The 94,608-nt window shown below is 64.2% G+C and carries 73 protein-coding genes, 1 tRNA gene and 2 pseudogenes; 50 read left to right on the plus strand and 26 right to left on the minus strand.

Going from position 1 to position 94,608, the window contains the following annotated elements:
* The 4 genes and pseudogenes from AC56KW_RS22355 to AC56KW_RS22370 all read left to right on the plus strand — a co-directional run.
* Positions 1–421, plus strand: a pseudogene (locus AC56KW_RS22355) (dihydroxy-acid dehydratase); the annotation flags it as partial.
* A 121-nt stretch (positions 422–542) separates the two neighbouring features.
* Positions 543–1,538: a D-xylose ABC transporter substrate-binding protein gene (gene xylF / locus AC56KW_RS22360; RefSeq protein WP_497172908.1), complete on the plus strand. Its 996-nt coding sequence runs from the start codon at positions 543–545 to the stop codon at positions 1,536–1,538.
* A gap of 78 nt (positions 1,539–1,616) precedes the next feature.
* A complete protein-coding gene (xylG, locus tag AC56KW_RS22365) occupies positions 1,617–3,140 on the plus strand; it encodes a D-xylose ABC transporter ATP-binding protein (protein WP_497172849.1) in 1,524 nt (507 codons plus the stop codon).
* Positions 3,141–3,158: 18 nt separating this feature from the next.
* Positions 3,159–4,301, plus strand: a complete 1,143-nt coding sequence (locus AC56KW_RS22370) for a sugar ABC transporter permease (protein WP_497172850.1) — start codon at positions 3,159–3,161, stop codon at positions 4,299–4,301.
* Positions 4,302–4,439: 138 nt separating this feature from the next.
* On the opposite strand, the gene AC56KW_RS22375 is transcribed toward AC56KW_RS22370, so the two are convergent.
* On the minus strand, positions 4,440–6,020 hold the full coding sequence (locus tag AC56KW_RS22375; protein ID WP_497172851.1) for an aldehyde dehydrogenase (NADP(+)): 1,581 nt from the start codon (positions 6,018–6,020) through the stop codon (positions 4,440–4,442).
* A 203-nt stretch (positions 6,021–6,223) separates the two neighbouring features.
* On the opposite strand from AC56KW_RS22375, the gene AC56KW_RS22380 reads away from it, so the two are divergent.
* The 6 genes from AC56KW_RS22380 to AC56KW_RS22405 are packed head-to-tail and all read left to right on the plus strand — an operon-like array spanning position 6,224 to position 17,160.
* The gene (locus AC56KW_RS22380) at positions 6,224–8,434 is read left to right on the plus strand and encodes an exo-alpha-sialidase (RefSeq protein WP_497172852.1); all 2,211 of its coding nucleotides are present in this window, start codon (positions 6,224–6,226) and stop codon (positions 8,432–8,434) included.
* Positions 8,431–10,725: a glycoside hydrolase family 95 protein gene (locus tag AC56KW_RS22385; RefSeq protein ID WP_497172853.1), complete on the plus strand. Its 2,295-nt coding sequence runs from the start codon at positions 8,431–8,433 to the stop codon at positions 10,723–10,725. Before AC56KW_RS22380 ends, AC56KW_RS22385 begins: the two co-directional genes overlap by 4 nt.
* A gap of 32 nt (positions 10,726–10,757) precedes the next feature.
* The gene (locus AC56KW_RS22390; RefSeq protein WP_497172854.1) at positions 10,758–12,449 is read left to right on the plus strand and encodes a GH35 family beta-galactosidase; all 1,692 of its coding nucleotides are present in this window, start codon (positions 10,758–10,760) and stop codon (positions 12,447–12,449) included.
* A 26-nt stretch (positions 12,450–12,475) separates the two neighbouring features.
* Positions 12,476–15,340, plus strand: coding sequence for a glycoside hydrolase family 31 protein (locus AC56KW_RS22395; protein ID WP_497172855.1), 2,865 nt, complete (start codon positions 12,476–12,478; stop codon positions 15,338–15,340).
* A 45-nt stretch (positions 15,341–15,385) separates the two neighbouring features.
* Positions 15,386–16,471 carry an SGNH/GDSL hydrolase family protein gene (locus AC56KW_RS22400; protein WP_497172856.1) on the plus strand — a complete coding sequence of 362 codons (1,086 nt, stop codon included), beginning with the start codon at positions 15,386–15,388 and terminating at the stop codon, positions 16,469–16,471.
* A gap of 53 nt (positions 16,472–16,524) precedes the next feature.
* Positions 16,525–17,160: a class I SAM-dependent rRNA methyltransferase gene (locus AC56KW_RS22405; RefSeq protein WP_497172857.1), complete on the plus strand. Its 636-nt coding sequence runs from the start codon at positions 16,525–16,527 to the stop codon at positions 17,158–17,160.
* Positions 17,161–17,168: 8 nt separating this feature from the next.
* Here AC56KW_RS22405 and AC56KW_RS22410 read toward each other — a convergent pair whose 3' ends face one another.
* Complete coding sequence (locus AC56KW_RS22410; protein WP_497172858.1) at positions 17,169–17,366, minus strand: hypothetical protein; 198 nt, start codon at positions 17,364–17,366, stop codon at positions 17,169–17,171.
* A 658-nt stretch (positions 17,367–18,024) separates the two neighbouring features.
* Between AC56KW_RS22410 and AC56KW_RS22415 the strand changes: the two genes are divergently transcribed.
* Entirely contained in the window at positions 18,025–19,530 is a 1,506-nt protein-coding gene (locus tag AC56KW_RS22415; protein WP_497172859.1) for a methyl-accepting chemotaxis protein, read from the plus strand.
* Positions 19,531–20,656: 1,126 nt separating this feature from the next.
* Positions 20,657–21,952, plus strand: coding sequence for a glycosyltransferase (locus AC56KW_RS22420; protein WP_497172860.1), 1,296 nt, complete (start codon positions 20,657–20,659; stop codon positions 21,950–21,952).
* Positions 21,953–22,413: 461 nt separating this feature from the next.
* Here AC56KW_RS22420 and AC56KW_RS22425 read toward each other — a convergent pair whose 3' ends face one another.
* Complete coding sequence (locus AC56KW_RS22425; protein ID WP_497172861.1) at positions 22,414–22,635, minus strand: hypothetical protein; 222 nt, start codon at positions 22,633–22,635, stop codon at positions 22,414–22,416.
* 218 nt (positions 22,636–22,853) lie between these two features.
* Positions 22,854–23,777 carry a LysR family transcriptional regulator gene (locus AC56KW_RS22430; protein WP_497172862.1) on the minus strand — a complete coding sequence of 308 codons (924 nt, stop codon included), beginning with the start codon at positions 23,775–23,777 and terminating at the stop codon, positions 22,854–22,856.
* A gap of 103 nt (positions 23,778–23,880) precedes the next feature.
* Between AC56KW_RS22430 and AC56KW_RS22435 the strand changes: the two genes are divergently transcribed.
* The gene (locus tag AC56KW_RS22435; RefSeq protein ID WP_497172863.1) at positions 23,881–24,657 is read left to right on the plus strand and encodes an SDR family NAD(P)-dependent oxidoreductase; all 777 of its coding nucleotides are present in this window, start codon (positions 23,881–23,883) and stop codon (positions 24,655–24,657) included.
* Positions 24,658–25,047: 390 nt separating this feature from the next.
* On the opposite strand, the gene AC56KW_RS22440 is transcribed toward AC56KW_RS22435, so the two are convergent.
* The 5 genes from AC56KW_RS22440 to AC56KW_RS22460 all read right to left on the minus strand — a co-directional run bounded on the left by AC56KW_RS22440 (position 25,048) and on the right by AC56KW_RS22460 (position 34,924).
* Positions 25,048–26,616, minus strand: coding sequence for a GH39 family glycosyl hydrolase (locus AC56KW_RS22440; RefSeq protein WP_497172864.1), 1,569 nt, complete (start codon positions 26,614–26,616; stop codon positions 25,048–25,050).
* Positions 26,617–26,619: 3 nt separating this feature from the next.
* Positions 26,620–27,915 carry a helix-turn-helix domain-containing protein gene (locus AC56KW_RS22445; protein ID WP_497172865.1) on the minus strand — a complete coding sequence of 432 codons (1,296 nt, stop codon included), beginning with the start codon at positions 27,913–27,915 and terminating at the stop codon, positions 26,620–26,622.
* A gap of 7 nt (positions 27,916–27,922) precedes the next feature.
* Positions 27,923–30,115, minus strand: a complete 2,193-nt coding sequence (locus AC56KW_RS22450) for a beta-glucosidase family protein (protein ID WP_497172866.1) — start codon at positions 30,113–30,115, stop codon at positions 27,923–27,925.
* 43 nt (positions 30,116–30,158) lie between these two features.
* Positions 30,159–31,838, minus strand: a complete 1,680-nt coding sequence (locus tag AC56KW_RS22455) for a sodium:solute symporter family transporter (RefSeq protein WP_497172867.1) — start codon at positions 31,836–31,838, stop codon at positions 30,159–30,161.
* A gap of 74 nt (positions 31,839–31,912) precedes the next feature.
* The gene (locus AC56KW_RS22460) at positions 31,913–34,924 is read right to left on the minus strand and encodes a TonB-dependent receptor (RefSeq protein WP_497172868.1); all 3,012 of its coding nucleotides are present in this window, start codon (positions 34,922–34,924) and stop codon (positions 31,913–31,915) included.
* A 487-nt stretch (positions 34,925–35,411) separates the two neighbouring features.
* On the opposite strand from AC56KW_RS22460, the gene AC56KW_RS22465 reads away from it, so the two are divergent.
* The 7 genes from AC56KW_RS22465 (at position 35,412) to selB (ending at position 44,983) form a co-directional block, all read left to right on the plus strand.
* Positions 35,412–35,765, plus strand: coding sequence for a hypothetical protein (locus AC56KW_RS22465; protein WP_497172869.1), 354 nt, complete (start codon positions 35,412–35,414; stop codon positions 35,763–35,765).
* Positions 35,766–35,897: 132 nt separating this feature from the next.
* Positions 35,898–38,972, plus strand: a complete 3,075-nt coding sequence (fdnG, locus tag AC56KW_RS22470; protein ID WP_497172870.1) for a formate dehydrogenase-N subunit alpha — start codon at positions 35,898–35,900, stop codon at positions 38,970–38,972.
* A 3-nt stretch (positions 38,973–38,975) separates the two neighbouring features.
* Entirely contained in the window at positions 38,976–39,905 is a 930-nt protein-coding gene (gene fdxH / locus AC56KW_RS22475) for a formate dehydrogenase subunit beta (protein WP_497172871.1), read from the plus strand.
* 10 nt (positions 39,906–39,915) lie between these two features.
* Entirely contained in the window at positions 39,916–40,560 is a 645-nt protein-coding gene (locus AC56KW_RS22480) for a formate dehydrogenase subunit gamma (RefSeq protein WP_497172872.1), read from the plus strand.
* A gap of 15 nt (positions 40,561–40,575) precedes the next feature.
* Positions 40,576–41,595: a formate dehydrogenase accessory protein FdhE gene (fdhE, locus tag AC56KW_RS22485; protein ID WP_497172873.1), complete on the plus strand. Its 1,020-nt coding sequence runs from the start codon at positions 40,576–40,578 to the stop codon at positions 41,593–41,595.
* A 2-nt stretch (positions 41,596–41,597) separates the two neighbouring features.
* Positions 41,598–43,049 (plus strand): L-seryl-tRNA(Sec) selenium transferase, encoded by a 1,452-nt coding sequence (gene selA / locus AC56KW_RS22490; protein ID WP_497172874.1) that lies wholly within the window; start codon positions 41,598–41,600, stop codon positions 43,047–43,049.
* Positions 43,050–43,066: 17 nt separating this feature from the next.
* Complete coding sequence (gene selB / locus AC56KW_RS22495; RefSeq protein ID WP_497172875.1) at positions 43,067–44,983, plus strand: selenocysteine-specific translation elongation factor; 1,917 nt, start codon at positions 43,067–43,069, stop codon at positions 44,981–44,983.
* On the opposite strand, the gene AC56KW_RS22500 is transcribed toward selB, so the two are convergent.
* Positions 44,980–45,399, minus strand: a complete 420-nt coding sequence (locus AC56KW_RS22500; RefSeq protein ID WP_497172876.1) for a hypothetical protein — start codon at positions 45,397–45,399, stop codon at positions 44,980–44,982. The genes selB and AC56KW_RS22500 overlap by 4 nt on opposite strands.
* Positions 45,400–45,771: 372 nt before the next feature.
* On the opposite strand from AC56KW_RS22500, the gene udk reads away from it, so the two are divergent.
* From udk to AC56KW_RS22520, 4 genes are all read left to right on the plus strand, one after another.
* Positions 45,772–46,458 (plus strand): uridine kinase, encoded by a 687-nt coding sequence (gene udk, locus AC56KW_RS22505; protein ID WP_497172877.1) that lies wholly within the window; start codon positions 45,772–45,774, stop codon positions 46,456–46,458.
* A gap of 14 nt (positions 46,459–46,472) precedes the next feature.
* A tRNA-Sec gene (locus AC56KW_RS22510) sits at positions 46,473–46,568 on the plus strand.
* On the plus strand, positions 46,528–47,055 hold the full coding sequence (locus AC56KW_RS22515; protein ID WP_497172878.1) for a glycine cleavage system protein H: 528 nt from the start codon (positions 46,528–46,530) through the stop codon (positions 47,053–47,055). Before AC56KW_RS22510 ends, AC56KW_RS22515 begins: the two co-directional genes overlap by 41 nt.
* Before the next feature lie 44 nt (positions 47,056–47,099).
* Positions 47,100–47,486, plus strand: coding sequence for a DsrE family protein (locus AC56KW_RS22520; RefSeq protein WP_497172879.1), 387 nt, complete (start codon positions 47,100–47,102; stop codon positions 47,484–47,486).
* Here AC56KW_RS22520 and map read toward each other — a convergent pair.
* The 3 genes from map to AC56KW_RS22535 all read right to left on the minus strand — a co-directional run bounded on the left by map (position 47,483) and on the right by AC56KW_RS22535 (position 51,825).
* On the minus strand, positions 47,483–48,259 hold the full coding sequence (gene map, locus AC56KW_RS22525; RefSeq protein WP_497172880.1) for a type I methionyl aminopeptidase: 777 nt from the start codon (positions 48,257–48,259) through the stop codon (positions 47,483–47,485). The genes AC56KW_RS22520 and map overlap by 4 nt on opposite strands.
* Positions 48,256–48,468, minus strand: coding sequence for a ParD-like family protein (locus AC56KW_RS22530; RefSeq protein ID WP_497172881.1), 213 nt, complete (start codon positions 48,466–48,468; stop codon positions 48,256–48,258). Before AC56KW_RS22530 ends, map begins: the two co-directional genes overlap by 4 nt.
* A 132-nt stretch (positions 48,469–48,600) precedes the next feature.
* Positions 48,601–51,825 (minus strand): di-heme oxidoredictase family protein, encoded by a 3,225-nt coding sequence (locus tag AC56KW_RS22535; protein ID WP_497172882.1) that lies wholly within the window; start codon positions 51,823–51,825, stop codon positions 48,601–48,603.
* Between the two features lie 279 nt (positions 51,826–52,104).
* On the opposite strand from AC56KW_RS22535, the gene AC56KW_RS22540 reads away from it, so the two are divergent.
* The 7 genes from AC56KW_RS22540 (at position 52,105) to AC56KW_RS22570 (ending at position 57,881) form a co-directional block, all read left to right on the plus strand.
* Entirely contained in the window at positions 52,105–52,461 is a 357-nt protein-coding gene (locus AC56KW_RS22540) for a DUF2946 family protein (RefSeq protein WP_497172883.1), read from the plus strand.
* A gap of 108 nt (positions 52,462–52,569) precedes the next feature.
* A complete protein-coding gene (locus AC56KW_RS22545; RefSeq protein WP_497172884.1) occupies positions 52,570–53,184 on the plus strand; it encodes an SCO family protein in 615 nt (204 codons plus the stop codon).
* Positions 53,185–53,212: 28 nt separating this feature from the next.
* Positions 53,213–53,686 carry a copper chaperone PCu(A)C gene (locus tag AC56KW_RS22550; RefSeq protein ID WP_497172885.1) on the plus strand — a complete coding sequence of 158 codons (474 nt, stop codon included), beginning with the start codon at positions 53,213–53,215 and terminating at the stop codon, positions 53,684–53,686.
* 167 nt (positions 53,687–53,853) lie between these two features.
* Entirely contained in the window at positions 53,854–54,513 is a 660-nt protein-coding gene (locus AC56KW_RS22555) for a hypothetical protein (RefSeq protein ID WP_497172886.1), read from the plus strand.
* Between the two features lie 124 nt (positions 54,514–54,637).
* On the plus strand, positions 54,638–55,573 hold the full coding sequence (cyoE, locus tag AC56KW_RS22560) for a heme o synthase (protein ID WP_497172887.1): 936 nt from the start codon (positions 54,638–54,640) through the stop codon (positions 55,571–55,573).
* A gap of 78 nt (positions 55,574–55,651) precedes the next feature.
* Entirely contained in the window at positions 55,652–57,277 is a 1,626-nt protein-coding gene (locus tag AC56KW_RS22565) for an alpha,alpha-trehalose-phosphate synthase (UDP-forming) (protein ID WP_497172888.1), read from the plus strand.
* A gap of 145 nt (positions 57,278–57,422) precedes the next feature.
* Positions 57,423–57,881: a DUF2721 domain-containing protein gene (locus AC56KW_RS22570; RefSeq protein ID WP_497172889.1), complete on the plus strand. Its 459-nt coding sequence runs from the start codon at positions 57,423–57,425 to the stop codon at positions 57,879–57,881.
* Between the two features lie 4 nt (positions 57,882–57,885).
* Here the strand turns inward: AC56KW_RS22570 and AC56KW_RS22575 are convergent, their stop codons facing one another.
* A complete protein-coding gene (locus AC56KW_RS22575; protein ID WP_497172890.1) occupies positions 57,886–58,824 on the minus strand; it encodes an alpha/beta fold hydrolase in 939 nt (312 codons plus the stop codon).
* Positions 58,825–58,958: 134 nt separating this feature from the next.
* Between AC56KW_RS22575 and AC56KW_RS22580 the strand changes: the two genes are divergently transcribed.
* Entirely contained in the window at positions 58,959–59,552 is a 594-nt protein-coding gene (locus AC56KW_RS22580) for a CGNR zinc finger domain-containing protein (protein WP_497172891.1), read from the plus strand.
* A 55-nt stretch (positions 59,553–59,607) separates the two neighbouring features.
* The gene (locus AC56KW_RS22585; RefSeq protein ID WP_497172892.1) at positions 59,608–60,030 is read left to right on the plus strand and encodes an Rrf2 family transcriptional regulator; all 423 of its coding nucleotides are present in this window, start codon (positions 59,608–59,610) and stop codon (positions 60,028–60,030) included.
* A 14-nt stretch (positions 60,031–60,044) separates the two neighbouring features.
* On the opposite strand, the gene galB is transcribed toward AC56KW_RS22585, so the two are convergent.
* The 4 genes from galB to AC56KW_RS22605 all read right to left on the minus strand — a co-directional run bounded on the left by galB (position 60,045) and on the right by AC56KW_RS22605 (position 66,746).
* Positions 60,045–62,780 (minus strand): beta-galactosidase GalB, encoded by a 2,736-nt coding sequence (gene galB, locus AC56KW_RS22590; protein WP_497172893.1) that lies wholly within the window; start codon positions 62,778–62,780, stop codon positions 60,045–60,047.
* A gap of 257 nt (positions 62,781–63,037) precedes the next feature.
* Entirely contained in the window at positions 63,038–64,744 is a 1,707-nt protein-coding gene (locus tag AC56KW_RS22595; protein WP_497172894.1) for a glycoside hydrolase family 43 protein, read from the minus strand.
* A 570-nt stretch (positions 64,745–65,314) separates the two neighbouring features.
* Complete coding sequence (locus AC56KW_RS22600; protein WP_497172895.1) at positions 65,315–65,971, minus strand: DsbA family protein; 657 nt, start codon at positions 65,969–65,971, stop codon at positions 65,315–65,317.
* A gap of 25 nt (positions 65,972–65,996) precedes the next feature.
* A complete protein-coding gene (locus AC56KW_RS22605) occupies positions 65,997–66,746 on the minus strand; it encodes an SDR family NAD(P)-dependent oxidoreductase (RefSeq protein WP_497172896.1) in 750 nt (249 codons plus the stop codon).
* 228 nt (positions 66,747–66,974) lie between these two features.
* Between AC56KW_RS22605 and AC56KW_RS22610 the strand changes: the two genes are divergently transcribed.
* From AC56KW_RS22610 to AC56KW_RS22620, 3 genes are all read left to right on the plus strand, one after another.
* A complete protein-coding gene (locus tag AC56KW_RS22610; protein ID WP_497172897.1) occupies positions 66,975–67,886 on the plus strand; it encodes a LysR family transcriptional regulator in 912 nt (303 codons plus the stop codon).
* 220 nt (positions 67,887–68,106) lie between these two features.
* Entirely contained in the window at positions 68,107–68,319 is a 213-nt protein-coding gene (locus AC56KW_RS22615) for a tautomerase family protein (protein WP_497172898.1), read from the plus strand.
* Between the two features lie 49 nt (positions 68,320–68,368).
* Positions 68,369–69,178, plus strand: coding sequence for an SDR family NAD(P)-dependent oxidoreductase (locus AC56KW_RS22620; RefSeq protein ID WP_497172899.1), 810 nt, complete (start codon positions 68,369–68,371; stop codon positions 69,176–69,178).
* 22 nt (positions 69,179–69,200) lie between these two features.
* On the opposite strand, the gene AC56KW_RS22625 is transcribed toward AC56KW_RS22620, so the two are convergent.
* On the minus strand, positions 69,201–69,662 hold the full coding sequence (locus tag AC56KW_RS22625) for a DUF6130 family protein (RefSeq protein WP_497172900.1): 462 nt from the start codon (positions 69,660–69,662) through the stop codon (positions 69,201–69,203).
* Positions 69,663–69,803: 141 nt separating this feature from the next.
* On the opposite strand from AC56KW_RS22625, the gene AC56KW_RS22630 reads away from it, so the two are divergent.
* The 3 genes from AC56KW_RS22630 (at position 69,804) to AC56KW_RS22640 (ending at position 73,442) form a co-directional block, all read left to right on the plus strand.
* Positions 69,804–71,774, plus strand: a complete 1,971-nt coding sequence (locus tag AC56KW_RS22630; protein ID WP_497172901.1) for a putative bifunctional diguanylate cyclase/phosphodiesterase — start codon at positions 69,804–69,806, stop codon at positions 71,772–71,774.
* Positions 71,775–71,917: 143 nt separating this feature from the next.
* Positions 71,918–72,346 carry a cupin domain-containing protein gene (locus AC56KW_RS22635; RefSeq protein WP_497172902.1) on the plus strand — a complete coding sequence of 143 codons (429 nt, stop codon included), beginning with the start codon at positions 71,918–71,920 and terminating at the stop codon, positions 72,344–72,346.
* Positions 72,347–72,362: 16 nt separating this feature from the next.
* Positions 72,363–73,442 carry a redoxin family protein gene (locus AC56KW_RS22640; RefSeq protein WP_497172903.1) on the plus strand — a complete coding sequence of 360 codons (1,080 nt, stop codon included), beginning with the start codon at positions 72,363–72,365 and terminating at the stop codon, positions 73,440–73,442.
* Positions 73,443–73,553: 111 nt separating this feature from the next.
* Here the strand turns inward: AC56KW_RS22640 and AC56KW_RS22645 are convergent.
* The 3 genes and pseudogenes from AC56KW_RS22645 to AC56KW_RS22655 all read right to left on the minus strand — a co-directional run.
* Positions 73,554–73,924 (minus strand): annotated as a pseudogene (locus tag AC56KW_RS22645) (winged helix-turn-helix domain-containing protein); the annotation flags it as partial.
* Positions 73,925–74,192: 268 nt separating this feature from the next.
* Positions 74,193–74,669 (minus strand): MarR family winged helix-turn-helix transcriptional regulator, encoded by a 477-nt coding sequence (locus AC56KW_RS22650; RefSeq protein WP_497172904.1) that lies wholly within the window; start codon positions 74,667–74,669, stop codon positions 74,193–74,195.
* 76 nt (positions 74,670–74,745) lie between these two features.
* On the minus strand, positions 74,746–75,930 hold the full coding sequence (locus tag AC56KW_RS22655) for an MFS transporter (RefSeq protein WP_497172905.1): 1,185 nt from the start codon (positions 75,928–75,930) through the stop codon (positions 74,746–74,748).
* A 318-nt stretch (positions 75,931–76,248) separates the two neighbouring features.
* Between AC56KW_RS22655 and AC56KW_RS22660 the strand changes: the two genes are divergently transcribed.
* Positions 76,249–76,668 (plus strand): Ohr family peroxiredoxin, encoded by a 420-nt coding sequence (locus AC56KW_RS22660; RefSeq protein WP_497172906.1) that lies wholly within the window; start codon positions 76,249–76,251, stop codon positions 76,666–76,668.
* Between the two features lie 44 nt (positions 76,669–76,712).
* On the opposite strand, the gene AC56KW_RS22665 is transcribed toward AC56KW_RS22660, so the two are convergent.
* Both AC56KW_RS22665 and AC56KW_RS22670 read right to left on the minus strand, forming a co-directional pair.
* On the minus strand, positions 76,713–77,528 hold the full coding sequence (locus AC56KW_RS22665; protein WP_497172909.1) for an enoyl-CoA hydratase/isomerase family protein: 816 nt from the start codon (positions 77,526–77,528) through the stop codon (positions 76,713–76,715).
* Positions 77,529–77,534: 6 nt separating this feature from the next.
* Positions 77,535–77,669 (minus strand): hypothetical protein, encoded by a 135-nt coding sequence (locus tag AC56KW_RS22670; RefSeq protein WP_497172907.1) that lies wholly within the window; start codon positions 77,667–77,669, stop codon positions 77,535–77,537.
* Between the two features lie 1,428 nt (positions 77,670–79,097).
* Here AC56KW_RS22670 and AC56KW_RS22675 point away from each other — a divergent pair.
* The 5 genes from AC56KW_RS22675 to AC56KW_RS22695 all read left to right on the plus strand — a co-directional run bounded on the left by AC56KW_RS22675 (position 79,098) and on the right by AC56KW_RS22695 (position 84,630).
* Positions 79,098–79,463, plus strand: a complete 366-nt coding sequence (locus AC56KW_RS22675) for a helix-turn-helix domain-containing protein (RefSeq protein ID WP_109343494.1) — start codon at positions 79,098–79,100, stop codon at positions 79,461–79,463.
* 158 nt (positions 79,464–79,621) lie between these two features.
* Positions 79,622–80,320 (plus strand): hypothetical protein, encoded by a 699-nt coding sequence (locus AC56KW_RS22680; protein ID WP_162819335.1) that lies wholly within the window; start codon positions 79,622–79,624, stop codon positions 80,318–80,320.
* Positions 80,317–82,296 carry a hypothetical protein gene (locus AC56KW_RS22685; RefSeq protein ID WP_162819334.1) on the plus strand — a complete coding sequence of 660 codons (1,980 nt, stop codon included), beginning with the start codon at positions 80,317–80,319 and terminating at the stop codon, positions 82,294–82,296. The genes AC56KW_RS22680 and AC56KW_RS22685 overlap by 4 nt, the downstream gene beginning before the upstream one ends.
* A gap of 1 nt (position 82,297) precedes the next feature.
* The gene (locus AC56KW_RS22690) at positions 82,298–83,278 is read left to right on the plus strand and encodes an ATP-binding protein (protein WP_162819333.1); all 981 of its coding nucleotides are present in this window, start codon (positions 82,298–82,300) and stop codon (positions 83,276–83,278) included.
* A complete protein-coding gene (locus tag AC56KW_RS22695) occupies positions 83,275–84,630 on the plus strand; it encodes a TniQ family protein (RefSeq protein ID WP_109343490.1) in 1,356 nt (451 codons plus the stop codon). The genes AC56KW_RS22690 and AC56KW_RS22695 overlap by 4 nt, the downstream gene beginning before the upstream one ends.
* A 103-nt stretch (positions 84,631–84,733) precedes the next feature.
* On the opposite strand, the gene AC56KW_RS22700 is transcribed toward AC56KW_RS22695, so the two are convergent.
* Positions 84,734–85,801 (minus strand): cation efflux transmembrane domain-containing protein, encoded by a 1,068-nt coding sequence (locus AC56KW_RS22700; protein ID WP_109343489.1) that lies wholly within the window; start codon positions 85,799–85,801, stop codon positions 84,734–84,736.
* A gap of 101 nt (positions 85,802–85,902) precedes the next feature.
* On the minus strand, positions 85,903–86,316 hold the full coding sequence (locus AC56KW_RS22705; protein WP_109343488.1) for a MerR family transcriptional regulator: 414 nt from the start codon (positions 86,314–86,316) through the stop codon (positions 85,903–85,905).
* A 68-nt stretch (positions 86,317–86,384) separates the two neighbouring features.
* Here AC56KW_RS22705 and AC56KW_RS22710 point away from each other — a divergent pair, with 68 nt between their 5' ends.
* Genes AC56KW_RS22710 through lspA form a run of 5 tightly spaced genes read left to right on the plus strand, consistent with a single transcriptional unit; the run spans position 86,385 to position 94,103 of the window.
* Positions 86,385–87,632: a TolC family protein gene (locus AC56KW_RS22710; RefSeq protein WP_205289051.1), complete on the plus strand. Its 1,248-nt coding sequence runs from the start codon at positions 86,385–86,387 to the stop codon at positions 87,630–87,632.
* 3 nt (positions 87,633–87,635) lie between these two features.
* Complete coding sequence (locus tag AC56KW_RS22715; protein ID WP_109343487.1) at positions 87,636–88,868, plus strand: efflux RND transporter periplasmic adaptor subunit; 1,233 nt, start codon at positions 87,636–87,638, stop codon at positions 88,866–88,868.
* A gap of 36 nt (positions 88,869–88,904) precedes the next feature.
* Positions 88,905–92,090: an efflux RND transporter permease subunit gene (locus AC56KW_RS22720; RefSeq protein ID WP_109343486.1), complete on the plus strand. Its 3,186-nt coding sequence runs from the start codon at positions 88,905–88,907 to the stop codon at positions 92,088–92,090.
* A gap of 48 nt (positions 92,091–92,138) precedes the next feature.
* Positions 92,139–93,575: a dihydrolipoyl dehydrogenase gene (lpdA, locus tag AC56KW_RS22725; protein WP_109343485.1), complete on the plus strand. Its 1,437-nt coding sequence runs from the start codon at positions 92,139–92,141 to the stop codon at positions 93,573–93,575.
* Positions 93,576–93,599: 24 nt separating this feature from the next.
* A complete protein-coding gene (gene lspA, locus AC56KW_RS22730; RefSeq protein ID WP_205289050.1) occupies positions 93,600–94,103 on the plus strand; it encodes a signal peptidase II in 504 nt (167 codons plus the stop codon).
* The last annotated feature ends 505 nt before the right edge of the window (positions 94,104–94,608 follow it).

The following is a 94,608-nucleotide window of genomic DNA, read 5'->3' on the forward strand; positions in this document are numbered from 1 at the left end:
CGCCGGTCCGGTCGGTTGGCCGGGGTCGGCCGAGGTGGTCAATATGCAGCCGCCCGACCACCTGATCAAGCAGGGCATCAACAACCTGCCGACGCTGGGCGACGGCCGCCAGTCGGGCACGTCGGACAGTCCGTCGATCCTGAACGCCTCGCCCGAGAGCGCGGCCGGCGGCAACCTGGCCTTGCTGCGCACGGGCGACGTGATTCGCGTGGACCTGAACCTCGGCCGCTGCGACGTGAAGCTGTCGGATGAGGAGCTGGCGGCCCGCAAGCAGGAAACGCCGCCGGCGATTCCCGCCAGCCAGACGCCATGGCAAGAGATCTACCGCGCCACGGTCGGCCAATTGCACCGGGGCGCCTGCATGGAACTGGCCCTGCCTTACCGAGGCGTGGCGCACGACATGCCGCGCCATAACCACTGACATGGGGACATCAGGGGTAGCGCCAAGCTGAATTCTTGAGCAAAATGTCAATACTGCGCAGGCGACGAGTTCGCTGCGCCGATAAAAAACAGGAGACAGTATGAAACATGGCATCACGAAGATGGGCGCCGCCATTGGACTCGGTTGCGCGCTGCTGTTCGCGTCCGCGCCGAGCATGGCCGACGCCAAGAATCCCAAGATCGGCTTCTCGATCGATGACCTGCGGCTCGAGCGCTGGACGCGCGATCGCGACTATTTCATCGGGGCCGCAGAAAAGCTCGGGGCCAAGGTCTATGTGCAGTCGGCCGACGCCAGCGAGCAGCGCCAGATCGCCCAGATCGAAAACCTGATTTCGCGCGGGGTCGACGTGCTGGTGATCGTGCCGTATAACGCCACGGTCCTGAACAACGCGATCCGCGAGGCCAAGAAGGCCAAGATCAAGGTGCTGTCGTACGACCGCCTGATCCTCAACGCCGATGTCGACGCCTACATTTCGTTCGACAACAAGGCGGTGGGCGAGCTGCAGGCGCAGTCGATCGTGGGCCTCAAACCGAAGGGCAACTACTACCTGCTGGGCGGCGCGCCGACCGACAACAACGCCAAGATGCTGCGCGAAGGCCAGATGAAGGTGCTGCAGCCGCTGATCGACAAGGGCGACATCAAGGTGGTCGGCCGCCAGTGGGTGAAGGACTGGAGCGCTTCCGAGGCGATGTCGATCGTCGAGAACGCATTGACCGCCAACGGCAACAAGATCGACGCCGTGGTGGCGTCCAACGACGCCACCGCCGGTGGCGCGATCCAGGCGCTGGCCTCGCAGAAGCTGGCCGGCAAGGTGCCGGTGTCGGGCCAGGACGCCGACCTGGCCGCGGTGCGCCGCGTGATCGCGGGCACCCAGTCGATGACGGTCTACAAGCCCCTGAAGACCATCGCCACCAGCGCCGCCACCCTGGCCGTGCAACTGGTGCGCAACGAGAAGCCTGCCTATAACGCACAGCTCAACAACGGCTACAAGCAGGTCAGCACGGTGCTGCTCAAGCCGATCCTGCTGACGAAGTCGAATGTCGACGTGCTGGTCAAGGACGGTTTCTATACCCAGGGCCAGCTGGCCGGCAAGTAGCCGGCGCCTGCACCGATCATCTCCTTTCCTCGACCCGCGTGCGGGCCGGGGCTTTTTCACGCCTTGTAGAGTCTTGCGATGTCGGGCTATCTGCTTGAAATGAAGGGAATCGCCAAGCGATTCGGTGGGGTGGCCGCGCTGGACGGCATCGACCTGGCGATCCGGCCGGGCGAATGCATCGGCCTGTGCGGCGAGAACGGGGCCGGCAAGTCGACCCTGATGAAAGTGCTGTCGGCGGTCTACCCGCACGGCAGCTGGGACGGCGAGATCCTGCTCGATGGCCAGCCGCTGCGCGCACGCTCGGTGCGCGAGACCGAGGATGCCGGCATCATCATCATCCACCAGGAACTGATGCTGGTGCCCGAGCTGACGGTGGCCGAGAATATCTTCCTGGGGAACGAGATCACCTTGCCGGGCGGGCGCCTGGACTATCCGGCCATGAACCGCCGCGCCGCCGAGATCCTGCGCGAGCTGCGGCTGCCGGACGTGAACGTGGTGCTGCCGGTGAAGCACTACGGCGGCGGCCACCAGCAACTGATCGAGATCGGCAAGGCCCTGAACAAGAATGCGCGCCTCCTGATCCTCGACGAACCGTCGGCGTCGCTCAGCGCATCCGAGATCGAGGTCCTGCTCGAGACGGTGCGCGACCTGAAGGCGCGCGGCGTGGCCTGCGTCTACATCTCGCACAAGCTTGACGAAGTGGCGGCCATCTGCGACACCATCGTCGTCATCCGCGACGGCAAGCACATCGCCACCACGCCGATGCCGCAGATGAGCGTCGATCGCATCATCGCCCAGATGTGCGGGCGCGAGATGAGCCAGATGTATCCTTCGCTCCCGCACGAGATCGGCGAGGTGGTGATGGAGGCCCGCCACATCAGCTGCTACGACCCGGAAAACCCACGCCGCAAGAAAGTGGATGACGTCTCGTTCGCGGTGCGCAGCGGCGAGATCCTGGGCATCGCCGGCATCGTCGGCGCCGGCCGCACCGAGCTGGTGACGGCGCTGTTCGGCGCCTATCCGGGGCGGCACGACGGAGAGGTCTGGCTCATGGGCCGCAAGGCCGACACCTCGGAACCGCTGAAGGCGATCCGCGCCGGCTTCGCCCTGGTGCCCGAAGACCGCAAGCACCACGGCATCGTGCGCGACCTGTCGGTGGGCGAGAACATCACGCTCTCGGTGCTGCAGCGCTACGCGCACCTGACCCGCATCGACGATGGCGAAGAAGCCAGCGCGATCGGCGGGCAGATCGCGCGCCTGGCGCTCAAGACAGCGAGCCCGGCGCTGCCGATCACGGCGCTCTCGGGTGGCAACCAGCAAAAAGCCGTGCTGGCGCGGATGCTGCTGACCGGCCCGAAGGTGCTGATCCTCGACGAGCCAACCCGCGGCGTGGACGTCGGCGCCAAGTTCGAGATCTACCGCCTCATGCTGGAACTGGCTGCCCAGGGCATCGCCATCATCATGGTGTCGTCCGAGCTGGCCGAAGTACTGGGCGTGTCCGACCGTGTGCTGGTGATGCGCGAGGGCAGGCTGAGCGGGGAATTCATCAACGATGGCCTGAGCCAGGAAACGGTGCTGGCCGCCGCCCTGGGCCAGGCCTGAATCAACGAATCGACATCCATGGATACAACGACCTTCAAGCGGCTGTTCACGCAATACAAGATTCTCGCACTGCTGGTGGCGATTGCCGTGATCTGGGCCTTCTTCAGCTGGAAGACCGATGGTGGCTTCACCTCGGCGCGAAACCTGTCGAACCTGATGCGGCAGATGTCCATCACCGGCATCCTTGCCTGCGGCATGGTGTTCGTCATCATCGCCGGCGAGATCGACCTGTCGATCGGCTCGCTCCTGGGCCTGCTGGGCGGGATGGCGGCGGTGCTCGACGTTACCCACGGCATGCCGCTGCCGCTGTCGATCGCGGTGGTGCTCGGCGCCGGCCTGCTGTGCGGTTTCCTGAATGGCTACCTCACGGCCTACGCGGGCATCCCGTCCTTCATCGTCGGCCTGGGAGGCATGCTGGCTTACCGCGGCGTGGTGCTGGGCCTGACCGACGGCGCCACCATCGCGCCGGTGTCGCCCGGCATGGAGCAGCTGGGCCAGGCCTACCTGCCGCCCAGCTGGGGCATCGCCCTCGGCGTGCTGCTGTTCGCCCTGGCCGGCGTGCTGGCCTGGCGCCAGCGCGTCAACCAGGCGCGCCACGGCTTGCCGGTGATCGCGCCGTGGCGCTCGGTGTTTCGCGTGGCCCTGGTCGGCGTGGTGCTGGCCGGGCTGGTCTCGACCTTCAACAGCTATGAGGGCATTCCGCTGCCGGTGCTGATCCTGCTGTTCCTGCTCGGCCTGTTCAGCTATATCGCAAAGCAGACCGTGTTCGGCCGCCGCATCTATGCAGTGGGCAGCAATATGGAGGCGACGCGGCTGTCGGGTATCGACGTGCGCAAGGTCAAGTTGTGGATCTTCGGCCTGATGGGCCTCATGTGCGCGCTGGCGGGCTTGATCAACACCGCGCGCCTGGCGGCCGGTTCGCCTTCGGCCGGCGTGTCGGCGGAACTGGACGTGATCGCGGCCTGCTTCATCGGCGGCACCTCGATGCGCGGCGGCGCCGGCACCGTGCACGGCGCGCTGGTCGGCGCGCTGGTGATGGCCAGCCTGGACAACGGCATGTCGATGCTGGATGTCGACGCCTACTGGCAGATGATCGTCAAGGGGCTGATCCTGACACTGGCCGTGTGGCTGGACGTGGCGACGCGCAGCAGTACGCGCTGAAACAGGACCATACGTCGTCCCCGCGAAGGCGGGGACCAGGGGTTGTGTGCGAGGCTACTGCGGCGGATGTCGGCCCCCGCCTGGGCGGGGACGAGTTGATCAGGCCAGCGATAACATCCCGCCGGCCTCAAGTTGATGTCAGCCGGGCAGCTTCAACTCACCATCCACCAAGCGCACGATCCCCAGCGGATTGCCATCCTTGAGCGCCTCCGGCAGCAGACCGGCCGGCACGTCCTGGTAGCACACCGGACGCAGGAAGCGTTCGATCGCCGTCGCGCCAACCGATGTGCTGCGCGGATCGGACGTCGCCGGGAACGGCCCGCCATGGACCATCGCGTAGGAGACTTCGACACCGGTCGGGAATCCGTTGAACAGGATGCGGCCCACCTTGCGCTCCAGCAGCGGCAGCAGGGCGCCAGCCAGTGCATGGTCGCTCTCGACGGCGTGTACGGTCGCGGTCAACTGGCCCTCGAGATGGCGCGTCACTGCCAGGATCTCATCCTCGGTCCTGCAGGCGATCATCAACGATACCGGTCCGAAGATTTCTTCTTCGAGGGCCGGATTGGCCAGGAAGGTCGCAGCGTCGCACTGGTACAGCGCGGCGCGTGCGGCGCAGCCTGGGCCTTCGTGGCTGCCATTGGCCACCAGCTGCACGCCGCTCACGCCCGCACGCTTGCCGATCGCCAGGTCATACGCCTGATGGATGCCGGCGGTGAGCATGGTGCCAGCCGGCTTGAGTTGCAGGGCCGCCGCCGCCGCATCGCGGAAGGCGTCGAACTGGGGGCCGGCCAGGCCGATCACGAGGCCCGGGTTGGTGCAGAACTGGCCGACGCCCATGGTCAGCGAGTCGACGAAGGCGCCGGCCAGCTTGGCGCCGCCAGCCTGCAGCGCGCCCGGCAGCAGGTAGACCGGATTGATGCTGCTCATTTCAGCGTACACCGGAATCGGTTCCTTGCGCTTGGCGGCGATCTGCGCCAGCGCCAGGCCGCCGCCGCGCGAGCCGGTGAAGCCGACCGCGCGGATCGCGGGATGGCTCACGAGGTCGCCGCCAATCTGGTTGCCTTCGCCGATCAGCAGCGAGAACACGCCTTCCGGCATGCCGCATTCAAGCGCGGCCTGCAGTACCGCCTTGCCCACCAGTTCCGAGGTGCCGAGGTGGCCGTTGTGCGCCTTGACCACGACCGGGCAGCCGGCTGCGAGGGCCGAGGCGGTGTCGCCGCCGGCGACCGAGAACGCGAGCGGGAAATTGCTGGCGCCGAAGACGGCAACCGCGCCGAGCGGGATCTTGCGCATGCGCAGGTCCGAGCGTGGGGGGGTGCGTTCGGGCAGGGCCGAATCCAGGGTCGCTTCCAGGAAGTGGCCGTCGCGCACCACCTTGGCGAACAGGCGCAGCTGGTTCACCGTGCGCCCGCGTTCACCCTCCAGGCGGGCTGCCGGCAGGCCGCTTTCCTGCGACGCGCGTTCGATCAGGATCGGGCCCAGGTCGACGATGCGCTGGGCGATCGTCTCGAGAAAGCGTGCGCGCTGCTCGAGCGGCAGGGCCCGATACGGTTCGACGGCGGCATCGGCCAGGTCGCAGGCGCGCGCCAGGTCGTCCGGTGTCGCCAGGCCGAACGCCGGCTCGAGCTGTTCCTTGCGTGCCGGGTCGTAGGCCCGGGCGGTGCCGGCGCTACCCTGCACGATCTGGTGGCCGATGATCATTTCGCCGCTGATATTCATGAAATCTCCTTGTTTGCAGTGATGAGGCTGTCTTGAAGGCGTCGATGTTATACGCAATCAGCAAAGCCTGCACGGGAGCGATAACAAGATCTGCCCAAATGATATCGATTTCTGTTAGCGCGAACATTTTAGTTGCGTCTGACTGGCGTATTGATTAGCATGATTGACAGCAAGCCAATAATAAAAGACAAGCAGGAGACATCATGCGTACCACGATCGTTCGCCGCACCGGCGCGTACGTGGGAGTGGTTGCGGCGTTCGCGGTCGCAGCCGCCGCCACGACCGTTACATCCGCCGTGCCGCAGGACGGCAGCCGCGCCGCTGACGCTGCCCCGGCCGGCGCCCGTTATGTATGGGACAGCGTCGCCATCGGCGGTGGCGGCTTCGTCACCGCGATTGTTCCGAGCCGCAGCGAACCCGGTATCGCCTATGCGCGTACCGACGTCGGCGGCGCCTACCGCTGGAGCGCGAAGGAAAGGCGCTGGACGCCGTTGCTCGACTGGGTGGGCGAAGACCGGACCGGCCTGCTGGGCATCGATGCGCTGGCGATCGACCCGGACAACGCGGCCAAGGTGTGGTTGCTGGCCGGCACCGCCTACCTGAACGGTGGCCGCAGCGCCATCCTGCGCTCGACCGACTACGGCAAGACCTTCGACGTCGTCGACGTCACGGCCCAGTTCAAGACCCACGGCAACGGCTTCGGACGCCAGGGCGGCGAGCGCCTGGCCGTCGATCCCGGCACCGCCAAGCGGCTCTACCTCGGTTCGCGTCGCGACGGGCTGTTCGAGAGCGGCGACGATGGCAAGACCTGGCAGCGTAATACGGCGCTGGCGGTGACCACGACGCCCAACGACGTCGGCCTGAACATCGTGCTGCCGGACCCCGCCAGCGTGCAGCATGGCCGCGCGCAGCGCCTGTTCATTGGCGTGTCGCGCTTTGGCAGCGCCGGCCCGAACCTGTACCGCAGCGATGACGCCGGCGCTACCTTCGCGCCGGTGAGCGGGTCGCCGTCCGGCCTGATGCCGCAGCGCGCCGTCTTCGACGGCGCGGGCAAGCTGTACATCACCTATGCCAATGGCGCCGGCCCGCATCCGGACCAGGGCGGCCTCGAACCGATCGACCGCGGCCAGGTGTGGCAGTACGACATCGCCGCCAACGCCTGGCGCAACGTGACGCCCGTGGGCGTGACCCGGCCGTTCGCCGGCGTCAGCGTGGACCCGCGCAATCCCGAGCGGCTGGTGGTCTCGACCATCAACACCTTCATCGCCCAGGGCGACGCGCGCGGCGACCGCATCTTCGTATCGAATGATGCAGGGGCCAACTGGGTCGACGTGGTCAACCGCGGCTTCAGGCGCGACGCGGCCGGCGTGCCCTGGCTCGAAGGCCACGCGATCCACTGGGCCGGATCGGTCGAATTCGATCCGCTCGACCCGCGCGCGGTCTGGGTCACCTCCGGCAATGGTGTGTTCCGCACGCCCGATATCGATGCCACGCCAGCCACCTGGACCTTTACCGTCAGGGGCCTGGAAGAGACGGTGCCGCTCGGCCTGGTGAGCATGGCAGGGGCGCCGCTGGTATCGGCCATCGGCGACTACGACGGATTCATGCACGACGATCCCGCACGGCCCGGACGTATCCACCGCCCGGAGATCGGCACCACGACCGGGCTCGATGCCGCCGGGCGCCGACCGGGGAGCATGGTGCGCGTGGGTGACGCGATGCTCATCACGCGCGACGGCGGCGCGAGCTGGACGCAGACCGCGGCGCTGCAGGGCAAGCGTGGCCGGGTCGCGATGTCGAGCGACGGCGCGACCCTGGTGCATAGCCCGCAGGGCGCGGCCATGCTGTACCGGTCGAATGACGATGGCGCGAGCTGGACGCAGGTCAGGGGACTCGAGGGGCGCAATCTGCGGGCGGTCGCCGATCCGGTCAACGCGAAGGTGTTCTACGCCTACGACGACAAGCACCTGATGGTCAGCCGCGACGCCGGCGCGAGTTTCACGCCGCGCGCGAGCCTGCCGCCGGGTGGTTCGCGCCTGATCCGCGCCTTCCCGGGCCGCGAAGGCGACCTGTGGGTGCCGCTCAAGGACGGTGGCCTGGTGCGCTCGCGCGACGGCGGCGCGAGCTTCGCGCCGGTGGCCGGCATCGACTATTGCGGCGCCGTCGGCTTTGGCAAGGCCGCGCCGGACAAGGTCGATCCGGCCGTGTATATGTGGGGCAGCGTGGGCGGCGTGCGGGGCGTGTATCGCTCGCTGGACCTGGGTCGCAGCTGGCGGCGCATCAACGACGACGCCCACCAGTACGGCGGACCAGGCGACGGCCAGTTCATCGTTGGCGACATGAACCGCTTCGGCGTGGTCTATATGAGTACCGCCGGACGCGGCATCGTTTATGGAAGGCCGGGGCCGACATGATCCAATCCTTTATTGTGCGCCTGGCGTTCGGCGTCTGCGCCCTTTCGCTCGCCGCGGCCAGCAGCGCCGCGCCGGAAATGGTGCTGCGCTACGACCGGCCTGCCCAGGACGACGACCAGGGCTGGGAGAAAGAAGCGCTCCCGATCGGCAATGGCCGCATCGGCGCCATGGTGTTCGGCCAGCCCGGCCGCGAGCACCTGCAGTTCAACGATATCACCCTGTGGACCGGCGACGACAAGACCATGGGCGCGTTCCAGCCCTTCGGCGACCTGCTGGTGGTGCTGCCTGGGCATGAAAACGGGGCGACGAACTATCGCCGCACGCTCGACCTGGAGCGGGGCGTCCACACGGTGAGCTACACGCACGGGGGCGTGCGCTACCAGCGCGACGCCTGGGCCAGCCATCCGGCCCAGGTAATCGTGCTGCGCCTCACGGCCGATCGGCCTGGCAAGTACACGGGCGCCGTGTCCCTGACCGACCGCCATGGCGCCGGCCTTGGGCTGACCAACAGCCGCCTGCACGCCGCCGGCACGCTGAAAGGATTTGCGCTGCCCGGCCAGAGCGCGAGCAGCAATGTGATGTCCTACGCCAGCCAGGTGCAGGTGATGAACGAGGGCGGCAAGCTGGCCAGCGATGGCGCGCGCGTGACGTTTGCCGGGGCCGATGCATTGACGCTGGTCCTCGGCGCCGGCACCAGCTACGTGCTCGACGCCGCGCGCCGCTTCGAAGGCGACCATCCGCTGGCGCGCGTCACCACCCAGGTGGACAGGGCGTCGGCGCGGCCTGTGCGCCAACTGCGCGCCGAGCACGAGGACGATTTCCAGCGCCTGCTCAAACGGGTCGCGATCGACCTGGGAGACACGCCGGCCGCGCGCCGGGCGCTGCCGACCGACGCGCGCCTGCTGGCTTACACGAAAGACGGCGGCGATCCCGAGCTTGAGGCGCAGTACTTCCAGTATGGCCGCTACCTGCTGGCCTCGAGTTCGCGCGGTTCGCTTCCCGCCAACCTGCAGGGCCTGTGGAATAACAGCCTCACGCCGCCGTGGAACGCGGACTACCACACCAATATCAATATCCAGATGAACTACTGGCCGGCCGAGGTGGCTAACCTGAGCGAACTGGCCGAGCCCTTCTTCCACTTCGTGAATGGCATGGCGCCCGTGTGGCGGCAAGCCACCTCCGACGAGTTCCGGCGCGCGGACGGCAAGCCGGTGCGTGGCTGGACGCTGCGTACGGAGTCGAATCCCTTCGGCGCCATGAACTACCTGTGGAACAAGACCGGCAACGCCTGGTACGCCCAGCACTTCTGGGAACACTATGCCTTCACGCGCGATGCACATTTCCTGCGCGAAGTCGCCTATCCGATGATGAAGGAAGCCAGCGCCTTCTGGCAGGACTACCTCAAGACGCTGCCGGACGGGCGCCTGGTGGCGCCGCAGGGCTGGTCGCCCGAGCACGGCCCGGTCGAGGATGGCATCGCCTATGACCAGCAGATCGTGTGGGACCTGTTCAACAACACGGTCGAAGCGGCCGCCATCCTGCAGGTGGATCCGGCGCTGCGCGCCACACTGGCCGCCATGCGCGACCGCCTGGCGGGCCCGCGCATCGGCAGCTGGGGGCAACTGCTCGAATGGCTCGACGAGAAAATAGACCCGGTGCTCGACACGCCGCAGGATACCCACCGCCACGTCTCGCACTTGTTCGCGCTGTTCCCGGGCCGGCAGATCGATCCCCTGCGCACGCCGGAACTGGCACGCGCCGCGCGCCGCACCCTGGAAGCGCGCGGCGACGCCGGGACTGGCTGGTCGATGGCCTGGAAGATGGCGTTCTGGGCGCGGCTGCACGATGGCGACCGGGCCTATCGCATGCTGCGCGGCCTGCTGGCGGCGCCGGGGGCGCGTGCGGCCGAGCAGGGCGGCGTCTTCTCGGAGCACAACAACGCCGGGGGCACCTATCCGAACATGCTCGACGCGCATCCGCCATTCCAGATCGACGGCAACTTTGGCGCCACCGCCGCCATGGCCGAGATGCTGCTGCAGTCGCAGGGCGGCGAACTTCACCTGCTGCCAGCCTTGCCCGCGACCTGGGGTGCCGGGTCGGTCAAGGGCCTGCGCGCACGCGGCGGTTACGAGATCGACCTGCGCTGGGAGGATGGTCGCCTGCAAGGCGCGACCGTGCGCTCGGTGGCCGGGGACGGCGGCCCGGTGAAAGTCCGCTACGGCGCGAAGCTCATCGCGATCGACCTGGCGCAAGGCCAATCCCGCAGCCTCGACGCGACGCAGTTCGAGTAGAGACAAGAACGACAACCAAGGAGACGACCAGCATGACCCTGAACCAGATCGCTCGCCGACTCGCCCCGATTTGCCTGCTGCTGGCAAGCGCCGCGGTCGTTACCAATGCGCTCGCCGATCCCGCAGCCTCCGAGCTGCCGCGCCTCGTCGCGAAGGATGGCCGCCACGCGCTGATGGTGGATGGCGCGCCGTTCCTGATGCTGGCCGGCCAGGCCCACAACTCCAGCAACCATCCCGCGGCTCTGCCCAAGGTCTGGGCCGCGCTCAAGGACGCGCATGCGAATACGCTCGAGATGCCGATCGCCTGGGAACAGGTCGAGCCGAAAGAAGGGGAATTCGACTTCGGCTTCCTCGACACCCTTGTCCGGCAAGCTCGTGAAAACGATATCAGGCTCGTGATCGTGTGGTTCGGGACCTGGAAGAACACGGGCCCGGGCTACCTGCCGGAGTGGGTCAAGTTCGACAACGCGCGCTTCCCGCGCATGAAGGACAAGGACGGCAAGGCGGTCTACAGCCATTCGCCGTTCGGCGAGCAGACCCTGGCGTCCGACCGCCGCGCCTTCGTCAAGATGATGGAGTACATCAAGAAGATCGATAGCGAGCACCGCACCGTGATCATGGTGCAGGTCGAGAACGAGGTCGGCACCTACGGCGTCCCGCGCGACCATGGCGAGCGCGCCGAAGCCGCGTTCCGGCAACCGGTGCCGGCGGCGGTGCTGGCACGGCAGAAGCCGAAGGTCGCCGGCGTCACTCAAGGCACGTGGCGCCAGGTGTATGGCGACTACGCCGACCAGTACTTCCACGCCTGGGCCATCGCCGGCTACATCGAATCGATCGCCCGGGCCGGCCGCGAAGTGTACGACCTGCCGATGTTCGTCAACGCCGCCCTGCGCGAACCGTCGGTCGACGGCAAGCCTGCCGCGCCGTGGAAGGGCAACTTCGCCAGCGGCGGGCCGACCTACGACGTGATCGACATCTACAAGGCGGCCGCGCCGCACATCGACCTGGCGGCGCCGGACATCTATATGCCCGAGTCGAACAAGGTCATGGCGGTCCTGACATCGTACCAGCGGCCGGACAACGCCCTGATGGTTCCCGAGATGGGCAATGCGGCCGGCTACGCGCGCTATGTGTACCAGGCCTTCGGCATGGGCGCGCTGGGCGTGGCGCCGTTCGGGCTCGACTACTTCGATTACAGCAACTACCCGCTCGGCTCCAAGTTCACCGACCGCCGCATGGTCGAGCCTTTCGCCACCGTGTACGGGGCCTTCGCGCCGATGCAGCGCCAGTGGGCGCGCTGGGCCTTCGAGGGCCGGACCCGGGGCGTGGCCGAGGGTGACGACCGCGCCGCACAGACCGTCGTGCTCAATGGCTGGAAGGCGACGGTGTCGTTCCGCGAGTTCCAGTTCGGGGAGCGCCAGTACCTGAAGGACAAGAGCGAGTACCAGTCGGGTACCGAGAAACCGAATGGCGGCGTGGCCTTCGCCCAGGTCGGCGAGAACGAGTTCGTCCTCGTCGGCCAGCAGGCGCGGGTCAAGTTCGCCCCGGATGGCCCGAACGCGGGCAAGCCTTCGCTGCTCGCGCGGGTGGAACAGGGCAGTTTCGATGCCGATGGCCGTTGGGTCATGGAGCGCAACTGGAATGGCGACCAGACCGATTATGGCCTCAACCTGCCGGCGACGCCGGTAGTGCTGAAGGTCAGGCTCGGGACTTACCAGGAATAACAACGATGAACACAGGAGATCGACAAATGCGTATGACACAGGTGGCAGCCGCGGCGCTGTTCTTGAGCTTGCAGGCCCAGGCGGGCACGTTCCAGCAGACCGGCACCGGCATCGAGGTGCGGCCCGACACCGGCGCCAAGGTAGTGCGGCTGAACCTCATGAGCGACAACATCATCCAGGTGGTCAAGCTCGCCCAGGACAACAAGAGCCTGACGCCTTCCTTGATGACGGTGGCCACGCCCTGCGCCGACAAGTGCGCGTTCACGGTGGCGCCCGGCGCCGACAGCGTCCAGCTCAAGGCCGGCAAGATCGCCGCCACCGTTTCGCTGAAAGACGGGCAGGTCCAGTTCTTCGACGCCGCCGGCAAGCGCTTCCTGGCCCAGGCCAGCGAATCGATGACGCCGGTGAACGTGGGCGGCAAGCCCTTCCTGGCGATCAAGCAAGGCTTCAACCACGGCACCAAGGATGCTTACTACGGTCTCGGCCAGCACCAGAATAACCAGATGAACTACAACGGCGAAGACGTGCTGCTGGCCCAGCACAATATGATCGCCGCCGTGCCTTTCGTGGTCTCGGACAAGGGCTATGGCCTGTTGTGGGACAATAATTCGATCTCGCGCTTCGGCGACGCCACGCCGTATGACCACATGTCGCGCGACCTGGTATTGCGCAGTCCTGATGGCAAGCAGGCCGGCCTGACGGCGCGCTACTACGTCGACGACAAACTGGTGCTGACGCGCCAGGAAAAGGACATCGACTACCAGTACCTGAAGGACGTGGACGAGAACTGGCCGAAGGAGCTCAAGCCAGCCAAGGACCTGAAGAACGTGCGCGTGGTGTGGGAAGGCACCATGACGAGCGACAAGCCCGGCGTGCACAAGATGCAGCTGTACTCGTCGGACTACGCCAAGCTGACGGTGGACGGCAAGGAAGTGATGGACGTCTGGCGCATGGGCTGGAACCCGTGGTACCACAACTTCGAAGTCAAGTTCGACAAGAACCGGCCGGTCAAGCTGCACCTGGAGTGGAAACCGTCGGGCGGCATGGTGGCCATCACCCACAACAACCCGCTTCCAAGCCCTGAACGCCATTCGCTGACCATGTCGTCCGAGATCGCCGAGGCGATCAACTACCACGTGATCAGCGCCGATAGCATGGATGGGGCCATCGCCGGCTACCGCCACCTGACCGGCCAGGCGCCGATGATGCCGAAGTGGGCCTACGGTTTCTGGCAGTCGCGTCAGCGCTACGAAACCCAGCAGCAGCTGCTCGACGCCCTGGGCGAATACCGCAAGCGCGGCTGGCCGCTGGACAACATCGTGCAGGACTGGTTCTACTGGCCCGAAGACGGCTGGGGTTCACACGACTTCGACAAGACCCGCTTCCCGGACCCGAAAGGCATGGTCGACGCGGTCCACAAGCAGAACGCGCGCATCATGCTGTCCGTGTGGGGCAAGTTCTACGCCAACACCGACAACTACAAGGAGTTCGAATCCAAGGGCCATATGTGGACCAAGAACGTCGAAAACGGTTCGCGCGACTGGGTCGGCAAGGGCTACCTCAACAGCCACTACGACCCGTATACCAAGGAAGCGCGCGACATCTACTATCGCCAGCTCAAGACGAAGCTGGTCGACCTGGGCTTCGACGCCTGGTGGATGGACAATACCGAGCCTGACGTGCTGTCCAACAGCCGCCTGGAAGACTTCAAGGAGCTGATCGGACCGACCGTCTACGGCGCCGGCGAAATCACCTTCAACCCCTACAGCCTGGTGAGCACCGGCGCCATGATCGACGGCTTGAAGCGCGACCAGCCGGATAAACGCCAGTTCATCCTGTCGCGCTCGGGCTTTGCCGGCATCCAGAGAAACAGCGTGGCGGTATGGAGCGGCGACACGGTCGGCCGCTGGAACAACCTGTACGACCAGATCGCGTCGGGCACCAATATGTCGATGTCGGGGGTCCCGAACTGGACCCACGACATCGGCGGCTACGCCCAGGAGGTCCGGTTCCAGACCGGCGACGTTGGCTCGGCCCAGGAAAACCGCGTCACCAGCCGCGCCAAGGCCAATCCGGAAGACATGGAGGAGTGGCGCGAGCTGAATCACCGCTGGTTCCAGTTCGGCGCCTTCACGCCGCTGTTCCGTTCGCACGGCGAAGTCGTCAAGCGCGAGATCTACAACATCTCGGCCGGTGACGACGCCATGCGCGACAATATGGTGTGGTGGCTGAAGCTGCGCTACCGCCTGATGCCGTACATCTACACGGTCGCGGCCGACACCCACTACCGCTCGGGCACCATGATGCGCGGCCTGGCGATGGATTTCCCGAACGACGACAAGGCCAAGAACGTCAAGGACCAGTATATGTTCGGCCCATCGTTCCTGGTCGCCCCGGTCTACGAGTACAAGGCGCGCCAGCGCCAGGTCTACCTGCCTGCCGGCGCCGACTGGTACGACTTCCACACCGGCGAGCGTCACCAGGGCGGCGCGACCCGCACCATCCAGGCGCCGCGCGAACGCATGCCACTGTTCGTCAAGGCCGGTTCGGTGATCACCACGGGCCCGGTGACGCAATACGTCGACGAGAAGCCGGATGCACCTGTCACCGTCAACGTGTATGCCGGCGCGAATGGCGTCGCGACGCTGTATGAAGACGATGGCGTCAGCAACGGCTACCAGCGCGGTGAAGCCAGCCGCATCCGGATCAGCTACGACGACAAGAGCGGCGTGGTGCAGATCGGCGAGCGCGTGGGCCGCTACGAGGGCATGGTCGAGAAACGCGAGTTCCGGGTGCGCCTGATCAAGCCGGGCGTGTCGACCGCCGCGAACATGGACGGCGCCGACAAGTCGGTCGTCTATGACGGCAAGCCGGTCAGCATCAAGCTGTAATCCTGCGCCGGGCACGTTCGCGTGCCCGGCTTTTTCTCCAAGCCCATGAAAATCATCTCATACGCGGCGAGCGTGCTGCTGGCGGGGCTGCTCCAGACGGCACCCGCCTGGGCGCTCGCGCCGATCGCATCCGACCACGAGCACCTGCAGTACACAGGCCGCATCGATACCAGCGACCCACGCGCGCCGGTGCTGAGCTGGCCAGGCACGTCGGTCACCGCCAACTTCACCGGCACCTCGCTGGCCATTGTCCTCGACGACCAGCACGGCAAGAATTTCTATAACGTCTTCCTCGACGGCGACACCGAGCGTCCGATCATCCTGCAGCTCGACAAGGGGAAGAAGAGCTACCTGGTCGCCAACGGCCTCGCGCCGGGCCCGCACCGTGTGCTGCTCACCAAGCGCACCGAGGGCGAGGAGGGCGCCACCGTGTTCCTCGGCCTCGAGCTGGACGACAGGGCGGGCTTGATGCCGCCGCCGCCGCGGCCGGGCCGCCGCATCGAGTTCTTCGGCGACTCGATCACCAGCGGCATGGGCAACGAGGCGCCGGACGACGGCGAGGACCACCACGGCAAGGACAAGAACAACTACCACTCCTACGCCGCCATCGCCGCGCGCCAGCTCGGCGCGGAGGCGCATTTCACGTCGCAGGGCGGCATCGGCATCATGATCAGCTGGTTTCCGTTCACGATGCCGGACTTTTACGACCAGCTGAGCGCCGTCGGCGACAACGACAGCCGCTGGGACTTCAAGCGCTGGACGCCAGAGGTAGTGGTGGTAAACCTGATGCAGAACGACAGCTGGCTGATCGGGCGTGACCACAAGCTGCGGCCGGAGCCGAGCGCAAAGCAGCGGATCGCGGCCTACCAGCGTTTCGTGACCCGCATCAGGTCGCTGTATCCGAAGGCGTATATCGTCTGCGCGCTCGGCAGCATGGATGCGACCAGGGCCGGCTCGCCCTGGCCGGGCTATGTCGAAACCGCCGTCAAGAACCTGCGGACAAAGGGTGACGCCCGGATCGACACGCTGTTCTTCCCGTTCACGGGGTATGGCAAGCACCCGCGGGTGGCGCAGCATCAGGCCAATGCCGACCTGCTGACGGCGTTCGTGCGCAAGCGCATGGGATGGTAGTGCGGGGGCCGGGGGCGGTGCTATCATCGCGCCCTCAGTCAAGAAAGACGCACATGCTCATCATCACCATCAAGCAGGGCAAGGAAAAATCGATCCTTGCCGGCGACCCCTGGATCTACCCGTCCGCCATTGAAAAAGTCGAGGGCAAGCCGCACGAGCGCAACAAGATCGGCGTGACCGCGCTGGTGCAGTCGTCATCCAGGAGCTTCCTCGCGCGCGCCGCCTACAACGCCAAGTCGCAGATCGCGGCCCGGGTCTGGACACTGAACGAGGGCGAGGCGATCGACCATGCGCTCGTCAAACGGCGCGTGCAGGCCGCAATCGAGCGCCGCATCGACACCTGGCGCGCGATTGGCCCGGACGCACTGGTCCAGCTGATCGATGGCGAAAAGGATGGTTTGCCAGGCCTGCTGGTGCAGGGCTACGGCGGCGCGGCAGGCTACCTGGTCTGCCAGTTCAACGCCGGCGGCGTCGATTTGTGGAAGGTGCCTGTCGTGCAGGCGCTGCTGGCGGCGACCGGTTGCCCGAACGTCTACGAGCGCTGCGACGCGCTGGTGCGCAAGGGTGAAGGCCTGCCGTTCGCCCCGGGCGCGCTGGCCGGCGAGGAGCCGCCACAGCGCCTGATGGTGCGCACCCGGGAAAGGCTGGCGCCGATGGATATCCGCACCGGGTTCACCTATCCGCGCTAGCGCCTGGATCAGGCCAGCGCTTCCTTTGCCGCCTCTTCGGGCGTGAGCGATTCGTAGAACTGGTCGGTGAACCAGTCGATCTGCTCTTCGATATGATCCTGGGCCTGCTCGACGGTAGCACCGCCGGCGACCAGGAATCCTTCGACTTCGATGCACCACTGGATGAATGCCAGCGTTTCCTCGTCCAACTCTTCTTTTTTGGCCATGCCTTACCCTTTGCGTGCTGCGTGATCGCGGACCGGTGCGGTCCGCAACCGCAATTTTACCGTAGAGGGACGGCCCGAATGATTGTTTGAACGCGATTGCTCGATGAGAAATCCTCGGTCGACACATCGCTCATTCGGCCAACACGACCGCATTGCAGGCCGCTGCACGAAGATCGTGTACCTGCGCGAGCGATCCCACGGCCGACGCTCATGCCCCTGACCTTGGCCGGTTTCTACCGGGCGCTCGTCAATGTCCCTTCGTTGCACGAACGCTAATGGTCCATGACGGTGCAAGCTTGACTTCCGGGGAGGGTATTCCAGGCCTCCATACAGGGCCATCCGGCGTGGTACTCGCCGATGTACACACGCTCAGGACAGATGTTGAAACGAAATAGGAACGGGCGCGGTCCTGGACGGGAAGAGGGAATCCAGTGGCGAATTCCTGGGATATGGTCGAGAGTTTGACATCGTCGATGCACTGAACCTGCGAATGCCGCACTCATCGGCAACCGGGGAATGGCGTTTGTGCGTCACCATGTGTTGTTACTGAGCGGCATTTTTTAGTTGGTAAGGCGTGCGCAGTGTGACATTCGGATAGTATTGCGAATCGATATTGTTTCCTTTCGTCATCTTATCTTATCTGGCTACTCACTTGCCCATGCCTGACATCGAACGCTCCCATTACAAACAAGCTGACCGCCTCATGCTGTACATCCTATGGGGTCTGTTCGTGATGTCTCTCGCGCTGACGGCGATGAACGACACGATGAAGTGGGCGTTGATTGTGGGGCTTCCAGCCGCGCTCATTCCGACCGCATTCATCGTCGCGTCAGGGGGTACGCGCCTGACTGCATCGGTTGTGGCAGTAGCCGTCATGGTGTTTGCAGGCCTGCACATTCACCAGGCTGCCGGCATGAACGAGCTGCACTTCGGGATTTTCGTGCTGCTCGCATTCCTGCTCTGCTACCGCGATTGGCTCATAGTCGTAATCGCCGCGACGACGATCGCGCTACACCATGTGAGTTTCAATTATTTCCAGGAGCTTGGTTACGGTGTTCGGTGCATGTCTGAGCCAGGATTCGGACGGGTCCTCGTGCATGCTGCTTACGTCGTCGTCGAGACGGGTGTGCTTTGCTTTCTCTCGATCGTGTTGAAACGGGAAACCATACAAGCAGCTGAACTGACGACAACGGTTGCGGCCCTGTCGGGTAAGCATGGTGTGATCGACCTGCGCAGAAACCCACATCAAGCAGCCAGTCCTGCGGGAAGTGCTCTGCAACAGGCGGTCGTCGCGATGCATGGGGCAATGGAGCGCGTACACAAAGGCGTTGAAACCATCGCCGCCGCATCGCGCGAAATCGCGACCGGCAATCTTGATCTGGCCGAGCGTACCGAACGCCAAGCAAGCTCGTTGCAAGGCACCGTGGCATCGATGGAATCATTGACTTCGCGAGTCCAGCTGAATGGAGAGAGCGCACGACGTGCCAATGAACTGGCGATCTCCGCATCGGACGTGGCGCTGTGCGGGGGGGAGGTCGTTGCACGGGTGGTCGAAACAATGACATCGATTAATGAGTCATCGAAACAGATTGTTGAAATTATTTCCGTAATTGATGGCATTGCGTTCCAAACCAATATTCTTGCGCTAAATGCGGCCGTCGAAGCGGCGCGTGCTGGCGAGCAGGGGCGGGGGTTCGCTGTAGTCGCTGCCGAGGTACGCACGTTGGCGCAGCGATCGGCTGGTGCAGCGAAGGAGATCAAGCAGCTGATCAGTGACTCGGTCGGCCGCGTTGATATCGGATCCCGACTGGTTGACCAGGCTGGCGCCACTATGCATGAGATTGTCGACAGCGTACGCCGCGTCACCGACATGATTGGCGAGATCAGCACCGCAAGTGTGGAGCAGGAATCCGATATTATCCAGATCAACCGTGCCATTGCCAACATGGACACTTTTACGCAGCGCAATGCGGTTCAGGTAGAAGAAGCTGCTGCGGCGGCACGGTCCCTGCAGGATCAAGCCGATGACCTGACCCGCGTCGTTGGCGCGTTTGTATTGGAAAGCACGTGTGCGCCGTCCATTGGCGCAAGTAAGGCAGGTCGCCCGGACCTGATGGAACCTCTCCGGCCCACGTCGTCATTGCTCGCCATGCGGGAATCGTAACCGGGTTTCGACGCAACACGGGCTTACGTGGCTTGGGACGCCGTGCCCGATCCCAAGCACGTTGATCCATCATCGAGCGCGACGATCGGCTTAAATCCATTGCGCGCTGCTTTATAGAAGCGCACGAGGGTAAAAGCGTTGGGCGGATCGGTGACGGCCAGCGCGCGCTGGCGGTCCGTCACGGGCGCTGGCCGCCCAGTCATCGATGCGCGCGCGCCTATCGACGACTGCCTATTCCTTGTGGGCGTACAGGTGAGTGGAAGTCGGGAAAGTCATACGCGCACTTTACCGCGACCGGGTCGCGGTCGAGAGGTAGCGCGATTGCCAGAAGCATGGCGTGGCGAATTGGACAACGCTGGCGAGCGCGGCTGGATAAAAGCCGCTGATAATCCCGGCCCATGACTTTCGTTAGCGACGCGTCCAACTGCATCTTGTCAGCGTAAGTCGTCTGGTAACCCTGTTTTACAGGCCGACCGGCCGAACTTGACTCTTGCAATGAACGCACTTACCAAACATGACCTGACCTGCGGGGCGGCGTTTCGCAGCCCGACCCAGAACCACGCACGCGACGTGCTGGCACGCGGGGCCAACGGGCTCTGGACGCGGTCGCTCACACCGCCGGGAACGCATGGACCCGGGGCCCGCGCTGAAACCATAATCCCTAGTGAACGCCGTGCTGGCGGCTACGTTCCCGGTCGGGCTGCATGGAGCGCCTCGCGCAACTGGTCACAGGTCGAGGAGGTGCCCGGACCGGAAAAACATGGTGGGCGCCCAAACCCGGCTGTCGGCGACGCCGGGTGCCGACTGCTCGAGCGGCAAGCGCGCCTTCGACACGTCGTTCGTGTTCTAGAACGCCGCCCGGCTGTGCATCCTGCCAAACGGGACCGCCTGCCAGTCGGTACGGCGCGATCTGGAAGCCGGTGCTTTCTGCCTGATCGACGCCCACTGGCAACGGCGGTTCGCCGCCTGGAGCCTGCCGGCCCAGGACCGCTTCAGCGCTAACAGCTTCTGTCCCCGATGCGACCAGCAGCGACGCCTATGCCAGGACACCGTCCTACCATACACTGCGCACTACGCTGCAGTTGACATTCCAACCGTTCAACCTCTACATAAAGGTGAAAAAACGATGCGTATCCTTCTTGCAGCAACCCCGGCCACCGGGCACGTCAGTCCGATCCTCGCGGCCGCAGGCATCTTGTTTGCCGCCGGTCACGAGGTTGTCGTCACGACGGCCAGCGCTTTCCGCGACAAGGTGGAGGCGACCGGCGCCCGCTTCGTCGCCTTACCGGCCGGTGCCGACATGGACTTGTCGGATATCGACCGCCACTTCCCCGAGCGCAAGACCTTGCCACCTGGCCCGCCTCAACTGGCGTTCGATTTCCAGCACATCTTCATCGAAACGATCCCTGCGCAGTTCGCTGGCCTCGAAGCGATCCTGAAGGATTTCGATGCGCAAGCGATCCTGGCCGACAATATGTTCGGCGGCTGCCTGCCGTTCCTGCTGGGCGCCCGGGCGCGGCGCCCGGTGATCGCCGGCCTGGGCGTCACGTGCCTGATGACGCTGCGCACCGACGGGGCTCCGTTCGGCCTGGGCCTGCCGCCGGCTGGCGACGCGGCGACGCTGCAGCAATACGCCGCCATTGCTGCCGAGGTCGACGCGCAGCTGATGACGCCCACACGCCGCCGCGTGGACGACATCCTCGAGCGGCTCGGCGCCGCGCCGCTGCCGCGCCCGTTCCTCGATGCGATGACCAGCCTGGCCGATGTGTTCCTGCAGCCGTCGGTGCCCGGTTTCGAGTTCCCTTGCATGGAGCGCCCGGCCAACCTGCATTTCATCGGCGCGCTGCCCCAACCGCCCGCCGCACCGCTGCCGCCTGGCCTGCTTGCCGCCGTGACCGGTGACAGGCGCGTCGTGCTCGTCACGCAAGGCACTGTCGCAAACCACGATCTTGGCCAGTTGATCGGGCCGACCCTGACGGCGCTTGCCGGACGCGACGACGTGTTCGTGCTCGTGGCCACAGGCGGCAGGCCGCAGTCCGCCGTTCCGGTGGAGGTGCCGCGCAATGCGCTGGTCGCCGAATTCCTGCCGTTCGAGGCGCTCATGCCTTATCTCGACGTCCTGGTCACGAACGGCGGCCATGGCGCCGTGATCCAGGCCGCTTCCCATGGCGTGCCCCTCATTGCGGCTGGCACCACCGAAGACAAGCTGGACGTCAACGCGCGGATCGCCTGGGCCGGCATCGGCATCGACTTGCGCACGGACACGCCGGGCATCGACCAGCTGCGTGCTGCCATCGGCACCGTGCTCGAGGAGGCGAACTATCGCCAGCGCGCACATGCGCTCGCCAAGGAATACGCCGCCTACGATGCGAAGGGGCACCTGTGCACCTTGCTCGAAGGCGCCGCGGTGCGGCACGGATGAACAGCAGCGTGAGCGTCAGGGTGGGACGATCACCAGCCGCGCACAGGTCAGTCTGATCGCGACTGCGAACTGGCCCGAACCGGTCCAGGTTGGCGGCGTACGATTGTCGGGGCTGGGCCGGGCCACGCTCGTGGAATCCTGCTGATCCGCACGTGGCCGCAGCCGGGCGACATCGGCGAGCAGGATGGGCCCAGGGACGCCGGCAAAACGGCTTCAGCGGCTACCGCGCTGTTCGGGACGCAATCGAACCTGGTCGCGCCTCTCGGGATATTTCAACTGCCTTACTGACTATCCGGCACAGAAGGCGCTAACCGGGCGGCGTCGTTCTGCGTCATCGGTGCGCGTAACAGTCTGAAGACCGCCAAGGTCTTCTTGCGGGTTACGAACGACGACCAGCCGGATTGTGTTGGCAGGGTCGACTAGGTCCTCGAAATGCGTGGTGCCGTGTTCGCTGGCCGTGCTCACTTTGATCTTGCGTACGACTTGTAGCGCTTGTCGACGTTGGCCGCGACCTTGTAGCCGAAGTAGGACTTGCCGTGCTTCTTCGTCGAGCGCACGTCCCTATCTTTCTGGCGCCGTTTGGCAGGCTTCCAGTCGGCCGGCATCGCGCCGTCGCTGTCGGGGGTCTTCTTTTCCTTGCTCAGCGGCCGCCTGGGCCCCTGCACGATGCTCGGGTCAATCATTCGGCCGCCGCGCGCAAGTAGCCGTGCATGGCCAACTGGCGATCGATGCATCGAAATGCCCTCGCTGGCGCCGGCTTGGATCAGGCGCTCCTTCAACGTCAGCTTGTTGTTCGATCCGGGATCTGGCTGCTGGCGCGCAGGCCAACGAAGCGCTGAAAGCTCAGGCAATCAAGCAGCTGGAAGTCCATCTTACGGTCGGTGGCCGGGCGAGGAGGTGTTCAAGGGATTGCATCAACGCGCGAGGGGAGGCACAGGAAATCGACCAATGCGCGCAGTGCCGACGAATGCTGGCGCCGCCCAGGGTAGTACATGAAGAAGCCAGGAAAACGAGGTGACCATTCGGGCAGCACTTGAATAAGGCTGCCTTCGCGCAGCTCTTTTTCAATCGTGGACTCGACAATGGGCGCGACCCCGACACCGTCGAGTGCCGCCGCGATCATCATGTCGTTATTGTCGAGGACGAGCGGGCCGTCGAGCTGCAAAGCGAAAGTCTTCCCGTCCTTCTCGAATTCCCATGGATACAAGGTGCCGTTCGAGCCGGCGCGAAAGCTGATGCAGCGATGCTGCAGCAAGTCCTTCGGTGTTCGCGGGGCAGGGTGAGCTGCCCAGTACGCAGGCGACGCGACGATCGCCGACCGCAAGTCTGGCGTGACGCGCACGGCCACCATCTCTTTGGCCACGCTATCCCCCAGCCGGATGCCGGCGTCGTATCCCTCCTTCACGATATCGACGAAATGATCGTTGATCGCCATCTCGAGCCGGATGTCCGGATAGGTGCGAGTGAACTCCCCGAACCGCCGCGCGAGCACCATCTCGGCGGCCAGATACGGCGCGTTGATACGGACCTGACCGCGTGGATGGTCGCGAAATGCGTTCACGCTGTCGAGCGCAACGCCGATCGCCTGCAGGGCCGGTTCGACCTGGCCGTAGAAGACTTGCCCGGCTTCGGTCAGGCCGACCTGCCGGGTTGTCCGGTGCAGCAGGCGCACGCCTACGCGTTGTTCAAGAGACCGCAGTGCGTGGCTCAATGCCGAGGGGGTAACACTCAGGACGGCGGCGGCACGGCGAAAGCTCCTTTCGCGCGCTACCAGCACGAAACCCGTCAATTCGAGCACGGTGGAAGGGGCTACATTGGTGAGCATGGTTCATCATTTCATTGATTTTCACCTAGCTTATCTTTAATGGCCAGTCTGTGTACAGTGCAGGTTCAAACCGAACATTTATTAAATTCAAATGAAATTCGCTATGACCAAAGCAAACTCAGAGCGTCTGCTCGATAAGGTAACGATCGTCACGGGCGCCGGCAGTGGAATAGGCGAAGCGTCGGCGCTCGCCTTTGCCCACGCGGGTGCGAAGGTGGTTTTAGTCGGCCGCCGGGAAGCGCCGTTGGCGGCGGTGGCTGAACGCATCGGGAGGGTCGGCGGCGACGCGCTGATCGTTCCGGCCGACATATCGCGTCCGGGCGACGTCGACATGGTAATGGAGCGCGTCATTGAAAAATTCGGCCGAGTGGACAACCTGTTCAACAACGCCGGTATTCAGGGCACAGGAGGGAATATCGTCGACATGGACGTAGAGAGTTTCGATGAGCTCATAGCAATCAATCTGAAAGGGCCCTGGTTGATGACGCGCGCTGCGCTGCGCGTCATGATTGCCTCGGGTACTTCGGCGTCAATTGTCAATACATCGTCGTTTTTGTCCACCGCCGCAACGGCGGGAACATCTGCCTATTCGGCCAGCAAGGCCGGGTTGGACGCGATGATCCGCGCGATCGCTCTGGAAGTAGGCGGTCACGGCATTCGTATCAACAACATCAACCCCGGCGTGATCGACACGCCCATGCTCCGGGCGCACGGCGACGCGGTGATCCCACCACTAGCCACGCGCGCCGCGCTGGGAAGGATAGGTACACCCGCCGACATCGCCGACGTCGCGGTCTGGCTGTGTACCGACGAGGCGCGCTTCATCACCGGCCAGTCTATTCTGGTCGACGGAGGTTTTACGATTCCAGGTCCGAGATAAACGCGCGCATCGAGCGGTGGACGGATGGCGACTTGGATCTGAGACTCGGCCAAATCGGCCAAGTCGTTGGCGTAGTCCATCTTGATCAGCTCCTTGCGGGCGACGACGCTGCGGCACGTGGTAGCGGCATTCCTCGGCGTGACTGAGCGCAGCAGACGCGGGTCCTCAACACGTACTCGGCCACAGCCAGCACGGCGTTTCACGATCAACCGCGCAGGAAGGTGACCGTCCGCAATGGGGCGACAGCGCAAGTTCAGGAAGAACGGCCCCGCGCAGGTGGCAGCCATTTCCATGAATGACGGGGCTGTCAGGCGTGCTCGGACTATGTATGATTAGTTTGCTCATCCAATGAGCGCATAAGACCCGCACTTCGCGCGCGCGGTCGGATGCTTACGGATTCCGGCTGAACTGCAGCAGATACACGTCGTTCTCGCGCAGGGCCAGCGTGGTGCGCAGGCGTCCGTCGGCAGCCACCGTGAGCGCCTGCCGGCGCGCGGGCCTGCCGCTGGCCTGGGCCTTGAGCGTCGCCACCTGGTCGCGGCTCAGCTGCTTGGGCGAGCCCATGCCGATGTACGCGGTGAACGCGTCATTGCGCTTGTAGCCGACTTCGGACACCGTCATCGTGTAGGCGCCTGGCGTCATGCCGCGCAGGGACACGGCGACCTGGCCCTTGTCCTCCGGGGGCAAGTCCTTGATGAAGAACTGCTGGTTGTTGACCCCCTTCGGCAGCGTATGCGTGTAATCCCAGAGCAGCAGCTGGGCATTGCCATCGTCGTCGACGGTGGCCCAGGAATCCTGGTCGGCGTTCTTCAGTTCCGTGTGACCGAGCTGGTTGAGGAACTGGTAAGCAAAGTAGGCCGGCTTCTTGATGCCCTGCGTGTTCATCAGCCCGAAGCCGCCGTGGAAGGCCTCGAAGCGCGGGCCCGGTTCCTCGAAGATGTCGGTAAACACCCAGTACGACATCGACTGGACAGCGCCGCTGCTTTGCTTGAGCTTCCTGAGGATGTAGGCGGCCTGGTGGTAGCTGTCGTGGGTCGGGTCGGCCGGTGTATACGATGAACTCCATTCGGTGTAGTGCAATTCGAGCTTCGGCATCGTCGATGCCGTGATCTCCTTGCGGTTCTTGAGCACGTCGCTTGCGACCGCCATGTCGTCCGTGCTGAGCACCGTGCCCTTGGTGCCGAATTCGTCGAGGTAGCCTTCGCCCACGCCATACGAATGGGTGCTGACGAAGTCCAGCGGCACCTTGTGCTTGTCGGCGTAGGCGATCATCTCGGGGATCCAGGCCGCGCCGGCGGTGGCGGGGCCGCCGACCCGGTACGACGGATCGACGCGCTTGACGGCGCGCGCCGCGTGGGCGTACAGCTTGAAGTACTCGGCTTGCGTGCCGGCCCAGAAGCCGTCCAGGTTGGGCTCGTTCCACACCTCGAAGTACCAGCTTGCGACTTCGTGCTTGCCATAGCGCTCGGTCCAGTGGCGAACGAGCGCCTCGACCAGCCGCTCCCACTGGCCGTAGTCGCGTGGCGGCGTGACGTTACCGCGCCACCAGAAGATGGTCTTGGCGCCGCTGGCCATGGCGTTCGGCATGAACCCTAGCTCGACGAAGGGCTTGATTCCGATGCCGAGCAGGTAGTCGAACAGGGCGTCGATGTACTGGAAATTGTACTGTTCCTTTCCCTGGGCGTCGATTCTGTAGACGCCCATGTCGTCGGTCAGCAGGCCATGCATGCGGATGTAGCGAAAGCCCGCGTCGCGCCGGATCTCGGCCAATTGCTGCTGCCAGTCGGCGCGCAGGCCTTCGTTGGCGCGGCCGGCGCCGACCGAGAGGTTGAACATGCGATCGAGCTGGCCCTTGGCCTGGGTGACGTCGACGTCGATGCTGCGCTGCTGCGCCAGGACGGCCAGCGGCAAAGCCAATACGGTTGCGACGACAGCGCTGAAGAGGCGCTTATGCTTCATGGGTCAACCCTCCGAGGATGAACGCGACGAAGGTCCAGCATACGCGGCCCTGCCGCCCTTGGGGCGGCCCATGCGGATTGTTGAATCATTCGTGCCGGCCGTGTCAGGTTTTTCCTCGGCGTCGGGAGCGCCGGCCAGCGACGCGCGGAAGGCCTTCGGCGTGCAACCATACTCTTCCTTGAACAGCTTGTTGAAGTAGGAGACGTTGTTGTAGCCGACCGTGTAGGCGATCTCGGAGACGGTCGCCGATCCCTTCTCGGCCAGCAGCCGCGCCGCCTCGGTCAGGCGCAGCTTGTTCAGGTAGCCGGTGAAGGTGAAGCCCAGTTCGGCCTTGAGGATCTCGTTGACCTTGTTGCGGTTGACACCCGCCGCCTGCACGAGCGACTCCAGATCGAGGTCGGCCTCGGCATAGCGGCTGGCCATGGCGTGCAGGATCGCGACCTTTTCGCGGTCGCGCCGCGGTTCGAGCGCGACTTCGAGCGAGAGCTGCTGGCAGGCCACGATCGGCAAGTCCTTCTGCAGCTTGTCCTGCAGGTCGGCGCGCAGGGCCCGCGCGTGGGCGCGGAAGAACCACAGGCCGAAGAGAGCCCACGCCAGCAGCAGCGCCACGCCGGGCGCGACGACCCAGCGCAGGTCGCGGCCGTGCAGCGTCAAGGCGCTGACGTCGACCACCAGCGGCACATCGCGCGGACTCTGGAAGGTGCTGCCGATGGCCAGCTTCGGTACCTGGTCAAGGCGGTAGGACTGGCGCGACAACGGCAGCCCCGAATGGGCGAACCACCACTGCGGTGTCTCCATTCGGGTCAGGTCGAGTTCGAGCCGGCTGCCGCGCTCGCTGCACGAAAAGAAGCTCGAGGGCGAGCGGTAGCTGGCCAGGTCGTCGCGCCGCGACAAGCCTTCCTCGAACGTCGGCGCGACCAGCGCCAAGGTGTTTGCCGGTGCGCAGGTGGCGACAAAGGACACCGAGGCGTAACGCGTCAGGTCGGCATGCGCCAGTTCGCCATCCGGTCCGAGGAAGAACAGGTCGGCTTCGGCGTAAGGGTAGCTCGTGCCGCTGGCCACATTGAGCGCCAGGCGCAGGCGCCGGCCGTCGTCGAGCACCTCGACGTGCGACGCGCCGCCAGCCGAGGCGTCCCCCCCGGGGCGGATCCGCCAGCCCGCCTGGGCCTTGGCATCCCCGGCGCCGGTCAGCAGCGCGACTTCGAGGAAGCTGCGCTGGTAGCCGGCGAAGCCGATTACCAGGCTGGCCGCCGCCAGCGCCAGGCACGCCAGCAGCGCCTGGCGATGAAACGCGTGCATCGGCCTGTCAGCGTGCGCCGGCCGCGAACTCGCGCGCCGGCAGGCGCACCGTCACCGTCTGGACCGGCGCGTCGGCGGCAGTGGCGAGGATGACCCGATACTCGCCGGCCGCGATCTTCCAGCGGTTCGACCTGGCGTCGAACACGGCCAGGGTGCGTGGATCGACGCTGACCGTGCTGGCGCGGCGGGCCCCGGCGTCCAGGGCCAGCTTGTCCCAGCCGCCCAGGCGCTTCGGCGCTTCCCAGCCGGCATCGACTTTCGACACATACACCTGCGGCACCGCCTTGCCGGCGCGCGCGCCACTGTTGAGGGTGTCGAAGTTCACGCGGATGCCGCCATCGGCCGCCTCGGCTTTCAGGTTGGTGTGGGTGAAACTGGTGTACGACAGGCCGTGGCCAAAGGCGAACAGCGGCTTGTGGCCTTTCAGGTCGAACCATTTGTAGCCGACCGCGGCGCCTTCGATGTCGTAGTCGACGTCGAAGCGGCTGTCCTTGGGCAGGCCCAGGCCGTCGAGCTTCACGCGCGGCAGCTGGTTTTCGGACATCGGGAAGGTCTGCGGCAGGCGCCCGGAAGCATCGATCTCGCCACTGAGCACGCGTGCGATCGCCTCGCCGCCATTCGTGCCCGGATACCAGGCCTGCACCACGCCCGCGACCTGGTCGATCCACGGCATGGTCACCGGGGTGCCGGTCTGCAGCACCACCACGGTGCGTGGATTGGCCTTCGCCACGGCGGCGATCAGCGCATCCTGCGCATTTGGCAGCGACAGGTTCGGCACGTCGTTGGCTTCCGAAGTCCACTGGGTCGCGAACACCAGCACGACGTCGGCGCCGGCGGCGACCTTCGCGGCGCCGGCGGCGTCCTTGCCGTCGTGCCAGTCGAGTTTCGCCTTGCTGCGGCTGGCCAGTGCCTGCATCGGCGAGCCGGGCAGGTACACCATCGGGCCTGGCCAGGTGGCCGGTCCCTCGTTCGGCACCGCCATGCCGCCGCGCGGATAGACCTGGGCCGAGCCACCGCCCGACAGCACGCCCTTGTTGGCGTGGCCGCCGATGATGGCTATCCGCTTGAGGCCGGCCCCCAGTGGCAGCACGTTGCGCTCGTTCTTGAGCAGCACGATGCCCTCCTCGGCGTCTTCCTGCGAGATGCGGGCATGGGCCGCGTAGTCGATCTCCTTGCCCCTGTCCTTGACCGGATGATCCAGCACGCCATTGCTCGCCATGGCCCACAGGATGCGGGCGACCATGTCGTCCAGCCGCGCCTGCGGCACATGGCCGTTTTCCACCGCCTCTTTCAGGGCGCCGTCGAAGTAGGGCGACTTGTCGAAGGGGTAGCCCGACTGCTGGTCCAGGCCCGCCAGCGCTGCGGGAATGGTCGAGTGCACGGCGCCCCAGTCGGACATCACATAGCCCTTGTAGCCCCAGTCGCCCTTGAGCACCTTGTTGAGCAGGTGATCGTTCTCGCAGCCATAGGTGCCGCCGATACGGTTGTAGGAACACATGACCGAGCCCGGGTTGCCGCGCTCGATGGCGATCTGGAACGCGAGCAGGTCGGACATGCGGCCGGCCGCATCCTGGATCTTGACGTTCAGGTGGTTGCGGCCGGTCTCCTGGTCGTTATAGGCGTAGTGCTTGACGGTCGAGACCACGCGGTTCGATTGCACGCCGCGAATCTGCTCGCCGGCCATGACCCCGGCCAGCAGCGGGTCTTCGCCGGTGTATTCGAAGTTGCGGCCGTTGCGCGGCTCGCGCGCCAGGTTCACGCTCCCGCCGAGCATCACGTTGAAGCCCGACATGCGCGCTTCCTTGCCGATCATGGCGCCGCCCTTGAAGGCCAGTTGCGGGTTCCAGGTGGCGGCGGTGGCGATCCCGGCCGGCAGCGAAGTGCGCTCGCGGGTGTGCTTGCCCGGCTGCGAGGCCACGCCGATGCCGGCGTCGGTCAGCCACTGCGGCGTGATGCCGAGACGTTCGATGCCCTTGATGTAGCCGGCCGACTGGGCCAGCGAACCGGCGGGCGGCTGCTTGCCCTGGTGCTCGGCGCCGAACTGGCCGAAGACCATGCCGATCTTTTCGTCGATGGTCATCTGGCCCACCAGCTTGGCGGCGCGGTCCTGGTGGGCGTCGGGGGCGGCTTGCGCGCACTGGACGGCGCAGGCCGCGGCGAGAACGAGGGCCCAGCGGCCGGTCGGCAAAGCGTGATGCATTCTTGAGTCTCCTTTTATCATTGTGTACTTCTCTTGCTACAGGCTACCACCAGGCGGCGTAGACGATCACCAGCGCCAGGCAGATGATGGCGGAGCCGAGCGCGAAGCCCGGCTCTACCTTGAACATGCGTGCGTCGACCTCGACGAGCTTCGCGTGCTCGGCTCCCTTCTTGGGGAACAGCTTGCTGATGACGATCATGCCGATCACCACGAACACGAATACGACGCCCATCCGGTCGAGGAAGGGAATTTCGTGGATGCCGGCGGCATTCGGCACCGCAAAGCCGACCGGCGCCAGGAACGACAGGTCCATCGCCCCGGGCAGGAACTTGAGGATGATCGAGGCCACGAAGCCGCCGATGGTGGCGAACATCGCCGCCGCGGCCGTCGCCGGACGCCAGAAGAACCCGAGCAGGAACATGGCGAGGATGCCGGGCGAGACGAAACCGGTGTATTCCTGGATGTACTGGAAGCCGCCTTTCTTGTCGATGCCCATGAACGGCGCGATCAGCACCGCCAGCAGCATCGCCACCACCACCGTCACGCGTCCGATCCACACCATGCGGGTTTCCGAGACGCCCGGATTGACCAGCTTCTTGTGGATGTCGAAGGTATAGATGGTCGCGATGCTGTTCGCCTTGCCGGCCAGCGAGGCCACGACGGCCGCCGTCAGCGCGGCGAAGGCCACGCCCTTCAGGCCCGTGGGCAGGAGGGCCAGCAGCACCGGATAGGCGCGGTCCGGATTGACGTCTGCGCCGCTGCCCATGGCGCCGGCCAGCGCGCCTTGCTGGTGCAGCACGAAAGCGGCAATTCCCGGCAGCACCACGATCACCGGCATCAGGAGCTTGAGGAAGGCGGCGAACAGGATGCCCTTGCGCGCGGTATGCAGGTCGGCGCCGAGCGCGCGCTGGATGATGTACTGGTTGCAGCCCCAGTAGTTCAGGTTCACGATCAGCATGCCGCCGATCAGGATCGAGATGCCGGGCAGGTCGAGGTAGTTCGGATTGTCGCGTGCGAACACCATGTCGAAGTGGCCGGGCGCGGCGCCCAGCAGGTGCTGCAGTCCGCCCATGGCGCCGCCGCCGCCGTTGTGCCGGGCCACCAGCTCGAGCGCGAGCCAGGTGGTCACCAGGCCGCCCAGCACCAGGCACAGCACCTGGATCACGTCGGTATAGCCGATCACCTTCATGCCGCCCAGCGTGATGACGGCCGCGAACACGGCCAGGAACAGCATGCAGGTCCAGATGTCGATGCCGGCAATCGAGCCGATGGCCAGCGCGCCGAGGTAGAGGATCGAGGTCAGGTTGACGACGACGTACAGCGACAGCCAGAACACGGCCATGATGGTCGCGACCGATCCGCTATAGCGTTGCGCGAGGAACTGCGGCATCGTGTAGATGCGGTTCTTGCGGTAGACCGGCATGAAGAACACGGCCACCAGGATCAGGGTGAAGGCGGCCATCAGTTCGTAGACGGCGATCGCCATACCCATCCGGAAGCCCGAGCCGCTCATGCCGATGAACTGCTCGGCCGAGATGTTCGAGGCGATCATCGAGGCGCCGATGGCCCACCAGGTCAGCGAGCCCTCGGCCAGGAAGTAGTCGTGCGAGGCGGAGGTGGAGCGCTGCTTGCGGCGGTACACCCACAGGCCGTAGCCGGCCACGACGATGAAGTAGACAAAGAAAACGAAGGTATCGAGCGAGGAAAAAGTCGTGTTCTGCATGGAGCGGATCCGGAAAACGAGAGCGCGCGCCCGGCGCCCCGTCCGAAGAGGACGGGGCGCCGGACGCGCCAACCTTAGAACGACACGCCGAGACGCACGCTGTAGCGCGGCCCCGTCACGAACCACGCCCGGCCCTTGTCGCCGATATGGTGGGTCATGATCTGCTTGTACTTCGCATCGGTCAGGTTCTGGGCCTGGAAGTCGATGCGGTAGTTGTCGTTGAACTTGTAGCTGACACCACCGTCCAGCTGGCCATAGTCGTCGGCCCAGAGCGGCAAGCCCCATGCGACCACGTTCTGGCCGAAGGTCGGGCTGTCCGGGTTCGTGTCCACGCCATTGGTGCCGTTGGTGCCGTTGTTGTTGTTGCCCAGCAGGCTCTTCGAACGCCAGCTCCAGGCCAGGCGCGCCGACCATGGACCGCGGTCGTACAGCAGCGCCAGGTTGTACGAGTTGCGCGACATGTATTCGAGCGGCAGGTCGCCGAAGGTGCGGCCATCGGTGTCGCAGCCGTTCAGGTTCAGGTTGAGGTTGGCCGCGTTGTTGCCGGCGCCGCACCACGGCGAGAACACCGGGTTGTACAGGTCGCGCTTGGTCTTCACGTGGGTGTAGTTGGCCTGCACCCCGAAGCCGGCCAGCCAGCCGGGCAGGCGGTCGAAGTACTGCTGGTAGGCGAGCTCGACACCGCGCGCGCTGCCGCGCGCGCCGTTCACCGGCGTGGATACATTGAAATCGATTACACGTCCGGCCGAGTCAGTCAGCTGGTAGAAGGAACTCTGCTTGATGATGATGTCCTTCAGGCGCTTGTCGAACAGGCCCACGGTGAACGAGCCGGCCTTGGCGAAGTACCATTCCGCGGTCAGGTCGATATTGCGCGAGGTGACCGGGCGCAGCAGCGGATTGCCGACCGCCTCGCCGGTATGGCCCACCGAGGTGACGTTGGTGACCTGCTGGGCGCCGGTGCCGGTCGTGGTGCTGGTGACGTTCTGGCTCAGCGTCGTATATGCCTGCAACTGGTCGAAGTTCGGGCGCGACATCCCCTTGCCGATGGCGAAGCGGAACTGCAGCTCGTCGCTGGCTTTCATGCGCAGGTTCAGGCTGGGCAGCCAGTTGTGGTAGCTGTTCTGGTAGTCGGCGCGGCCGGCGAACGGCGCGATGACCGGCACTGGCAGGCCGGTGGCGCCGCCCGGCGGGACCAGGAAGGTCGAGTTGTAGACGGTGTAGCCGAACGAGTCCGACTTGGTCTTCACGTAGCGCAAGCCGACATTGCCGTCGACGGGGAAGCGCAGGTCGTCGAAGCCGAAGCGCAGCTGGCCATACATGGCGCGGGTTTTCTCGGCCTGCTCATTGTCGCCCGACGGGTTGGCTTCACCGAATGGGGCCGGCGCCCACGGGGCGCAGGTGTTGCCGGCGTCGGCGCACAGGATGTCGTGGAAGCCGTGCAGCTGGGCGTAGCTGCCGGGGAAGCCGGCGGTGACCGACGCTGCCGGGAAGATGATCGCCGGGACGCTGGCGTCGCCGTTGAAGAAGTTGTTGAACTGGTTGACCGTGGTCGGCGCCTGGAAGCGCGGGTCGCTCAGGTAGGCCAGGTTATTGATCTGCCACGGCATCATCCAGCGCTGCGAAATGCCGACCCAGTGGTAGCTCGGGTTGGAATTGATGGTCTTGGCGTCGCGGTCGGTCAGGCGCACGCCGATGCGCAGGTCGCGCAGGATCGGGCTGTCGAAGTCATACTTGACGTCGCCTTTCCAGGCCTTCTGCTCTGCCACGCTGCGGTCGAGGTGCTCTTGCGAGAAGGCCCAGAAGAAGTTCTTCGGGTCGCTCATCGCGGCCGCCTGCGCCGGATTGAAGGTGATGCGCGGCAGCGAGCCGCTCACGTCCAGGTTCAGTTCAGGCATCAAGGTGCCCAGCGCCACGGTCGAATCGAAGCCCTCCGAGCGCGCCTTCACGTGCTGGAAGTCGGAAGTGAAGGTCCAGTTGCTGGCCGGCTTCCATTCGATGTTCCACGCGATGTCGGTCGTGACCGAGTCGCGCGTCGCGGTGCGGCCGTTGTTGGCGTACTCGATGCTGCCGGCGGTCGGGTTGGTGATGGTGCCGCTCAGGAAGCCGCCGTTGGCGTCATATACGCCGTTCGACACGCGCAGGTCGGTCGGGTTGCCTTCGGCCGAGAACAGCGCGTTCTCGTCCCAGCGCATATCGTATTTCGAGCGGAACCAGGTCAGGTGGCTCTTGAGTGTATTGTCCTTCTTCCACTGCAGCGCCCCATACGTGCCCTGGCGCTTGCGGTCGAAGTCCAGCGTGCGCCACTGCGCCCCTTTCGGGATCCACACGGTGCGGCCCGGCTCGGCGCCGGCCACTGGATAATAGGGCTCGACCTGGAAGGCGTCGGTGCGCGTGACACTGCGCGAGCTGGCGAAGTTGACCAGGGCGCCGATCTCGCCGATGCCGGTCTTCCAGCGGTTCGAATACAGGATCGAGCCGGCAGGGCGGGCCTTGCCTTTCTTGAGTTCGGAATACGTGCCTTCGATGCTGCCCGAGATGCGCTGGCCCTTGATGTCGAAGGGCAGGGCGGTGCGCAGGTTGACCAGGCCCGAGATGCCGCCCTCGATCTGTTCGGCCGAGGGGTTCTTGTAGACGTCGACGCCGGCCATCAGTTCGGGCGGCACATCTTCGAAGTTCAGGGCGCGCCCGCCGGTGGACGAGAAGGAATCGCGGCCGTTCAGTTCCGAGCGGACCCAGCTCAGGCCACGGATCGACACGCCCGAGCCTTCGACCGAGAAGTGTTCGGGATCGGCACGCGACATGGTGCGGTCAATGGTCACGCCCGGCACCCGCTGCAGCACTTCGGTGATGGATTTATCGGGGAGCTTGCCGATGTCCTCGGCGACGATCGAATCGACGACCTCGTCGGAATTCTTCTTGAGTTGCTGTGCGTTGTCCAGCGCGGCGCGCTGGCCGGTGACCTGGACTACCTGGGGCGCGCTCGGGGCCGCGCTCGCCGCCGGCGCGACTTGCTGCGCGCAGGCCGCGGACAACCAGCACAGGTGTGCGACGCCCACGGCGATCGCCGACTTGTTCAACTGTCTCATATTGTGTCTCCGTCTTTGTTTGAAGGACCCATCTGCGGGATCCCTTTCTTAGGGTATTACGCGGGGCGCAAGCATGGTGACGCGCGGAGCCTGACGACCTGTCAGTAAATATAACACCTAATGTTAGGCGCAATCATTCGGTTTTGCCTGAGCTGTTCAAATATTTATTAATAACGTTGTATTTCGATGAAATCGTTATCATTTCGCGCGGTCCAGCGCATCTGCATCACGACGGCGCCGGACGGCGGGCGAATTCATCAGCAGAACGGACAAGGGAGCGGGGACGGTATGGAGGGCGACGCATGCGCGTGACGGCGGCCGCATTGTATGTACATCAAGGCCGCGGCGAGAAGATTAGCACGACATTGGCGGTTCAATTCTCACCCTATGTCACGCAGAAAGTGTTGATATTGGGTAAAATACTTATTTTTCCGACTCATCATTTCATATATATTTCTTATATATCTCACGTTCAACGGATATTGCAATGAAACATACCTCATATATCAAGAGTCGCACTCTGTTGAGCGCTGGCATGTTGGCCGCCGTGCTGGTCCTGGCGGCCTGCAACAAGAAGGCCGACGTCGATGCGTCGCCGGCCCCGTCCGATCCGGCGTCGCCGGCCGCGGTCGCCGCGCAGAATCCCGATCCGCACGCCGCGATCGTGCCTGAGCCGACCAATTCGCCGGAAACGGTTCCCGGCACCGGTCCGGCGGAAGGCGGCACCGCCATCGGCGGCGTGGTCGCCGGCCAGGACGCGGGCAAGCCCCGCGACAGCGGCGCATCCGAACCGACCGGTGGCGATGGCGCCACCCAGGCAACGACGCCGCCGGCCAGGTAACACGGCCGTTGGTGTAAACACGCGCACGCCACTTTTCGGTGGCAGCGTCGCAAGGGGATAAGCATGCCGGGGCCTCGACCCCGGCACATCCTTTTGCTGCGTGCGCGATCCATTATCAGTAGGAGAACCTAGATGGGCATGAACCGTAGGCAGTTCCTCCGCGTGAGCGGGGCGGGACTGGCCGCGTCCACCATCGTCGCGCTCGGCTTTTCGCCGCTGCCGGCGATGGCCGAGACACGGCACTATAAACTGGCGCGCGCCAAAGAGACGCGCAATACCTGTCCGTACTGCTCGGTGGGCTGCGGCCTGCTGATGTACAGCCTCGGCGACGGCGCAAAGAACGTCACCTCGGACATCATCCATATCGAAGGCGACCCGGACCATCCGGTGAACCGCGGTACCCTGTGCCCGAAAGGCGCCGGCCTGCTCGACTTCGTGCACTCCCCGAACCGCCTGAAATATCCTGAGGTGCGCGAGCCGGGCAGCAAGGAATGGAAGCGTATTTCGTGGGACCAGGCGATGTCGCGCATCGCCAAGTTCATGAAGGACGACCGCGACGCCAACTTCGTCGTCAACAACGCCGAGGGCAAACTCGTCAACCGCTGGACCAGCACCGGTATGCTGTGTGCGTCCGCGGCGAGCAACGAAACGGGCTACATCACGCACAAAGCGATGCGTTCGATGGGCATGCTCGTCTTCGATAACCAGGCTCGCGTTTGACACGGACCTACGGTGGCCGGTCTGGCCCCGACGTTCGGACGAGGAGCGATGACCAACCATTGGGTTGACATCAAAAATGCCGATGTAGTGCTGATCATGGGCGGCAATGCCGCCGAGGCGCACCCTTGCGGTTTCAAGTGGGTGATCGAAGCCAAGCATCACAACAAGGCCAAGCTGGTCGTGGTCGACCCGCGCTTTACGCGTTCGGCCGCCATGAGCGACTATTACGCGCCGATCCGCGCCGGCTCCGACATCGCCTTCCTGGGCGGCGTCATCAATTATTTGCTGAGCAATAACAAGATCCAGACCGAATACGTCCGGAACTACACCAATGCCAGCTTCATCGTGGGCCCGGATTTCTCGTTCGAGGACGGTATCTTCTCCGGCTACGACGAGGCCAAGCGCCGCTACGACAACAAGTCGTGGGGCTACGCCATGGGTGAAGACGGTTTCGCCAAGGTCGATCCGACCATGCAAGACCCGAGTTGCGTCCTGCAGGTGATGAAGCGCCATTATTCGCGCTATACCCCGGAACAGGTCAGCAAGATCACGGGCACCCCGGTCAAGCAGTTCATGAAAGTGTGCGAGTACATCTCGTCGACCGCCGTGCCGGGCCGCGCCATGACGATCATGTATGCGCTGGGCTGGACCCAGCACAGCCAGGGCAGCCAGATCATCCGTACCGGCGCCATCATGCAGCTGCTGCTGGGTAACGTCGGCGTTGCCGGCGGTGGCCTGAACGCACTGCGCGGGCACTCCAACATCCAGGGCCTGACCGACCTCGGCCTGCTGTCGAACTCGCTGCCGGGCTACCTGTCCCTGGCGACCGACAACGAGCAGGATCTGGAGACCTACTACAAGCCGCGCGCCCTCAAGCCGCTGCGTCCGAACCAGATGAGCTACTGGCAGAACTATCCCAAGTTCTTCGTCAGCCTGCAAAAAGCCTGGTGGGGCGATGCCGCGACCGCCGAAAACAACTGGGCCTTCGACTACCTGCCAAAGATCGACAAGCTGTACGACGTGCTGCAGGCGTTCGAGCTGATGGGTCAAGGCAAATTGAACGGTTACATCTGCCAGGGCTTCAACCCGGTCGGATCGTTCCCGAACAAGAAGAAGATCATCGCCGGCCTGTCGAAGCTGAAGTTCCTGGTGACGATGGATCCGCTGAACACGGAAACGTCCGAATTCTGGCAAAACTACGGCGAGTCGAACGACGTCGATCCGACCCAGATCCAGACCACCGTGTTCCGCCTGCCGACCACCTGCTTCGCCGAGGAAGACGGTTCGCTGTCGAACTCGTCGCGCTGGCTGCAATGGCACTGGAAAGGCGCCGAGGCGCCGGGCGAAGCGAAACCGGACATCGAGATCATCGCCGACCTGTTTACCCGCATGAAGAATGCGTACATCAAGGATGGCGGCGCCTTCCCTGACCCGATGGTGAACCTGGCCTGGCCGTACAAGATTCCGCACAGCCCATCGGCTGAGGAACTCGCTAAAGAGTTCAACGGCAAGGCGCTGGCCGATCTGTACGATCCGAAGGACCCGTCCAAGCTGCTGCTCAAGAAGGGCGAGCAGGTGCCAGGTTTCGGCGTGCTGCGCGACGACGGTTCTACCGCCAGCGGCTGCTGGATCTATGCCGGCGCCTGGACCCAGGCCGGCAACCAGATGGCCAACCGCGACAATGCAGACCCGTTTGGCGTGGGTAACACGCTGGGATGGGCATGGGCATGGCCGGCCAATCGCCGTGTGCTGTACAACGCGGCATCGGCCGATCCGACCACCGGCAAGCCGTGGAACCCGCACCGCAACCTGATCGCGTGGAACGGCACCAGCTGGACCGGCTCCGACATTCCGGATATCCGTCCGGATGCGAATCCGGGCGATGAAAACCGCGTGCAGCCGTTCATCATGACGGCCGAGGGGGTGTCGCGCCTGTTCGCGCCGACCGGCATGGCCGAAGGCCCGCTGCCCGAGCACTACGAGCCGTTCGAGTCGCCGTTCCCGGTCAACCCGATGCATCCGAAGAACCCGAAAGCCCGTGCCAATCCAGCGGCGCGCGTGTTCAAGGGCGACATGGAAGCGTTCGGCACCGCGAAGGACTTCCCCTACGTCGCGACCAGCTATCGCCTGACCGAGCACTTCCACTACTGGACCAAGAATGTGCAGAGCAACGCGATTCTCCAGCCACAGCAGTTCGTGGAGATCGGCGAAGAGCTGGCCAAGGCCAAGGGCATCAGCAATGGCGATACCGTCAAGGTCTCGTCGATGCGCGGCTACATCAAGGCCAAGTGCGTCGTTACCAAGCGCATTCCGCAGCTCGACTGCGATGGCATGAAGGTGGATACGGTGGGCCTCCCGAACCACTGGGGCTTCGTCGGTTTGACCAAGCCGGGCTTCCTGGTGAACACGCTGACCCCGTTCGTGGGCGACGCGAATACCCAGACGCCTGAGTTCAAGTCGTTCCTGGTCAATATCGAAAGGATTTAAGTCATGTCTTCACTACAATCTCTCGATATCGCAGCGCGGTCGGCAACGACCGCGACGACGCCGGTCGCGCGTACCCACAAGCCTGAAGTGGCCAAGCTGATCGACGTTTCCAGCTGCATCGGCTGCAAGGCATGCCAGGTGGCATGCATGCAGTGGAACGACCTGCGCGACGACATCGGCGAAAACCACGGCACCTACGACAATCCGCGTGACCTGACGCCGCAGTCGTGGACGGTCATGAAGTACTCGGAAGTCGTCACCAAGACGGAAGACGAGGGTGACCGCCTCGAGTGGCTGATCCGCAAGGACGGCTGCATGCACTGCGACGAACCGGGCTGCCTGAAGGCCTGCCCGGCGCCGGGCGCGATCGTCAAGTACACCAACGGCATCGTCGACTTCATCAGCGAGAACTGCATCGGCTGCGGCTACTGCGTCGCCGGCTGCCCGTTCGACGTGCCACGCATCAGCAAGGTGGACTCGAAGGCCTATAAATGCTCGCTGTGCGCGGACCGCGTGGCAGTGAACATGGAGCCTGCCTGCGTGAAGATCTGTCCTACCGGCGCAATCCGGTTCGGTACAAAGGAGGACATGATCGAATACGCCGGGGACCGTGTGGTGGACCTGAAGGAGCGCGGCTACCAGAACGCCGGCCTGTACAACCCGGCCGGCGTCGGCGGCACGCACGTGATGTACGTGCTGCAGCACGCCGACAAGCCGAACCTGTACGCCGGCCTGCCCGAAAACCCGACCATCAGCCCGACCGTGGCGCTGTGGAAGGGCGTGGCCAAGCCGCTGGGCGTGGCCGCGATGATCGGCGCCGCCGTGGCGGGCTTCTTCCACTACATGAAGGTTGGTCCGATCGAGACCCATGTGGACGAGCCGCCGGTGCAGCCGACGCCTGACGCAGACCAGCGCGAAGATACGCGCGTTTAAGGAGAAGAACATGTTTATCACTCGCTACCGTGACCGTACGCGGATGAACCACTGGGCCGTGGCCCTGCTGTTCATCTGCGCGGGACTGACCGGGCTGGCATTGTTCCATCCTTCGATGTACTTCTTCAGCGCCTTCTTCGGCGGTGGGCAGTGGACCCGCATCCTGCACCCGTTCTTCGGGCTGTTCATGGTGCTGGGTTTCGTGTTCCTGTTCTTCGCCGTGGTGCGCGACAACTACTGGACCAAGTCCGATACGGAATGGGTCAAGAAGGCGCCAAAGCTGGTGACCACCGGCGACGAAAGCATGCTGCCGCCGGTGCACAAGTACAACGCCGGCCAGAAGGGCGTGTTCTGGGTGTTCGCGGTCAGCCTCGTGCTGCTGCTTATCACCGGGTTCATGTTCTGGCAGCCATGGTTCGCGGACTTCTTCCCGATTCCGCTGCGCCGTCTCGCCATGCTGGTGCATGCGGTGGCGGCCCTGGCACTGGTGCTGAGCGTCATCGTCCACGTGTACGCCGCCATCTGGGTCAAGGGCTCGTTCCGCGCCATGACCCGCGGCACCGTGCATGAGGACTGGGCGAAGTCGCACCATCCGCTGTGGTATAAGGAAGTGACCCGGAACACCAAGCCGGAAATCGCTCGCAAGAAACATTAAGGACCTCCCTGTTCTATGAGTGTTACCAAAGCAACACCGCTGCTCAGCCCGGAAGAAATTGCCGTCCGGTCCGGGCAGCAGATGCCCTACCTGCACCTCCCGGTGCGGGCAGAGCTGTTCGCCACCCGTGAAACCCGCCTGCGCGAGCTGGCTGCCGGGCATGCGATGCGCGACTTCCTCCTGTTCGCCGCCGACCTGGCGCATGTGCAGCATGCGGTCCTGCAGGACTACCCGGAGGTCGTCCTGCCGAGCGCCGACGACCTGCTGGCCGCCGGCCGCGCCGCGCAAGCGCCGCTGCCGGCGCCGCTGTGGCCGCGTGACCCGGCCTGGCGCGCGGCATTGCGCCGCATGCTGGAGCTCCTGGTCCCGCGTCTCGCGGACAGCCCGGCCCAGGCGGCCGTGCAGGCGCTGCTTGCCGCCGACGACGCCCATCTCGAGGAACAAGCCGAACTGCTGCTGCAAGGCGCAGCCGGCCTGGACATGAGTGCGGCGCCGCTGTTGGCGGCCGGCCTGCAGGTCTACTGGACCCATATGGTGCTGGCGACCCAGCAAGCCCACGGCGCGGCGCGCCAGGAACCGTTCGGGCGCACGCTCGACGCGACCCTGTGCCCGTGCTGCGCCAGCTTGCCGACCTCGTCGGTGACGAGGCTGGACCCCAGCGGCAGCAACTTCCGCTACCTCCATTGCGCGCTGTGCTCGACGCAGTGGCATATGGTGCGGGTCAAGTGCAGCCACTGCGAGACCACGAAGGGCATCCACTACCACTCGCTGCAGGCGGTGGCCACCGATGGCGCGCAGGAAGACACGGCGCAGGCATCGGTCCAGGCCGAAACCTGCGACGAGTGCGGGCACTATCTCAAGATCGTGCGCATGGAGAGGGATCTCCACGTCGATCCGGTGGCCGACGACGTGGCCACGCTGACACTGGACATCCTGGTGTCGGAAGCGGGCTTCCAGCCGCACGGCGTCAACCTGCTCCTGCTCACGGGGAGCGAGGAAGGCGACGGCGATAACGAAGAACTTAGGAGTAATTGATCATGTCGCTCGACGAGTCCGTGGTCCACGGCTCGAAGGCGACAGTCAAGGATCTGCCTTCGATCGATAAACTGCTGCGCCTGCCATCCGTGCAGGCGCTGGTTTCCCGCCACGGCCATTCGCTGGTCGCGGGGGAAGCGCGCGCGCAGGTCGATAGCCTGCGGGCGCAGGCCCTGGCAGGCGTGCTCCCCGCGAGCACGCTGTCGCCGGAGGCGCTCGGCCGGTCGCTGGCCGCGCGTGTCGCCGATCGCCTGGCGCCGAGAATGCGCCGGGTACTGAACCTGAGCGGCACGGTCATCCATACCAATCTCGGACGCGCCGTCCTGCCCCAGGCGGCGATCGCGCACCTGGTCACGATGATGGCCGGCCCGAACAACCTCGAATACGACCTCGCCAGCGGTTCGCGCGGCGATCGCGACAGCATCGTCGAAGACCTGCTGTGCGAGATCACGGGCGCGGAAAGCGCGACCGTGGTCAACAACAATGCCGCCGCCGTGCTGCTGTCGCTGGCCGCGCTGGGCGGCGGCCGCGAAGCCATCGTCTCGCGCGGCGAGCTGGTGGAAATCGGCGGCGCCTTCCGCATGCCGGACGTCATGGCCAGCGCCGGCGCCCACATGGTCGAAGTCGGCACCACCAACCGGACCCATTTGGCCGACTACGAGCGCGCCATCAATGAACGCACGGCGCTCCTGCTGAAGGTCCACACCAGCAATTACGCGGTGCAGGGCTTCACCAGCTCGGTGTCGGAGGCGGAACTGGCGCCGCTGGCGCAGGCGCGGGGCGTGGTCCTGGTCAGCGACCTGGGCAGCGGCTCGCTGATCGACATGGGCAAGTACGGGTTGCCGCAGGAGCCGACGCCGCAGCAGATGCTGGCCGCCGGCTGTGACGTGGTCACCTTCTCGGGCGACAAGCTGCTGGGCGGGCCGCAGGCCGGCCTGATCGTCGGTACGAAGGAGTGCGTCAGCCGCATCCGCAAGTTCCCGATGAAGCGCGCGCTGCGCCTGTCGAAGCTGCCGCTGGCGGCGCTGGAAGCGACCCTGCAGCTCTACCTGCAACCCGAGCTGCTGGCGGACGAGCTGCCGACCCTGCGCTGGCTGACCCGCAGCCGGGATCAGGTCGCCGCCAACGCGCAGGCGCTGCTCGAACCGCTGCGCGCCGCGCTGGCGCCGCGCTATACGGTGACGCTTGAATCGATGCTGAGCCAGATCGGCTCTGGATCGCTGCCGGTCGACCGCCTGCCGTCCAGCGGCCTGGCCATCGCGCCGAGCCTGTCGGGCAGGCGCGGCGTGGGCACGGCGCTCGACGCGCTGTCCGCGGCGCTGCGCGGCTTGCCGCTGCCGGTGATCGGCCGCATTTCGGACGACCGCCTGCTGCTCGATTGCCGCTGCGTCGACGATCCACGCGATCTGCTGGGGCAACTCGGGACGCTGCGCGCGGCGCTGGTCCAGGAATAAACAAGAAGGATGTTTGCATGATCGTCGGCACCGCCGGACATATTGACCACGGCAAGACCGCGCTGGTACGCGCACTGACCGGCATCGACGCCGACCGTCTGCCGGAAGAGAAGAAGCGTGGCATCACCATCGAACTGGGCTATGCCTGGATGCCGCTGGAAGACGGCAGCCGCATCGGTTTCGTCGACGTGCCGGGCCACGAGAAGCTGATACGCACCATGGTGGCCGGCGCCAGCGGCATCGATGTCGGTTTGCTGCTGATCGCGGCCGACGACGGCCCGATGCCGCAGACGATCGAGCACGCGACCATCCTGGCGCTGCTCGGCGTGCGCCGCGGCGCGGCCGTGATCACCAAGATCGACCGGGTCGATCCAGCGCGGCTGCGCGAGACCGAGGCGGCGGTCGCCGGCCTGCTGGCCAGCGCCGGCCTGGACGATTATCCGATACTGCAGGTGTCGAGCGTGCGCGGCGACGGCATCGATGCGCTGCGCGCGCATCTGGTGCAGGCGCTGCATGCGGCGCCGCTCGATGGCGCGGCCGGCGCGGCTTTCCGCATGGGCCTGGATCGCGCGTTTACCCTGGACGGCGTGGGTACCGTGGTCGCCGGCAGCGTCTCGACGGGCAAGGTCGCCATCGGCGACGGCTTGTCGCTGGCCGGCGCCCCCGACCAGGTCTATCGGGTGCGCAGCCTGCAAGTGCATGGCCGCGCCGCGCAAGAGGCGCATGCCGGCCAGCGCTGCGCCGTCGGCCTGGCCGGCCTGGCACGCAGCGACGAGTTGCGCGGCCAGGTCGTGTGCGACCCGGCGATCGCGCTGACGACGCAGCGCATCGACGTCTGGCTGCAAGTCGCCGCGACCGAGGAGCGCGCGCTGCGTTCCGGCACGCTGGTGCACCTGCACGCGGCCACCCAGGATTGCCTGGCGACGGTGGCCGTGCTGGGCCAGCCGTCGATCGCGCCCGGCAGCGCCGCGCCGGCCCAGCTGGTGCTGCACAAGCCGGCCAATGTCTGGCACGGCGACCGCTTCATCCTGCGCGACGCGTCCGCGATCCGCACGGTGGCCGGCGGTTCGGTGCTCGATCCGCTGGGACCGGTACGTTACCGCCAGACCCCGGAACGCCTGGCTTACCTCGAGACCCAGCGCGCCGACGATCCTCAGTCCCGCTTGCTGGGTGCATTGGCCCAGGCGCCATACGGGGTCAACGGCGCGACCTGGCTGAGGAGCAGTGGACTGGCGAGCTGGCCGTTTGACCTGGCCGGCATGCCGGACGTCGTGGCCGGCGCCGGCGGCGAGTGGCTGGTCTCGCGCGTGCGCCTGCAAGAGAACGAAGCCGGCCTGCTGCAGGCGCTGGCCAACTTCCACGCGACATACCCGGACGAGATCGGCCCCGACCTGCTGCGCGCGCGCCGCCTGGCGGCGCCGCGCATGCCCGAGGCGCTGTGGCTGCAACTGAGCGGCCACATGATCGCGGCGGGCACGATTGCACGCCGCAACGGCTTCCTGCACCTGCCCGAACATGGCGTCGCCCTGCGCGCGGCCGAGCAGGTGGTGGCCGAGCACGCGCTGCCCAAGCTGCTGGACGGTCGTTTCGATCCGCCCTGGGTACGCGACATCGCGCAGACCGCGCGCCTGCCCGAAGTCCAGGTGCGGCAAGTGCTGGGCCGCATGGCGCGCGGGGGCGACGTGTACCAGGTCGTGAAAGACCTGTTCTACCACCCGTTGGTAATGCAGGAGGCGGCCGACATCGTGCGCCGCCTGGCGCACGAGGATGCCGAAGGCCAGGTCACGGCGGCGCGCTTTCGCGACGAGACCGGCCTTGGCCGCAAACGCGCGATCCAGATCCTGGAGTTCTTCGACCGCATCGGCTTCTTGCGGCGGCTCGGCGACGCGCACCTGCTACGACCGGGAACCTTGCTGTTTCCGTCGAAGGATTAGGGCAGCCGGCGCCGGCGAGCATCGGCGCCAGCGTGTCCGGTTCCGGCACCTCTGCCGGATCCACGAAGGTGAAGTCGGCCATCGTAGGCGCCTGGAGGTGGGTGGACACGACGACCGCGTCGAGCGCGCCGGCCCAGCCGGCGTCGAGGAAGGTTGGCGTACAGGCGCTGCGGCGCGGCGCGCAGGGCGTCGGCCTCGCCCTTGGTCTTGCGGCACTTCAGCACCGGCAGCGCTGCGCCGTTGGGCGAGACGACGTTGAAGGCGCTGGCCAGGTCGCCGCACACGGCGCGGCGCAACGGGCCGCTATTGGGTTCCTTGACGCCGAAGCGCGCCTCCGGGAAACGCAGCACCGAGGCGTGGTCGAACACCTGCGAGTTGACCCAGCCGCCACGGCGCCGCGGCGGGATCACATGCATCGGCCCCCGCCGGCCGGGCCCCTAGACGCGGCCGCCAGGCGCCGGCTGCCTGGTGCTGCCTGGTGCTGCCGTGCGGGCGTGGATGGGTGTCGTACTCGGGCGTAAGGTGGCCGGGACCAAGCGTGCTCTTGCCCGCGTAGCCGCCCTTGCCGGCGCGGGCGCTGCTGCCCAGGACTGCGGCGCGACGTCATGACGTTAATCCCTTGTTATGAGTTTACATTGAGGTAACTAAAGTCGTGACGTTGTGTTGCTGCGCCGATATCGTCTGCAGCGCCGCCAAGGTAAGCCGCACCCATGACGCGGTCATGACAGGCGCATGCGGGGAGCGCGCCGCCCCTGTCGCAACGTTCGCCGCTCCGGTATCATGGCGGGATGAATCAGATTCCTTCCAAACCGTTTGTCATTGGCGTCGCCGGCGGTAGCGGCAGTGGCAAGTCGACGGTGACGCAGCAAGTGCTGTCGTCGTTCGGCACCGATCTCGTCTCCGTCGTCATGCAGGACGATTACTACCGCGACCAGACCCATCTCACCATGGAAGAGCGGCGCGCGCAGAACTACGATCACCCGCAGGCCTTCGACTGGCCGCTGCTGGTCGAGCACGTGCGCGCCTTGCGCAATGGCGAGCAGATCGCGATGCCGATCTACGACTTCACGGTGTCCAACCGTACCGACCAGACCATTCCCGTCAAGCCGGCGCCGGTGATCGTGATCGAGGGCCTGTTCGCCTTGTACAACGCCGACCTGCGCGACATGATGTCCCTGAAGATCTTCGTCGACACCGCGCCCGATGTGCGCTTCATCCGCCGCCTGCAGCGCGACGTCGCCGAGCGCGGTCGTTCGCTCGACAGCATTGTCGGCCAGTACCTGGACACGGTGCGCCCGATGCACAAGCAGTTCATCGAGCCTACCCGGCGCAAGGCCGACGTCATCCTGCCGCACGGCGCGAACGGCCCGGCGATCGATGTCATCACCACCAAGGTGGCCAGCGTCCTTGGTCAGTTGCAGCTCCTGAACCGTCGTTCCAGCCCGACGCTGGATGGAATCGCCGACACGCGGTAAAATGCGGGCTCATCGGAAGGAAATCGTCCCTGGTGGGGCGGCTGGGCTTCAAACCCAGTTGGTGGCGCCATGCGTCGCCGGGTGGGTTCGACTCCCGCATCCTTCCGCCATGCCGCCCTTTCCCGTCCTTTCCCGTTCTATACCAAGACCATGCTGATCCTCGGTTTCGACTATCCGGACGACTGCTACTTCGACCTCGAGAACGATATGTGGTGCCGCGCGCTGGGCGACGGCCGCTTCCAGGTCGGCGTCAGCGCCTTTGGCGTCAAGATCAGCGGCAATTACTTCTATATGTGCCGGCCGAAATCGGCCGGCACCGAGCTCGAGCAAGGCAAGACCATGGGCGTCGTCGAACTGAGCAAGACCGTGGTAACGATCAAGACGCCGCTCTCCGGCACCGTGGTCGAGGTCAACGGGCTGCTCGAAGACAAGCCAGAACTCATCAACCAGGACCCGTACGGTCAAGGCTGGATCGCCGTGATCCAGGCCAGCGACTGGGAACGCGACCGCGCGCAACTGGCGCATGGCGTCGCGTTGCCCGCATTGGCCGAACGCCGCATGCGGCTCGAGCCAGTCGACGACTGGATCAAGCCGTGAGCGTTCGGCTGGGTGAGCAGCCAAGTAAGCAAATGAGTGAGCAAATGAGCGCGCAGGCAGGCGGCCTGGCCATCCTGGTCTGGTCGTGCGACCTGTCGCGTCCCGAACTGCTCGCCACGCCTTTCATGACGGCGCAAGCCGCGGCGGCCCTCGACATGCGCGTCAAGATGCTGTTTTCCAGCCAGTCGGTGCAGTGGCTGCTGGCCGTCAATGCCGGACGGCTGACGGGCTTTGGCGACGAGCGCTGGCCGATCGCGCGCCACCTGGAAGCCAGCGCCGAACTGGGCGTCGAGATCCGCGCCTGCACCCAGGCGCTGCAGGCCAGTGGCGCCGGGCGCGCCGCGCTGGGGCCGCACTGCGCGGGTGTCGAAGGCATGGTGGCCTTCGTGGAGCAGGGCAGCAGCGCCGGTTGGCGCATGCTGGTGTTCTAGACAGCGCTGACCATGCCGCGTTCTTCGGGACGCAGCGTCAGCACGGCCGCGCCGTGCGCCGTCACCGCGACCGTATGCTCGAATTGCGCCGACAGCGAGCCGTCGCGTGTCACGACCGTCCAGCCATCGTCTTCGGTGCGCACGCTCCGTCCGCCGCGGTTGAGCATCGGCTCGATCGTAAACACCATGCCTTCGCGCAGCGTGAGCCCCGTGCCTTTCGTCCCGAAGTGCAATACCTGCGGCTCTTCGTGCATCTCGCGGCCGATGCCGTGGCCGCAGTATTCGCGCACGACCGAGCAGCCGTTGCGCCTGGCGTGGCGCTCGATCGCATGGCCGACGTCGCCCAGGGTGGCGCCGGGCCGCACCGCGCGGATGCCTTTCCACATCGCCTCGTAGGTCGTCTGGACCAGGCGCCGCGCGGCCAGGCCGACGTCGCCGACCAGGTAGGTCTTGCTGGAGTCGGCGATATAGCCGTTCTTTTCGAGCGTGATATCGAAGTTCACGATGTCGCCGTCCTTCAGCACATCGCTGGTCGAGGGCACGCCATGGCACACGACCTGGTTGATGGATGCGTTGAGCACGAAACCATAGTCGTACTGGCCCTTGCTGGCCGGCCGCGCCTGCAGCCGGTCGACGATGAAACGCTCGACGAGCGTGTCGACCTCGAGCGTCGTCATGCCCGCGAGTGTCAGCGTGTCGAGCATCCCGAAGACGGACGCAAGCAGGCGGCCCGATTCGGCCATCAGCGCGAGTTCATGGGGCTGCTTGGTCATGCCGCGCTCAGCACCAGTGGCGGCGCCGAGACCCCGGCCGCGGCCAGCTCGCGCTGCACGATCTCATTGAAGCTGAGGGTGGGATTGGTCTCGCACAGCATGCCGACCTTGATCCAGAACGCGGCTTGCGCATTGATCGAGCGGCAGGAAACCCTGGTGGCGAGGCGGACCTGGTCGTGCAGGTCGTCTTCGATATTGACGATGCCCATGGCGATGCTCCATATATGATTCGTATATTGCGTATATACGTTCCATATATTCTGTCCAGCGCCAAGTGGCCGCCAGCAGAAAAAAATGGCGCCGGGATCGCTCCCGGCGCCATTCGGACTTACGTCAAGTGATTACAGCGAACGCAGGAACGCCATCAGCTCGTCGCGCTGCGCCTTGGCCAGCTTCGCGAAGCGGTTGCGTGCGGCGGCTGCTTCGCCGTCGTGCCACATGATCGCCTCGGTCAGGTTGCGGGCGCGGCCATCGTGCAGGTAGCCGACGGCGCCGTCGCGGTCCATCACCTTTTCGGTGTAGCCGATGCCCCACAGCGCCGCGGTACTCCACATGCTGCCGCTGGCCTGGCCTTCCTTGTAGTTGTCCGCCAGTCCCGGACCCATATCGTGCAGCAGCAGGTCGGTGTAGGGACGGATGGTCTGGTCGCGCAGTTCCGCGAACAGATGGTTCGATCCGGTCTTCATCGAGGCCGTATGGCAAGCCACGCAGCGCATCGCGTCGAACAGCCTGGCGCCGGCGTCGACCTTGCGGGTGTCGACATCGAGTTCCTCGATCGGGGCTACGCCCTTCGGGAAGCCGCTGGCAAGGCTGCGCTGTGCCGGGACGGCCAGCAGGGCCATGTAGTTCGTGATCTGCTGCAGGTCGGACTCGGAGATGCCTTTCTGCTTCGGCGCGCTGGCGCAGCCGGCCGGATTGTTGTCGCAGCTGCGGTTCGGGTAGACCGGTGAAGTCACCGACATGTCCTGCAGCAGCGCGCTCGCGGCCTGGTGACGCAGCGACGCCTTCGACGCCTTCCAGCCGAAGCGGCCGACCTGCACCGCGCCCGTCTCGGGATCGAACACGAAGTTGGCGACACCCCTGACGCCGTCCTGGTCCGGGCTGGTGCGCGCACGCGCCAGGATGTCGGCCTCGGGCACCGCTTCGAGCAGGCCGACGCCGAGCATCGGCTTGGCCGCGCGCAGCGAGAACGTGGCCGGCGTCGGGCCGTCGAACTTGAGCTTCGGCTTGCGCAGCGTGACCTCGGTGCCGTCGGCCAGGTTCACCTTGCGCTCGTCGAAACCATCGACGCGCACTCCGGTACCCCAGTTCTGCGGCGTGCCGGCCAGGGACAGGGCGTTCATCTGCACCGTCGAGCCGTAGACCGGATGCGGCAACTGCGCGCCGTCCGCGCCGGTACTGGCGACACGCACGCTCATCGTATCGAGGCGTTGCTTGTCCACCGGGGCCGGGCTGCGGCCGTTGTTGGCGTGGCAGGCGACGCAGGTGGACTGGCCGAACTGCTGGCCCTGCAGGCCGACCGCCGGCAGGTACTTGTCGTTACCCGTCTCGTTGTGCTCACCCGTGGTCATATTGGTGTGCACCAGGCGACGACCTTCGACGAAGCGCTGCATGTTCTGCATGCCGATGTTGTTGAACGGCTGCTGGAACATGAACTTGCCGTTGTCGCTGTAGTTGTACGAGACCGATCCGATGCCGCCGGACAGGGTCGCCAGCGGGAGCGGCGCGTTCATCAGGCGCGGCAGTACGCCATACCATGGCCGCAAGCCTTCGCCGACCACATACGTCCATTCGGTGGAGTAGTAGCGCTCGCCGCCCTGGTCGCCGAGGGCGCGCAGGGCCGGGATGGTGGTGAAATACGACGGCGAGACCTCGACCACATCGCCGGCGACCAGGCGCCGTGCCGGGACCGTGCGGCCGTTCGGGAAGCCATCCGTATTCAGTTCGGCGTGGCCCGGATAGTCCCATAGCTGCAAGGTGCAGTCGCCGTTGGCCAGGTTCGCATTGGCCAAGGTGTCGTTCTTCGGATAGGGCGTGGCCGGGCAGATCGCGACCTTGTCGTTGACCAGCTGGCCCGGCGCCATCCAGCCGAAGCCGGTATCGTCCGGACGGTCGAAGGCGCGGAAGAACGCCACGCCGCCTTTCAGGAAAGGCACCGTGGTGTACTGGTTGACGATCAGCACCGGCTTGGTGTTGTTCGGCACGCGGCTGCGGTCGATGATCTCGACGCCCCAGGTGCGGTTCTTGTGGTACAGCGGCACGAAGGTCAGGTGATTGCCCGGTCCCTCGTTGCGCGGCAGGCCGGTGGCCGGATCGACGGTCTTGTTGGGGAACTTCGAGCCGATCTCGTTCCATTCCTCGCCGCGTTCACGGCCATGGCGCGCCTTGCCGCGGGCGCCGAAGCGCGTGACCAGGGTGCCGTCGGCGAGCGTGAACTGGAGCGACTCGATCGGTTCCTTCGCTCCCGGCAGCGGGGACCAGCCATTGCCGCTGGTGGGGAAGGGCACGGCCGAGACCGGGACGGCGGGCACGGTATTGTCGCTGCCGGGCGTCTTGAATTCGACTTCCCACAGCGAATAGCCGTAATCCGACGAGCGCTGCAGGCCCTGGATGCGGACGTGCTTGGCGACGGCACCGAGGTTGAAGAATTCCTCGATCTTGCCCTGGCCGTCGCGTACCACACGCAGCTCGGTCCAGTTCTGGTTATCGTTGGACGTCGATACCGAATATGCCTTGGCATAGGCCGCTTCCCAGTTCAGCTTCATGTAGCCGATCGGGGTCGGTGTGTTGAAGTTGAACTGGATCCAGCCGCCGTTGCCATCTTGCGCGGCGCTCGCCCAGCGCGTATTGAGCTTGCCGTCGATCGCGTTGCCGGCGTTGAGGCCGTCGTTTTCCGGCCTGGACGAAGTGGCGCTCGCAGGCTTGATGGCGACGCCCGGCTTGCCCGGGTCGACCGGGATCTCGGGATCCGGTTCGGTCGGCGGGATTTCCGGATCGGCCGGCGTGCCGGTGAAGGCCTGGATCTCGAGGATGGAATAGCCATACTGGCCGGCGCGCTCGACGCCCTTCACCCGCAGGAACTTGCCTTGGCCGTTGAGGCCAGTGAAGTCCTCGACGCCACCCTGGCTGTTGCTGACGGTCTTGATCGTGGTCCAGGCGTCGCCGTCGTCCGACACTTGCAGCTCATACTTGCGAGCGTGGGCATTTTCCCAATCGATGCGCACCCGGGTGATGACGGCGCTTTCAGCGTATTCGAGCGTCAGGTGTTGCTCACTGGAGAATTCGCTTCCCCAGCGTGTAGCGCGGTCGCCATCGATCGCGAACCTGGCGTCGAGATCGCCGCGCTCGCGCGAGGTGGCGGTGGCGCCGGTCGGGGTGAGTGGCATCTCCAGCCCTTCGGCGGCGGCGGAATACGACCGGGACAGGCTTTTGCCGGCGCCCTCCATCTGGGCGATGGGCGACTCGCCATTGCCGCCGCCGCAAGCGGCGAGCAGCATGGTGAGCGCGAGTGGCAGGCCGGGCATGCGGAGGCGGCCTGCAAACTGCCCGCGAGGCAGTAGGTTCATGTAAAACTCCTTGGTTATCAATTATTCATTGGAGATCCCGCGCCGGCGGCAGCCGCCGTCCGCATGGCGCAAGTCCGGGTTTTTCCGCGTGCCCCTGAAGGCCGTGCCCTGATATCTTCCCTGACGAAGGGTAAATTGCTATATAGCAACTTTTAGCGTCAAGATATCCGCCACGTCAATACATGTCAAGCGCATGCGTGAGGATCTACGTTATGGAACAGCTGCCGGATGCAGTTTGCCGTTGACGCCAGCATGGCCCATCACCAATAATCGAAACTCATGCACATCCTGCGCACATCGTCGATGCTGGTCCGTCTGGTTCTGGCCTGGTTCGTCCTCACCCTGGGCGCCGCCAGTGCCGCACCTGTGGTGCAGCCGACCACGATGGCGCTGGTGTGCTCCGAGGGCGGCGCCAAGGTCGTGTTTGTCGATCAGGACGGCGCGGCCCTTCACGGCAAGGGGCATACGCTCGATTGTCCGCTGTGCCTGCCGGCAGCCCTGCCGCCGCCGGTTGTGGCGATGGGCGCGCCCACGCCGCAGCCGGCAGTGGGCGCGGTCCAGCGCGTCGTCGCTTCCCACGTCGTGGTCCATGCCGGCGCGCCGTTGCCGCCGCGCGGGCCGCCTGACTACTCCTGAACCCTGCGAGCCGGCCCCGGCGCCGGCGCTGTATTTACGTGCATGTGCACGGTGATCCTGAGCTGCAGGTTCGCCTCCCGCACGGCGCGATCAATCAGGAGTAGCAAGATGAATCAACGCGTTTCCAGTAACGCCACGCGGCGTGCCTTCGTGCTGTCCGGCGCGGCAATCACCCTGGGGCTGCTTGCCGGCTGCCGCATCGGCGGGGCGGTCAGCTTCAATGGCACCGATATCACGGGCGCCGATTTCGGGCGCGACTTCCGCCTCAAGGACCCGTCGGGGCAGGAACGAACGCTGGCCGACTTCAAGGACAAGGTCGTGCTGATGTTCTTTGGCTTTACCCAATGCCCGGACGTGTGCCCGACCGCGCTGGCGCGCGCGGCCGAGGTCAAGTCCCTGCTCGGCCCCGACGGCGACCGCCTGCAGGTGCTGTTCATCAGCGTCGACCCCGAGCGCGACACGCCCGAGGTCCTGAACGCCTACACGGCAGCCTTCGACCCGAGTTTCCTGGCCCTTTACGGCGACCAGGAACGCCTGGCCGAGACCGCGAAAGAATTCAAGGTGATCTACCAGAAGGTCCCGACCGGCGATTCGTACACCATCGACCATACTTCGGTCACCTATGCCTTCGACACCCGCGGCAAGCTGCGCCTGAAACTGTCGCACGGCCAGTCGGCGCTCGACTACGCCGCCGACGTGCGCAAGCTGCTGCACGCCGCCTGAACCCGAACCATCCACAAAGGAAAACACCATGAACCACTTCATCCGCACCTTCGCCGCCGCCGCCGTGCTGGCGGCCACCGCCGGTACCGCCTTCGCCCAGGCCAATGTCAGCGTCAAGGACGCCTGGGTGCGCGCCACCGTGCCGGCGCAGAAGGCGACCGGCGCCTTCATGCAGCTGCAGGCCGCCAGGGACAGCAAGTTCGTCTCGGCCAGCTCGCCGCTGACGCCCAACGTCGAGGTGCACGAGATGGCGATGCAGGGCGACGTGATGCGCATGCGCCAGGTGCAGTCGGTCGACCTGCCCGCGGGCCAGCGGGTAGAGCTCAAGCCGGGCGGCTATCACCTCATGCTGCTGAACCTCAAGTCGCAGGTGAAAGAGGGCGATACCGTCCCGTTCACCCTGGTTTTCGAAGGCAAGGACGGCAAGCGCGAAACGGTCGAGATCAAGGCGCCAGTGAAGGCGCTCAACAATACGGCGAAACCCGCCCACGCCGGTCACTGACACGCAACGCCTGACGCGCAACCGGCGAAATTGATGTAAAAACAACAACTGATCGTCGAATTGCTCGTTAAAGCAATCGTGCGCATGGCGCAGCTTCGTACAATCGCGTGATTGCCGACCAGCTCCCCGCAATCGGGGGCTGGCGGCGTCATGCGAACGGAGTGCGAATGTCTCGACATCCTTCATGGATCCCGGCGCGGCGCGGCGAATGGTTACTGCTCGCGGCGCTGGTCGCCAGCTATCCCGCCAGCCTGGTCTTGCCCGCGACCTGGGCGCGCGAGGGAGGCCTGCTGGAAAACCTGCAAGTGATCGTGCTGGGCGTGGGCTGCGTGCTGGCGCTGCTTGCCCACCTGCGCGCCCGGCCCGCGCCGGTCGCCGCGCTGGCCCTGTGGGTGGCGCCCGTGTGGCTGCTGCTTGCGGGACGTGAACTCAGCTGGGGCAGGGCGTGGCCGGGCGTGGACGCCATGGCCGCGAGCGCCCACTGGATCGGACCACTGGCCCGGCCGAGCGCCGTGTTGCTGCTGGCCTGGCTGCTCTTCAGCGCGTTCTACCACCGTATCGACCGGCCGCTGCGGGCCGCGCTGGCGCACCGCGCACCCTGGCTGTGCCTGATCGTGACGCTGGCCGGCGCCATGGGTTCGACCTGCGCCGAAGGCCATATGTCCTGCCATCTCGCCATGGCCGCGTCGAGCGCCCAGGTGTTCGAGGAGCTGTGCGAGCTGCTGGCCTATGTCGCGCTGTGCTCGATGCAATATGTGGTGTTCGCACATCAGATGCCCGTCCAACTGGCGCCGACAATCGCGCATCCGGTCGAAGAAGCGCGCTAACCGCGTAAAAACCGTGGTCTCTACGGCAACTGGGACATTTTGCCCGTTTGTATGGAACTTGATTTCCTCTAGGATGTCGGGTTTTGGGTAACGGCCGCCATCTCTGCACCGCGGCCGCGCGATCATGTCGAATGTGAAAGTTATAGAGATAGAAGCGGCGCGCCTGGGCGCCGGACCAGGCGCGGCCGCGCGCCTGATCCGCCTGTGCTCCCAATACTGGACACTGACCAAGCCGCGCGTCACGATGCTGACCGTGTTCTGCGCCGTGATCGGCAGCCTGCTGGCGAGCGATGGTTTTCCTGGCTGGGGCGTGCTGCTGTCCAGTGCCGCCGGTATCTGGCTGCTGGCCGGCGCCGCCTTCGCCGTGAATTGCCTGCTCGAGGCCCGGATCGACGCCCGCATGGCGCGCACCGCCCGCCGCGCGACGGCCAGCGGCGCCCTGGGCCCGCTGCAAACCGTTGTCTTTTCGCTGGTGCTGGGTGGCGCCGGTGCGGCGCTGCTGTACACCAGGATCAATCCGCTGACGATGTGGCTGACGCTCGCCACCTTCGTCGGGTACGCCTTCATCTATACGCTGCTGCTCAAACCACATACCCCGCAAAACATCGTGATCGGCGGTTTCGCCGGCGCCATGCCGCCGGCGCTGGGGTGGGCCGCGGTCGCCAATGCGGTGCCGATGGAGGCATGGCTGCTGGTGCTGATCATTTTCCTGTGGACGCCGCCGCACTTCTGGGCACTGGCCATGGCCCGCCGCGACGACTATGCGCGTTCCGGCCTGCCCATGCTGCCCGTGACGCACGGCATGGCCCACACGGGGTTGCAGGTGTGGCGCTACAGCCTGGCGCTGGCGGCCGGCACGGCGCTGCCGTGGGCGGTAGGCATGAGCGGCGTAGTGTACCTGGTGGCCGCTTGCGCGCTGAACGCGGTATTCCTGCGCTACGGCTGGCTGGTCCATCGACGTTATAGCGACCACATCGCCCGCAAATCGTTTGCCTGGTCGATCGTATATCTGGCGCTGCTGTTCGCGGCACTGCTGCTGGATCACTACGTCACTGCATGAAAGTTTCTGTTTGGTAAATTGTCAATGTGAGTACGGTGGCGCACGGTCCGGGGAACGCTAAGATATTAAGCTGTTTGCATGACAGCGAGATACCAATCCCACCCCACCATGCGGGTGCGCGGCAATCCAGCGCATCTACCGATTCACCCCCCCGACCGCCAGCCCCATGGCGGCCGTTCCACGCGTGTTCCGGCCGGCCTGCTTGCACCGGCCGACGTCCGCGACAGCGCCGACCTGGCCCGCCTGCTCGAGCAGCTGGGCTGCGGCGACGACCTGATCGTCGTCTCGAACCGGGCGCCCTGCGTCCATTCCCATACTGAACATGGCATCGTGGCCCAGCGCCCCGCGGGCGGCCTGGTCACCGCACTGGAAGCGGTGCTGGCCAACGAGGGCGGCTGCTGGATCGCCCACGGCAGCGGCGACGCCGACCGCGAGACCTGCGACGCGCACGGCCACGTATTGAAACGCCACCTCGATGCCCCCTACCGCCTGCGCCGCCTGTGGCTGGGCGACGACGAAGTCGCCGGCTATTACGACGGCCTGTCCAACGAAGCCTTGTGGCCGTTATGCCACCACACCGACGTCGAGCCGACTTTCCGTGCGGGCGACTGGGAGCACTATGTGCGGGTCAACCGCCGTTTCGCCGACGCCGTGGTGGCCGAAGCCGCTACTTCGCGGCCGGTCGTGCTGGTCCAGGACTACCACCTGGCTTTGGTGCCGCAGCTGGTGCGCGAGCGCCTGCCGGACGCGGTGATCATCCTGTTCTGGCATATCCCGTTCCCGGCGCCGCAACGCCTGTCGCGGCTGCCGTGGCGCGACCAGTTGATGGCAGGCCTCCTGGCCAGCACCGTGGTCGGCCTGCAGACCCCGGCCGATCTGACGAATTTCCAGCTGGTGCGGGCCGGGTACCCACGCAATCCTGGCGCCGCCCACGCCCACGCCGGCGCCTATCCGATCTCGATCGGCTGGCCGGGCCGCCAGGCGCTGCCGCCTGCCGGCTTGCGCGACGAGGTCAAGCGCCGCTTCGGCATCGCGCCACATGTGCGCCTGCTGGTCGGCGTCGACCGCATGGACTACACGAAGGGCATCCCCGAGCGGCTGCAGGCGTTCGAGCTGTTGCTCGAACAGCGTCCGGCGTTGCATGGTCAAGTCACGCTCCTGCAGATCGGCGCACCATGCCGTGGCGCGCTGCCGGCCTACCAGCAGATCTCGCGCCAGGTGAAGGCGCTGACCGAGAGGATCAACGCCCGCTTCGGCAATGGCGCCTGGCAGCCGGTGGTGCTGCATGCCGCCAGCGCCAACGCGGCGACCGTCACCGATTGCTACCGCGCCAGCGATGTCTGCCTGGTCACGAGCCTGCACGATGGAATGAACCTGGTTGCCAAGGAATTCGTCGCGGCGCGCAACGATTTGCGCGGCGCGCTGGTGCTCAGCCGCCAGGCCGGCGCCGCGGCCGAGCTGGACCAGGCTTTGCTGGTCGAGCCGCGCGACATCGCCGGCATCGCGCGCGCCATCGGCCACGCTCTGGACATGCCGGAGCACGAGCAGACCACCCGCATGCGCGCCATGCGCGCCATGGTGAGCCAGAGCACGGTGTTCGGCTGGGCGGCGCGGCTGCTGGACGATGGCATGCGCATCGCGGCGGGGCGCAATACGCCTTGCGCCCGGTCGCGGCCCGGGCCGCGGCAGAGCGTCCAGGCGTAACGGTCGAGCGGCCAACGCGTATCGGTAATCCCTGGAGTTACGGTATCCGCCTGGCCAGTCCTTCAAAAGGCAGAGGGCGGGGCGGTCCGGGCGAGCCCTTGCTACACTACGGATACGTTCGTTACCAGGTCGAGGCCACATTCCCATGGACTTCCAGCTCAGCCAGATCGGTGAAGCCATCCAGCTGGCCATCGCGCCGGTATTCCTGCTCGCCGGGGTGGGCACGCTGCTGGTCGTGCTGACCAACCGCCTGGGGCGCCTGATCGACCGCACGCGGGCGCTGGAAGAGCGCTTGAGCGCCAATCGCGAGAACGAATGCCTGGGCGAGCTGCTCAGTCTGCACGAGCGCGCTTCGCTCATCAACATCAGCATCACCGCCAGCACGGCCTGCGGCCTGCTGGTCTGCCTGGTGATCGCCATGCTGTTCCTGGGAGATACGACCAGCCTGCCGCTGGACCAGTACATCGCCTTGTGCTTCATCGGCGGCATGCTGGCGCTGACCGTCGTCTTCGTCTATCTCATGCGCGAGATATTCATCAGCTGCGCGTTCATGCGGGCGCAGCAGGTAAGGGCGATGGCCAGTTGCGGGTCCATCGCCGGCTAGCAGCTTACCTGCCGCCGCCCAGGTGACGGTCGAGGAAACTGCGCATCTCGCGCGCGATCTCGGGGCCATGGGTCTCGATCGCGAAGTGGCCGGTGTCCAGGAAGCGCACTTGCGCCTTCGGATTGTCGCGCTTGAAGGCGTCGGCCCCCGGCGGCAGGAAGAACGGATCGTTCCTGCCCCAGATGGCAAGCGTCGGCGGCTGGTAGCGGCGGAAGAACTCGTGCAGCTGCGCGTATTGCTTGATGTTCTGGCCATAGTCGACCAGCAGGTCCATCTGCGGCTCGACACCGATGCGCTCGATTGCTTCATGCGCCAGCAGGTAGCCGTCGGGGGCGATCGACGCGGTGTCCTTGACGCCCTCGACGTACTGCCACTTGAGCATGTCCAGCGTATTGAACTTGCGCAGCGCCTCGCGGTTCTCGGGTGTGGGATTGGCCCAGGCGGCCCGCATCGGCGCCCAGCCCGGACTCAGGCCTTCTTCGTAGGCATTGCCGTTCTGGCTCACCACCGCCGTGATCTTCCCGGGATGGCGCACCGCCAGGCGCCAGCCGACCGGCGCGCCATAGTCGAACACATAGATGGCGTAGCGCTGCAAGCCCTTGGCGATCGTGAACGCATCGATGACGTCCGCCAGGTTGTCGAAGGTGTAGCAAAACGAGGCGTCGGGGCGCGTCAGGCCAAAGCCCGGCAGGTCGGGTGCGACCACGCGATAGCCGGTGGCCAGCTTGGGGATCAATTCGCGGAACATGTGCGAGGACGCTCCAAAGCCGTGCAGCAGCAGGACGGCGGGCGCGTCCTGCGGGCCGGCTTCGCGATAGAAGACGTCGACACCTTTGACCCGGACCGTGTCATGGCGTACCTCGGGCGCCTGCTCGGCGGCCTGGACGGCGCCGGCGCCGCCGATGGCGGCTGCCATGAGCAGGGGATGAAGAATCGGTTTCATGGGGGACTCCTTTCGATGAGATGGATCCTGGGTAACCTGTAATATATAATTTCTGAGGTTATGCGGTTCTAGTATCACATGCTTGTGATAACCGTTCAAGTATAATCTTGATGGTTATTGCGAAAGGTAGACCGATGCCCGACAAGAAACAGGAAGCGGACCTCACGGAGCCGGTGCTGATTGCCGACCACCTGGCGCTGGACTTGCTCAATACAGAGGCGCGCAGCGGCGCTGCGCACGTCGATTTATGGACGAGCGGCGACGATGTCTTGCGCTGGCTGGAGCGGTGCGGAATCGATGCCGGCCACATAAAGGATCGGGCGGCTAAAGACGCCTTGCTGGAGGGCGCCAGAGAGCTGCGCGACACCGCGCGCGCGCTGGTCGAGCTGCGCAAAGAGGGCAGGCGCGGCAATCCGGAGCGGCTCAACCACTACCTGGCGGCGATGCAGTCGGTGCCGGTGCTGGAGTGGAACGACGACGACCCGGTGCTCGCGCGCCGGCTGCCCGCGTCGTCGCCGCAGCAGGCGCTCGGGCGGCTGGCCGAGTCGCTGGCGGACCTGCTGGCCAGCGGTCAGTTCGAGTACGTGCGCCAGTGCGAACATCCGGACTGCGTGCTGTGGTTCTACGACCGCACCAAATCGCACCGGCGCCGATGGTGCAGCATGGCGCTGTGCGGCAACCGTCACAAGGCCGCCGAGTTCCGCAAGCGAACCCGCACGTCGGCCTGAGGTGGTATTTCGAAACTCATTGAGTTGCGGTATGCTGTGGCCAGGAGGATGACCGATGAGAGCTGATTTCCGACTGGCGCGCATGTTGCACGTGCTGGTCCACATTCATGGACGCGAGGAGACGACCAGTTCGGAAGAACTGGCCGTGATGCTCGATACGAACCCGGTGCTGGTGCGACGCATGATGGGCGCTCTGCGTAGCGCCGGCTATGTGCGTTCGACCGCCGGCCGCAATGGGGGCTGGGTGCTCGCGGTGGACCCGGACGCCATCACGGTGCTCGACGTCTACCAGGCGCTCGAGGAACCCGTCATTTTTGCGATCGCTTCGACCGTCGACCACCCTGGCTGCGTCCATGAGCGGGCAATCTCCGACATGCTCGACGTCGCGCTGGCCCAGGCGGCCGGCACGCTCCTGCGCGAATTCGGACAGCGCCGGCTGTCTTCCTTCCTGCCCAAGGCGGCACCAGCCGAGGCCTGATGCCGCCCGCGATCTCAGCGGCGCTGGCGCGCCTGTAGCGTGACCGACGCCGGCGCCAGGCCGTCGGCCGCCACCCGCACCGTGATCGGGCCGCTGGCGCCCGGCTTGGCGCGCACGATGCCGAGCACCAGCCCGTTGAAGGCGGCGCGTTCGGGCGACGGGAAGGGCTCGAAGCTGGTCGGGTCGCCATTGTCGGTCGCCACCAGCTCGCCGGGACCCTCGACCGTGAAGCGCACCCGCTGCATGCTGCGCGGCGCATCGACGCCGTCCTTGTCGACGATGCGTACAGTGACGAACGACAGGTCGCGCCCGTCGCCGTCGATCGTGGTGCGATCGGCCCTGGCCTGCAGCGCGGCCGCGTCGCCCGCGGTCTTGACCGAGGCGCGGGCCCATTCCTTGCCGTCCTTGTAGCTGACGACGCGCACCTCGCCCGGCTCGTATTTCACCTCATCCCAGCGCAGGCGATAGGTGAGCGGCGCCTTCTTCTTGCGGCCCTGCGATTTGCCGTTGACGAACAACTCGGCCTCGTCGCCCGAGGTGAACACGTGCACCGGCGTGACCTGGCCGACGCGTTCCGGCCAGGTCCAGTGCGGCAGGATGTGGGCCATTTTCAGCGCTGGACGCCAGCGCGACTGGTACAGGTAGAAGCGGTCTTTCTTGAAGCCGGCCAGGTCGATGATGCCGGTGTAGGAGCTGCGCGCGCCATAGTACGGGGTCGGCTCGCCCAGGTAGTCGAAGCCGGTCCAGACGAATTCGCCGGCCACATAAGGGTGGCGGTCGAGCGCGGCGAACACCTTGTCGGCCGACGAGCCGAAATCGACGGCATACAGCTCATACGAGCTGACCTGCTGCAGCGTCGAATCGCCGCCCCGGCCGTCGCGCACGATCGAACTGTTGGCCGGATGGACCGGGAAGAAATACACCCCGCGGCTGCTGAACGCCGAGGCCGATTCGCTCGTGAGGATCACCTTGTCCGGGAACTTTGCATGGAAGGCCGGATACTGCGGCGGCGTACGGATGCGGTCGGTGCCCTCGAATTCGGGATCCTGGCGGATGCCTTCGCCCTGGTAGTTCAGGCTGATCAGGTCCACCTCGGCCGGCAGCGGCATGTCGGGCTTCGCGTAGTTCATGGCGGTCGTGGTCGGGCGGGTCGAGTCTTCCTCGCGCGCGATTGCGTGCAGGCGACGGGCGATCGCGGCGCCTTCCTTGTCGGTATACTGCTCGCCCACCTCGTTCCCGATGCTCCACATGATCACCGATGGGTGGTTACGGTCGCGCCGGATCATCGAGCGCAAGTCCTGCTCGTGCCACTCGTCGAAGATCAGGTGGAAGTCGAGCGGCGTCTTCTTGCGCTGCCAGGAGTCGAACACCTCGTCCACCACCAGGATACCCATGCGGTCGGTCAGTTCCAGCAGCTGCGGGTCGGGCGGATTGTGGCTCATGCGCAGGGCGTTGGCGCCCATCTGCTGCAGCATTTCGAGCTGGCGCTCGGCCGCGCGCACGTTGAAGGCGGAGCCGAGCGCGCCGAGGTCGTGGTGGTTGTTCACGCCGCGCAGCGCGATCTTCTCGCCATTGACGAACACGCCTTCGTTGGCGTCGAAGCGCAGCGTGCGGATACCGAACGGCGTCTCAACACGGTCGACTGCCCGGCCATCCTGGCGCACGGTGGTCACGGCCAGGTAGCGGTGCGGCTGCTGGGTCGGCAGCGGGCCCCACAGGCGCGGCTTGGCCAGGGTGGCCGCGCCAGTCACGCTGGCGCTGGCGCCCGGCGCGACGGTCGTCGGCGCCGAGGTCACGCTGGCGACCGGCTTGCCGGTCGGCTTGCCCTGGGCGTCGAGCACGAGCAGTTCGGTGAGTACGTCGGCCTTGACGGGTGCGGCGCCCTTGTTGTCGAGGGTGACGCGCCAGGCCACCTGGGCCGACTCTTTCGACACCTGGGGCGTCGTGAGCTGCACGCCCCACTGGCCGACGTGCAGCGGCGCCGTCTTGGTGATCCACACATTGCGGTACAGGCCCGCCCCCGGATACCAGCGCGCCGATTCGGGCGTATTGTCGAGGCGGATCGCCACCTGGTTGCTGGCGCCGGGCGTGACGTAGGGCGTGAGGTCGATGCGGAATGAGTTGTAGCCATACGGCCAGCCGCCGGCCAGGCGGCCGTTGACCCAGACGCTGGCATAGGCCATGGCGCCGTCGATGTCGAGGAAGATCGATTTGCCGCGGTCGGCCGCAGTCAGCGTGAGCGTCTTGCGGTACCACGCCGGGCCCCAGGTCTTGAGGCGGCCCATGCCGCCATAGGGTCCGGTTTCCAGGAACGGGCCGGCGATCGCCCAGTCATGCGGCAGGCGGACCTGGGTCCAGGCACTGTCGTCGAAGCCGAGGCGCGCGTAGGGTGCGTCGATGGCTGGATCGGCCGCCGGACGGGCGTGGCGCCGCGCTGGGTCCTTGATGAAGGCGTTGCCGCTCGGGAGGATCCAGGGTTTGAGGAGCGGTACGCCGGCGCGCTCGACCCGGGCCGCCTGGTCGGGGCGAGCATCGGCGTCCTTGCCGTCCGCCGATTGCTTGACGTCGGGCCGGACGTCGTACAGGTAGGGCGCCGAGTTGCCGCCAGGGTCGCCCAGGGTGAAGCGCCAGCCGTCGTTGAAGTCGATGCGTTCGCGGCCTTGCTGCTGCGCCTGTTGCGCTGCAGCTTGCGCCATGGCCGGTGCCGTCGCCAGCACTGCGCCGAGCGTGGCGCCCAGCAGGCTCGCCATGGCCAGCGCGCGTTGCGCCGGTCCCGGGCGAGCGCGAGCGAGGTCAGCGCTACCCGGGATAGGTTGCGGATGTCGTTCCAAGTCTCCTCCGATGATCGATATTGTTATGATTCAGCTACGTCGCTGCCAAGCCTACCATTCATTAACAGAAAATGGTAGCGCATAACAAAAAATGTTACGGATCACCGCGGTGCGGTTTGCAGGTGCGGACAGGGGCGCGGCGCCCGGTGCGCGCCGTCGCGCCGGCGCCAGGTGCGCTAGCGTGCTGCGGGAGCGCCGGCCCGTCCGGCGAAGGGTCCGATGATCGTTCCCGTGAAGCCCCCGGCCTTGCTGGTGGAAAGGAAGGTCGCGTCGACGTCGTCGCGCAGGGTCCGCTTTACGCCGCCGGCCGTGTACGAAAAGTGCATGCGGCCGCCGTCGGCGCGGATCTCGAGATCGACCGTGTCGCCGTCCAGGGGCGTGCTGGCCAGCAGCTTGTCGGCGGCCGCCTTCGCGCGCACGAAGATGGCCAGCATGTCGCGCTGGCCGATGCGGGTGATCCCGTAAAACAGGTGCGACTCGTCGCTCTGGTAGGCCACCAGGCCGGCGCGGTCGCCTTCATGGGATGGACGAAAACGCAGGCTGGTGGCCACCGTGGCGATGTGGTGTTGCTGGCGGCGTGCAAGGAAGGCCGGGGTGGCATCGAGGTCGCCGAGCTGTCCTCGTGGCTCCAGCACGAGGCGGCCTGCTTCCAGCCGATGAAATGGCGTCGCCGGGGTGCGCACGCCGATCCAGGCGTCGGCCAGGCGCGCGCCGTCGAATTCGTCGGTATACGCGACGTCGCCCGACAACGGCACATCGGGGCGCGCCTGCACCGGCAGCGCCGGCCTGGCGGCGACGAAGGGAATCGCCAGGCCGTCTTCGAGCACCAGCGGCCAGTCGTCCTTCCACGTCACCGGCAACAGGAAAGTCTCGCGTCCGATGTTGTACATGCCGTCCTGGTAGGGCCGGGTGGCGAGGAAGGTTGCCCACCATTGGCCAGCGGGGGTCTGGACGAACTTGGCGTGGCCGGCCGAGGTCACCGGATTCGGGCGCGCCGGGTCGAGCTTGCGCTGGCTGAGGATCGGATTGTTCGCGTGGGGCGTGAACGGGCCGCGCGCACTGCTCGAGCGGAATACCACCTGGGAGTGGTTGTCGCCGGTGCCGCCCTCGGCCGCGATCAGGTAGTAATAGCTGCCGCGCCGGAAGATATGTGGTCCTTCGATCCAGCTGGGCTTGGCCGAGATATCGACGCCGCCATTGACCAGGAGGGTGCGTTCCCCCTTGACCGCCAGCGCGACTGGATCGAATTCCTGGACCCAGATGGCGCGGTGGCCGTCGTAGCGCGGTTGTTCTGCCGGCGCATCGTTGCCGACCAGGTAGACCTTGCCGTCAGTGTCCCAGAACAGCGACGGATCGATGCCGCCGAAGGCCAGCTTGACCGGGTCTGACCAGGGACCTTCCGGGCGGCTAGCGGTCATGACCATGTTGCCGCCGCAGTCCACGCAGGTCGTGACCACGTAGAAGACACCATTGTGGTACGAAATGTCGGGGGCGTAGATGCCGCGCGAGGAGCGCAGGCCCTGGAAGTTCGCCTGTGAAGGGCGGGTGATCACGTTGGTGATCTGGCTCCAGGTGACAAGGTCGCGCGAATGGAACAGGGGCAGGCCGGGGAAGTTCGTGAATGAGGAATTGACCAGGTAGTAGTCGTCTTTCACGCGCAGCACCGAGGGGTCGGGATAGTAGCCGGAGAGGACCGGATTGCGGTATTGGCCTGCAGTGGGCGTTGCGGTTTCCTGGGAGCGGCCGTCGTAGCTGAAGCGTTCGAAATGGGCCGCCGGTGTCACGGCTTGGGTGGACTGCTTGCCGGGAGTGGTGCAGGCCGCCAGTAGCACTGTCAGGGCGGCCGCCGAGACGACGCCGCCAACGGTATAGGGAGAAATCATGGTGTCCTTTGAAAGATGACCCGCCGAAGTCGACGGCAACGCCTCGACGCGAAACAGCGGTGCTGGCCAATACGCAGTGCATTGTCAATGAAATAATATTGAACTTCAATAAGCTTCTCGAACGAAATGGCCATCGGATGGCTGGACAATCACTATAAACGTAACTAACCAACATTTAAAACAATCCAGCAAAAAAAATTATCGTTATCGACTCCGGAAACTACTACACAAAACCACCAAGCGCCCAGGAAGGAAGGCAGGTATGACGGACGACACCAGACCGATGGGCGAAAGCAGTCTGTATGGCCATGTGTCACGCATGCCTCATACGCATTCCAGCGCGATCACGAACAGGGAGGGGAAAGCGAAACTCCAGAGATTACGGAATCCGGCGAGCCGGTATTGGCAAGAGCCCGACGCGGACTCGAGGCGAGCTCTGATCGGTTCACGAGCGCAGACGGTGTGCGCATGATTGAGCCAATGGGGATACATACCCATGGGTCGCCACATGGGGTAGGGCGTCCGTTGCCAGCCGCATCGAGCGGGCAGGCAGTACGGACGCCGAGGACCCTAAGCCGCGCTGGCGCGGGCGTACTTCTTCATCGCCTCGTGCAAGCGCATGTCCAGCAGCTGGGCATGCGCGTAGCCAGGGCTGACCTCGACGATACCGGTTCCGGTATCGAGCAGCAGGCTCGGGAAGCTGCGCACGCCGAGCTGGCGGGCACGCACGAAATCGGCGCGGGTCTCGGTCATTGCCGCTTCCGAGCGCCATTCGTCGTGGAAACGCTCCGCATCGACCTCATGCCCGACGGCCTTCAGTGCGGCCACGGCGACGACCGACAGAACCCGGCCGTCGGTCGTGTCCCGCCCCTCGGCATAGAAGGCGTGCTGGAGGGAGCGGAACACGGCCAGCAGGTCCGAGTCCGGAGCGAGACGGCGCGCGGTGACGACGGCGCGGCAGACCGGCTCGGTGTCGTACACAAAGTGCTCGCGCGCCAGGAAGGCGGCCCGGTTGAATGGCAAACCGCTGTTGGACTGTACGCGCTCCCAGTGATCAAGGCGGAAGCGCTTGCCTGCGTCGTCCAGCAGGTCGGTGGCGCCGGCGCGCACGCCGCCGACCACGATCTCGAGATCGAGGCCGGGATGCCGTTCCAGCAAGGTGGTCATCTCCTTGCCGAAGCCATAGCACCAGGAACACATCGGATCGCCTATATAGATGAGTTTCATCTCGTTCTCCAGCCGGCTTGCCGGATCAGCCCTGGAAGACGCCGGCAGTGCCGCCGCCGTCGACCGCCAGCACGGTGCCACTGGTGAAGCTGGAGTTGGTCATGTACATCACGGCATCGACGATGTCCTGCACCACCCCGGTAGTGCCGCTCGGCGCCAGGGTGTTGTAGAACCCGCGCACGCTTTCATAGTCACTGTGCAGCGGAGTTTCGATGATGCCGGGGGCGATTGCGTTGACCTTGACATTCGACGGAGCGAGCTCGAGGGCCAGGGCGCGCGTCGCCTGGTTCAGGCCGCCTTTGATCAGGACCGGCAGCAGGGCCGGGACCTTGGCATTCGGCTGGATGCCGATGCTGGCGGTGATGTTGACGATGTGGCCTTGCTTGCGGCCGGCCATGTGGACGGCGGCCTGCTGCGACGGGTAGAAAAAGCCCTTCAGATTGGTGGCCACGATCGCATCCACATCCTCGACGGTGTAGTCGGCGGTCGGCTTGGCGATGAAGATGCCGGCATTGTTGATCAGGATGTCGACATGTCCGAAGGCGGCGATCGCCTGGGAGAACATGTCCCGGGCGGTGTGCGGGTCGGCGATATCGCCTGCGACCGTCATGAAGTTGACCGGGTTGCCGAGCTTGGCCGCGGCTTCGTTCAGGCGTTCCTGGCTGCGGGCGTTGCCGACCACGTTGAAGCCGCGTGCCACATAAGCTTCTGCGATGGCGAAGCCGATGCCGCTCGATGCGCCGGTGACGATGACGGTTGGTTGAGTCGTGTTCATGGAAATCTCCTGGGGGTGTGTCGGTTGGCGCAGCGTTCTTGCTGCGATGGGAGAACTGTACGTTCGCGCGGCCCGGGAATAAATGGGGTTTGACTCAAAGGAATTGATACACGATGTAATGAGTCGGCGCCCGGGCGCGCATCCCGTGGCGAAGTAGCGTCGGGATGCCTCGGCAGGTCGGTAAATACAGTATGATTGCTGCTTGCCGTACCATGAAGCAATGCAACCGTGAGCCGCCAATTCGACGATATCCTGCTGGGCAGCATCGAGCTGTTCTGTTCCGCCGCCGAGCTGGGCAGCTTCACGGCGGCGGCAACGGCCGCGGGCGTGACGCCGGCCGCGGTGAGTCGCGCCGTGTCGCGCCTCGAAGCGCGCCTCGGCGTGCGCCTGTTCGTGCGCACCACCCGTACCCTGAACCTGACCGAGGCCGGCCGCGATTACTTCGTGCAGTGCCGCGAGGCGCTCAACCAGCTGGTCGAGGCCGAACGCCTGGTGACGGGACGCCAAAGCGCGCCGTCCGGCCTGCTGCGCATCAGCATGCCGACACCCTACGGCCATTACCGGGTGCTGCCCATCCTTCCGGCGTTCTCGGCGCTGTTTCCCGATGTGAAAATCGAGTTCCACCTCAGTAATCGCAACGTCGACTTCGTCGAGGAAGGCTTCGACATGGCGATCCGCGGGCGGGCGCCGCTCGACTCCACGATGATTTCACGTCCGCTCGAGGACGCCGAACTGGTCGTCGTGGCCACACCGGGCTACCTGGCGCGGGCCGGTACGCCGCGCCGTCTGGAAGACCTGGGCGCCCACAACTGCATCCAGTTCGCCCTGCCCAGCACCGGCCGCAATATTCCCTGGCTATTTCGCGATCGGGGCGAGCCCATCGAACTGTCCACGAGCGGCATCTACGGGTGTGCCGAAGACATCCTGGGCGCGGTCACGCTGGCACGCGCCGGCGCCGGGTTGTTCCAGACCTATCGCTTTGTCGTCGCGTCCGACCTGGAGCGCGGCCAGCTGGTCGAGGTGCTGGCCAACCATGGGGGGAGTGCGCGTCCCTTCTGCCTCATCTATCCGCACGCCCGGCATGTGTCGGCGCGGGTCAGGGCGTTCGTCGACTTTCTGGTCGAGCACCTGCGCGCCTGAACCGGCGCCCGTCCACGCCAGGGCCGATTGCGCAGGGAAGACGCCCCGCTATTCATTACATCATGTATTGATTGATGTTCTCCGACTGATCTTTGTCCAGCCGACGATGCTGCCTATAGTGGTGTCCATGGACGACGCGCCCTGGACGCTTCCACCGGCGTCGTCCAGCCGGCAACCATTTGCCGCCATCATCCAACCCAAGCATCCCAAGGAGTTCATCATGCCCTACATCCTCGTACAAGTGACCGACGAAGGCGTCACCCGCGAACAGAAAGCCCGCATCATTGCTGGCGCCACCGACCTCATGGTCGACGTACTCGGCAAGGACCCGAACTCGACCTTCGTGGTCATCGAAGAAGTCAATACCGACAACTGGGGGCACGCCGGCGAACCGGTGACCGTGCGGCGCCAGCGCGAGCGCAGCAAGGGATGAGTGCATGCACGCATCAGCTGTCAGACCCAGCAAAGACAAGGAGAGCAACATGAAACTATCGACCCGTGGTACCGCCGTCATCACCGGCGCCTCGACCGGCATCGGCGCCCTGTATGCGGAACGCCTGGCTGCACGCGGCTACGACCTGGTGCTGGTCGCGCGCAACGGCCCACGCCTGCTGGCACTGGCGGCCCGCCTGCAGGCCGCTACCGGGCGCACCGTCCGCCCGATCAGCGCCGACCTGACCGACGCCGAGGATCTCTTCCGGATCGAGACCCTGCTGCGCGAAGACAGCAGCATCAGCATGCTGGTAAACAACGCCGGGATCGGCGCCACCGCGCCGTTGCTGGCCTCGGACGTCGGCCAGATGGCAGCGCTGATCGCCCTGAACGTCACCGCGCTGACCCGACTGACCTATGCGGCGGCGCCCGGTTTTGTCGCGCGCGGTCAGGGCACCATCATCAACATCGCCTCCATCGTGGCGATCGCACCCGAAATCCTGAACGGCGTCTACGGCGCCAGCAAGGCCTTCGTGCTGGCCTTGAGCCAGTCGCTCCAGCACGAACTGGGCGACAAGGGCGTGCGCGTGCAGGCCGTGCTGCCGGGCGCGACCGCGACCGACTTCTGGAGCGTGGCCGGCACCCCGGTCGAACACCTGCCGCAGGAAATCGTCATGCGCGCCGATGCCATGGTCGACGCGGCGCTGGCCGGCCTCGACCAGGGTGAACTGGTGACCATTCCCGGCCTGGAGGACGGCGCCAAGTACCGGGCCTACGAGGGCGCGCGCCTTGCCATGCATGCGGAGCTGTCGACCTCTAGTCCGGCCAGCCGCTACCGGGGCCGCGCAGCGGCGGCCTGAACACCGGGCCTGCCGGCGGGCCTCAATGGGCGGGGGCTTTCGGTGGGCGGCTGTCCGGTACCGTCACCTCGACGGTTTCGCCGCCCAGGATCCGGTGGGTCGGGTCGGCCAGTTCCAGCCTGATACTGTGGGGACCGGGCGCGAGCCCGACGATGATGATCGGGTCGAGGCTCGTATGGGCCCAGGTCGCGGGTCCCTTGTCGACCGTGACGTGCAGGTGTCCGATACGCGGCGATACCTCCGCGGCCTTCGGCCCGAAGACGGGCATGATGCGCAGGTGCTCGGTACGGTACTGGAGGATGATGACCCCGCGCGCCAATGCTTCGTGAACCGGCGCATGGACGCTCAGCCGGGCGCCAGGCTCACCGGTGAGCGGCAGGATGGGCGGCGCCGGCACGCCCTGGGCCACGGCGGCGCCATGGCAGGCGGCCACGATCAGCCCTGCGATGCATATGCGCGCATCGACGCGTGATATGTCCGGCATGGCGCTACTCCTAAAAGCCGACGACTCCTATCAATATTGTGCGCCGCCAGTCCACTGTCAAGCGGTTTCGGAAACGCGGTACAGTTTGCCGCCAGCGGGTCTATACTGCATAACATAAAACTGCTCACGTCGGGGGCTAACATGCCTGAATCGCCGATCAAGGATGCCGCCGGCGTCGCTGGCGATGGCATGTCGCTCGAGCGCGCCCTGCGCGCGCACCGCACCATCAGCGCCAGCAACCGCACGCTGCTGCGCGCTACCGACGAGCGCCAGCTGCTGCGCGACATGTGCGCCGTGGCGGTTGAGCAGGGCGGTTACGTGCGCACCGGCGTCATCTACGCCGACCATGGCCCGGCCAGGGGCCTGCGATGGATGGCGTGGATGGGGCGCGAGGACGGCAGGGCCGTGGCGATCGACGTCGATGAGCTCAACAGGGCCGGTTATACCTGGGCCGATACGCCCCTTGGACAGGATGCCAGCGCCATCGCGATCCGCACCGGCAAGCCCTTTACGCGGCGCGACGTCGCGGCCGGTCCGGTGTTCCAGAATCCGGCCTACGCGGCCCTGAAAAGGCGGGCGGAGCAAGGCGGCTATCGCTCGCTGACCGCCTTTCCACTTGCCTGGGGCGGCGCAGTCATCGGCGCGCTGTTCATGGCGGCGGCCGAGCCGGACGCTTTCGACCAGCAGGAAATCAACCTCTTAAGCGAGCTCGCCGACGACCTGGCGTTCGGCATCCACACGCTGCGCCTGCGCAGCGAGCACGAACGGGCGCAGGAAACCATTCGCCGCCTGACACTGTTCGATACCCTGACCGGCTTGCCCAATCGGGCCGGTATGCTGCAGCTGCTGCGCCAACATATCGAGGCGGCGCGCGCTGCCGGCAGTCCGCTCGCCATCGTGCACATCGGCGTCGGAAAATTCCACGAAATCGGCAATGCGCTGGGTTTTCGCGCGATCGAGGCCCTGATGAAAGTCCTGACCGCCCGCCTCGTGGCGGCGATGCCGGAAGGCACGCCGGTCGTGATGCCGGGCGAAGGTGAGTTTGCGATCTTGCTCGACAATGCGGGCCTGGAGGTCGCGCTGGACCGCGCCCGCACGGTGCTGGACCTGCGCTGCGAACCGGTGCAGGTCTCGTCCGCACTGATCGCCCCGCGCCTGGCGGCCGGGATTTCCCTGTTTCCGGAGCATGCGGGCACGGCCGAGAGTCTGGCGCGGCGCGCCAGCGCCGCAATGCGCCTGGCGCAGCGCTCGGCGGCCGGTATCGCCGTCTATCCGGCCGGTCACGAACAGGAGACTGCGGGGCGCCTCGCGATGATGGGGCGGCTGCGCCGTGCGATCGAACATGGCGAACTCGAGATGTATTGTCAACCGAAGGTCGAGATGCGCACGCGTCGCGCATGCGGCGCCGAAGCCTTGACCCGGTGGCGCGATCCCGAGCGGGGCCCGATCAGTCCCGCCGTCTTCATTCCGCTGGCCGAACAGGCCGGGATGATTTCCTTGATCACGGAGTGGATGACCCGGACCGCGTTTCGCCAGGTCCATGCCTGGAATGCGGCAGGGTGCCCGTCATCGCTGTCGGTCAATCTGTCCGCTCACGATATCCAGGACCCGGTGTTCATCGAGCACATCCGGCGCCTGGCCCTGAGCCAGGCGATCCCTGACAACGCGATTCGGTTCGAATTGACCGAGAGCGCGCTGATGGACGACCCCGACACGGCCATGCAGTCGCTGGCGCGCCTTCAGGACATGGGCTTCGAGATCTGGATCGACGACTTCGGCACCGGTTATTCGAGCTTCAGCTACCTGCAGCGCTTCCCGGTCCAGGCGATCAAGATCGACCAGTCCTTCGTGCGCCAGATGAGCGTGGATTCCGACTCGTGCGCCATCGTGCACGCCACCATCGACCTGGGACACCACCTGGGGCTTTTGGTCATCGCCGAGGGCGTCGAGGACCAGGCGACCTGGTCGTGCCTGGAAGCGCAAGGCTGCGATGTCGTGCAGGGCTATTTTGTAGCGGAACCAATGCCGGTCATGCAGTTCGCCGACTGGGCTGCTGCGTGGCAGGCCAGGCAGGCGCAAGGCGGCGGCGCGATTGTCTCCGATTGTATCTAGGGCGCGCCGCGACACATGACGAGCGGATTTAGACACATTCCGAACATACTGCCGACACGGGCATACGTTTTAATGGGTCTTTGCCGAACAGCCGTCAAGCCATCCTGGCGCGCGGCGGCGGCACTGACCAAAGAGGAACCCACATGAAAGCAATCAAATCTGGCGGCGCGTTTGCACCCGCCCTTGCACTCGTTCTTGCAGCGAGCGCGGCGTGGCCAATCCCGGCAACCGCACAGAAGCTCGACGCAAACGGCATCGGCCGCGCTGAAGTCGTGCGCCACGACTTCGATGGCGGCCGGGAGGCCATCCAGGTCAAGGTGGATTTCGGGCCGCACGTGGCCTTCCCGGCGCATACGCATCCCGGCGTGGAAATCGCCTACGTGCTCGAAGGGACGATCGAATACGAGATGAACGGCAAGAAAATCGTCTTGAAGGCTGGCGAATCCCTGTACATCCCGGCGGGCGCCGTCCACTCGGCCCGCAACACCGGCGGCGACATCGCATCGGAACTGGCGACCTACGTGGTCGACAAGCACAAACCGGTGCTGGTGCTGGCCAAGCCGGCCAAATAAGCGTCCCGGAGCCCCCATGAAACGACGTATTCCCATGGTCGCCGGATCGATCGCCGCCGCATGCGCGCTGTCGGCGCTGGCGGGTAGCGCCAGCGTGGAGGCCGGCGCCGTTGCCGGACGCAGCGTCCTGGCGGTACAAGGCAAGGCGCCCGGCTTCGACGGCGCCACCACCTGGCTCAATTCCGCCCCCCTGGGCCCGGCGCAGCTGCGCGGCAAGGTTGTGCTGGTCAATTTTTGGACGTACTCGTGCATTAACTGCATCCGCGCCATGCCGTATTCGCTTGCCTGGGCGAACAAGTACCGCGACCAAGGCTTGACGGTCGTCGGCGTGCACACGCCCGAGTTCCGTTTCGAACAGGACCTGAGCAATGTGAACGCGGCGATCGCGCGCTTCCACATCGATTTCCCGGTGGCGGTCGACAGCAGTCACCAGATCTGGCGCGCCTGGAGTAACCGCTACTGGCCTGCCTACTACCTGGTCGACGGCGCGGGCCGGATTCGCTACCGGCAGTTCGGGGAAGGCGACTACGACAAGATGGAACGCGCGATCCAGTCGCTGCTGGGCGAACAGCGCGGCGCCGCGCTCGCCGACACGAGCCTGGTCGATCCACAAGCCGGCGCCGAATATATGGCGCCCGCCACCGAGCAGATCGCATCCGGGGAAACCTATGTCGGCTACCGCAAGGCCACCAATTTGCGCTCGGCGGAGCGTGTGCGCCCGGACGCGCCGCAGACCTACACGCTCAAGCACCTGGGGTTGAACGAGTGGGGACTGCTTGGTCGCTGGACGGTGGGACCTGAAAGCGCCCAGGCGCTGGAGCCCGGCGCCGGCATCGCCTACCATTTCAGCGCGCGCGACCTGCACCTGGTGCTCGGCCCAGGCGCGGCCGGCGGCAAGCTGCGCATCCGGGTGACGCTGGACGGCAAGCCGCCCGGCGCTGACCACGGCAGCGATATCAATCCGGCCGGCGAGGGCGTGATCGACGCCACCCGCTTGTATCAACTGGTGCGCCAGAGCGGCCAGGCACGACAGCGGCGCTTCGAAATCCGTTTCCTCGACCGCGGCGCCGAGGCCTACGCGTTCACCTTCGGCTGAGCAGCCCGTGCCGCCAGGCCGCCCTTGCGCCCCGAAGTCGAATGCCGCTGCCGGGCCGCTCGACGACGGCGTGGCGGTACGGCGGCGCAGCCACGGACGCCATGATGCGCGCTCGGGCAGCTGGACCGCCTTGGCAAGGACTTGGCCCTCGTTACGCAAGGTCTTGATGTAGCGCGGCTCGCGCGCCTCGTCGCGCGGGCCCTGGCGCAATCGGCTGACCAGGAGACCGATCGAGCGGTCGAACTGGTCGGCAGCGTCGCCGTGGGTGAGGGCGAACAGCTGTTCGCGCGTCGGCACGCGCTGTGGTCGAGAAAGACGCGCGACAGCCGGTCGTCGGCGCCGCTCACGGGTACCACCACGCCGCCCGCATCGAGCAGGTGCCGGGCCAGCATATCGACCCGCCAGCCGCCCAAGCCGATGACGGCTGCGGCTTGCGTGAGCTGCATATCGGTCGGCAGCGTGCGGGTGCGCCGCAGCACTGCACAGCACTGCCAGCCCGGCGTCGCCCGGCAACATCACGTCGAGATGATGGCGTCCGGTGTGAACCGTTGCCCGGCGGCGTACATGGCGCGTCCATCAGCAGCACTGTTGGTGCGCAGGCCTGCTCGTCGAATCAGCAGCACTGGTGGCGCGCAGGCCTGCTCGTCGAAATAGGCGCAGATTGGCGCGCGGATCCGCGGTCGTCGTCCGCCACCCGCACGTGTCGGCTTCGCGCATGGCTGCCTCCTGGAGGCGCCGCTGCGCGGCGGCTTACTTCTTCTCGTGCTGGTGTGCCGCCTCGAGCAGGTTGCCGCGCAGCGAGACCAGGGTCTGGTGCAGCAGCCCGGCCTGCTCGGGCGTGAGGCCTGCCTGCGACACGACGCCCTTGCCGATGGCGCTCTGGCGCAAGCGGTGCCCGGCCTCGGTCAGCCCGATCCGCACCTGGCGCTCGTCCAGGGTGTCGCGGCGCCTGCGCACATAGCCCATGGTTTCCAGTTTTTTCAGGATTGGCGTGAGCGTATTCGATTCCAGGAACAGCTTCTCGCCCAGGCCGGAGACGGTCTGGTTGTCTTCTTCCCACAGCGCGATGATGACGATGTACTGGGTATAGGTCAGCCCCAGCTCTTCCAGGATCGGCTTGTAGGCGCGGCCCAGCGCCAGGTTGGTCGAGTAGATCGCGAAGCACAGGTATTCGGACAGCTTCTTGACGCCGGGGTCGCCGGGTTGCACGCGTGCGGTTGATTTCATCGAAGTTCTCCTTGGTCGGGGTGGTGTCAGTCAGATTATATATCGCGACCGATTCTTTCAAAATTCGAATCATGATTCAGCCCACCCTCGACGGCGCCGACGCGCTTTCCGCAGCAGCGGCGTTGAGGATGCGGCGCTCGGCCAGCACCGCGACGCCAAGGGCAAGTGCGACCAGGGCCGCGGCCAGCACGCCGACCGAGTGACGCTCGAGCAGGGAGATACCCGCCGCGCCCAGGACGCCTGCCGACGATACGCCGATGTAGAGCGCGGCCGAATTGAGCCCGATCAGCAGCGGTGCGGCGGCGGGCGCAAGTCCGATCAGGCGATGCTGCTGGGGCACCAGCAGGCCCCAGCCGGACAGCGCCCACACCACGATCGCCAGTACCGCGCTCCAGAGATGGGCCGAGGTCCAGGGCGTCAGGGCGAAATTGACCGCAGCGACCAACAATGCGCCGAAAATGATGTTGCGGCTGCCGAGACGGTCGGTCAGACGCCCTGCAACCAGGTTGCCAACCGTGGCGCCGACGCCCCAGATCAGCAGAAGGCCGGCCAGCACCGAGGTCGAGCCGCCTGTGACGCGGTCGAAAATCACGCCGATATAGGTGTAGACCGAGAACGCGCCGGCATAGGCGAGCAGGGTGGTCAGCAGCACCAGCGCAATGCGAGCGTCCCTGAGCGGCGCGAGTCGCTGGCGCAGCGTGGCGGCAGGCAGCGCTGGAATGCGGGGCAACAGGGCCCACACGCCGAGGCCTGCGACGCTGCCGACGATGCTGACGAACCACATCGTGGCGCGCCAATCCCCAAGCCCGGCAATGAAGGTGCCAAGCGGCGCGCCCAGCGCGGTGGCGCTCGACAGGCCGGCGATGACGATTGCCAGCGCGCTGGCGCGCCGTTCGGGCGGCACCAGCGAGGCGGCGGTAGCGGTGGCGGTGGGGCTGTACATCGCCGCCCCCAGACCGGCGATCACGCGGCTGGCGAGCACCCAGCCAATCGACGGCGCCAGCGCGGTCATCGCATTGCCGAGCACGAAGATACCCAGGCCCGCCAGCAGCAGGCGCTTGCGCGGCCAGTGCGCCAGCAGCGCGGCCACCGTCGGCGACAGCAGTGCATAGCTCAGCGCGTAGAGGGTGACCATCTGCCCGGCCAGCGAGATCGAGACCCCGAGCGTGGCGGCTACCTCGGGCAGGATGCCGGCGACGACGAAACTGTCGGTACCAACGGCAAACATCCCGGAGGCTAGTACGATCAAACGACGATCCATTTGGGTAATCCTTTCACGTCAATGGCGGTGTGTGCTGTCCTGTACGGACAGCCACACATCCGGCCAGATTAGGTCAATCGCATGCGATCGAAAACACCGACGCTATCACCGCAGGATGGCAATGTCAAGCGGATGCGACAGAATCGTCCGCTAGGTAGGTGATCTTCGTTCGAGTGCATGGGAGTTCCGTGAAAAATTGGGGGCTGGTAGATAGGGCTTGCAAAATCTTTGCTTGACTTTGGCTTGGGCGTGGCTATTATCAATCGTATGCGCTTCAATCGGAAGCGCTACAAACACAGTTCCTTCAGGAGTTCCAACATGACTACCATCGACAAAATCCTTTACACCGGCACCACCCGAATCACCGGCGGGCGCGACGGCGCCGCGCGCAGCAGCGACGGCCGCCTCGACGTGCCACTCGCTCATTTCAAATCGCAGGCCGCGGGGACGAATCCCGAGCAGCTGCTAGCAGCCGGCTGGGGCGCGTGCTACCTGGGAGCAATGCAGAGCGCAGCACGGGAAGCGAAAATAGCCTTGCCAAAGGATGTCGCGATCGAGGTCGAGGTCGACCTTGGCGTGATTGGAGCCGATGACTACCGCCTGCAAGCGCGCTTCAAGGTCGTCTTGCCAGGGCTGGACGCGGCGCTGGCGGCAAGCCTGGTCGCGCGTGCTCATGAGCTCTGCCCATATTCGAAAGCGCTCCACGCGAACTTACACGTTGTCACTGTCGTGGCGTAGCGGCGAAAGGACCCCGGGCCTGGCAAGGCGTTGCCGCGTGGGTACTACTTGGCGGGCTGGTTGACTTGGCCTGTATATTTGTCGAGATGGGTCTCGACATCGGGATTCTCCTGCAGCCCGAGTTCCATGAGCCGTTTGATGTTGCGCTGGGCGGCCGGGCGCTGTACCGAGTCGATGAAGGCGGGCCATTCGGCGCCAACGTCCTTGTCCGGGGGGAGGCTGGCCACATTTACCAGGTGCTTGATCTCGCCCAGCGACTGTTTATCGTAGCTCGCAATCCGGCGTGCCAGGTCGTCCACGAACCTGTCGAGCTCGGCGTCCGGCAGCGAGCGGTTGACATAGCCGTAGCGCTCAGCCAGATCGCCATCGATATCCTTGCCGCTGAGCAGAATCTCGAGCGCCCGCCCGCGACCCATCAAGCGCGGCAGTCGCGCCATCGGGCCGCCACCCGGTACGAAGCCGGCGCCGATCTCGAACTGCGACAGCACCGCTTTTTCGCGGCTGGCAAAGCGCATGTCGGCAGCCAGCGCCAGTTCGCTGCCGACGCCGGTTGCACGGCGGCGGATCTTGACGATTGACACCACAGGAGACTTGCTCAGGCGCACCAGCATGTCAGGCAGCGGTGGCAACCCGGTCGGGCCATTCGGCATGCTGGTAGTGACTTCGAGCGGTGGTTTGAAATCGTAGTGCGTCAGGAAGAAGCCCGGCACGGCGCTTTCGAACACAACGACCTTTAATTGCGGATCCCGCTCGATCTGCGTCACAACGTGATTGAGCATCGGCATCGATTCCGGGCCGTAGATGTTGAACGGCGGATGCGCGATCACCACACGCCAGTAGGACGGCGTAACGCGATTGATCTGGAACTAGTCTTTGGCATTGGCCGCGGGCGCCTGTGTGGCTTGCGCGGCGCGGTCGCTGGCCTGTTCGCCGCCTGCAGGGGCAGGGCCATGGTGCGTGATGCCGGCGACCAGCAATGCGATACCGATTACGAATTTCATGGCTTCCTCCCTCGTCGCCCGGTTAGCCGGCGCGGGGCGGGCGTCAGCTGGCGCAACCTTGCCTGACCAGTCATTCGGACCGAAGCCCGGTCTTTGGCCTGGCTACCGGTAACGCCAAGTCTGCTTTTATCCTAGGACATACGATGACGTAATCAAGAACGTATCGCTATTTCTTACGGCTAGCCAGTGCAAACCCAGTCCGCTGCCGCGACTGCCGTCGGCGCCTAGCTACATGAGTACAGAAGCATATTCGTAGCACTAGTTGATCCCTAAATATCCGGAGGCATACCGCGCCACGCGCGACTTGACACATACTTGGGATACAAGCCTGCCTGCGATGGAGTTAAACAAGCCTGCCTGCGATGGAATTAAATGTGGCAGGTCGATGCAGATCAGGACATCTGAGAAATCTACTTTGAGCAAACTGAGCGTCTTACTTCGGAAAATTCTAGTACTCGTACCTAAATCAGGTGACGTAATTTTCGACTAAGTGACTGAATTGTTTGGGATTCGTGCAAGAGTCATCTATTTTGAGTACTTCGGCATTTCTCTCGTCGGCAACATTGTACCTAAATATGGTGACTTAGTTGATGGGATCGAATTCAAACCTATAGATGTAGACTTAGCGCACATCCCCGCATTTTCCTTGACCTGCTAGTTAGCAAGACGTTGGCAGCACTGGGCAAATTGAAACCAGCTCAGCTTTCAAATATCCTCGCAATAGTCACCCTCCGTACGAAGTTCAAGCTTCATGGATTTAGCAAAACATCGAGCATCAATCGCATTCAATTTTCCTTATCGAAATACCAATTTCCAGGAGTAATCATAATGCTCCTTGGTAGAGCTGCCGACTCGGCTACGCCGATTTGATCCATAGTTAGTTATTGATGTCGGAAAAAGTTACTTTTCAGGTGCTTGGCGCGGAGGATCGCTACGGGACCGACCCACTGTCCTCGTAGGCATGGCAAAACCGAACCCTAGGCCAAGCAGCGTCGCCTTAAAAGTTAGTTTTGAGCGATTCGTCTAGACGTTATCTAGATAATCCGTAGTTGGTTGTTGACGTCGCAAAAAGTTACTTTTCAGGTTTGCGCGCGAAGGCGCTTTGCCACACAGATGCTCTGTCCTCGTAGAGATGGAGAAACGGCACCCTCGGGCCAAGCAACGGCGCCCTAAAAAGTTAGTTTTTGGCGAATCGACCAGGCGTTATCTAGACATCTGCCCTTACGAGCACCGCGTTCTTGTCTCGCAACTGAATATACGTGGTGCAGCCTTTGGAACACCAACGCAGATATTATCTGGGGCGGTCGTCGTAGCAGAGAAAGCAGTATCGCCAGCATTATCTAAACCCAGGGAATATTTTGCTTGCGGAATACCGAAAGCAGTTGTATAAACTGCATTCGCACTCAAAATCAGCTTCCGCCTTAAAACATGCGAGCAGCCGAAACTAACTTTGGCAGTGAATTGTATGCCCTAAGAATTCGCACAGGCGTGACGCAAGCAGACGTTGCCTCTCGTGCCGGATTGGGTAGAGGCTACTACTCGCAGCTGGAGAATTCAAGAAAGGGGCCGCCTTCGACGCTCCTCTTGTGCCGCATCGTCGAGGCGCTGGAACTGAGCGACGCTGAGTCGCACCGTTTGTTCGCTGTCGCGGTTGCAGATCGGTGCGCCGCGACTTGTCACAGTTCTGTGGCCTCGACCTCTATAGCACCACTCGTGAAGTCATTGATTCAATCGGCGCCCAGGATTACACACGAGCAAGCGGCGCGTATCGCAGCGATCCTTAAGGAGGAATAAATGTAGAAAACGACGAACCCCCTACAACTGAGATCCGCCGCTTTCTGGCCGAGATAGTATCTTCGAACGTGGAAATTCTAAGATATCGCTCTCCGGCCGGACGGTCAACTGTTGTTTTCAAAAAAGCTGCATCCGTCTATTAACTGGAGGGTAGAGCAATGGTGAAAGCAGTCTTAGAACCCGTTTGCGCAAGTGCACATGCGCGGGAAACTTTTACGCCTTTGTCCGTGATACGCAAACGCGCGGCCAAGGTATCGAATCTCTGGATCTTCGATTCCCCCAAGAACAATCGCCGCCTTACCGTGTCCGGTGACGTGCCCTTCATGCACTTGATGCTACTTGAAGGTGATACGGGCGTTGCTGGTTACGAACTCGTCGATGATCCTTTTAAAGTTGCTTCAAACAGTGATGCCGGCTATGTCAGGGTACGCAGCCGCGACGGCGCTGAGCATTGGATCGTCATAGCTCGTTCTGGGCGCTCTTCATCAGGCAAGGAAAGTGATCCCTCGATTCCGGAGGGTCTGCGAGAGAAGGCATCATCGGCCGGTGTAGAAGTTCATGCGCGCAGCGAACTTGAACTGCTTGGGAAAGAAGTCTTCCTGGACAACTGGCTCATGCTCTGCGCAATCATGACCCGTGTCAAAGCTTATCCCACGTATCGCGAAACCGAGCTGTTCTTGGCATTAATGTCTCGACATGGCGCGTTGCGCGTACAGGATGTCTTGGCCGACGCCCGGGCCGATCGGAGCATCATGCTTGCCGTGGTGGCCAGGGCGCTCCAGGAAGGCACGGTGCATACCGATCTGACTCGCCGCCTATTCGGAACTCACTCGCAACTCGACCGGGTGCGGTCATGAGTGTCCCACGTAGCCGGACCCTTATTCCTGCTGCCTTTGCGAACTTGTCGCAGTGGCCAGCACCTGATGAGGAAGTCCTGAACGAAGAAATCCTGCGTATTTACCGACCTCGTAAGCTGGCTGTCGCAATGTACGCGGACGGAGTAGCGCACGAACAGATCACAGCTGCTACGGCGATACCGCGCCAGAAGATTTTCTACCTGGTTGGCCGATGCATGGCTGGTGGTGAGGACGGCACGATCGCCGGCTTTCGTGCGCTGGTGCCTTGGAAGCGTTTGCGCGGCTACGAGCGACGTGCTCCAGTTGTCCATGAGCTAGGTGAAGGATCGGGTGGGTGTGCAGGTGCTCTATCGCAGCTGTTCGCGCGATTTCCCGAAGTGGAGCTACACATTCGGAACCGCTTTCTTGGCACTGGAGAGCGTTCGGTTCGAGTAGTTCGGATCAGCTACGCCGAGCTTCATGGTGAATTTCTTGACCAGCTACGCTCACTGGGTTTTACGTCGGAGGACTGGCCATTCAGTACGAAGAATTGCGGATACAAGTCTCTTCGGCAATTTTGTATCGGTTTGCTGAGCGAGAACGCAACGCGCTGGTTCTCGGCTCGCTCTGGAGAGGAAGCGGCGCGTCGACATGGGGTCGGTTCTGGGAGGCGCAGCCTTTTTCCGCAGCTTCGCGGCTATGGCGCCTGCCAATTAGATTTCCATAAAGTCGACGCAGCTTCAGTTCTGATCCTGGAGACCGAAGATGGCGGACGCTTGCCAGTACCGCTTGCTCGCTGGCACATCGGCTTTCTTATTGAGGAGCGATGGAATCTTGTGCTGGGCGCGTTTGTAGCGCTCGAGGGGAACCCGAGCGGGGACAGTGTGCTAGAGGTGGTCGAGTCCGCGATACGTCCACCGGCCGAAGAAAGCGATGCGGCTACTTGCCCATTAACTGTTGACGGCAAGGTTTTCCCCATACAAATCATGCCCGAGATAGCGTTCCAGGGCTTCGGCGTCCTGAAAATGGATAACGCATGGTCGAATGCGGCGACCGAAGTCGTCGATAACATAATCCGTACACTCGGTTGTGCGATCAATTTCGGTCCGGTCAAGGCGTGGTGGCGTAGGCATCCAGTTGAAAGGATTTTTGGCAAACTGAGCGAGCGTGGTTTAAAAAGACTGCCTTCCACATTCGGGTCTGGGCCAAAAGACACGCGCCGCAATAAGCCCGTCGAGCAGGCCGTGAAGTTCGAGATCACCATACGTGACCTCATTGATGTCATTTATGCCTGCATCAGAGAGCACAACGAGGAAGGGAATGAGGGTAACAATTTCTCTTCGCCGATAGGAGCGCTCCAGCATGGCTTGAATCGCTCCGATTCGGGAGTGTTTCTGCAGCCTTTACCCATTCCGGCGCAGCAAGACTTGAAGCTTCTTTCTCATGTCGAAGTTGTTAAGGTTTGCGGCAGCCGCAAGAATAACATCCGGCCTCATGTGACTCTCGGGCGATGGAAATATACAAACGCCGCGCTTGCGAACGCCTACGACCTCATCGACCGGCAACTCATCGTCTACTGCGATCGACGCGATGTCCAGGTCGCAAATGCGACCGTACTCGAGACGGGCGAACAGCTCGGCGCTCTGCAGGGCCCGGCGAACAAGCAAGGACACCATATTTCCTGGCGTAACCGTGCACTTATGAACCAGGCAGGTCTGTCGCAACGCCTGCATGAGAATTCGACGTCAGTGGCGGCACGCTGGTGCGATGGCAAGGCGGACGAACTGCGCGAACGCAGCAAGCGTGCTCGAAACGCCAAGCGCGCTTCTAAGGAAGCGCTCTCCCTTTCCAAGGTCCAGGCCGATCAAAAGCGCATCGGTGATAAAGCGGCGCTAGGGGACTCACTGATACCTTCCCCACCTTCAATCTTGCCAAAGACCGGTAGCTTCTTCGATTTCGAAGCTCCCAAGACTGGTCCTACTTATTTAGGAGATTAAATTGACTGCATTCGCTAACCTACTGACGATCGACCATCCTGCATTTAATCGAAATACTGTCCTATTGACCGAACCAATCAAGGAACTCTACCAAATCGTCCGCCACATCCTGCTCGTGCGCGAAAGCGGTTGCTGTTTCACTGCGCAAAGCGGTGTAGGAAAGACTCGCGCGCTTGTACTACTCGAACATCTACTGCGTGACCGCATGCCCGAGTTGGTCGTGATCCGGCATAACAGTTGGAACCAGCAGGTTTCATCGATCCGGGCATTCTTCAAACATTTTCTTACTGCGGTAGGTCACCCGGAACTTCGTGGCGAGACCTTCGACCTGCGCCACCGACTTGTGCGACGCCTCATTGATCTGGCTCGAGTATATCAGTCACCGTTTGTCGTGCTCCTTATCGATGAAGCAAATGCCATGCGTCTCGAAGATTTCCTCTTCCTGAAAGATATCTATAACGAGCTGGACCGTGAAGGCGTCCAGTTGGTAACGATCATGATGGGACAGGACCCAGATTTTTCCGACGTTATTGGCCACCTTCGGGAGATGGGCAAGTCTGACCTCATCTCTAGATTTGCACGGCGCCGTCAATCGTTTCGAGCATTCTCGTATAAGGAAGATGTGGCGTCAATTTTTGCTCAGTATGATAGTTCCGTCTGGCCCGCTGAAACTTCCCAGACCTGGACCCAGTTCTTTATGCCGACTGCCTGGGACGCTGGATTTCGGCTGGAAAACGAAACCACAAGGTTTTTCGACGCTGTGAAAAAATGTTCCCCGCATTCGGTCCACAAAGTGGGTTTTCCAGCCCGACAATTCTTCACGGCACTACGGCGCTATCTCACGGTCCAGCACCATCGCGACGCACCGGGGGTTTTTCCAAGCTCGGAAGCTTGGGACGACGCTGTTGACTTTGCACTTTTGGCGGACTCAATTGCCGAAATGAAAGGTGAGGCCAAGCGGGCACAAGGGAGACCGCGATGAAGATTTACGATAACGCCGTTAGAGAGTTTCCTTCCAACGCCGCGCTCGATTTGGTTCCCTTGCCGGAAGAATCGATGGTCTCCTCAATATGGCGATTCGCATGGCGTAACGGCCTCGGAGTAAAAGAACTGCTTACCCATTGCACGCACGGTGCGGGCTATCAGAAAGAGCATGCCACTTTTTCCTATAAGCGTGGTTTCGACCCGGACGTGTTCAGCCACAGCAGCTGGTGGATTGATGAGCCGAGTGAAAAAGAGGTATTCGGATCATCATCTGAAAAACATAGGTCTATATGGTGGAATACTGCGTTTCGCTATTGTCCCCTATGTCTAGGGCATCTTTATCATAGCTTCTGGCATCAATCGAAGTTCCTCTCCCACTGCCCGCTAGATGGAGCAGCACTGCGCGATACTTGTTACTCGTGCGGCAAGCATTTGCCCACTTATGGATTTCATCAAGAGATCCTAAGCAGGCCATACGTCTGCCCGCACTGCAACGGTCCCATCTCAGGCGTTGGATTGAGCGTGGATGCTCGGTTGGAGATACAGCAAAGCAAAAGGGAATACGCGCGAGCTTTTGAAAGTCTTGATCATTGGTGGGAGGAGTCGACAGCAGTACGCAATCAGCTGGAATCATTTTTGTCTTCACGGGCATATCATTTCTCGCCGTGGTTGAGGCCTGAAACTACATGGCTACAGTGGGTTATTCACCAAGTCCCCCCGCCGGCAACGCTACCTTTCACGACACGCGAAGTTCCCCAACTCGTGGTCTTGACTTGGAAAATCGCTCTTGAACGATGCGACCCTATGAAAAGCGTCCTTTTTCCGAAGCGTTGGAAAACTGAAAAACTTAGTCTTGCAATAAAGGTTTATCGTGCAACGCTACGACGGTTACTTCGCGTAATCGCAGAATCGGAACCGTTCGACGATGAGGACTATGTTCGTCATCGAGCCGAATCCATCAAAGACCTTCTGAATTCTCCGAGCGGCTGCAACATGAAATTATTAGCCTTCATCATGCTCAGAAATAGCTACGAGACCTATTTTAGTGTGATGCATGCATCGCCAGACCAAGCAGATTTCCAGGACTGGAATGTGGGATTCCCTTATGGGAACGAGTTTGCACAGCGGGTAAGGATATGTTGGCGGGCGCAGTTTATCGCTGAGTATGCAGCGTTCTATTGGTGGCTAGTCGCTGTGCGGGATGGGAGGAAAAGAGTTGGCGACTTCAGAAGAGAAACCGCGACAATGAGTCATGTTGATGTGAAGTTCGACGGAAGTAATGGTGACTATATTATTGGTAAGGTCGCCTTCCCAGCTGTTGATGGACTTCGGCTTAGTCTGTCTCCCTGATGCCATAGGTGGGTGAAACCGGATAATAAAGTAGCTTCCATGACCGGTGGTGGCAGCTCGCCACCTACCGGTCAGCCATTCATGCAACAAAAACGCTTTACCGCTACCTCAGTTTAAGGATCCGGCGCGCACCAGTGAGCACGATGACGGCGATGATGGTGCCCACAACAAGATCGGGGTAAGGCGAACCAGTCCAGGTAACCAACACTCCAGCAGCGATCACGCCGAGATTGGCGATAACGTCGTTGGCGGAAAATATATAACTTGCCTTCATATGCGCACCCCGATCACGTTTCTTGGCGATCAAAATCAGGCAGGCAGCGTTAGCAATGAGGGCTACGGTTCCGACACTCATCATCAAAACAGATTCGGGTTCACTGCCAAAGAAGAAACGTCGAACCACTTCACTCAGCGCACCTAGTGCGAGCACGAGTTGAAGCCACCCAGCCACGTGGGCCGCACGAGTTTTTAGCGCAGCCGCGCGCCCAACAGCGTATAACGCTAAACCATAGACTGCTGCATCGGCGAACATGTCGAGCGAATCGGCTACTAATCCTGCGGATTCTGCGATTAACCCCCATGTGAGTTCGACCACGAACATCACAGCATTTATAGCCAGCAGCAGCCGCAACGTCTTCGCCTCTGACGCGTCTCCAGCTTTATCGGAGCCGCTAGTCGATTGGGACAGGTCTGGACGGGAACTGATCAGGTGGGCGCCCAAGTCTAATCGTGTCAGCTTCGACAATATAGGATCGATGTTTCCCGAGTGTGCTACGTGGAGCTGCCTTGCCGAGAGATCGAAGTTGAGCGAATGTATGCTTTCGACATCAGCTACCGCCATGCGGATCATGTTCTCCTCAGACGGGCAGTCCATCTTCGGTATTGCGAGCGTGCTGATCGTGCGTTGTACGGTAGAGCGTGGCTCAGCCGGACGTGAGCTGCGAAGCTCCACCCCCAGTCGCAATGGTTGAAGGACGTCGAAAAGGATATCTGCGCTCCCACGGTGGAGCACTCTGACGGTTCGGGTATTTAGGTCGAAGGCGATATGATCGATGCCGTCGACTTTGTCCAAAGCCATCCGAATCAAGTTTTCTTCAGACGGACAGTCCATTTTGGAGACGAACAGCTCGGTTTCAAGGCCGCTAGAAGGCGTGGTCTGATTTTGTGTCATGAAAGTGAGTTTTTTGATGGCTGGTTATTGGAGGGTAAACCTTCAACCAGCTTCAAGGTCAAGTGTGCTCAGGACCTGTGATTGGCACCACGCTGAGTGAGCTACCCGGCTTGTCCCGCCGGCGCGAGGGCATCAATGATGCCGCAATCGGCAAATCGACCGCCCCGGCATGAAACCAGCAGACGGGAAAGATGTTCTTTCAATAAGTTGAGGTCTCTGATCTTTTGCTCGACCTCGGCAAGGTGTTGTTCTGTCAGCGCTGTCACGGCGCAGCAGTCGCCGTCTCGCTGGTCGGAGAAGGCCAACAGGCTTCGAACTTGGTCGACCGTGAACCCGATCTCCCGTGCACGGCGAACAAAGCTCAGGCGGGCTACATCCTCGCTCCCGTACAGCCGGTAGTTGCTGCCGGAGCGGGATGGAGAGTCGAGCAACCCAATTTTCTCGTAATAGCGAATCGTCGCTGGGGGCATCTGCGCCGCAGCGGACAGCTGTCCTATCGTAAATGTGCGTGACATATGCTTGACATTAAAGTGGCTTCAAGGTTTATAAAGCTCATTTATTAATCCGTCAAGCAAATCCAATCATGCGCATCAAGATCAATGCTTCTGTCGCCACGACCCTGTTGGTCATGTGTATGGCCGCAGGCTCTGCCTTTGCTGAGGGCACTCCACTGACGCTTGCCGAGGCCGTCGCACGGGCTAGACTCCACGCGCCGCAATTGCAGGGCGCTGACGCAGCCTTGCGCATCGCCGATGCCAATGTACGCCAGTCTGGACTTCGACCGAACCCGACACTTTCCCTTGAGGCTGAAAATGTCTTGGGATCGGGACGCTACTCCGGTTTCGGTGGGGGAGAAAAGACGGTCGCGCTGTCAATGCCCTTGGAGCTCGGTGGTAAACGCGGCGCGAGGATGCGCGTGGCCCAGGCTGAACGGGCCGCCGCCGGTATTGGGGCGCGCTCCGCGGAAGCGGAGCTGACATTTCTGATTACCGAGGCGTTCGTTACCCTTGCTGCCAACGAGCGCTATGTCGCGATCGCAAAAGCTGGTCATGAACTGGCTGCGCGTGCTCACCATGCAGCACGCGAACGGGTGCGCGTCGGAAAAGCATCTCCAATAGAGGAGCAAAGGGCGGACGTGCTGCGAATCAATACGGAGGTTCGTCTGGGCAAAGCACTACGCGCCGCCGAACTGGCCCAGAAAACGGTCGCACGGCTGACAGGCACGGCGATGCCGCTCACGATCGCGTCCACGTGGTTCGAGCAAATAGAACGCAGCGAGATGACGCCGGCAGCAGGGCAGGGGTTGGCGATCGCAACAGCAGAGGCCGAGGTGGCCGCTGCGGAAGCTCGCGTCGATGCGGCCAGGCGCGACCGGATACCGGACGTAACGCTGACCGCAGGCATGCGCCGTTACGGCGAATCGTCCGACAAGGCCGCTGTGCTCGGCCTGTCGGTCCCACTGCCATTGTTCAATCAGGGCACGGCCGCGCTGGCGCGCTCGCGGGCGGAATTCGATCGGGCTTCCGCCGCGCGCCGCGGCGTCGCACTGCAATTCGAGCAATCCAGCGCGCAGGCGGAAGCCGAGGTGGCCGACGCATTGGCGGCCGCACGGGCCGCCAATGGCCCCGCGCTCGCCGCCGCAGAAGAAGCGGCGCGCATCGCGAGGATCGGATACGCCGAAGGAAAATTCCCGCAACTCGAATTGATCGAGGCCGAGCGCTCTTTGGCCGAAACCCGCGAAAGCTCGGTCGACGCGCTCGCAGCACTCCATACTGCCCGGGCACGTCTGGCTCGGCTCCAAGGTTCCAACTCTCCAATTTATAAGGATTGACCCATGCAAGCGGTATTCCGATCGGGCCTGTGCGCCGCGATGATCCTGTTGAGCGCATGCTCCCCCAAGCCAGAAACAGCCCCTAAAGTAGCGGCCGAACAGGGTGAAAAAACGGCGACCGCCTCAGGCGAGAAAGCCGAGAAGGCCGAGAAGAGCGGCGAAGCCGGCGAGCGGGGCGAAGCTGCGGAGAGAGAAGGCGAAGCCGAAGCCAAGGAAGATTTTGTATCGCTATCGGACCAGCAAATCAAAGCCGCGGGTATCGAGATCATGCCGGTTCGACAGTCCTTCGCTGGGGCGGTCGAGGCGCCTGCAGTCATCGCGGCAGACCCGAAGCATGCAGCCGTCGTCTCGAGCGCCGTTGGCGGCCGGGTTGTCGAGGTCCGGCGCAACCTGGGCGACCCGGTCGCTCGGGGCGACGTGCTGGCTGTAATCGAAAGCCGTGACGTAGCCCAGCTCAGGGCCGACGTTGAAATCGCCAAGCGGCAGTACGAGCTCTCGCAAGCCACGTTCGCGCGCGAAGAACGTCTGTTTGGCGAAAAAGTCACCTCGCGACAGGAATTCGAAATTGCGCGCAATGCCGCGCAAGAAGCACGCACCCGCCTTCGCCTGGCCGAGCAACAACTCGCCGCCGCCGGGGGAACGGGCGGAGGGCAGCTTAACCGGCTGATGCTGCGCTCCCCGATCAAGGGCAACGTCACGGCGCGGCAGATCGCCCTGGGCGACATCGTCGCGCCGGACGCACATCTGTTCGAAGTGGCCGACCTCAACGAACTGGCCGTCGAGCTTTCGCTGTCGCCGAACGACGCCGCCCGCGTCACCGTCGGCACTGCGGTGGACGTGTCGATTGATGGCCGCACCGGCGCAGGCCGCATCACCCACGTATCGCGCGTCCTCGATCCCGCCACCCGCCAGGTACGCGCCATTGCACGGCTGTCGAACGGGGAGGGAAGCTGGCGCATCGGCGAGACGGTCAGGGCATCGATCGCGCTCGAGGGCGGTACCGGCGGCACCCAGCTGGCCATTCCACGGACCGCCGTGCAGACGGTGGAGGACAAGCCGAGCGTGTTCGTCCGGGAGAAAGAAGGGTTCGCGATCAAGCGCGTCGTCCTCGGCGGTAACGCGGCCGGCTACGTCAAGGTGGTGTCCGGCCTCGACGGCAAGGAACAGATTGCGGTCAGCAATACTTATCTGCTGAAGGCGGAGCATGGCAAGGGAGAGGCAGGGGACGATGACTGATTTCCTCGTTCAACGGCTCCTGAAGGATACCCAACCATGATTGCTCGCATCGTCAACTTTTCCGTTGCGCGGCGGTGGCACGTCCTCATCGCCACCATCCTGCTGTCGATCCTCGGCGCATTCGCACTGACGCGCCTGCCGATCGACGCGGTACCGGATATCACCAACACGCAGGTGCAGATCAACGTCGTCGCACCGGCGCTCGCGCCGGCCGACGTCGAACGACAGGTCACCTATCCGATCGAGACGGCGTTTGCCGGCATTCCCGGACTGGAATCCACGCGCTCGTTGACCAGGCATGGATTTGCACAGGTCACGACGGTCTTCAAGGACGGCACGGATATCTATTTTGCTCGCCAGCAGATAGCGGAGCGGCTGCGCGCCGTCGAGCGCAACTTGCCCCCGGGTGCTACTGCGAGCCTGGGTCCGATCGCGACCGGGCTTGGCGACGTCTACATGTGGACGGTGGAGTACGCCTCCAAGCCGGCCCAGAAAGTCGGTACGTCGGCCGGCTTGCAGGCGGACGGAAGCTATATCACCCCGGAACGGGAAGTGCTGCGCGGCGCTGTTGAGAAGGCTACCTACCTGCGCACGGTGCAGGACTGGATCGTCGCACCGCAGCTCAAGAATACCGAAGGGCTGGCGGGCGTCGACGTCATCGGGGGCTACGTCAAGCAGTATGTGGTCACGCCGGATCCGCAACGACTAGCGGCCCTGGGCATCAGCCTGACGATGCTGGGCGAGGCATTGGAGCGCAATAACACGAGCGCCGGCGCCGGCGTCGTCGTCCAGAACGGAGAGGCCCTCACCGTCAAGGCCGATGCGCGCATCACCTCATCCGAAGAACTGGCAAAGACCGTCATCACCACCCGTAACGGCACGCCAGTGCTGGTGTCGCACGTCGCTAGCGTCGGCCTGGGGCAGGAGGTGCGTTTCGGCTCGGCGTCCGAAGGCGGCCAAGAGGTCGTCGTCGGTACGGCCGTGATGCGCATTGGCGAGAACAGCCGGACCGTTGCCGCCGCCGTCGATGTCCGACTCAAGGAAATCGCACATTCCTTGCCGCCCGACTTGCTCATCCGGCCAGTCCTCGACCGCACTCGGCTGGTCGATGCCACCATCAAGACCGTGGCAACCAATCTGACCGAAGGCGCGCTTCTGGTGATCGCCGTCCTGTTCGCGCTACTCGGAAACCTGCGCGCGGCGCTGATCGCCGCAGCCGTTATTCCGGTCACCATGCTCCTGACCTCGGCGGGCATGCTCGAGGCGGGACTCTCGGCAAATTTGATGAGCCTGGGCGCGCTGGACTTCGGCCTGATTGTCGATGGCGCCGTGATCATCGTAGAGAACGCGCTGCGCCGCATCGCCGAACACCAGCATGCGACTGGCAAAACTCTTACCAAAGCGGAGCGCCTTGATACCGTTGCGGCCGCCGCGCGCGAAATGATCAGGCCAAGCGTCTATGGCCAGGCGATCATCATTCTCGTCTATGTCCCCCTGTTGACGTTCCAGGGGGTGGAAGGCCGGATGTTCGCACCGATGGCGGTAACGGTGATTCTGGCCCTGGTATTCGCTTTCATTCTTTCTCTTACCTTTGTGCCGGCGGCGATCGCGCTATGGCTTTCGCGCCATGTCAATGAAAAGGAAAACCGACTGGTCAAAGCCGTATCCACGTCCTATGCACCTTGGCTGGACCGTGCACTCGCGAAGCCCAAGCTGACCGGCGTACTAGCGACCGTCGGTTTTGCGGGCGCGCTGGGTCTGTTTACAACGCTGGGCCAGGAATTTCTCCCGACCCTCGACGAGAAAGACGTGTTGCTGCAGGTCGCCCGCATTCCCGGAACCTCCCTGGACCAGAGCCAGGCGATGCAGTTCGCTGTCGAGAAGGCGGTCGGCAAGCTGCCCGAGGTAAAGCTGGTCTTCTCCCGAACAGGTACGGCTGAACTGGCCGCCGACCCTATGCCGCCGAATATCACGGACACCTTTGTCATCGTTAAAGACCGTTCGGAATGGCCGGAACCCGGGATGAGCAAGGCCGAGCTGGTTGAGAAGATCGAGAAGGCGGTTGCAGGCATCCCGGGCCAGAACTACGAGCTGACCCAGCCGATCCAGATGCGCTTCAACGAACTGCTGGCCGGCGTACGGGGCGACATTGCCGTCAAGGTCTACGGCGACGATTTCAACGCCATGATCCGCACCGCCGAGCAGGTTGCCGAAAAACTGCGTGCGGTCGAGGGCGCGGAGGACGTCCGGGTAGAGCAGGTGCAGGGGCTTCCGCTGCTCGATGTGCGGCTGGACCGCGACGCCATGGCGCGGGTTGGATTATCCGCTCAGGACGTGCACGACACACTGGCGGCAGCCATCGCGGGCCGGGAGGCTGGTTCCATCTATGAAGGCGACAGGCGCTTCGACGTGGTGGTGAAACTGGGTGAGACCAGCAGGAACGATGTGGAAGCCTTGCGCCAGTTGCCAGTGCTGACGCCAAGCGGCAGTTTCGTGCCGCTGGGGTCGGTGGCCGCGCTGGAGACGGCCAAGGGACCGAACCAGATCAGTCGCGAGAACGGCAAGCGTCGCGTCGTGGTACAGGCCAACGTGCGCGGACGTGACATCGCCAGCGTGGTCAGCGAAGCGCGCGCAAGCATCAACGCGGACGTACGGGTGCCCGCCGGTGCATGGATTACCTGGGGCGGGCAATTCGAGAACCTCGAGCGTGCGCGGATGCGTTTGGCAGTCGTGGTACCAGCCTGCTTCGCGCTCATCATCGCGTTGCTGTACTCGGCTGTTGGGTCTTGGCGTTCGGCCGCGGTCGTGTTTACGGGCGTGCCTCTCGCCCTGATCGGGGGTATCGCCGCACTCTGGCTGCGTGGCATGCCGTTTTCGATCTCGGCGGCCGTTGGATTCATCGCACTGTCCGGCGTCGCTGTCCTCAACGGGCTGGTAATGGTGGGCTCGATCGACGACGTGGCGAAACAGCTTCCGTGGGCACAAGCGGTGCGCGAAGGTGCGCTGCGGCGCCTGCGCCCCGTCTTGATGACGGCACTGGTCGCATCGCTGGGCTTCGTCCCGATGGCATTGGCAACCGGCGCCGGCGCCGAGGTGCAGCGGCCGTTGGCCACCGTTGTGATCGGAGGCCTGATCTCCGCTACGATCCTGACGCTGTTCGTGCTGCCGACGCTTTACCAGCGCTTCGCCCGTCCGCCCGAGAACGTGGCGGAGGGAATTTGAACAGTCCAGTAGAGTGAACGCAAGGACTCGAACATTGGAAGGAATCACATGAAAGCGCAATACGACCTGGTCATCGTTGGCGCGGGTTCAGGCGGGTACATCGCCGCAATCCGCGCCGGACAACTCGGCTTGTCCGTGGCCTGCATTGAATCGAATCCTTACGCCGCACCCGACGGCCAGGCGCGCCCCGGAGGAACCTGCCTGAACGTGGGATGCATTCCATCCAAGGCATTGCTTGCGTCGAGCCACCTGTACGAACAGGTCGTCCACCACACCGCCGAGCACGGTATCACCACTGGCGGCGCGGCGATCGAGGTCGACAAGATGATCGATCGGAAGGACGGGGTGGTCTCGAAAATGGCCAAAGGGATCGAATACCTGTTCAAGAAGAACAAGGTCGACTTTATCAAGGCGCGCGCGCGCTTCGTCGGGATGCAGGACGGGGTATATTCCCTGGAAGTCTCGGCCGAAAATTCCGTGCAGGAGATCAGCGCGGGTAACGTGATCATCGCCACCGGGTCGAAGCCGCGCCAGCTGCCAGGCACCCGGATCGACAATGCAATCATCTGCGACAACGCCGGAGCGCTCGATTTCCGCGAGGTGCCGAAACGCCTGTGTGTGGTTGGCGCCGGCGTGATCGGTCTCGAGCTAGGCTCAGTGTGGCGGCGCCTGGGTGCGGATGTCACCCTGCTCGACGCCATGCCGGACTTCCTGCCCGGCTGCGACACCGCCGTGTCCAAGGAAATGCTCAAGCTGATGTCTGGCCAAGGGCTGAAATTCGACCTTGGCGTGAGCATCGACAGCATCGCGCTCAGCGGCGGCGGGGTGCAGATTTCGTATCGCGACCGTGCTGGCGCCGCCAAGGAGCTCGCTTGCGACAAGGTGATCGTGGCGATCGGGCGCGTGCCCAATACGGATGGGTTGGGAATCGAGGCAATTGGCCTGGAGCTTGACCAGCGCGGCTATGTGCCGGTCGATGAACACTGCCGCACGATATTGCCGAACCTGTTTGCCATCGGTGACGTCGTGCGCGGGCCAATGCTTGCGCACAAGGCCGAGGAAGAGGGAATCATGGTCGCCGAGATCGTCGCAGGGCAATCCGGGCAGGTGAATTACGCCGCCATCCCCTTCATCATCTACACGAGTCCCGAAGCCGCGTGGGTTGGCAAGACGGAGCAGGAACTGGCACGCGAAGGCCGCGCATTCAAGTCGGGACAGTTCCCTTTCTCGGCCAACGGGCGCGCACTCGGCCACGGCGACGCACAGGGGTTTGTCAAGGTCCTAGCCGATGCCGAGTCGGACCTTGTGCTGGGCGTGCATATCGTCAGCTCGCTCGCGTCGGAAATGATCGGTGAAGCGGCAATGGCGCTCGAGTTTTCGGCGTCTTCGGAGGACATTGCCCGGATCTGCCACGCGCACCCGACATTGTATGAAGCAATCAGGGAAGCGTCGCTCGCTGTCGACAAGCGTGCGCTGAACATCTGACCGTCAACTGTATAGGAACCGATAGTGGCCAAACCCTTTTCACCGCTCGCTGCCGTGTTGGTCGCCGGGCTTATCGCACTTGCCGACCTGGTCACCAAGGCCGCAATCGTGGAACATCTGGCCTACGGCCAGCAGATCGAGTTGTTACCCTTGTTGAACATCGTCCATGTGATCAACCAGGGAGCGGCGTTCGGTCTTCTGGCCACGGCCGGCGGATGGCAACGCTACCTTTTCATTGTTGTAGCCGTACTCGCGTCGATCCTGATCGTCCGGATGATCCGGAAACCTGAAACAGGCTCCGCGGAAAGGATCGCTCTGGCGATGATCCTTGGCGGAGCGGTTGGCAATCTCGTTGACCGAACTGCGCGGATGGGCGTCGTTGACTGGATCGATGTGCATGCAGGAGCGCATCACTGGCCAGCTTTCAACATCGCCGATATCGGGATCACGGTCGGCGCCACGCTCATCGTTTTGCACGCGCTGTTCGGTGGCCGTGCAGCACCTCCGGTATCCGACAAGACCCGATAGTCATCGCCCCCTGGACGCGCACTGCCACCCGAAGCATGGCCAGTCGCGCGGGGCGGTCTGAACAGGGCGACGATCCAGCCCATACAGAACAAACATAATCAGATCTACAACAATTCGAGACCCATGTTTCTGCCCGGCGGGCGTTGTAAAATTTGCCATACTCCAGTGTTCTCTTCCGTAACCGAGCAGTCAAGGACTCCATGAAGCGCCTGTTTCTGATCATATTGTTCGCGCTTTTGCCCTTACAGACTGGCTGGGCGGCAGGATGGTGCGTGATTTCCGACGACGCGTCGGCCATCGCAGCGGTATCCGACGTAACCGGGGCTGCAAATCCGATAGACGTGCAGCTCGAAGCTGGCTGCAGCGCAACTTGTGTATCGGCATGCGAGAGCCTGTCAGATTTTCTGTGTGGAACGGGGTCATGAAATAATGCCGAAAGGACTGTTCCATGACCGAAGTGATGACCACCAAGAAGCCCAAAAAACAGAAAGCAGCGTACCCGTTC

The organism is Telluria sp. RT2P19, assembly GCF_059685725.1.

Bases quoted from the DNA above. Each gene is read 5' to 3' on its own strand.
- AC56KW_RS22520 (WP_497172879.1), top strand. From the start codon at position 47,100: ATGAGCGCGCAGGCAGGCGGCCTGGCCATCCTGGTCTGGTCGTGCGAC.
- AC56KW_RS22620 (WP_497172899.1), top strand. From the start codon at position 68,369: ATGAAACTATCGACCCGTGGTACCGCCGTCATCACCGGCGCCTCGACC.
- AC56KW_RS22595 (WP_497172894.1), bottom strand. From the start codon at position 64,744: ATGATTTCTCCCTATACCGTTGGCGGCGTCGTCTCGGCGGCCGCCCTG.
- cyoE (WP_497172887.1), top strand. From the start codon at position 54,638: ATGTCGAATGTGAAAGTTATAGAGATAGAAGCGGCGCGCCTGGGCGCC.
- AC56KW_RS22420 (WP_497172860.1), top strand. From the start codon at position 20,657: ATGCGTATCCTTCTTGCAGCAACCCCGGCCACCGGGCACGTCAGTCCG.
- udk (WP_497172877.1), top strand. From the start codon at position 45,772: ATGAATCAGATTCCTTCCAAACCGTTTGTCATTGGCGTCGCCGGCGGT.
- selA (WP_497172874.1), top strand. From the start codon at position 41,598: ATGTCGCTCGACGAGTCCGTGGTCCACGGCTCGAAGGCGACAGTCAAG.
- AC56KW_RS22705 (WP_109343488.1), bottom strand. From the start codon at position 86,316: ATGTCACGCACATTTACGATAGGACAGCTGTCCGCTGCGGCGCAGATG.
- AC56KW_RS22460 (WP_497172868.1), bottom strand. From the start codon at position 34,924: ATGAGACAGTTGAACAAGTCGGCGATCGCCGTGGGCGTCGCACACCTG.
- AC56KW_RS22565 (WP_497172888.1), top strand. From the start codon at position 55,652: ATGACAGCGAGATACCAATCCCACCCCACCATGCGGGTGCGCGGCAAT.
- AC56KW_RS22400 (WP_497172856.1), top strand. From the start codon at position 15,386: ATGAAAATCATCTCATACGCGGCGAGCGTGCTGCTGGCGGGGCTGCTC.
- AC56KW_RS22430 (WP_497172862.1), bottom strand. From the start codon at position 23,777: ATGCTCACCAATGTAGCCCCTTCCACCGTGCTCGAATTGACGGGTTTC.
- fdhE (WP_497172873.1), top strand. From the start codon at position 40,576: ATGAGTGTTACCAAAGCAACACCGCTGCTCAGCCCGGAAGAAATTGCC.
- AC56KW_RS22635 (WP_497172902.1), top strand. From the start codon at position 71,918: ATGAAAGCAATCAAATCTGGCGGCGCGTTTGCACCCGCCCTTGCACTC.
- AC56KW_RS22575 (WP_497172890.1), bottom strand. From the start codon at position 58,824: ATGAAACCGATTCTTCATCCCCTGCTCATGGCAGCCGCCATCGGCGGC.
- AC56KW_RS22655 (WP_497172905.1), bottom strand. From the start codon at position 75,930: ATGGATCGTCGTTTGATCGTACTAGCCTCCGGGATGTTTGCCGTTGGT.
- AC56KW_RS22385 (WP_497172853.1), top strand. From the start codon at position 8,431: ATGATCCAATCCTTTATTGTGCGCCTGGCGTTCGGCGTCTGCGCCCTT.
- AC56KW_RS22670 (WP_497172907.1), bottom strand. From the start codon at position 77,669: ATGAAATTCGTAATCGGTATCGCATTGCTGGTCGCCGGCATCACGCAC.
- lpdA (WP_109343485.1), top strand. From the start codon at position 92,139: ATGAAAGCGCAATACGACCTGGTCATCGTTGGCGCGGGTTCAGGCGGG.
- AC56KW_RS22600 (WP_497172895.1), bottom strand. From the start codon at position 65,971: ATGAAACTCATCTATATAGGCGATCCGATGTGTTCCTGGTGCTATGGC.
- AC56KW_RS22700 (WP_109343489.1), bottom strand. From the start codon at position 85,801: ATGACACAAAATCAGACCACGCCTTCTAGCGGCCTTGAAACCGAGCTG.
- AC56KW_RS22515 (WP_497172878.1), top strand. From the start codon at position 46,528: ATGCGTCGCCGGGTGGGTTCGACTCCCGCATCCTTCCGCCATGCCGCC.
- map (WP_497172880.1), bottom strand. From the start codon at position 48,259: ATGACCAAGCAGCCCCATGAACTCGCGCTGATGGCCGAATCGGGCCGC.
- AC56KW_RS22630 (WP_497172901.1), top strand. From the start codon at position 69,804: ATGCCTGAATCGCCGATCAAGGATGCCGCCGGCGTCGCTGGCGATGGC.
- AC56KW_RS22615 (WP_497172898.1), top strand. From the start codon at position 68,107: ATGCCCTACATCCTCGTACAAGTGACCGACGAAGGCGTCACCCGCGAA.
- galB (WP_497172893.1), bottom strand. From the start codon at position 62,780: ATGGCGAGCCTGCTGGGCGCCACGCTCGGCGCAGTGCTGGCGACGGCA.
- AC56KW_RS22715 (WP_109343487.1), top strand. From the start codon at position 87,636: ATGCAAGCGGTATTCCGATCGGGCCTGTGCGCCGCGATGATCCTGTTG.
- AC56KW_RS22440 (WP_497172864.1), bottom strand. From the start codon at position 26,616: ATGAAGCATAAGCGCCTCTTCAGCGCTGTCGTCGCAACCGTATTGGCT.
- AC56KW_RS22370 (WP_497172850.1), top strand. From the start codon at position 3,159: ATGGATACAACGACCTTCAAGCGGCTGTTCACGCAATACAAGATTCTC.
- AC56KW_RS22695 (WP_109343490.1), top strand. From the start codon at position 83,275: ATGAAGATTTACGATAACGCCGTTAGAGAGTTTCCTTCCAACGCCGCG.
- AC56KW_RS22680 (WP_162819335.1), top strand. From the start codon at position 79,622: ATGGTGAAAGCAGTCTTAGAACCCGTTTGCGCAAGTGCACATGCGCGG.
- AC56KW_RS22605 (WP_497172896.1), bottom strand. From the start codon at position 66,746: ATGAACACGACTCAACCAACCGTCATCGTCACCGGCGCATCGAGCGGC.
- AC56KW_RS22415 (WP_497172859.1), top strand. From the start codon at position 18,025: ATGCCTGACATCGAACGCTCCCATTACAAACAAGCTGACCGCCTCATG.
- AC56KW_RS22570 (WP_497172889.1), top strand. From the start codon at position 57,423: ATGGACTTCCAGCTCAGCCAGATCGGTGAAGCCATCCAGCTGGCCATC.
- AC56KW_RS22540 (WP_497172883.1), top strand. From the start codon at position 52,105: ATGCACATCCTGCGCACATCGTCGATGCTGGTCCGTCTGGTTCTGGCC.
- AC56KW_RS22480 (WP_497172872.1), top strand. From the start codon at position 39,916: ATGTTTATCACTCGCTACCGTGACCGTACGCGGATGAACCACTGGGCC.
- AC56KW_RS22585 (WP_497172892.1), top strand. From the start codon at position 59,608: ATGAGAGCTGATTTCCGACTGGCGCGCATGTTGCACGTGCTGGTCCAC.
- AC56KW_RS22500 (WP_497172876.1), bottom strand. From the start codon at position 45,399: ATGCATGTGATCCCGCCGCGGCGCCGTGGCGGCTGGGTCAACTCGCAG.
- AC56KW_RS22640 (WP_497172903.1), top strand. From the start codon at position 72,363: ATGAAACGACGTATTCCCATGGTCGCCGGATCGATCGCCGCCGCATGC.
- AC56KW_RS22710 (WP_205289051.1), top strand. From the start codon at position 86,385: ATGCGCATCAAGATCAATGCTTCTGTCGCCACGACCCTGTTGGTCATG.
- AC56KW_RS22580 (WP_497172891.1), top strand. From the start codon at position 58,959: ATGCCCGACAAGAAACAGGAAGCGGACCTCACGGAGCCGGTGCTGATT.
- AC56KW_RS22650 (WP_497172904.1), bottom strand. From the start codon at position 74,669: ATGAAATCAACCGCACGCGTGCAACCCGGCGACCCCGGCGTCAAGAAG.
- AC56KW_RS22465 (WP_497172869.1), top strand. From the start codon at position 35,412: ATGAAACATACCTCATATATCAAGAGTCGCACTCTGTTGAGCGCTGGC.
- AC56KW_RS22455 (WP_497172867.1), bottom strand. From the start codon at position 31,838: ATGCAGAACACGACTTTTTCCTCGCTCGATACCTTCGTTTTCTTTGTC.
- xylG (WP_497172849.1), top strand. From the start codon at position 1,617: ATGTCGGGCTATCTGCTTGAAATGAAGGGAATCGCCAAGCGATTCGGT.
- selB (WP_497172875.1), top strand. From the start codon at position 43,067: ATGATCGTCGGCACCGCCGGACATATTGACCACGGCAAGACCGCGCTG.
- AC56KW_RS22535 (WP_497172882.1), bottom strand. From the start codon at position 51,825: ATGAACCTACTGCCTCGCGGGCAGTTTGCAGGCCGCCTCCGCATGCCC.
- AC56KW_RS22375 (WP_497172851.1), bottom strand. From the start codon at position 6,020: ATGAATATCAGCGGCGAAATGATCATCGGCCACCAGATCGTGCAGGGT.
- xylF (WP_497172908.1), top strand. From the start codon at position 543: ATGGGCGCCGCCATTGGACTCGGTTGCGCGCTGCTGTTCGCGTCCGCG.
- AC56KW_RS22410 (WP_497172858.1), bottom strand. From the start codon at position 17,366: ATGGCCAAAAAAGAAGAGTTGGACGAGGAAACGCTGGCATTCATCCAG.
- AC56KW_RS22445 (WP_497172865.1), bottom strand. From the start codon at position 27,915: ATGCACGCGTTTCATCGCCAGGCGCTGCTGGCGTGCCTGGCGCTGGCG.
- AC56KW_RS22390 (WP_497172854.1), top strand. From the start codon at position 10,758: ATGACCCTGAACCAGATCGCTCGCCGACTCGCCCCGATTTGCCTGCTG.
- AC56KW_RS22625 (WP_497172900.1), bottom strand. From the start codon at position 69,662: ATGCCGGACATATCACGCGTCGATGCGCGCATATGCATCGCAGGGCTG.
- AC56KW_RS22450 (WP_497172866.1), bottom strand. From the start codon at position 30,115: ATGCATCACGCTTTGCCGACCGGCCGCTGGGCCCTCGTTCTCGCCGCG.
- AC56KW_RS22405 (WP_497172857.1), top strand. From the start codon at position 16,525: ATGCTCATCATCACCATCAAGCAGGGCAAGGAAAAATCGATCCTTGCC.
- AC56KW_RS22435 (WP_497172863.1), top strand. From the start codon at position 23,881: ATGACCAAAGCAAACTCAGAGCGTCTGCTCGATAAGGTAACGATCGTC.
- AC56KW_RS22545 (WP_497172884.1), top strand. From the start codon at position 52,570: ATGAATCAACGCGTTTCCAGTAACGCCACGCGGCGTGCCTTCGTGCTG.
- AC56KW_RS22550 (WP_497172885.1), top strand. From the start codon at position 53,213: ATGAACCACTTCATCCGCACCTTCGCCGCCGCCGCCGTGCTGGCGGCC.
- AC56KW_RS22660 (WP_497172906.1), top strand. From the start codon at position 76,249: ATGACTACCATCGACAAAATCCTTTACACCGGCACCACCCGAATCACC.
- AC56KW_RS22720 (WP_109343486.1), top strand. From the start codon at position 88,905: ATGATTGCTCGCATCGTCAACTTTTCCGTTGCGCGGCGGTGGCACGTC.
- AC56KW_RS22675 (WP_109343494.1), top strand. From the start codon at position 79,098: ATGCGAGCAGCCGAAACTAACTTTGGCAGTGAATTGTATGCCCTAAGA.
- AC56KW_RS22685 (WP_162819334.1), top strand. From the start codon at position 80,317: ATGAGTGTCCCACGTAGCCGGACCCTTATTCCTGCTGCCTTTGCGAAC.
- AC56KW_RS22380 (WP_497172852.1), top strand. From the start codon at position 6,224: ATGCGTACCACGATCGTTCGCCGCACCGGCGCGTACGTGGGAGTGGTT.
- AC56KW_RS22555 (WP_497172886.1), top strand. From the start codon at position 53,854: ATGTCTCGACATCCTTCATGGATCCCGGCGCGGCGCGGCGAATGGTTA.
- AC56KW_RS22425 (WP_497172861.1), bottom strand. From the start codon at position 22,635: ATGATTGACCCGAGCATCGTGCAGGGGCCCAGGCGGCCGCTGAGCAAG.
- AC56KW_RS22530 (WP_497172881.1), bottom strand. From the start codon at position 48,468: ATGGGCATCGTCAATATCGAAGACGACCTGCACGACCAGGTCCGCCTC.
- fdxH (WP_497172871.1), top strand. From the start codon at position 38,976: ATGTCTTCACTACAATCTCTCGATATCGCAGCGCGGTCGGCAACGACC.
- AC56KW_RS22395 (WP_497172855.1), top strand. From the start codon at position 12,476: ATGCGTATGACACAGGTGGCAGCCGCGGCGCTGTTCTTGAGCTTGCAG.